Raw genomic sequence first — 111,675 nt, 5'->3', positions numbered from 1 at the left:
GCCGTGCTGATGGGCATCGGTTTCGCGTGGTGGATCACACGCTCGATCACGGGCCCCATCCGCGACGCCGTGAAAGTGGCGGAAACCGTGGCAGCGGGCGACCTGAGCAGCACCATCACGACCCAGGGCCGCGATGAAACGGCCCAGCTGATGCATGCCCTGAAAACCATGAACGACAGCCTGGTGGGCATCGTCGGCCAGGTGCGCAGCGGCACCGACACCATCGCCACGGCTTCAGCGGAAATCGCCGCCGGCAACCAGGACCTGTCGTCGCGCACGGAACAGCAAGCCAGTTCGCTGGAAGAAACGGCTTCGTCGATGGAAGAGCTGACCAGTACCGTGAAGCAGAACGCGGACAACGCGCGCCAGGCAAATAAACTGGCGGGCGACGCAGCCGGCATCGCCAGCCGCGGCGGCGCCGTGGTAGCCCAGGTGGTGGCCACCATGGGCGAGATCAATACCTCGTCGAAGAAAATTGTCGATATTATCTCTGTCATCGACGGCATCGCCTTCCAGACCAACATCCTGGCCCTGAACGCGGCCGTGGAAGCGGCACGCGCCGGCGAACAGGGACGCGGCTTTGCCGTGGTGGCCACGGAAGTGCGCAACCTGGCGCAGCGCTCGGCAGCGGCGGCCAAGGAAATCAAGGGCTTGATCGACGACTCCGTGCAAAAGGTCGACGTGGGCACGGACCTGGTCGACAAGGCCGGCAAGACGATGGAAGAAATCGTGCAAAGCATCGGCTTCGTCACCTCCATCATGAGCGAGATCAGCAACGCCAGCGAAGAACAGAGCGCCGGCATCGAGCAAGTCAACCAGGCTATTTCCGAAATGGACCAGGTGACACAGCAAAATGCAGCCCTGGTGGAAGAAGCCTCGGCCGCAGCCGAAGCAATGCAGGAACAGGCGAGCGAACTGGCGCAAGTGGTCAGCGTCTTCCGCCTGGATACCAACGCGGCGGCGACCGACCGTTTCAGCGTGAAAGCGGCCCAGCGCAGCGCCCCGGCAGCACCTGCAGCATCCGTCCGCAAGGCCTCGGCCCCTGCCCTGCGCTTGCCTGTGATGCGCAAGAGCAGCAAGGTCGCAAGCCCTGCCGAAGGCGAGTGGGAAGAGTTTTAAGTCCGCAGCAACAGCAAGAACAGCTATTGCCGGCGTATCTCGGCAATAGCAGCCTCCAGCACCTCGTCGCGCCCGGCCCGTATGCCGGCAAGCGTAGGCCTGACCTCGATATCGGGGATGATGCCCACGCGCTGCGTGGGGCGCCGATCCGGATAAAACACGCCGATGCCACTGATCAGGGTGCTCAAGCCGCCCGGCAGCGCAAACGGCGAGATATTCCCATCCGCGCCAGCCGTGGTGCTGCCGATCACCTTCGCGCGCGGCGCCACGCGCAAGGCCATGGCCGTGTATTCGGCCTGGCTCTGACTGACTTCATCGACCAGCAGCATGACCTTACCCGCATAGCGCAGCGCTTGCGGGTACAAGGCCATGGCATTGGTCCAATGGAAGGCGCCGGGGTTGCCAAGGTCGCCCTTGGTAAAGCGGGCAAACTCCGTAGGCCGGTCGACCAGGTAAGACCCCAGGGCAAAGACGACAAACTCGCGCGGGTAGTTGCGTATATCGATAATCAGGCCGCGGCTACCCGCCGCCGCTACCATATGCGCCGCCACGTCAGCCCGCTTGAGGGTCGACAGCTTGAGGTAGGCGATATCGTCGCCCAGGCGCTGGAACGTTTCCCCGTCCCTGTCATGCGTATCCTGCCCCGCTTGCCGCCCCGCTGGCACGCGCTGCGCCGTCAAATCCACGTCCCCCTGCTCGCGGCGTACCTGCAGCCGGGTTTCACCGCAAGCGCCAGTGGTCAGCTTGCCCGCCATGTCGCGCAGCCGCGCCGCTTCATTCGATGCCGCATAGTAGGGCCGCCAGGCTGCGACCAGTTGCGCCACCGGCACGCCATCGATGCTGGCGATGACATCGCCGACCTGCAATCGCGTCGCCGCTTCGGCTTCGGCCTCACGGTAGCCCACCACCACGGCGCTATTGCCGATGAAGCGGAGCTTGACTGGCAGCCGGCATTGTCCCACAGGCGGACGCACGTGCAGCGAACTCCACAGATTAGTGTGGGAATCGTTCAGGCGCGCGATCACGGCCATCATTTCCAGCTGATAGCTGGCGCGGTCCCTGGCCAGCGCGATGCGCGGCAGCGACTGGCGCAGGACCTCATCCCAGTTTTCACCTGCCGTAGCGCGGTAGGGCGACCAGTATTCGATGATATTCCAGAAGCGAAACAAGGCCAGCAACTGAAAGCCGGCATCGGGCAGCGTAATATTCTCGTAGGCGATCTCATGCTCAAAGACGGGATTGCCCACCTGCTCGTGCAAGCGCAGATAAAACTGGCTGGCCGACGCCGGCCGGCGCAGATAAATGTGCCGCAGATCGGCGCGCAGGTCGGCGCCCAGCAAGCTCGCATCGTCCAGCCATTGCAGTGCGGGACGCAGATGCAGCTCGCCCTGCGCCGGGACGGCACAAGGGTCGCAGTCGGCAAGTGTCCCAAGACCGGCGATCCATTCCCGCAGCACGGCATCGCCCGCCGCCCTGTCGGGCGCGACCAGCATGCGGGGCATGACACGCAAAAGTTCGTAGTCCCATTGCCGCCCGCCTGCAGTGATCAAGGGGTGATGGTATTTCAGGAACCCCCATACCTTGCCGAGCACGGCGAGATTGTCGACTTGCGCCGGCGTCACGGTATCGAGCGCGATACGCGAGCCGGCGTCGAATGCGTGATCGGTGTCAAACGCTGTGTGGTCGCCATCCTGCGCAAAAGCCAGGGGTGCCGTACCGACGAGCAGAATGGCAATGGCTGGCATGCACCAGCGCGCCAGTCTCAGACGGGGTATCCATTTCATCGAGCATCCTTATCGACAGCCATTCAACTCAGGCGGGCTTGCGCATCCGCGACCAAGGTTGCCAGTTCGCGTGGCACGGATTGCCCCAGAAATGCCAGCGCCAGCGCCTCCGGATCGATGGCGGCATCCGGCGGCAAGCCATGCTCGAAGCCCCCTACCATGTAGCGGCAGAAATGCGGCGATTCGGCCCGCGTTTCCACATACCAGCAGCCCGCATGGCCCTGCACGAAGTATTCGCCGATAAAATAGCCGAGCATGGTTTTCACCCATTGCCAGCTCTCGTCGCGGATGACGATGGTGCGCATGGCCGCATCGATGTACGGCAGATATTCAGCCGCGTTGGTCAATACTTCGTGCGCCGGCTGGATGCCCAGGCGCTCGACAAAGTTCACCAGCGAGGCGCCCAGCGCGTCATAGTAGGCATCGAAACCCGCCTGGCTTTGTTGCAGCAATTGCTCTTGTTCGTTCGACAGCATTCACACTCCACAGACATTCAACAATTCCCTATTTTACGCCACGCTCACATCCACTCCGGCCCGCTGCAGCAAGGCCTCATTGCGGGCGGATAACTGCGTCACCTGCAGGTGCTTGCCGGCCTTGTCGTAGCGCTCATACAGCGCCTCGATGGAGGCGATGGCCGAGTGATCGGCCATGTGCAGGTGCCGGCAATCGAGGATGACGCGGGCCGGGTCCGACGCCAACTGGAACAGTTCCTGGAAATGCGTGGCCGAGGCGAAAAACAGGGTGCCGTGCGGCAGGTACACGCGCACGCCAGGGCTGCTGTCATCGATGTCGGCGCGCATCTCGCGCGCATGTTGCCAGGCAAAATTCAAGGCGGCAATGACGATACCGCACAGCACGGCCGTCGCCAGGTCCGTGAACACCGTGATGACCGTTACGGCGACGATCACCAGCGCATCCTGCGGCGGCACCTTGCCCAGCACGCGCAAGGAACCCCAGGCAAACGTCTGCTGCGCCACCACGAACATCACGCCCACCAGGGCGGCCAGCGGGATGCGCTCGATCAGCGGCGAGAGGAACAGGATGAACAATAAAATCATCACGCCGGCCGTCACGCCCGACAGGCGCGAGCGGCCGCCCGAGCTCAGGTTGATCATGGTTTGCCCGATCATGGCGCAGCCGCCCATGCCGCCAAACAGGCCCGACACGACATTCGAGGCACCGAGGGCGATGCATTCGCGGTTGGGCTGGCCCCGCGTTTCCGTCATTTCATCGGTGAGATTGAAAGTGAGCAAGCTTTCCAGCAAGCCCACCATGGCCATCAGCGCCGCATACGGAAAAATGATGTGCAAGGTGGCCATGTCCAGCGGCACGGTGGGCCAATGCAGGGCCGGCAAGCCGCCGGCAATATGCGCGAGGTCGCCCAGGGTGCGCGTGGGCAAGTGCAGGAAATGGCTGAGCACGCCCACGCCCAGGATGGCCACCAGCGCGGGCGGTACGGCCTTTGTGATGCGCGGCAGCACGTAGACGATGGCCATGGTGAGAAACACCAGCCCACCCATCACGTACAAGGGCATGCCTTGCAGCCAGGTTTCGCCCTGCGGCGTGGCCTGGCGGAAATGCTCCAATTGCGCCATGGCGATGACGATGGCCAGACCATTCACAAAGCCCAGCATCACGGGATGGGGCACCATGCGGATCAGCTTACCCAGGCGCAAAATGCCGAACAGCGCCATGATGATGCCGCTCAACACCACGGTGGCCAGCAGATATTGCACGCCATGCTGGGCCACCAGCGCCACGATGACGACGGCCATGGAACCTGCGGCGCCAGAAATCATCCCGGGACGGCCGCCAAAGATGGCCGTGAATGCACAAATGATGAAAGCGCCATACAGGCCCATCAGGGGATTCAACTGCGCCACCAGGGCAAAGGCGATGCATTCGGGCACCAGGGCGAATGAAGTGGTCAAGCCCGCCAGGATATTTTTTTGTACGTTCGAGTACCACTCGTCCCGAAAAGTTGCGTTGATCATTGATTCAAATCCAGGGTCGGAACAGAGAAATGCGCGCCTGACACAGATTCATCGGGCACAGCCATGCCAGCGGGCGTCACAACAAAGCTGCGCTGAGGTTGAACGGAGCAGGAAAGTCGTCAGTGACTACATGGGGTTGGCGGAATGGGGGAAGTTTCATCAAGGCGCCAGGCGGCGAGGCTGAGCTTGCTGGCATTATACAAGATGCACAGCGGGCAAAAAAAATAGCCCACTCGAAAGTGGGCTATTTTTTTCATCTGGAGGCGAGGACGGGAATCGAACCCGTCTAAACGGCTTTGCAGGCCGCTGCATAACCTCTTTGCTACCTCGCCAGAGGACCTGCTTGGATGCGCCTTGCGGCCCACCTTGAAAACTGGAGCGGGAGAAGAGTCTCGAACTCTCGACCTCAACCTTGGCAAGGTTGCGCTCTACCAACTGAGCTACTCCCGCATTGGAGCTTATTTCCTGCTTATTTACCGCCTAATCACGCTTGCTAATGCAGCTGATAAAAAAAGGAAGCCAGCTTAGCTTCCCTTTAGAATTCTGGAGCGGGAGAAGAGTCTCGAACTCTCGACCTCAACCTTGGCAAGGTTGCGCTCTACCAACTGAGCTACTCCCGCATTGGAGCTTCTATTTTCTGCTACTGCCATCTTGCTGTACTGCTTCCAGCTTGCGCTGGAGCGGGAGAAGAGTCTCGAACTCTCGACCTCAACCTTGGCAAGGTTGCGCTCTACCAACTGAGCTACTCCCGCATACGATCCGCTATTTTACTGCTTTTTACTACCGTTTACCAGAGCTGCTTTACTGCTGATCCAGTTTTCACTGGAGCGGGAGAAGAGTCTCGAACTCTCGACCTCAACCTTGGCAAGGTTGCGCTCTACCAACTGAGCTACTCCCGCAGTGGACAACATTGTATCAGAAGCTCTACTACATCGCCAGTACTACTTTTTACTGCAGCTGCTGTTTTTACCTATGACACGCTCCAGAAAACTGGAGCGGGAGAAGAGTCTCGAACTCTCGACCTCAACCTTGGCAAGGTTGCGCTCTACCAACTGAGCTACTCCCGCGTCATCAACAACAGGCCAGCATTATAGAGGGATTACAGGGGCTGTCAACGGGCAATATCTGGTCTTTTGCAAAATATTTGGGGTCAGACCCGTCGGGTCTGACCCCAGCTCTTGCGTTTGGGCTAAAAGGACGCCTAAGCAGCGCTAGCAGTATCGCCCCGTCTTAATGCAAGTTGCCGGCCTTTTCCTTGATGAGAGGCCATGCCAGGCGCAGGTAATAGAACATCGACCATACCGTCAGCACGCAGGCGATCCACAGCAGCTTTTCGCCCCACACGTGGGTGTCGATCGCGCCGAAGATCACGTCGTGGTACAGCAGCAAGGGAATGGCCGTCATTTGCGCGGCCGTCTTGATCTTGCCGATCGAGCTGACGGCCACCGATTTCGATGCGCCGATCTGTGCCATCCATTCGCGCAATGCGGAAATGGTGATTTCGCGGCCGATGATGATAAAGGCCAGCACGGCATTAACACGATCCAGCTGCACCAGCACCAGCAAGGCGCCCGCCACCATCAGCTTGTCGGCGACCGGATCGAGGAAGGCGCCAAAGGCCGAGGTCTGGTTCCAGCGTCGCGCGAGAAAACCATCGAACCAGTCGGTCACGGCCGCAACAATGAAGACCAGGGTGGCAACCAGATTCTGGTCGCCATGCAGCAGCATCGACGGCGGCAAATAAAATACGCCAACGACGAGTGGAATCAGAGCCACGCGCAGCCAGGTCAAAAGGATGGGAATATTAAAAGGCATAAGGAAGCAATCGGCCGACGGGTAAATTGAACATGAAGAAAGCGTGAAGAAAGCGCCACCTAAGTAACCCCCAATAAATTATTCTGATTTCTGACTTCCATAACCGGCGCTCTGCGGCGTTGCCCGCTGCTAGCAGTGCTCGCACTGCGTCGCAGTGGGCGCCTTGCATAGCATCCGGTTCTGTTCGTCATAAATTCACAATAATTTCCTGAGGATTACTTAGTCTACATGGCCCCAGGGTATTAGCCTAGTCCGGTTGCCGCAGCAGCGGACCAGGCGATCCCTTCATTAGTGCAACTGCTTGTAAATCTCTTCCGCAAGTTGCGTCGAAATCCCCTCCACCGACATCAGGTCCTCGACGCTGGCGTCGACCACGCCGCGCAAGCCGCCAAAGCGCGACAGCAGCTTCTGCCGGCGCTTGGCGCCGATGCCTTCTATCTCTTCCAGGCGCGAGGTCTGGCGCGTCTTGGCCCGCTTGGCGCGCATGCCGGTGATGGCGAAGCGGTGCGCCTCGTCGCGGATCTGCGCGATCAGCATCAGCGCAGCCGATTCCTTGCCCAGTTCCTGCGCCGGACGGCCATCGACAAACAGCAGGGTTTCCAGGCCCACCTTGCGCCCTTCCCCCTTGGCCACGCCGACAATCAAGCTGATATCGAGTCCCAGCTCGGCGAACACCTGGCGCGCCATTTCAATCTGCCCCTTGCCGCCGTCGATCAGCACCACGTCGGGCATCACGCCATCGCCATTGGCCACCTTTTCATAGCGGCGCATCAGCACCTGGCGCATGGCCGCATAATCGTCACCGGGCGTGATGTCGTTGATGTTGTAGCGCCGGTATTCGCCGTTCTGCATGGCGTGGTGGTGGAACACCACGCACGACGCCTGCGTCGCCTCGCCCTGCGTATGGCTGATGTCGAAACACTCCACGCGCAGGCTGTCGAGGTCTTCCGTTTCCAGGCGCAAGGCCTCGGCCAGCGCGCGCGTGCGCGATTGCTGCGAACCCTGCTCCGACAACAATCGCGCCAGCGAAATCTCGGCGCCCTTCTGCGCCATTTCCAGCCATTGGCGGCGCTGCCCCTGCGGCTGGAAGATCAGGTTGATGCGGTGGCCGCACTGTTCCATCAATGCCACCATCAGGGCAGGCTGGTCGAATTCGATATTCAGGATCAGGGTGCCGGGGATGAATTTTTCCGTGTAGTGCTGCGCCAGGAAGGCGGCGAGCACTTCCACCTCGATCGCTTCTTCGGCAATCGCCGCCGCATCGCTGAGCTGGCTGGGGAAGTAGGCGCGGTCGCCCAGGTGGCGCCCGCCGCGCACCATGGCCAGGTTGACACAGGCGCGCCCGCCCTGCACCAGCACGGCGAGGATGTCGACATCGGCGTCGCCCGTCGTTTCCATGCTTTGCTGATGCAGCACGCGCGACAGCGAGGCGATCTGGTTGCGCACTACCACCGCCTGCTCGAATTTCAGCTCGGCGGCAAACGCGTGCATTTTCTTTTCCAGGTCGGCCATCACTTCGCTCTGGCGCCCGCGCAGGAAGCGTGCCGCATTTTCCACGTCGTTTTTATAGTCTTCCTTGCTGATCAGGTCCACGCACGGTGCGCTGCAGCGGCCGATCTGGTGCAGCAGGCAGGGACGCGTGCGGTTCGCATACACGCTGTCTTCGCAGGTGCGGATCAAGAACACCTTTTGCAGGATCTGCATCGATTCCTTGACGGCCCAGGAACTGGGAAACGGCCCGAAATACTGGTTTTTCTTGTCCACCGCGCCACGGTAATACACCATGCGCGGCGCGTCGCCATTGGTGATTTTCAGATACGGATACGACTTGTCATCGCGAAACAGGATGTTGTAGCGCGGTTGCAGCGCCTTGATCAAGTTGTTTTCCAGGATCAATGCTTCCGCTTCGCTGTGCGTGACGGTGGTTTCCAGGCGCGCGATGCGCTCGACCATCATGGCGATGCGGGGGCTGGCCAGGTTTTTCTGGAAGTAACTGGAGACGCGCTTTTTCAGGTCGCGCGCCTTGCCGACATACAGCACCTTGTCAGTGGCGTCGAAATAGCGGTACACGCCGGGCAAATTTGGCAGCTTGGCGACGGTGGCCAGCACCTGCGCGCGCGGGTCGGGTGGCGTTTCCGCCAAGGATGGTTCTGGGCTTGCTTCGGTCATTGCTGGCTCATTGTGCACTTATAGCGCACTTATAGTTATGCTGCTTGCTCCACGATCACGAACGCGACCGCATATTCTTCTTCATCGCTGATCGTCACTTGCGCGCTCAGGCGGTGCTTTTCCATGAACTCCGCCAGCACGCCGCTGCAAACGATCATCGGCTTGCCGCTGGGGTGGTTCAGCATCTGCGCGGCGGGCCAGGTCATGGGCATGCGCAAGCCCAGGCCGATGGCCTTGGAAAACGCCTCTTTTGCCGCAAAGCGCGTGGCCAGGAAGCGCACGCCGCGCACGGCGTTTTTCGCACTGCGGGCGCGGAATTTTTCCATCTCTTGCGGCCCCAGTATCTTTTGCGCGAAACGCTCGCCATGGCGCGCCAATGCCGCTTCGATGCGGGGTATCTTGCAAATGTCGGTGCCGATGCCGTAGATCATGGGCGTGTCCTGTTACTTATGCTTTGCGACCCAGGCGCGTGGCCACCATGATGGCCTTCATTTCGCGCACGGCGTTTTCCCAGCCGACAAACACGGCGTGCGCGACGATGGCGTGGCCGATGTTCAGTTCAGTAATATCCGGAATGGCGGCAATCGCCTGCACATTGGTGTAATGCAAACCGTGGCCCGCGTTGACCTTCAAGCCAAGGCCCACGCCGAACAGCACGCCCGCCTTGATGCGCTCCAGCTCCGCCAACTGCTCGGCGCCTGCCGTATCGGCGTAGCGGCCCGTGTGCAACTCGATCACGGGCGCACCCAGTTCGGCAGCGGCGGCGATCTGTTGCTCGTCGGCATCGATGAACAGGCTGACGCGGATGCCCTCGCCTTGCAATTGCTTCACCGCCGCCTGCACTTCCTTGAAGTAGCGCACCACGTCCAGCCCCCCTTCGGTCGTCACTTCCGTGCGTTTTTCCGGTACCAGGCACACGTCGGCAGGCTTGATGCGGCAGGCGAAATCAAGCATTTCCTGCGTCACGGCCGCTTCCAGGTTCATGCGCGTGAGCAATTGCGGCGCGATGGCGATCACGTCCGCATCCTTGATGTGACGGCGATCTTCGCGCAAATGCAGGGTGATGGCGTCGGCGCCCGCTTGTTCGGCCAGCAGGGCCGCGCGGACCGGGTCCGGATAGGCGGTGCCGCGCGCATTGCGCAAGGTCGCCACGTGGTCGATATTGACGCCCAGGTCGATGACGGGGCCGGAAGGCTGCAAAAAGCTCATAAGATGGTATCCGTAAAGTGCCGTAGCGCCGCAATGTAAAGAGCAGCACTACAGCTGCATTAAATCGATCAGTATCTGGCGCGTGTTCAAAGTGGCGCCCCCCAGTTGATGGGCCAGCAAAAAGCGCATCAGCAGCTTGCTTTGCGCCTGCGTGGCCACGTCAAGATAATCTTCGCGCTCCATGTCGAGCAGGGTCTTGCCCGTGATCTTCGGCCAGGCATCGCTGGCGCGCGCCGGGCGCGGCCCCCGTTCCGGGTCGACCACGTAGACCTGTCCCGCCTCGACCGCCTGGCGCGTGCCCGTGCAGCGCGTCAGGTCGGCCGCCACACCCGTTTCCTTGAGCAGGGCGCGCTCGAACTTGCGCAGCACGATGGGCGGCGGCTCATTGTGCGCCAGTTGATTCAAGGTGGCAACGTAGTGGTCGAACAGGACGGGATGCGGGTCGTCGCGCGCCAGCAGTTTCACCAGCAATTCGTTCAGATAAAAGCCGCACAGCAAGGCGGTCTTTTCCAGCGGCAGCATGCCCCCCACCCATTCGGCGCCCGTCAAGATACGCAGTTCGGATTTGCCCGTCCAGCCCGCTTGCAGTGGTTGAAACGTCTGCAGCACGCCGCGCAACTGGGAATGGGGCCGCTTGGCGCCCTTGGCGACGAGCGCAATGCGGCCGTATTCGCGCGTAAACACGTCGACGATGAGGCTGGTTTCTTTATGCGGGTAGCTGTGCAGCACGAAGGCTGGCTGGCCCGTGATGCGGCCGTCGCGCGCGGGCGGACGGCTGCGCCGTGGCGGCGCTGCGGAAGGTGTGGCCGGCGGCGCGATCGCCACCGGCGCGGGGACAGCAGATGAAGCTGGCGCGAGCTCAGGCTGCGCTGGCGTGGTGGTGCTCATGCGTGTGGCGTCGCCCCCGGGTTGCGGATTACTCGTAGCCGTAGGCGCGCAAGCCCGCCTCGTTGTCGGCCCAGCCCGATTTGACCTTGACCCAGATTTCCAGGTACACGGGGCCGCCGAACAGTTTTTCCATATCCAGGCGAGCCTGGGTGGAGACTTCCTTCAGGCGCGCGCCCTTGTTGCCGATGATCATGGATTTATGCGTATCGCGCTCGACCAGGATGGCGGCAAACACGCGGCGCAGATCGCCTTCCTGCTCGAATTTCTCGATCAGCACGGTGCTCGTGTACGGCAATTCGTCACCCACGAAGCGGAAGAGTTTTTCACGCACGATTTCCGAAGCGAGGAATTTTTCGCTGCGGTCCGTGATGTCGTCCGGGCCAAAGATCGGCTGGTTTTCCGGCAAGAAGCGCTTGATCTCGTTCTGCAAGCCTTCCAGCTGGAAATGCAGCTTGGCGGAGACGGGCACGATGGCGGCGAAGTCGCGCATGGCGGCGATCTTTTGTGCAAACGGCAACAATACAGCCTTGTCCTTGACGCGGTCGGATTTATTGATGACCAGGATGCATGGCACTTCCTTCGGCAGCAAATCCATCACTTGCTGGTCGGCCGGGCCGAACGTGCCCGCCTCGATCACGTACAAAATCACATCCGAGGAAATCAGCGTGTTCGTGACGGTCTTGTTCAGCGTCTTGTTCAGCGCGTTCGAATGGCGCGTCTGGAAGCCGGGCGTGTCGACGTAGATGAATTGCGCGTCCGGCACCGTCTGGATGCCGGTGATGCGGTGGCGCGTAGTTTGCGCCTTGCGCGAAGTGATGCTGACCTTCGCGCCGATCAGCACGTTCATCAGGGTCGATTTGCCCACGTTGGGGCGGCCCACGATGGCGATATAGCCACAGCGGAAGTTGTCGGGCATTTTGGTGGCTGTCATGCTAGTGTCGATTCTGTTTAGTATGAGCGGCGTTCGCAGGAACAGCCGGGGCTGCCGCGTCGTCGCTCTGGATGGTGGCAATACCGGCCAGCTTGAGCTGGGCGGCGCGCGGTTTGGGCTTGCGGCTGGCGGCTGGCGACTTCAACAGCGCCTGCTCGGCCACGTCCAACGCCAGTTTGGCGGCGGCTTGCTCACCGGCGCGGCGGCTTCCGCCACGGCCGTAGACCTGGATATTCAATTTCGGCACCAGGCATTCGATCTCGAATTCCTGGCTGTGGGCGGCCCCGTGGGTAGCCACCACGTTGTATTGTGGCAGCGAAATTTTCTTGCTTTGCAAAAACTCCTGCAGCAGGGTCTTGGCATCCTTGCCCAGGGTTTGCGGATCGACCGAGTCGAGGATGGGAATGTAGAAGGCGCGGATCACCGTGCTGGCCGCGTCAAAGCCCGTATCGAGAAAAATCGCGCCCAGCAAAGCTTCCAGGGTATCGGCGAGGATGGACGGACGGCGGAAACCGCCCGACTTCAGCTCGCCTTCTCCCAGGCGCAGGAATTGCGACAGTTCCAGCTTTTGCGCGATTTCATACAGCGACTGCTGTTTCACCAGGTTGGCCCGCAAGCGCGACAGGTCGCCCTCGTCGATGGACTTGAAGCGTTCGTACAGGATGGAGGCGACCACGCAGTTGAGAATGGAGTCGCCGAGGAATTCCAGCCGCTCATTATGCAAACTGCTGTGGCTACGATGCGTCAAGGCTTGCTGCAACAGGCCAGCATCCTGGAACGTATAGCCTAAACGGGTTTGCAATAGCTGAAGATTCATTGTTGTTTCTGTATCATCTGAGTAATTCGGCTGGCCGCCGCGCGGGGAATCGGCGCGGCAGCCATGGTCGGCCCATTACAGACCCGGCCGGCTTAGTGTATGCCGCCCACGCGTTTCGGATTGCTGAAGTTCATCCACACCAGGAAAGCCTTGCCGACGATATTCTCGTTCGGCACGAAACCCCAGTAACGGCTGTCCGCGCTATTGTCGCGGTTATCGCCCATCATGAAGTAATTGCCTTGTGGCACCACACACGTAAAACCGTCTTCGTTGTAGTTGCACGCCTCCTTGTGCGGGAAATCCTTCACTTCGCGCAAATTCAACGTAGGAGCAGGCTCGTCGTTGAGGATGCGGTGGCTCACGCCCGTCAGGTTTTCTTCCAGCTGCTTGTGGTAAACAGTGCTTTCATCATCCAGGTAGTCGTCCAGCGGCGTGTAGGCCACTTCCTTGCCATTCACCGTCAAGCGCTTGTTTTCATAGGTGATTTTATCACCGGGCACGCCGATTACGCGCTTGATATAGTCTTGCGACAGATCTTTCGGGTACTTGAATACCATCACGTCGCCGCGCTGCGGATCGTTGACTTCAATGATGCGTTTGTTGACGATCGGCAAACGAATGCCATAGGTGAACTTGTTGACCAGGATCAGATCGCCCACCAGCAAGGTTGGCACCATCGAGCTCGACGGAATCTTGAATGGCTCGTACAGGAACGAGCGCAGGCAGAACACCAGGGCGATGACGGGAAAGAAACTGCCCGAATACTCTACCCAGGTCGGCTGGCGCAACAGCGCTGCCTCAATGGTCGCGCGGCTGCCACCCGCATCGGACTTGATGCCCTCGGCGGCCAGCTTGGACTGGCGCGCATCGAACTCGGCAAGGGCGCGGTCGGCAGCCAGGCGGCGCTGCCCGGACAGATAAAACACATCCAGGCACCAGACCAGGCCCGTCAACACCATCAGCACGAACAGGATTAAAGCGAAGTTTCCTAAAATCACTTGCAGGTTCATTGATTAACCATCCACTTGTAAAATTGCCAGGAACGCCTCTTGCGGGATCTCCACGGAACCCACTTGCTTCATGCGTTTCTTACCCGCTTTTTGCTTTTCCAGCAATTTTTTCTTGCGGCTGATATCGCCGCCATAGCACTTGGCCAGCACGTTCTTACGCAAGGCTTTTACGTTCTCGCGCGAAATGATGTTGGCGCCGATGGTCGCCTGGATGGCCACGTCGAACATCTGGCGCGGGATCAGTTCGCGCATCTTGGCGGCCACCTGGCGGCCACGGTACTGGCTGTTCGAACGGTGGACGATGATGGCCAGCGCATCGACTTTTTCGCTGTTGATCAGCATGTCGACCTTGACCACGTCAGCCGCGCGGTATTCCTTGAACTCGTAATCCATCGAGGCATAGCCGCGCGACGTCGATTTCAGGCGATCGAAGAAGTCCAGCACGATCTCGGCCATCGGCATCTCGTAGACCAGCTTGACCTGGCGACCGTGGTAACTCATGTCCATCTGGATGCCGCGCTTGCCGATACACAGGGTAATCACGGAACCCACGTATTCCTGCGGCATGTACAGATTGACCGTGACGATAGGCTCGCGCACTTCCTCGATGCGCGACGGATCGGGCATCTTCGACGGATTGTCGACGTTGATCATGGTGCCGTCGCGCTGGATCACTTCATACACCACGGTTGGCGCCGTGGTGATCAGGTCCATGTCGAATTCGCGCTCGAGGCGTTCCTGCACGATTTCCATGTGCAGCAAGCCCAGGAAGCCGCAGCGGAAGCCGAAGCCCAGCGCCTGCGACACTTCCGGCTCGTACATCAGGGCCGCGTCGTTCAATTTCAGCTTTTCCAGCGAGTCGCGCAGCGCGTCGTACTGGTTCGCCTCGACGGGGAACAGGCCGGCAAACACTTGCGGCTGCACTTCCTTGAAGCCGGGCAATGGCGCAGCGGCAGGACGGCTGACCAGGGTGACGGTATCGCCCACCTTGGCTGCCTTGAGTTCCTTGATGCCGGCGATGATGAAGCCCACCTGGCCTGCCGACAATTGCGGCAAGGATTGCGAACGGGGAGAGAACACGCCGATGTCTTCCACCAACTGCACCGAATCGGTGGCCATCAGGCGGATCTTGTCTTTCGGTTTCAGGGTACCGTTGACCACGCGCACCAGCATGACCACGCCCACATAGGCGTCATACCAGGAGTCGACGATCAGCGCCTGCAGCGGCGCATCGGGGTCACCCTTCGGTGGCGGCACCTTGACGATCAGTTGCTCGAGCACATCCAGCACGCCGAAGCCCGTCTTGGCCGAGCAATGCACGGCGTCGGCCGCGTCGATGCCGATCACGTCTTCGATTTCGGCAATGGCGTTCGGTGGGTCTGCGTTCGGCAAGTCGATCTTGTTCAGGACGGGCACCACTTCCACGCCCAGGTCCAGCGCCGTGTAGCAGTTGGCAACCGTTTGCGCTTCCACGCCTTGCGACGCGTCAACCACCAGCAGCGCGCCTTCGCACGCGGACAGCGAGCGCGACACTTCATAGCTGAAGTCGACGTGGCCCGGCGTATCGATCAGGTTCAGGTTGTAGATCTGGCCATCGCGCGCCTTGTAGTGCAGGGCCGCCGTTTGCGCCTTGATGGTAATGCCGCGCTCGCGCTCCAGATCCATCGAATCGAGCACCTGCGCCTCCATCTCGCGGTCGGACAAGCCGCCGCACAATTGAATGATGCGGTCAGCCAGGGTCGATTTACCGTGGTCAATATGGGCGATGATGGAGAAGTTGCGTATGTTATTCATTAACTAATATATGTGCGAGTGACAACACTGCTTTAACAGGAATCAAGGGGATCATGTCCGGGCCAAACAGGGCCAACACGGGGCGCCCCACTCATGATGAAAAAAGCGCTCCGAGCAGGACATCTGCATGCCCAGGCGAGCGCTTTTGAAGCGACAGAAGCTGCTGCCTCGGACAGTAGCTTTTTCGACCTCCCCATTTTACCGGATTTCAGAGCGGAAAGCCCGTCTTTCAGAGGCCAGCACCGGGGCAAGGCGACATTTTCAACTGTTTCCGACACTGGAATGGTGCAATGCAGTGTCGATATTGGCATTTAAGCTACGCCAGGCAGCGCCGTACAGCGGCCTCGTCAAGAAAATAATGGCATAGCTCGGGTTGGGCCAGATCGCCAAACAACACCGGCACCAACTCATCGAAGCGCGCCAGCAGCGATGCATCGGGCGAGGCATCGATATCGATCACATCCACTGTGAACGGCTTTTCAGGCGGCTGCAGCAAGAGCAAGGCGTCGAGCATGTCCTGGCATAAATGGCAGTAACTGCGGGAATAGAGGGTGAAGTGCATGAAAAAGGAGGAAAATCGTCCCGGCCGAGGCCGGAACGCAGTGAAATCAGAAACTTACTTGGCCGAAGGACGCAGCGAAACGAATTGTGCCGTGTCGCCACGGCGCACCAGCACGGCCGACGACTTCTTCGGATCGAGCTTGGCCACCAGGGCATTGAACTGCTTGGCATCTTTCACGGCAACGTTGTTCAATTGCAAGATCACATCGCCAGGCTGCAGGCCGGCCAGGGCCGCCACGCCATTCGCATCGTCGACCAGCACGCCGGCTTCGATCTTCAATTCCTGTTTCTTCGCGACCGGCACGTCGCTGACCTTCAGGCCCAGTGCGTTGACGGCTTGCGCTTCCGGCTCCCTGCCACCCTTCTTCGCCGTTTTCTCGCCTTCCAGCTCGACGACGGTGACGGAAACATCCTGCTGCGCACCCTTGCGCCAGACAGTCACCGTGGACTTGCCGTTGACAGCGGCGCCGCCTACCAGGCGCGGCAGGTCGGACGAACGTTCGATCTGGGCGCCGTTAAATTTCAGGATAATGTCGCCCGGCTTGATGCCCGCCTTGTCGGCCGGACCACCCGGCTCCACCATCGACACTTGCGCGCCCTTGGCATTCGGCAAGCCCAGCGATTCCGCCACGTCCTTGCTCACTTCACCGATCTGCACGCCGATGCGCCCGCGCACGACCTTGCCCGTCTTTTTCAGCTGCTCGCCCACGCGCATGGCTTCATCGATGGGCACGGCAAACGAAATGCCGTTGTAGGCACCGGACAGGGTGGCGATCTGCGAATTGATGCCGATCACTTCGCCGCGCATATTGATCAGCGGACCGCCTGAGTTACCGGGATTGACAGCCACGTCGCTCTGGATCAGGGGCAGATAGTCGCCCGTATCGCGGGACTTGGCGGAGATAATGCCGGCCGTCACCGTATTTTCCAGGTTGAATGGCGAGCCGATGGCGATGACCCACTCGCCCACGCGTATCTTGTCCGAGTCGCCGATGGTCAGGCGCGGCAGATTGGCGCCCTCGATTTTCAGCAGGGCCACGTCGGTGCGCGCATCGGCACCGATCACCTTGGCCTTGAATTCGCGCTTGTCCGTCAGGGTCACGTAGACCTCGTCGGCGCCATCGACCACATGGGCATTGCTCAACACGTAGCCATCAGCCGAGATGATGAAGCCGGAACCGACGCCGCGCTGCACTTCCTGCTCCTGCGGCACGGCACGGCGGCCACCGCGCGGCGCCTGCTGGCGCGGCGTCGGCATGGCGCCGCCAAAGAAGCGGCGCAGGAATTCCTGCATTTCCTGCTCATCCTGGCCACCCGCGCCGGGCGCATTCATCTTCAGGCGCTCAGTGGTGCGGATATTCACAACGGCCGGACCAACGGCGTCGACCAGGTCCGAGAAATCAGGCAGTTTCACGGCCGGCACGGCGGCGTGCGCTTGTGGTGCCAGGCCCAGCATGCTGGGAGCAAGGAAGACGCCAGCCGTGCCGAAGAGTAAGGCGGAAAGCGTCTTCACTGAAAACGACTTGCTGGCGGCACACATGTTTTTTTTCATGGTAAGGATCTTTTCGAGTATATAAACGGATCAAACCGCGGATCAGGCGATTGCCTGCGTGCATGAATGGCCGTCATGACGGAATCCCAGGGGCACTACACCTGACAGCACGCATGGCAAACAACGCAACAATATATCGCAAAAGCAAGATACTGCCTGCACACAGTGTCAATCGTACTGAAGTCCAGTGTCAAGAGGGCAAGGCGGACGTTAAGCCTGGCATAAGACGCCGCAGCGCTAGCGCTGCGCCAGCGGCCCTGCCTCCAGCGGCTCGGCGGCGCCTGGCGGCACGATGGCAGCGGACAGTGGCAGATGGGCAATCGGTTCGCCAGGCGCCGCCTCGGCTGCCAACTGGCTGGCCAGGCGCGCGTCGAACTGGGCGCTCAGGGCATGGCCGCACTGCTCCGAGCGCAGGACGTCGCCGATCAGGCGATAGGCATCCCAGGCTTGCCGCCCCGATGGCGTGTCGAGGGCGGCAAAAGCCAGTTCGAGTTCAGCTGCCGCCAGCTCGCCATCGGCCAGGGCGGAAATCGTCTCGTGCAATCGTGTGTGCGCATCCATGATGGGTCCTGCCATTTCAAGAGAATCGGTGCGAAAACCGTCCACAGCCATGCCAACCTCATACTCCCCAGATTACCAGCGCTTGTCAATCGGCATGTCCAACAGCGGCTTCAATTTCTCCGCAATCACTTCGCGTGCGCGAAAAATGCGGCTGCGCACGGTACCGATCGGGCACACCATGATCTCCGATATCTCTTCATAGCTGAGGCCCTCGATCTCGCGCAGCACGATGGCCGTGCGCAACTCGATGGGCAGCACCTGCATGGCAGCATTGACGGTGGCCGCAATCTGCTTGCTGGCGAGCACTGATTCGGGCGTATTGTTGTCGCGTAATTTATTGCCATCCTCGAAGGACTCCGCCTGCTCGGCGTCGGCATCGCTGGACGTGGCAGCACGCCGTCCTTGCGTGACGAGATAATTCTTGGCCGAATTGATGCCGATGCGATACAACCAGGTATAAAAAGCGGCATCGCCGCGAAAATGGCGCAGTGCCCGGTATGCCTTGATAAAGGTTTCCTGCACCACATCTTCAGCCTCCGCCGGGTCATGCACAAGGCGCGACACCAGGCGCATCAAGCGGCGCTGATATTTCGATACCAGCACATCGAATGCCCGTTTGTCGCCAGCCTGCACCCGCTCGACCAGTAACTGATCATACTCGCGCTCTGTCGTCACGCCCAATGTCCCTGTAGTCATGCAGCGTGGGCGCCTGTATGGATATAGAGTTGGCCCGCTGCAAGAAGTTCAGTGTTCGCCCCACTTTTATTCTTCCCCACTGCGCGCCGCGATGGCCCGGCACGCCACGGCCAGCGGGCGGAAGGCGACGCAGCTGCTGCCACGCTGCACCAGCACCCGCGTGCGCCGCCCTGCGGCATCCACCAGGCACAGCACCAGCAGCGATGGCCATAAGGTCGAGCCCGGCAACAGACGCAACACAGTCGGCACCAAGGCCTCCGAGCCGGACGGCGCTCCGCCATGCTCCAGATATACCGCCAGCCGCAGCTGACCACCCGGCGAAATATCAAGCGCCTGCCGCGTTCTGCGCCTGCGCAGCAAAGCCAGCAACAACACGCCGCCAGCCGCACTCGGCAGCGCACCGGGCCAGCCCAGCGCATAGCCGCCCACCAGCTGGCCAAGGCCGGGGCCGGACAGGGCCGCAGCACGCCAGACGCCACTCAAGGGCCAGGCGGCCAGCAAGGCGCACAGTCCCAGCAGCGCTTGCAGCAGGCGCAAACAGACAGGCGTGCGAATGACAGCCGCTACCGCAATCGACATATTGCCAACTCAAAGGGGAAAACATCAGGCGCGCCGGCACCATGCCGGGCAAATTCAGGCACCAACGAACGTTGGCGCTGAATCAGCGCTCACTACGGTTTGACCGTAGCGAGCGCTTGAAAGTTCCTACTTATTTCGCTTTACCGAAAATCAGCGTGCCATTCGTTCCGCCGAAGCCGAACGAATTCTTCACTGCATAATCGATCTTCATATCCCGCGCCGTGTTGGCACAGAAATCGAGATCGCAAGCCGGATCCTGGTTGAAGATGTTGATGGTCGGTGGCGACACCTGATGGTGCAATGCCAGCACCGTAAACACCGCTTCCAGACCGCCCGCGCCGCCCAGCAAATGGCCCGTCATCGACTTGGTCGAGTTGACGACAAGATGCTTGGCATGCTCGCCGAAGGTGCGTTTGATGCCCATCACTTCCGCCACGTCGCCTTGCGGGGTCGACGTGCCGTGCGCGTTCAGGTACTGAATCTGATCCGGGTTCAAGCCTGCGTTGTTGAGCGCTGCGATCACCGATTTGCTGCCGCCGCTACCATCTTCCAGCGGCGAGGTCATGTGATAAGCATCTGCGCTCATCCCGAAACCATTCACTTCGGCATAGATCTTGGCACCACGGGCCACCGCGTGCTCGTACTCTTCCAGCACCATGACACCAGCGCCCTCACCCAGCACGAAGCCGTCGCGGTCGGTATCCCACGGACGCGATGCCGTTGCCGGATCGTCGTTGCGGGTCGACAAGGCACGTGCCGAAGCGAAACCGCCCAGGCCCAGCGGCGACACGGTCGATTCAGCACCGCCGGCAATCATGACGTCGGCATCGCCGTACTCGATCATGCGCGCGGCAGCGCCAATGCTGTGCAAACCGGTGGTACACGCCGTCACGATCGCCAGGTTCGGGCCCTTCAGACCATATTTGATCGAAAGGTTGCCAGAAATCATGTTAATGATCGAGGCAGGCACGAAAAATGGCGAGATACGGCGCGGACCGCGCTTTTCGTACTCGGATTTGGTTTCCTCGATCAGCGGCAAGCCACCGATACCAGAACCGATGATCACGCCGATGCGCTCGGCATTTTCCTCGGTCACTTCCAGACCGGAGTCCTGCATCGCCTGGATGCCTGCAGCCATGCCGTAATGGATAAAGGTATCCATGTGGCGGGCTTCCTTACCGGAGATGTACTCTTCGATATTGAAGCCTTTGACTTCACCGGCAAAATGCGTGGTGAAGGGCAATGCATCAAACTTGGTAATCGTGGCAATGCCGGATTTACCTTCAATGATTGCGCCCCACGCCTCGGCAATAGTATTGCCGACAGGTGAAACACAGCCCAGGCCTGTTACAACAACACGACGGTTTTTAGAACGGCTCAAGCGATTCTCCTGAAGTCGGTCAGACAGGCTTAGGCCTTGACGTGTGCAGTGGCGTAGTCGATCGCCTGTTGCACGGTGGTGATTTTTTCAGCTTGTTCGTCAGGGATTTCCATTTCGAATTCGTCTTCCAGGGCCATGACCAGTTCCACGGTGTCCAGGGAATCGGCGCCGAGATCGTCGACGAAGGAGGATTCGATTTTGATGTCTGCTTCTGCAACGCCCAGTTGCTCAGCGACGATTTTCTTAACGCGTTGTTCGATATCCGACATGTTATGGCTCCAAAGTGTGTGTTACGGAAAGTGCGCGCATTTTATCAGGTTTGCGCGTCCGAATACTAATTTCGGTGTCTGCTGCTAATTCAACCGAAGCTGCTGCTAAAAGATGCGATTATAGACAAAAACGACCGTTGAATCATGCCACAAACGCCCGCCCCGTCTACCTTTCACATCAATTCATATACATTCCGCCGTTCACGTGCAGGGTCGTGCCGGTGATATATGCCGCTTGCGGCGAGGCCAGAAAGGCCACCGCCGCTGCCACGTCTTCCGGTTTGCCCAGGCGGGACAGGGGAATTTGCGTCAACAGGGCCGCGTGCTGCTCTTCGCTCAGGGCCTTGGTCATGTCGGTATCGATGAAGCCGGGGGCGATGCAGTTCACGGTAATGTTGCGGCTGCCGATTTCGCGCGCCAGGGCGCGGCTCATGCCTTCCACGCCGGCCTTGGCCGCCGCGTAATTCATTTGCCCTGGATTGCCCGACGAGGCTACCACCGACGTGATATTGATGATACGCCCAGTTTTGGCTTTCATCATGCCGCGCAACACGGCGCGCGACAGGCGTCCGACGGCCGACAGGTTGGTGGAAATCACACTATCCCACTCTTCATCCTTCATGCGCATGGCCAGCTGGTCTTGCGTGATGCCCGCATTGTTGACCAGGATCGACAGGCTGCCGTAGGTTTTCTGCACTTCATCGACGACGGCCGCGCAGCGCGCCGCATCGGTCACGTTCAGGACCAGGCCCTTGCCCGCCACGCCTTCGGCGGCCAGGTAATCGGTGATGGCTTGCGCGCCGCTTTCCGAGGTGGCGGTGCCAACCACGGTGGCGCCCTGCTTGCCCAGTTCGGTGGCGATGGCGCGGCCGATGCCGCGCGAGGCGCCCGTGACCAGCACGACTTGATTTGCTAAATTCATGAGTATCCTTAAAAGCAAGCGCGGCAGGCAGGCTGCCGCGATCTGATGTTTACTTGAGCTGCGTCAAAATGCGTTCCAGCGATGCCTGGTCGACGATAGCGTCGCCCACCAGCACCGGATCGATGCGCTTGGCCAGGCCCATCAGGACCTTGCCCGGACCGCACTCGATCACTTGCGTTATGCCATCAAGAGCCACCTTCTGCATGGTTTCCACCCAGCGCACGGGGCTGGCTGCCTGGCGCACCAGCGCATCCTTGATGCCGGCGACATCATTGACGATGGCCACGTCGACGTTGTTGATCAGGGCGATCTGCGGCGCCGAGAAGCTCAAGCCAGCCATGTATTCGCGCAAACGGTCCGAAGCCGGTTTCAGCAAGGACGAATGGAACGGTGCCGAGACGGGCAGCTTCATGGCGCGCTTGGCGCCCTTGGCTTTGGCCAGTTCGCAGGCGCGCTCGACGGCAGCCGTATGGCCGGCGATGACCACTTGCGCTGGGGCATTGAAATTGACAGGCTCGACCACCAGGGCCGGGTTTTCCGCCGCCGCTTCCGCGCAGGCGGCGCGCACGTCGTCATCCGACAGGCCCAGCACGACAGCCATCGTGCCCTGCCCCACGGGCACGGCTTCCTGCATGGCTTGCGCGCGGAAACGCACGAGCGGCACGGCATCCTTGAACGAGATGACGCCGGCGGCGACCAGCGCCGAGTATTCACCGAGGCTATGACCGGCCACGACGTTCGGCACGGGGCCGCCCGCTGCCAGCCAGGCGCGGTAGAAAGCCACGGCCGCCGTCAGCATCACCGGTTGCGTGTTGGTGGTCAGGTCCAGTTCTTCCTTGGGACCTTCGGCGATCAGCTTGCCCAGATCGAATTGCAGGGCGTCCGACGCTTCGGCCACGGTCTGGGCCACCACGGGGTTGCCGGCAAAACCGTCGAGCATCGCAATCGCTTGCGAGCCTTGGCCTGGAAAAACAAATGCAAATTGTGTCATGGTGACTCCGTTTTTTTAATAGTATTGCGGGATTACATGCGCGCCAGCACGGCGCCCCAGGTAAAGCCGCCGCCCACGCCTTCCATCATGACGTTGTCGCCCTTCTTGACGCGGCCGTCGCGCACGGCGATGTCCAGCGCCAGCGGGATCGAGGCCGCCGAGGTGTTGCCATGCTGGTCGACGGTGACGACCATCTTTTCCAGTGGCAAGCCGAGTTTCTTGGCCGTGCTGTTCATGATGCGGATGTTCGCCTGGTGCGGGATCAGCCAGTCGATCTGGTCCGCCGTCATGTTGGCGTGGGTCAAAGCTTCGTGCGCGACTTTTTCCAGTACGGACACGGCCAGCTTGAACACGGCCGGGCCGTCCATGTAGAGGAAGGCGCTACCTGCCAGCGCGCCGCCTGCCACGCTGCCCGGCACGCTGAGGATATTCGAGTGGCGGCCGTCCGCGTGCAGCTTGGTGGCCAGAATGCCTGGCTCGGTGGAGGCTGTCATGACGATGGCGCCGGCGCCGTCACCGAACAGCACGCAGGTGCCGCGGTCATCGAAATTGAGGATGCGCGAAAACACTTCGGCGCCGATCACCAGCACATTCTTGTGCATGCCAGATTGAATAAAACTATCGGCCGTGGCGACTGCATACACGAAGCCGCTGCAGACGGCTTGCACGTCGACGGCGGCGCAGTTATTCGTGATGCCCAGCTTGCTCTGCACGATGCAGGCGGTGCTGGGGAAGCTGCCGAAGAAATCGGGGGTCGAGCTGGCGACGATGATCAGGTCCAGATCGTTGCCATTCAGGCCCGCCATCTCCAGGGCTTTTTTGGCCGCTTCCACGCCCAGGTCCGAGGAGTTTTGCATTGGTGCCGCGTAATGGCGCGCCGAAATGCCGCTGCGCGAGACGATCCATTCATCCGACGTCTCGATGCCCTTGGCGGCGAGCTGTTCGGTCAAGTCCTGGTTGGTGACGCGCCTCTCCGGCAAGTAACTGCCAGTGCCGATAATTTTGCTGTAAGTTTTGCTAAAAACAGTCATGCAAGTACCCGTCCACTAAATGGTAGAGCTTGTTGATGTAGGTTCGTCCGGTACTGGCGTGCGCGGCATCAGCTCGGCGATCAGGCTGGCCAAGTGCGCTTGCACGTCATTTTTTGCCGCATCAAAAGCGCGGCGCAAGGCCCATTCAAACGAATAGGCATCTGCGCTGCCATGGCTCTTGAAGACGAGGCCACGCAAGCCCAGCAGGCTGGCGCCGTTGTAACGCGAAGGATTCAGGCGGTTGCCGATGGCTTTCAAGGCCCCGCGGGCGATCAGCGCGCCCAGCATGGTGATCGGGTTGCGCTTGAATTCGGAAGTGAGCACGTCCTTCATGAGGCGCGCCAGGCCTTCGATGGCTTTCAGGGTGACATTGCCGACAAAGCCGTCGCAGACGACGATATCGGTCGTGCCCTTGAAGATATCGTTGCCTTCCACGTTGCCGTAGAAGTTCAGCGCGCCACGCTCGTGGTCGGCCTGTAGCAGCTTCGAGGTGAGTTTCACCACTTCATTGCCCTTGATATCTTCCGTGCCCACGTTCAGCAAGCCGATCGTCGGGCGTTCGATGCCTTCCATGGCGGAAACGAGCACGGAGCCCATGATGGCGAACTGGTGCAAGTGATGCGGTTCGCAATCGACGTTGGCACCCAGGTCCAGCATGTAGGTGGGGCCGTTCTTTTGATTCGGCAAGATGCTGCAAATGGCCGGGCGGTCGACGCCGGACATGGTTTTCAATACGTAGCGCGACACGGCCATCAGGGCTGCCGTATTACCGGCGGAAACGGAGGCTTGCGCCGCGCCGCTCTTGACCTGTTCGATGGCCACGCGCATGGAGGAATCCTTCTTGCGGCGCAGGGCCACTTCCAGGGGATCGTCCATGGTAACTTGTTCGGAGGCATGCAATACCGACAGGCGCGGGTGCGTGTCGGCTTTATGTTTCTTCAGTTCGGCACGGATCACGTCTTCCAATCCAACAAGGATCAGTTCGGCTTCAGGCTCATGTTTTACGAAGGAAATTGCTGCGGGGATAGTGACTGAGGGACCATGATCTCCGCCCATGCAGTCGATAGAAATTTTGATTGTCATTTGTGTTGATTCAATACCGCTGCGGGCGTGCGGCAAGATGTGAATCGGACTGGAGCATATGCAGGGCGCAGCATGTCATGCACAGACCTGGACAGCGTGATTCAAAATGACGGGTATGCAAGATGAATTGCAGCCGATAAAAAAGAAGAAGCGGCGCCACGCCGAATAACCACGCAACACCGCTTTCATCTTACCCAACAAAAACGTCGATTACTCGTCGTTTTTGGTCTTCAACACTTTGCGGCCACGATAGAAGCCGTTAGGGCTGATATGGTGACGCAGGTGCGTTTCGCCGGTAACTGGCTCGACGCTCAATTGCGGCGCGACCAGGAAGTCGTGCGAACGGTGCATGCCGCGCTTGGAAGGGGTTTTCTTGTTCTGTTGAACTGCCATGATGACTCCTAATACATAAGTTCTAAAATTTTAGCACAATCGATTGGCAAATACCTGCGAATCGAGTATCCCAGCGGCAAAGACTACCCGAAAATAGCCCGGACCGACATCGTTTATTACAATTACATTTCACTACACTTGCCATACTCGATTACTACACGCGTTTGACACGTTCTTTGATTGGGGAGACCCCTTTACTACTTATTCTGGCTTCAAGTCCTTCAGTGCCGCAAACGGCGACTTCTTTTCAGTCTTGAGAGCATCGAGCTGCGCCGTATCGGGGCAGACGTCGTGTTTGGGTACCTGCGGCAGGGCCAGCAAGGCTTCATCTTCGATCAGGGCCGCGGCATCCATGCTGCGGCTGCCGACGATCACGTCGATCGTTTCATCGTTGATGATTTCTTCGATCTCGTCCGCGTGCTCGTCATCCTTGCCCAGCATCAGAGTAGTCGTCGAATCAATTGCGTAAGCATACGGGGTCAGGCAGCGCTGGCAAACCAGCTGAACGGTGCCGTTGACCGACAAGGTCAGTTGTGGGTAGCCCAGCTTGCTGGTGCCGCCGACGATCTTCCAGGCGATCTCGCCGGAAGCATCTGCACAATCCTTGGTCAACCGGGTCATTTCAGCGACAGGAGTTACACCCTCGCGGCTCCCGCTGATACGACAAAAATCAAAGGCGTCGATCACAAAAGCATTCATTGGTAGAAAATTTCCCCGGAAAACCTGCGATAATAACAGGGTTTTCAGCACCGAGTCAAAGCCTTAGCATCTTTTTGACGACTTGATTGCCGTATTCGTGACAAACTCAGTTATAAACACTCATCAACACCGTCATGCCGCATGGGGCCTCAGTTATGGGCTCTGCGCCTTGGAATTTGCGTGAAATTCCCCTGACATCGACCAGCGCGGCCATGTCGGCCGCCATCCACTACCGAATGATACCAACTTCCGCCCCATTGCGCTTGATTCTTGCATCGAGTTCGACCTACCGCAAAGAACTGCTGGAACGACTGCGCCTGCCTTTCGAGGTGGCCGTGCCCGATCTCGACGAAAGCCCCCTGCCCGCTGAAAGCCCCAGCGCCACAGCCCTGCGCCTGGCCCAGGCCAAGGCGCAGGCCGTGCTCGACCACTACCCTGGCAGCCTCGTCATCGGCTCCGACCAGGTCGCCACCCTGGATGGCGCGCAGATCGGCAAACCGGGCAACCATGCCAACGCCCTGCTGCAACTGCAAACCATGCGCGGGCGCCAGACCGTGTTCCATACGGCCCTGTGCCTGCTCGACGGGCGCCACTCGCCCGCCGTGGCGCAAGTGGAAGATATCCAGACCGTCGTCACCGTGCGCGACTTGCCCGATGCCGAACTGGACGCCTACCTGCGCATCGAACAACCGTACGATTGCGCCGGCAGTGCCAAGAACGAAGGCCTGGGCATCGCCCTGCTCGAACGCATCGACAGCGTTGACCCCACCGCCCTCACCGGCTTGCCGCTGATCGCCCTGACGGGCATGCTGCGCAAGGCAGGCGTGGCCTTTTTCACCATTTAATTTACCCATAAGTAGAATATGACCGGCACCCTGTACCTGATCCCCAACCACCTTGGCCTGTCCGAAGGCGCAATCGATCCGCTGTCCCACATTATTCCCGAGCAGGTGCGGCAAATCACCTCGCAGCTCGATTATTTCGTCGCGGAAAACGCCAAGACGGCGCGCGCCTTCCTGAAATTGATCGGCAACCAGCATCCGCTGGCCAAGCCGCTGCAGGAAATCACCATTTCCGAACTGAACGTGAACACCCCGGCGCAAGCGCTGGCCGGCTTGCTGGCGCCCTTGCTGGCGGGACGCGATGCGGGCCTCGTCTCGGAGGCGGGCGTGCCCGCCGTGGCCGACCCCGGCGCCGACCTGGTGCGCCTGGCGCATCAGCATGGCATCAAAGTACGCCCGCTGGTGGGCCCGTCGTCGATCCTGCTGGCCGTGATGGCCAGCGGCCTGAACGGCCAGAGCTTCGCCTTCAACGGCTATCTGCCCACCGATGCAGCCCTGCGCGCCAAGCGCATCAAGGAACTGGAAGTGCGTTCGCGCACGGAAAAGCAAACCCAGCTGTTCATCGAAACGCCATACCGCAACGCCGCCATGCTCGAAGCGCTGGTGGCGCAATGCGCACCGTCGACGCTGATCTGCGTCGCCACCGACCTGAGCCTGGATACGGAAAACGTGCAGACGTGGAACGGCGGGCAGTGGAAGAAACAATTGGCGGCAGGCAAGGCGCCCGATTTCCACAAGAAGCCGACAGTGTTCTTGTTGCTGGGACAGTAATTAATCGGCTAATGGGCCGCGGGCGCGATACTCTGCACGTAACCGTTGACCCACTCGTAGGCGGCAAGCTGGATGGTGTTGAGGTCGCTTTCGGATAACCGCAATTGCTCCAGCATGGCCAGGGTGGCAGGACTGCCATCGGCTTGCTCCATCAGCTCCACCAGCGCCAGCATATTGCCCAACTCGCCATGGCGGAACAACAGCGCGTCGCTGACCTTGTTATTCACGCGCACGCTGCTGACGACTTCGCTCATCTGTATGGAAAACAGGGCGTCCATCAGGGACATGATGCCTACCGTAAAGCCGATATCCGCATATTGATGCTGGCCCGGGCACAATTTTTCCGTCATCAGCTCCAGCAACTTGCCCCGCGTGGTGGCCAATTGCAGCAGCGGCGAAGTAAATTGCGCAGGAACACCCGGCTTCACGTACAGCAAGATCTGCAGCCAGCGCCGCAGCTGACGCCGCCCCAGCACCAGCAAGGCCTGACTCAGGGTTTCGACGCGCGCACCCGCACCCACGGCGGGCGTATTGACCAGGCGCAGCAAATTCAAACTGATGGTCGCATTGTGCTTGATGCAGCGTTCGATTTCGCGGTTATCCACGTCGGTCTGTATCAATTCGAGCAAATGCAGGATGGCCAGCTCGGATGCCGACATTTTCTTGCCGCTGAGAATGACAGGACGGGCAAAGTAATAGCCCTGGAAAAAATCGAAGCCCAGGTCCAGGCATTGCTCGAACTGGGCCAGCGTTTCCACCTTTTCCGCCAGCAGTTTCTTGCGCGACAGGGCCAGCACCTGCGCTAGCCTGGCCAGGTCTTGCGGCGTCAGCTCGGCAATATCGACTTTGATGACATCGATCAGCGGCAGCAACTGCTGCACGTCAGCCGACTCGAACACCACATCGTCGAGGGCAAAGCGGAAACCCTCCTGGCGCAGCTTGCTGATGCGGGCCAGCAAGGCCGGCGTGGCGCGCACCGTTTCCAATATTTCCAGCACCACGCGGTGATGGGGCAGGAAGCGAATGAAGTCGCTCATCAGCGCCACTTCGTCGACATTGATGAAAGCCAGTTGCAAGCCCACCACCTGCTCCATGCCCAGGTCGGCAGCATGGGCTATCACGGTGGCCGTGGCCGCCACGGCTGCGCCTTCGATCACGGCCTGGTTCTGCCGAGTATTGCGAAATAGCAACTCATAGGCAACCAGACGCTGATCGCGGTTCAAAATAGGCTGGCGCGCAAGAAAAAAATCGTGCAACGGCGATGCGGGCGATGACAGGGTAGTATCCATACTAAGTGGCCCGAGAGCAATGCAGGGCCGCGCTCAGGCCGCGGCTTGGCCGGAGGCCGGATAGTCCGGCGCCTGCAACCAGTATAGACCCTTCCCCGCCGTGCTCTGTTGCGCGCGTGCCAAACACGCCGTGATGCACTCAGGCCAGTTATGGTGCGGTCATTCCAAATGCATGGAGGCTGAACATGGCGCGACCACGACAATTCGAGCAGGAACAGGTGCTGGACGCCGTCACGGACACCTTTTGGCGAAGCGGCTATGAAGCCACCTCGGCGCAAGACCTGGCCAAGGCGACGGGACGGGGACGGGGTAGCCTGTGCAACGCTTTCTCCAGCAAGCAAGCGCCATATGAGCAGACGCTGCGGCACTACCAGCAGCGCAGCCGTCACAACGTGGAACAATTGCAACAAGCTGGCCCCGTCAGGGAGCGGCTACGCACATTGCTGCTGAGCGTGCTTGACGCCGACCTGGGCGCCGCACAGCAGCGTGGCTGCCTGGCCACCAACGCGGCCGTTGACCAGGCGGGACACAATCCCGAGGTCAAGGCCCTGGTGCGGGAGAACTTCGGCATCCTGGAAAAAGGCTTGCGGCAAGCCATCTTCCGCGGCCAGCAAACGGGAGAGCTGCGCCCAGGCGCCGATGCGGACGCCCTGGCGTGGGGTGTGGCGAAGGATTAAACCCGGCGCGTGCCCGTGTTTTTCTGTCCGCCCTTGCCCGTTTCCAGCACAAACTTGGCGCCATCGTCGCGGCCCAGCACCTTGACCAGGTAAGGCATGACTTCGCGCAACATCGGCTCCAGCGTGTACGGCGGGTTCAAAATGAACATGCCGCTGCTGTGCAAGCCGAAACCGTCCGGCGACGGCGTGTTGACCGTCAGCGTCACGTGCAGCCAGTCCGAGCTGGGCAATTGCTTGAGCTTGTCGGCGAACTGGCGCGATTCCATGCGCTGCAGCACCGGATACCAGACGGCGTAGATGCCCGACGGGAAGCGCACGAGGGCGTCGGCCAGGGTGTCCTTGACCTTGCGGTAATCCATCTTGTCTTCATACGGCGGGTCGATCAGCACCAGCGCGCGGCGCGATGGCGGCGGCAGCAGGGCTTTCAGGCTCTGGAAACCGTCAGCCTTGGTGATGAGCACGCGCTTGCCGCGCACGGTCGGACGCTCGCCCTGGGCCAGCGCATGCGCCTCGACCTTGCGGAAGTTGTCAGCCAGAATCTTGGCATCGGCCGGATGCAACTCGAACAGGCGCAGACGGTCTTGCTCGCGGCTGACCTTGTCGGCGCAGTACGGCGAACCCGGGTAGTAGCGCATCTTGCCGCTCGGATTCATTTCCTTGATCAGCTTCATGTACTCGGCCAGCGAGGCTGGCAAGTCCGTGCGGTCCCACAGGGGCGCGATGCCCGTTTCGTACTCGGCATTTTTCGAAGCATAACCACCGTCGAGCGCATACACGCCCGCGCCGGAGTGGGTATCGATATAACTATAGGCGGTATCTTTTTGATTCAGATATTGCAACAACTGAATCTGCACATAATGTTTCAACACATCGGCGTGATTACCCGCGTGAAAGGCGTGGCGGTAACTCAACATAAGCTGGCTAATTCCATAATAAAAATAAACAAAGGCGGGAGCGCTGACACCGGGCAGGGCATGAAAACAGACTGGAGGGGTCAGGCTGCGGGGCCAGGAAACAGCATGGACCAGCGTAATCAGCGCGCAATAAGCAGCATTATCCACCAGAAAGGGCGATTACATCAAAAAACACCGCTAAACAAGCTCATGCATTCTCAGGACTGAGGGGGCCGGGCGCGGTAGAATACGCGCATCGGGCGCCGGCGCCCATCCGCCTACTAATTAGATACGACCATGCACAGCCTGACCCTCACGACCGATAACCGCGCCGATGTTGCGGCAGCACTGGCCGGCCCACGCTGGACGGTGGCCTGCCTGTGCGCGCTGTGGTGCGGCACCTGCGGCACTTACCGCGCCACGTTCGAGGAACTGGCCGCGCGCCATCCGGATACCATCTTCGTCTGGATCGACATCGAAGACCAGGCCGACGTGGTGGGCGACCTCGACATCGACAACTTCCCCACCCTGCTGATCCAGCGCGAGGACAACGTGGCCTTCTTCGGCACGGTGCTGCCCGACGGCGGCCTGGCGCACCGCATGGTGCAGGCGCAGCAGGCGCTCAGCGCCGAGGAACTGGCGGCGCTGGCCAGCAGCACGCAGGAGCGGCGCGACTGGCAGCGCGACTGCAATCTGCGCAACATGCTGGCCGCCACCCTGGCATAGCAAACATCAGGCCAGGCGCAGCGGCAGGCTGCGCAGCCGTTTCCCCGTCAGGATGAATACGGCGTTGGCCACGGCCGGCGCGATGGGCGGCGTACCGGGCTCGCCCACGCCTTCGGGATGCTCGGCACTGGCGATGATGATGGTTTCCACCTCGGGCGTCTGGCCCATGCGCAGCACGGGATAGTCGTGGAAATTGCTTTGCTCGACTTTGCCATCCTTGAAGGTAATCTCGCCGCCCAGCGCCGCCGACAGGCCAAACAGCACGGCCGACTCCATCTGCTGGGCGATGATGTTCGGATTGACGGCGATGCCGCAATCGATGGCACACACCACGCGCTGCACGCGGATCTCGCCATTTTCCACGGACACTTGCGCCACTTGCGCGACGATGCTGCCAAACGACTGGTGCAAGGCCACGCCATGCGCATGGCCGGGCGGCGCACTGCCCGCCCTGGCCACCGCCGCGTCGAGCACGGCCAGGTGACGCGGATGCCTGAACAACATGGCGCGGCGGAAGGCGATGCTGTCCTGCCCCGCCGCGTGCGCCAGTTCATCGATAAAACTTTCCTTGAAGAATGCGTTGTGCGAATGCCCCACGGAGCGCCAGTAGCCGATCGGCACGGGGCTGTCCGCGATCACGTGGGCGATGCGCTGGTTGGCGATTTCATACGGCATGTCGAATTCGCCTTCGGCCGTGGTCTTGTCCGGTCCCGCGCCGGGCAAACCGAAGTTACGTTGCAGAAACTGGTGCGTAATGGAACCGCTGACGGATTTATTGTCCCAGGAAGCGATGCGGCCGTGCTCATCGAGGCGTGCCGAAAAACGCGCCAGCGCGGCGGGACGGTACATATCGTGCTGTGTATCCTGTTCGCGCGTCCACACCAGCTGCACGGGTGCACCGCCGCACTGCAGCGCGATGGCCACGGCTTGCGCCACCATGTCCACTTCCAGGCGGCGGCCGAAACCACCGCCGAGCAGCAGCACCTCGATCGCCACATCCTTCGCATCGACGCCGGCCACCTTTGCCGCCACGTCGACGGCGATGCCAGGCGCCTGCGTCGAGACCCACAGCATCACCTTGCCGTCTTTGACTTGCGCGGTACAGTTGACGGGCTCCATGGCGGCGTGCGCGAGGAACGGCGCGCGGTACTCGGCGGTAATCTGCCGCAAACCCTGCGCGGCCTTGCCCTCCACCTCACCGCTGGCGTGGTAGGCATGGCCCGCTTCGGTGTCCAACAGGCGGGCAAACTGCGCATACACGCCAGCGCTCGACAGGTTCGCCTGCGCACCGGCCTTCCACTGCGTCGGCAGGGCGGCGGCGGCCTGTTTGGCGCGCCACCAGGTGTCGGCCACCACGGCGGCGCAAGAGGCACTGCGCTGCGCCAGGTGCGGCGTCAAGTCCAGCACCTTTGTCACGCCGGGCATGGCCAGGATGGGTGCCGCATCGAAGGAGGTCAGGATATCGCCCAGGCGCGGCGGCAAATGCAGGGCCGCGTACAGCATGCCGGGCGGGCGCGCATCGATGCCGAACCTCGCGCTGCCATTCACTTTGGACGGCGTGTCGCGGCGCGGCGCCGGCTGGCCGATCAGCTTGAAATCCTTGGGCAGTTTCAGCACGGGCGTGCCCGGGGCCATGCTGGCGGCGCGCTGCGCCAGGCTGGCGTAGCTGGCGCGCCGGCCGTCCGGGTGGATCACGGCGCCATCGTGCGTGCGGCATTGCGCGGCCGGCACCTGCCACTGCGCAGCGGCGGCTTTCAGCAGCATCGCGCGCGCCGACGCCCCCGCCTCGCGCATGGGACCCCAGCCATCCTTCACGCTGGACGAACCGCCGGTGACGATCACGCCCAGCTCACGCGCAGCCTTGGCCACCGTCCATTGCGCCAGCGCCTTCAGGCGGCCCTGGTCGTCAGGGTGGAACGGCAGGCTATCCTTGAGCATGGCCACATTGCCGAAGATCTTGTCCATGGGCGCCTGGATCAGCTTGACGCTGTTCAATGGCACGTCGAGCTCCTCGGCCACCAGCATGGGCAAGGCCGTATGCACGCCCTGCCCCATCTCGCTGCGCGGCATGGCCAGCGTCACCATGCCGTCCGTGCCGATGGCCAGCCACCCGTTCAAGGCCACGGCGCCATCCTGGAGCGGCAACGGCGCGCTGCCCTGCAGGCGCTGGCGCGGCGGCAGCACGCCCCAGCCCAGCACCAGGGCACCCACGCCGGCCACGCCGAGGCCCAGGCCTCCCAGCAGGAAACGACGACGCGACGGGGAAGATTGTGCGGCCATGGGCTGTCCTTTATAGTGGTGAGTGATCGATCCAGCGCTCCAGCATATCCTGTGCCAGCACCGGACGGCTATAAAAATAACCTTGCGCCAGCTTGCAGCCATGGCGCAGCAGGAAGGCGGCCTGCTCTTCCGTCTCCACACCTTCGGCGATCACCGACAAATGCATGCTCTTGCCCAGCTGGATGATGGCAATCGCAATCGCTTCGTCGTTCACATCCGTCGAGATATCCTTGATGAACGAGCGGTCGATCTTCAGGGTCTGCACGGGCAGTTGTTTCAGGTACGCGAGCGAGGAGTAACCGGTGCCGAAGTCGTCGATGGCCAGTCCCACGCCGATGGCGTGCAAATCGTTGATGAAACCAAGCGCGTCGCCCGTGTTCATGATCACCGATTCCGTCACTTCCAGCTGCAGCCGCTGGGGCTCCAGGCCCGTTTCCTTCAAGATGTCGGCCACCATGCCGGCGATGCTGCCCCGCTCGAATTGCTTCACCGACAGGTTGACGGCCATCTTCGGTACGCGCAAGCCCTGCGCCTGCCAGCGCATCATCTGGCGACACGCTTCGTCGAGCACCCATTTGCCCAGCTGGTTGATGAAACCGCAGTCCTCGGCCAGCGGGATGAAGCGCACCGGCGGCACCAGGCCCAGTTCCGGGTGGTTCCAGCGCACCAGCGCCTCGACGCCGACCAGGCGGCCCGTGTCGATTTCCACCTGCGGCTGGTAATTGAGGAACATCTCGTTCTTTTCCAGCGAGCGGCGCAAAAAGGTTTCCAGGCGCAGCCGCTCGACGCCTTCGCCCGTCATCGACGGCGCATAGAAGCGGTAGCCGTTGCGCCCGCGCGCCTTGGCCTGGTACATGGCCACGTCGGCATTGCGGATCAACATATTCAAGTCCAGCGCATCGTCCGGATACAGGCTGATGCCCACGCTGCAGGTGACGAACAGTTCGTGGCCGGCCACCGTAAACGGCTGGTCGAACATGGTCATCAGCTTTTCCGCCACCTGCGTGGCGCCGTATTCGCCGTCGATGCATTCGAGCAGCACGATGAATTCATCGCCCCCCAGGCGCGCCAGGGTATCGCCCTCGCGCAGGCGGGCGGCCAGCTGGCCGGCTACCTTTTGCAGCAATTCGTCGCCCACATGGTGGCCCAGGGTATCGTTGACGTTCTTGAACCGGTCCAGGTCGATGAACAGCACGGCCAGTTGCTCCTGCTCGCGCGCGGCGCGCAGCAGCGCGTGCTGCAGGCGGTCGTGGAACAGCAGCCGGTTTGGCAGCGCCGTCAACGGGTCGTGGTGGGCCATGTGGTCGAGCTTTTCCTGCGATTCCTTGACCAGCGTGATATCGCTGAACACGCCTACGTAATGCGTCGTGCCGGCGCGCGTGTCGCGCACGGCGCTGATGGTCAGCCACTCCAGATACAGCTCGCCGTTCTTGCGCTGGTGCCAGATTTCGCCGCGCCAGAAACCGCTGGCCGTCAACTCGCTCCACATGGCCTCGCAGAACGCCGCGTCGTGACGCGCCGAGCGTGTCAGTGACGAATGCTGTCCCACCGCCTCGGCCTCGGTATAGCCGGTGATCTGCGTGAAGGCGGGATTGACGGTGACGATGATGCCGCTGGCATCGACCACCATCACGCCGTCGGCGATGTGTTCGAGCACGGTGGCCGACAGGCGCAATTTTTCCTCGGCTTCCTTGCGCGCCGTGATATCGGCATACACCCAGATGCTGCCTTCGTTGGGGCGCAGGGGATCGAGTGCGCAGCCGCTCACCAGCGCCCAGAACAGGCTGCCGTCGCGGCGCTTGTACTGGCGCTCCTCGCTGAAATCGCCGCCCGTCGCCAGCACCGGATACTGGCGCTCGCCCGCCTCCTCGAAGTCATACGACGTCATGAATACGATGGAGGTTGAACTGCCCGTCATTTCGGCGTGACCGTAGCCGAACAGCTCCTCGCAGCGGCGGTTGACGGAAATGATGCGGCGGTGGCGCACGAACATCACGCCGAACATCACGTTGTCGAGGATGGCGCTTTGCTCCGTCAGCAGCGCCTCGATGCGCATCTCGTGGTGCTTGCGCTGGCTGATATCGGCAATGATGCCGTCGACCCAGATGACGCCCTGCTCCCCCGCCTGCGGCTGGCCATTCTCGGCCACCCAGCGCTCGATGCCGGAGGCGTCGATGATGCGGTATTCCAGCGCGTACGGCCGCACCTCAAGCACCGCCTTGCCCACGGCGCGCCGGTGCTCACGGCGGTCTTCCGGGCAGATCAGGTCGGCCCAGGCGTGCGTGCTGCCGCGCATGAACTGGCGCGCCGAATAGCCGGCGATGTCTTCGATGGCATCGCTGACGAAATCGATGGGGCCGTCGGGCCGGTAGCGGAAGACGGCGCCCGGCACCTGCGTGACAATGGTGCGGAAACGCTCTTCGCGCTGGCCCACATCCTCGAACAACTGGCGGATGGCGGCGCGCATTTGCTCGAGCTGGGACGTCAGGCGCCCCAGTTCGTCGCTGCTGTGCGAGGCCAGCGGCGTATCAAAATCGCCGTGCGACAGGCGGTCGGAAAAGCGCGTCAGGCGGCGCAGGGGTTTCAACAGGCGGCGGTTCAGGAACAGCACGATCAGCGCCATCGACACGGCCAGTTGTGCGCCCAGCACGAAAATATAGGACATCTGCTTTTCGCGCAGCTCCTGCTGGCTGCGCGCATCGTCCATCTCGACGACGACGTGCCCGATGCGTTCGCCGCGCACGAGGATGTCGCGCTCGGCGCGGTACAGATTGCCCACGGGCCGCTGCGGCGCCTGCAAGCTGATGAATTGCGTGTCGCCCTGTCCCAGCACTTTCACCAGCAGCACAGAGCGGTCGCGCATCACCGACTCGACCAGCGAATGGGCCGATTCCGCATTCATGTTCCACAGCGACTCCTGCATACCCAGCGCCAGGATGTCGGCATTGCGCTGCAAGGCTTCGTTCAGACTGGTGCGCGCCGACTGGCGTTCATGCACACCGACCAGCAGATAGCTGCCGAAGATGGCCGGCACGACCAGACCGCCAAACACCACCAGCAGCAAGGCGCCATAGATAGACGAGCCGTACAGCACACGCAGGCTGGCGCGCAAGCGCTGATAGGGCGAATTAAACATGCGGCAACAGGGCGACAGGGATCAGGCAGGTGATCATGGAACTTTACAGGGGAATCCGGGTGATAAGGCGGGAAGAAACTTTTTAAGCAGCAATTATGCATGGAAAAAGCGGGGGAAGTCACCAATAAACACGCGCCGACGGCGACGTCATGCCATATACACAGGGTTGAAAAACCACACGCGGACTGGCGCACCCGGCGAGCGCCAGCAGAAAACCGCGCAGCTTGCTATCATCGCGCCACTTTACCTAGAGGAACCACCATGACCTTCTCCATCTACTCCGCTTCCATCCCCGTCTTCAAACAGATCCTGGGCAGCCTGGCCGCCATCCTGGACAAGGCGGAAACACACGCGCAAGACAAGAAAATCGATCCGAACGCTCTGCTGCAATTCCGTTTGTTCCCGGACATGCTGCCGTTCGTGCGCCAGATCCAGATCGCCACCGACTTCGCCAAGGGCTGCGGCGCGCGCCTGGCCGGCGTGGCCGTGCCACCGTATGAAGATAGCGAACAGAGCTTTGCAGAGCTGAAAGCGCGCATCGTGAAAACCATCGCCTTCCTGGACAGCCTGCCGCAAGCGGACATCGACGGCAGCGAAACGCGCGCCATCACCACCGGCAGCGGCGAAAAGACCAAACACTTCACGGGCCAGACGTATCTGTTCCACTACGCGCTGCCGCACTTCTTCTTCCACGCGACGACGGCGTACGACATCCTGCGCCACAACGGTATCGAAGTCGGCAAGAAAGACTTTATCGGCAGTTTCTGATCGTTGACGCTGACAGATCTGGGGTCAGTTCCTTCGGAATCGGAATGCTTCCCATTGGGAAGCATTCCCCCGTCGGGTCTGACCCCAGCAGTTGCTGCTGGCTTAGCTAAGTATTCCGGCGCGGATAACCTTGAGAAAGAATCCGCACCCATACCACTTCCTTCTCTTCATCCGTCATCGACACCCAGTGGGCCACTTCCACCACGCTGCGACCGCAGCCGCGGCAGATTTCATCGAACGTCGTCGAGCAGACGGCCACGCAGGGGGTGTCCGGACGCGGCGGCAATTCCTTGTCACCCATCAGGACACCTTCGGCAAGCCGAGCTTTTCCCAGCCGTCCACACCCAGCGCTTCCAGGGTGGCGATATTCTTGTCAAAGATGTCCGACGCTTCCGGGAATGCCTCGACGGCGCGCTCTATGCTGTCTTCGCGCAGCAGGTGCAGGGTCGGGTATGGCGAGCGATTGGTGTAATTGCTGATGTCATCCTCGAACGTCTCAGCAAACTGGTAATTCGGGTGGAAACTGGCCACTTGCAGTTCGCCGGCCAGGTGCATGTCTTCCACGGCCGCGTCGGCCACATCGAGAAACTCGTTGTAGTCGAGGAAATCGTTCAGGGTGTACGGATGAATCAGCAAAGTCGTGTCGATCTGCTCGGGGGCCGTGTCGGCCAGCGTTTGCAGCTCGTCCATCAGCATCGCCAGCAAATCTTCCGGATTGCTCGATTCGCACACCACATAGCGGATCTGCTTCTTGACGTGCACGGCCTTGGCGAACGGGCACAGGTTCAGGCCGATCACGGCCTTTTCCAGCCAGGCAACGGTATTGGCGATGATGACGGCGTTGTCGTCGTCGTGGCGCGGCGGGGTGTTCATATGCATGACTCTCTATCAATATGGCGGCAGGCAGCCGAATGGCCGGCCAAAGCCAAATTGTACGCACTCTTTGCGCAGTCTCATACTGAACGGCTGCCAAGCTTGCGCCGCCCTCCCCGCCAAGTATGCTATAACTGCGGCCGAATCACGCATTGAGCAAATTAAATTTGCAATAATGACAGCATTTGCGAATGGAAACCCAGTCGTTTTCCACTTATTGCCGCGTATTTCCTGTCATCATGCTGACATAATTCTTGACTCCGGCATGTGGATATACGTACACTCGCAGCTTAATCATGGGTCTGTCCGATGTTTCTCCGACGACAACAATGGAACACTATGCACGAAAACTCCTTTAAATCTACCGTCCTGGCGGCGCTGGCCCTGGCGCTTGCGCCCGCCCTCAGCCAGGCGTACGAAGCCGGTGTTGAGAGCGATAACGCGCCAGTCGCCGCCACCACCGCACCTGCCCTGATCCCGATGACCGCCCAGGTCACGGCGAAACTCCCCACCCTCGACAACCGCCTGCAAAAGACCGATCGTCTGCTGAAAAACCTCAGCGACAATTCCGATCCGCTGCGCGAAGCCGACGTCTGGGGCCGCATCCGCAGCGGCTATGCGATTCCCGACATCAACAACCAGCTGGTGGCCAACCACGTCAACTGGTATGCCACCCGCCCCGACTACATCGCCCGCACGACGGCGCGCGCCTCGCGCTATATCTTCCACGTGGTGCAGGAACTGGAAAAACGCGGCATGCCGACGGAACTGGCCTTGCTGCCGTTCATCGAGTCCGCCTTCAACCCGCAAGCGTTCTCCAGCGCCAATGCAGCCGGCATGTGGCAATTCGTGCCTGCCACGGGGCGTGATTTCAACCTCAAGCAAAATATGTTCAAGGACGAGCGCCGCGGCGTGCTGGCCTCGACCGATGCGGCCCTGACGTATCTGCAGCGCCTGTATGACATGTTTGGCGACTGGCAACTGGCGCTGGCCGCCTACAACTGGGGCGAAGGCTCGGTGCAGCGCGCCATCAAGAAAAACCAGGCGCTGGGCAAGCCGACCGATTTCGAAAGCCTGGCCGACCTGATGCCGGCCGAAACGCGCAATTACGTGCCCAAGCTGCAAGCGGTGAAAAACATCATCGCCAATCCGGCCCAGTTCGGCCTGACCCTGCCAGTGGTCGACAACCAGCCCTACTTCACGGCCATCGACAAGACCAGCGACATCGACATCACCGTCGCGGCCCAGCTGGCCGAACTGTCGATGGATGAATTCAAGGCCTTGAATCCGCAATTTAACCGCCCCGTCATCATCGGCGGCGAAAAGACCAAGATTCTCCTGCCGCAGGAAAACGCCGCCAAGTTCACCACCAACCTGGCGCAATGGGGCCATGCCTTGTCGAGCTGGACCACGCACAAGATCACCAATGCGCGCGAACGCATCGAAACCCTGGCGTCGAAATTCGGCACCACGGCCGACGTGCTGCGCCAGGCCAACAACATTCCCCAGCGCACCAGCCTGCGCGCCGGCTCCACCATCCTCGTGCCGAAGACTTCGGCCACGATGAACAAGGACATCACCCAGGAAATCGCCGACAGCGCCACCATGCTGCTGGAAGCGGACCGTCCGGAACGGGCCGCCAAAGCACTGCGCCGCGCCTCCAAAGGCGGCAAGGCACAAACGGCGCCGATCTCGCTGGTGAAACCACGCATCCAGCGCGGCGTCGGCAATAGCCGGGCAAAAGCGCGCCACTGATCGCCTGGTCCTTGTTGAGACACGCCACCGGCCGCCACAGCCTTGCTGTCGCGGCCGGTTGTACATCCGCCCACCGCGTCCACCACCCCAGACAGGAGTCGTCATGGCTTTCTTGCAAGGCAAAAAAATTCTCATCACGGGCCTGCTGTCCAACCGCTCCATCGCCTACGGCATCGCCAAGGCTTGCCACCGCGAAGGCGCCACCCTCGCCTTCACCTATGTGGGTGAGCGCTTCAAGGAACGCATCACGGAGTTTGCAGCCGAATTCGGCAGCAAACTGGTGTTTGACTGCGACGTTTCCAGCGATGAACAGATCAGCGCCGTCTTCAGCGACCTGGCCCTGCACTGGGAACAGTTGGACGGCCTTGTGCACGCCATCGGTTTCGCCCCGCGCGAGGCGATCGCCGGCGACTTCCTCGACGGCCTGTCGCGCGACAGCTTCCGCATCGCGCACGATATTTCCGCCTACAGCTTCCCCGCCATGGCCAAGGCCGCCCTGCCCCTGCTGCATCCGGGTGCCTCGGTCCTGACCCTGACCTACCTGGGCGCCGTACGCGCCGTGCCCTACTACAACACCATGGGCCTGGCCAAGGCCTCGCTGGAAGCGTCCGTGCGCTATCTGGCCGAATCGCTGGGCCCGCGCGGCATCCGCGCCAACGGCATCTCGGCCGGCCCCATCAAGACTTTGGCCGCCACCGGCATCAAGGATTTCAGTAAACTCCTGGGCTTTGTGGCCGAGCACGCCCCGCTGCGCCGCAACGTCACCATCGAGGAAGTGGGCAACACGGCCGCCTTTCTGCTGTCCGACCTTGCCTCGGGCATCACCGGCGAGATTACCTACGTCGATGGCGGCTTTTCGCAAGTGATGGCAGTCAATCCCGAAGTAGAGTGATACGGCAATGGCCAACAGGCGGCACTGCGCCACGCGGAAGGCCCGGGCTGGCGCGGGGGAAGGCAGCGCCGCCATGCTTGCCTGACTGGCGGAAAACTACGTATTCTTACTGATTTCGCATAGGAAACATATTCAAAACGTGGTAGGACTGTCGTTTCTTCCCATTTAGGCCGTGCAAAACGGCGGCAAATACGGTATAGTGTCGTTGTGCGCTGCAATATGTTCGCTTGAAGCGATGGCAACACGGCAGTAACCGCACTACAAACTTAGCAGCTTCGCAAGCCTTAGCGCATCCACAGGATGCCGCTTATAAAGCCCTCCCGCCTTGTGTGTCGCACCTGACACCGTCCCGGCGCAAAGCTTTTGTGCCGAAATTTCTTTCTAGTTGAGTCATTTCGTTTTGGTTGGCGTTGCTATTTTGCGTTCTGCTTTTTGCAAGAACGCTGATTTTTACGAAAGAAAAGAATGACATTTGAATCCTTAGGCCTGCATCCGTCCATCATCGCCGCTCTGACCGAATCAGGCTACACCGCGCCAACCGCGGTACAGTCGCAAGCGATTCCAGCCGCGATCGAAGGCCGTGACCTGCTGGTCTCGTCGCAGACCGGTTCGGGCAAGACCGCAGCTTTCATGCTGCCGTCGCTGCACAAACTGGCCAGCGCCGAACAAAGCGCCGCCGGCAAGACGCCTAACCAGGAGATGCAAGCATCGCGCGCCCGCGGCGAGCGTCCGCGCTTCAAGGCTGCCCAGCCAAAAATGCTGGTGCTGACGCCAACGCGCGAACTGGCACTGCAAGTGACCACCAACACCGACAAGTACAGCACCGGCATCCGCCGCATCAAGGCTGTGTCGATTCTGGGTGGCATGCCTTACCCTAAACAGATGCAATTGCTGGCCAAGAATCCTGAAATCCTGGTCGCCACCCCTGGCCGCCTGATTGACCACATGGATTCGGGCAAGATCGACTTCTCGCAACTGGAAATCCTGGTGCTGGACGAAGCCGACCGCATGCTGGACATGGGTTTCATCGACGACATCGAAAAAATCGTGGAAGCGACGCCAGAAGGCCGTCAAACCATGCTGTTCTCGGCAACGCTGGACGGCGTGGTCGGCAACATGGCCCGCCGCATCACGAAAAACCCGCTGGTCATCCAAGTGGCAAGCTCGAGCAACAAGCATGAAAACATCACCCAGCGCGTCCACTTCGTCGACGATCTGTCGCACAAGAATCGCCTGCTGGACCACCTGCTGCGCGACGAAACCCTGGACCAGGCTGTTGTGTTTACCGCCACCAAGCGTGACGCCGATACCATCGCCGACCGCCTGAACATCGCCGGCTTCTCGGCTGCCGCCTTGCACGGCGACATGCATCAGGGCGCGCGTAACCGCACCCTGGACGGCATGCGCCGCGGCCAGGTCAAAGTGCTGGTCGCCACCGACGTTGCCGCCCGCGGTATCGACGTGCCGACGATCACCCACGTGTTCAACTACGATCTGCCGAAGTTCCCGGAAGACTACGTCCACCGTATCGGCCGTACCGGCCGCGCTGGCCGCAATGGCCTTGCCATCTCGCTGGTGAACCACGCTGAAGGCATGAACGTCAAGCGCATCGAACGCTTCACCAAGCAATTGATCCCGGTCAATGTCATCGAAGGTTTCGAGCCTAAGAAAACGGCGTCGGCACCACGTTCGAGCGCCCGTCCAGGCGGCTGGAAACCAGGCGACAACCGTGGCGGCGCGAAGCCAGCGCAACGCACGTTCAGCAAGCCGGGCGCACCACGCAAAGATGGCGCACCTAGCACGGGCGGCGGCTACAAGGGTTCGAACCCGCGCAGCACCGACGGCGCACGCCGCAGCTAGGGCGACCGTTAATCACGGCGCCATGCCGCCAGCGGGCGGCATGCAATAAAAAAAACGGCCACCAGATCACTCTGGTGGCCGTTTTTTCATGCCCGGCGTGTTTACTTCTTCGACACCTTCTGGCGCGACAGCTTGCGCAGCTTGGCTTGCTCGAAGCGCGCATGCTGTTCCGGCGTCTCCAGCACCAGCGGCGGCACGGCTACCGGCTTGCGGTTGGCATCCACCGCCACCATCGTGAAATAGCAGCTGTTGGCGTGGCGCACCAGGCGTTGCTGAATGTTTTCCGTCACCACGCGGATGCCCACTTCCATCGAGGTCGTGCCCGTGTAATTGATCGAGGCGAGGAACGTCACCAGCTCACCCACGTGAATCGGCTGCAAGAACATCACCTGGTCCACGGACAGGGTCACCACATAGCTGCCTGAATAGCGGCTGGCGCAGGCGTAGGCGACGCTGTCGAGGTATTTCAGGATGGTGCCGCCGTGCACGTTGCCTGAAAAGTTGGCCATATCGGGCGTCATCAGGACCGTCATCGTCAGTTCGTGGGCCGACCAGTTCATCGCGCTGTCCAAAGTGTTCTCCAAGGGGAAATAAAAGTGAGGGGGATGTAAAAACCGGCCCCAGGGGCCGGCTGCAGACCTTACAGGCCCAGGGTGTCGATGTCGGCCAGCGAGTCGCGGCCCTTGTCGGAAATATCGTGTCCCTCGCCATCGGCGCGCGCCACGATGTGGGCTTTCTTGCCCAGGAAATAGGCCACCTCCGTGTCCAGCTTGGTCAGCGGATCGGCGGCGACGGCGCGCAAACCCATGATGCAGCGGCGCAGGAACAGCAGTTGTTGTGCCTTCTCGGTGATGGACAGACGGCCATCGCGGGCATAGCTGAGCAGCTTCAAGCCGGACAGGCGCTTGGCATTGCGGGCAACGCAAGCACTGGGGCGCTCGGTCTTGATACCGCGCGCAACTTGCTCCAGCGCGTCATATTCATCGGTTGTTAATTTCTCGTTCTTCATTACTTTTCCATAAAAGGCCATGTGTTCGGCCCCCATGGTACGCGCCCCGCTGCGCATCGGCAACAGGCAACGTGATTCAGTCGCCGCCCGCCCCACGGACGGCGCGCTGAAAATGCGCGTGGATCGCGCTTATTTGTAGGTGCGCAGCAGCAGCCACGCCAGGCCGCAACCGGCCACGGCACCCGCCAGGGCCAGTGCTGCGAGGTTTTTACTGGTGATCACAGGGCGCCGGCCCAGGTAAATTTTGTTATGCAAGGAATTGCCCATGATGGTCTCCTGTACAAGAATTTTTATGATGACTCATTATAAGAACAGAATCGTGACGGCCGCATGACACACAGCAGTTAGTGCTTGATTTGTATCCACTCGGCAACGTTTATTGGCATTTTTGTTGTTTAAATGGCGTGACGATCGCGCCGCCCGCGCAATCCATTTCCGACTAGAAATAAATAGCGCGCGGCAGCGCATGGCAACTCAGGTGCGCGACGACGTGCTCTCAGCCCATCTTGACGGGCGGCGCCGGTGGCGTCGGTTCCTCGACGGGCACGGGCTGCGTGTACGGCGGCTTTTCCGGCGGTGGCGTCAGCGGATCTCCTTCGGGCGGCGGCGGGATATCCGGTTCAGGCGTGCTGTGTGCACGCAGCGGGGCAGGACGGGATCGTGTTTGCATGGTGAACTCCTTTGCCCACACTGTAGCCGATGACGGCAAGCACTGGCGCCCGCGAGCCGCGCCATGGACCGGTGAAACGTCGATTTTTTTTACACAAGTAAGAAAAACGGCAGACCTGTTTTTATAAGCTGTTGAATTTAAATAAAAATATTATATGGTACGAATTCTGCTTCAAGGGCGTATGAGGTTATCTGAGGCAGCTGCCACAGTGACCTGGTCCGATCAACCCTCACGCTGAAGGAAATGCCATGAAACCGCTGTCCTCATTCCTGCGTTTCGCTCTCTCCGCGGCTGCCATCGGCGCCGCGCTCATCAGTGCTCCCGCACTCGCTGGTCCTTTGTTTACCGTCAATGAAGGCTCCGTCCCCGGTAGCGCAGCCAATCAGGTTGTGGCGGACCGCATCAGCTTTGAATATCACGCGCGCGTCGAACAAACCATCGTTGGCGGTTTGGGTGGTGGCAACGATCCCTTCACTCAAACAGGCTTTCTGACCAAGGCTGCTTTCGGCAGCCCCACTGGCGGCAGCGTGCCATCGCAACTGAACGCCCTCAATGGCTATGGCATATATGGCCTGTTTACCATCACCGGTCAGTCGGATGCTCTGGCTGGCGGGATCCACGCCAACTTTCAAACCCTGACCATGACCTTGTACATCGACCCCAACCAGGACACGTCACTGTCGGTCAGTAACGTAGCGGGCTCGCCGGTGAATGTGGGTGGTGTCTCCGGGGATGACTATGCGATCGTGACCTACACGCTCGATCTGGGTGAAGCCCACATTTTCGCCGGCCTGGCCCAAGGCGACTTCAAGGCCTTGCTAAACGCCACGCTGACGCCGCAAGGACAGTTATTCTTTGTCAATCCCGACCCATTTTTCCCGTTGGAGTCCCTCAGCGGGAATACGAACAGCTTCATCGGTGGCAGCTTGACCAACAGTTTCATCGCGATGGCCGACGGCGGCGGCCTGGAATTATTTCAAGCAGCAGTACCTGAACCAGGCACCATCGCCCTGCTCGGTATCGGCCTGTTTGGCCTGGGCATGACTGCGCGCCGCCAGCAAGACAAGCAGCGCCAGGCTTGACTTGCGATCATCCAGTTTAAAAGCCGCTGATGTCCTCAGCGGCTTTTTTCGCTGCGGCAGCCAGCAAGCGCCTGCCGCTCACGCATGCGTCCTCGCGTCGACCGGCGCCACCAGCAAGTCTTGCAGCGGCCGGCGCAAGGAGCGCGCCTGGGCCGCCGGGCCGGCGCCGATGCGGCCAAGGAACACGGCCCGATCAAACGCCACCGCACCCAGCACGGCCTGGCATTGCAGGGCCAGTTCCTGCGCCAACTCCAGCATGGCGTCGGTTCGCGAAAAGGCCCGCCGTTCGCGCACATAACGGGCGAAGATCAGCGGCGTCAGTTCCGGCTGCAATTGCAGGCCCAGCTGCGTGGCTGTCAACCAGAAGCGCTGCATGGCGCGGCCCGCCGCCACGTAATCGTCGACATGGCGCGGCGGCGCCTCGGCCAGCAGCATGAAATGCGCAGCACAATACAGGCCGGGCAACAAGTCCATCTGCAGCCGGGGCGCGACGGTGCCCGCCAGCCAGGTATTGAAAAAATCCACGCGGCGCCAGCTGTGCATGACCCAGCGCATCAGCCGCGCCGTCATCGGGTCGACGCCAAGCGCCTGCTCCGGGATGCGGTCGCTGCTGAAGCGCGCACCCCATTCGATCACGTCGAGGTGTACCTTGTGCGCTTCGGGCATGGTCAGGCGCAGCTTCGCATTGTCGAACATCAGGCGCGCACAGGCCAGGCGCGCGCGCCAGCCTTCGAACCACTGCACACTGTAGCCAGGCGGCAGGCTGGCCGCCAGCGCGGCCTCTTCGCTGGCGCGCAGGTGGCGCGTGCTCAGCCGTCGCCGCTGCACGCTGCGCTGCGGCAGGAAGGCCGCCAGCGGGTCGGGCAGCATGCCGGGACTAGCAACAAAGTGCACATCAAACGTGGGCAAGGTATCGGGCAAGCCGCCGTGCCGGCGCGCTTCCATGCGCAAGCCATGACTGCTGGCCGCCAGTGCCATGCTTTCGAGCAAGGCGCCCAGCGATAGCTGGCTGGGATGGCCATCGAGGTCGTACACGCAATGGCTGCGCGTGTCGAAGCCATGCACGACGACATGGCGCTGCTCCACGACTTCAAAGCGCCACGGCTGCGTATTGTCGCCGCTGGGCGCCCAGCGCGCCTGGTCGAGGATGTTTTCCAGCACGGGATCGATCAGCAGTGCTTGCGCCATTTATGCCCCCTGCGCGGCGCGGCGCCGCTTGATGATGGCCATCGTCAGCCGTTGCAGCGGATGACGGTTGCCGCCGGGACGCCAGGTATGCACGAGCTTGTTGCGGTAGGCGTCGAAATGCATGCCGTGCGGTGCCGCCATCACCTTGCCGCGCTTCACGAGTATTTTCAGCGCCTCGGTGGCAGCCGCGCCCGCGCACAACTGGCAACCCATGATGGTCGACGGTCCGCGCCGCTGCTTGAGGTTGATGGCCGACGGGTCGACCAGGTAGGGGCCGTGCAAACCGGCAGGCGCCAGCCCGACGAGAAAACGCAGGGCCTTTTCTTCCTCGGGCAAGTCGCCCCAGCCAAAATACTCTTCAAACGTCATGCCACCCGGCAGGAAGCTGAGCACGGCCGTACCCATGCCCAGCGGCGCGGCCGTGATGGCGGGGATGCCCAGTCGCGCACAGCTGGCGAAGGTGGCCTGGCGCGCGGGAAAGGCAAAAAAATCCAGACCGTCCACATACAGGTCGACACCAGCAAAAAACGCCGCCAGATTGCTGTCGTGTATGCCGTCAGGAAATTGTTTAATCTCCAGTTCTGGATTGATGTCCGTCGCCATCTGCGCCAGTACGGCCACCTTGGGCTGGCCCAGGGTGGACATCATGGCGCCGGCCTGGCGATTGAAGTTGGCGATATCGAAGGTGTCGAAATCGGCGATGTGAAACGCGCCTATGCCCAGCCGCGCCAAGGTCAGCAAGTGCACGCCGCCCACGCCGCCCATGCCGGCAATGGCCACGCGCTTGCCGCGCAAGCTGTCCTGCTCCGCCTGCGTGACCCAGCCTATGTTGCGGGCAAATGCCGCCTGATAGGAAAAACCGTCTGTCATGCTTACCTCTTCTGTGCGTCAGCTAAGGACCAAGAATGGTTTGACAGACGGTCAGGTGATAAGTTCCCGCTATGACGGTTTAGCGCGCCAGACGGCGCTGCACTGCCGGTGCAGCTGCTGCGCGCGAGGGCGCCGCCGCGTGCCGCGCCACTGCACCGACCTTGAACACGCTGACGACCTGCGCCAGCCCGGCCGCCTGCTCGTTCATGGCCTGCGCCGCCGCCGAAGCCTGCTCGACCAGGGCCGAGTTTTGCTGCGTCATATTATCCATCTCGACGATGGCCTGATTGATCTGCTCGATGCCGGCGCTCTGCTCCGCGCTGGCCGAGGAAATCTCGGCCACGATATCGGTCACATGCTGCACGCTGGAAACGACTTTTTCCATCGTCTCGCCCGCCAGCGTTACAAGTTTTTCACCGGCTCCGACTTGCTCGGCGGAACTGTCGATCAATTGCTTGATTTCCTTGGCGGCAGCAGCCGAGCGCTGCGCCAGATTGCGCACCTCGGTAGCGACGACGGCAAAGCCACGGCCCTGCTCGCCCGCGCGCGCCGCTTCCACGGCCGCATTCAAGGCCAGGATATTCGTCTGGAAGGCGATGCCGTCGATGACGGCGATGATGTCACCGATCTTTTTCGACGAGGCATTGATGGCGCCCATGGTCTCGACCACCTGGCTCACCACACCGCCCGCCTGGGTCGCCACTTGCGAGGCGGAAATGGCCAGCTGGTTGGCCTGGCGCGCATTGTCTGCATTCTGGCGCACGGTCGAGGTCATCTCTTCCATGGTCGAGGCCGTTTCTTCCAGCGATCCCGCCTGCTGTTCCGTGCGCGCCGACAGGTCGTGGTTGCCAGAGGCGATCTCGCCCGACGCCGTGGAAATGGCATCGGCATCGTTGCGCACCTGGCTCACCAGATGCGCCAGGTTGTCGCGCATGGCCTTGATCGCCATCAACAAACTCGACGTGTCGCCGGGGCGCGTGTCGATCTGCGTGGTCAGGTCGCCCTGGGCGATTTGCGCCACGATGGCGGCTGCATAGTCGGGTTCGCCACCCAGCTGGGCCAGGATACGGCGCAGCATCAGCGCAGCCAGGCCGCCCACCACCAGCATCAGCGCGCCGCCGATGGCCAGTAGCACGCCGGCCTGGTCCCAGAACTTGGCGTTGATATCATCGATATAGGTACCGGTGCCGATCAGCCAGTCCCACGGTGCAAATTTCACCACCGCGTACAGCTTCGCCACGGGCTCCTTCACGCCGGGACGCGTGCCATCGGCCTGTACCAGGCCGAAGCGGCTGTTGGCCAGCAATGCCCGGTAGCGGTCACCGGCCTGCTTCATATTCTTTTGCGGCTTGCCGATGCGCGCGGGATTCGGATGCACATACATCGCATCAGTACTGAAATCGCGCACAAAATAATACATTTCATCCTTGACGAAACTGCCTAGGGCCAGCTTGGCCTGCTGCTGGGCCTGCTCACGCGTGAGCTTGCCCGACTGTTCCAGCGCATACGCTTTTTCCACCGACGCGTTAGCCAATTCGACCAGCACCGTCAGTTGCTCGGCCCTTTCGTCCATCATGGTCTGGCGCAGGGAATACAGAGAAAACGAGGCGATGAGAACGATGCCCAGCAAGGTGCTGAAACACAATAAAAGAATGCGTGAACGGAGAGTCATAGTGAACCGTGTAAAAAATACAACATGAAATTATAAAGAATTCCCGTATGGAAACCTTTTCAAAAATGCAAAGCGGGCGGCGCTACCAGGCTGATGCCCGGCAGGCACCGCCCGCTTTGATACTACTCGCCTGTCAATACAGGATCACGCCAGCGCTTCCTTGGCCGCCTCTTCCGGCGTCAAGCCGTCGTAGAACTGATCGGTAAACCACTCGACCTGCTCTTCGATATGGTCTTGCGCCTGCGCCACGGTGGCGCCGCCAGCCACGAGGAAGCCTTCGACCTCGATACACCAGTTGATCAACTCCAGGGTTTCCGGATCGAGCTCTTCTTTCTTAGCCATCGTATTTCCTTGCTTGTTAAATTGCGATATCAGATCAATAAGCCGTAGTTTAACAGCTTCGGCGCCCTGCGAGCCCTGCAATTGAACAATAAAAATTACTTGACAGCAACTTCTTTGCGTTCCGGGTAAAGCACCACCTGCACATAATTGTGCATGTCCAGGTAGCGCTGCGCCGCCTGTTTGACGGCTTGCGGCGTGATGGCCCGCACGCGCTGCTCGTAGCGCAGGATCTGCGCGGGATCGCGGCCCTGCGTCACTGAACCCATCAGTTGATTCATCCAGTAGTTATTTTCCCGCATAAATTTCTGCTGGCGCGTGATCCAGTTCAGCTTGACCTTTTCCAGGTCCGCCACGGAAGGCCCCTCTGCCTTCATCTTGTTGATTTCGGCAAAGGCGGCGGCGATCACCTTGTCCACGTTTTCCGGCCCCGTCGGCAAGTTCAGCGCCACCGAATAATGACCATACGGATGCTGGCCCATGAAAGTTTCGAAGCCACCGCCATAGATCATGCTCATCTTTTCGCGCAGCACTTCGATGACTTTCAGGTTCAGCACCTCGCCCAGCGCCTGCAGGGTCAGCTTTTGCTCGTCCGAATACGCCGCGTCGCCATTGAAGGTGATGGAAATCGTGCTTTTGGGCTCACTGCCCATGTAGATATCCTTCTTGACGATCCCTGCCACCGGGCGCATGCCCACATCGCGGTAGGCGTGCGGCACCTCCGCCACGGGCAAGGTGCCCAGATAGCTGGCGATCAGTGGCTTGATCTTGTCGACCTCGAAGCTGCCCGTGAAGATGAAGGTCATGTCGCGCGCGCTGGAAAAGCGCTGGCGGAAGATCTCCAGCGAGCGGTCCAGGCCCACCTTGTCGAAGTCGGCCGCGCGCGGCACCCCATCGACGCGCGGGTTATCGCCAAACATGGCGTGCTGGATGGCATCGTAAAACACGGCTTCCGGCTGCGCCATGCTGTTTTTCGCCAGGTCCTGCTGCTTGCCGATGAAGGACTGGTACAGGCCCGTATCCTTGCGTACGTCATGGAAATACAAATACACCAGTTGCAGCATGGCTTCCACGTCAGCGCTGCTGGCCGAACCGCCAAAGCCTTCGCTCAATTCGCCCAGCGAAGCGCCCACATTGACCGTCTTGCCGGCCAACACTTTTTGCAAGTCCAGCGGCGCCAGGTCTTTCAAGCCCATGCTGCCGACCACGGCGCTGGCATAGCGGGCGTTGTAGATATCGGCGTCGCCAAACAGGGACTGGCCGCCGAAACGGGTCGAGCCCATCAGCACCTGGTCATTCTTGAAGTCCGTGGGTTTGAGCAGCACGCGCACGCCATTGCCCAGGGTCAGCTCCGTCACGCCGATGGCGCTATTCAACTTTTCACCGACGATGCTGCCGCCGGCCGGCGGGCCATCCATCAGCTTGCTGGCCAGGACTTTTTCCGTGCGCGGCTCGACCTTTTGCCGCTCGGCTTGCGCCACCGCGTCGAGCAATTGCTGCTGCGTCGGCACAGCCGAGGCCGTATCGCCCGCTTTCGGCTCGGCGCCCATGAAGACCACCAGTTTCTTTTGCTGGTCGGGGATGACCCTGGCGACCGTCTCATTGATTTCCTGCAAGGTCACCTGCGGCAAGAGTTCCTGCGCATACAGCAGCTCGTTGGCGATGCCGGGAATGGCTTCCTGCTCCAGGAAGTTGCGCGAATACTCGGCCACGAAGCCGGACGAATCGGACTTGTCGCGTTCGCTGTATGCGCGCTCGTAATTGCGCAGCATATTCTTGCGCGCGCGGTCCAGCTCATCCTGGCTGAAACCGAAGCGGCGCGCCCGCTCATCTTCCTGCACCAGCGCGTCGACGGCCGGCTGCACGCCGCCCTTGCCCAGCAAGGCATACGCGCTGAACGATTCGTAGCCACGCACCAGCTTGCCCATGCTGCTGCCGCCCTGGATGAAGGGCGGGTTCGCCTGCTGCGTCAATTCCTGCATGCGCGCGCTGAGCATCTGGCCATACAGGTTTTCAATCATCTGGCGGCGGTAATCGGCAATGGTGACGGTCTCCTGCGCGGCGCGGATCGGGTAGCGGATAAAGACCGTGTCGTCCGGCGCTTCCTTGTCCGTGATCACCAGCGCTTCCGTCTGCGAGCGCTGCGGCACTTCCGCATACAGGCGCGGCCGCGGTTTCGCGGGGTTTTTCAGCTTGCCGAAATGCTGCTGGATCAGCTTTTCAGCCTGTTTCGGCTCCACATCACCGACCACCATCACGGCCATCAGGTCGGGCCGGTACCAATCCTTGTAGAAACGCTTGATGGCTTCCGGCTTGAAGGTTTTCAAGACAGATTCCTTGCCGATCGGCATGCGCTGCGCATAGCGCGAACCGTTCAGCAGCTTTGGATACAGCACCTTGTTCATGCGGTCGCTGGCGCCCTTGCCCAGGCGCGCCTCTTCCAGCACGATGCCGCGCTCGCTGTTGATGTCGGCCGGATTGAACTTCAAACCATGCGCCCAGTCTTCCAGCACGAGAAAACCCTTTTCCAGGTTGTCCTTTTTGGTCGTCGGGATCGGCAAGACATACACGGTTTCATCAAAGCTCGTGTAAGCGTTCAAGTCGGCGCCGAACTTCACGCCGATCGATTGTAAATAGGAAATTAATTGATTGCGCTTGAAATGCGTGGAGCCATTGAAGGCCATGTGTTCCGTGAAATGCGCCAGGCCCTGCTGGTCGTCATCTTCGAGGATGGAGCCGGCTTTCACCACCAGGCGCAACTCCACTTTCTGGGCGGGACGGGCATTTTTCTTGATGTAATAGGTCAAGCCGTTTGGCAATTTTCCTACTGTCACTTCCGGTGCCAGCGGCAGGGGATCGGTCAAACGGATTTCCGCCTGGGCCATGCAGGCGCACGCCAGCAAGACGGCGCCCGAGATCAGGCGTAATTTACTCAGCTTCATGTATTCTCAAGGGTAATATTGGGTGATCATACCTTACACTGAAATCGTCTTTCCGCCCTTAAAAACAGCTTAGAAATACTGTTTTTTTCCGGCGACTTTGCCGAATGACTAACTCAACAGTGCACTGTCACATCGTTTCAATTGTGCTAAAGTATTGCCGCCGGTCATGTGGACCGGCACAACAATACGTCTTCGGGGCGGGGTGCGATTCCCCACCGGCGGTAAGACCGGCAACGGTCAAGCCCGCGAGCGCTTTCCAGGCACCGCCTGGTGAGGTCAGCAGATCCGGTGTGATTCCGGGGCCGACGGTATAGTCCGGATGAAAGAAGATGTGCAGTAGTGTGATGTCCCATCGCCACGGCGATGCGGCCAGTTGCGTCTATTCGCTTGCCCTGCAGCGTTTTTCGCCTATGCGAGGAGCGTTTCACCATGTTAGTCAACAGCTATACCCTGCTTTCCAACGACCTGGAAGGTCGCATTCAATCCGCGCTGGCCGCCATGCGCGCCGGCATTCCCGTCATCCTGCTCGACGATTTCGACCGCGAAAACGAAGCCGACCTGATCCTGTCGGCGGAGAAAATCACGCACGAAACCATGGCCCTGCTGATCCGCGAATGCAGCGGCATCGTCTGCCTTTGCCTGCCCACGGACATCGTCAGCGCGCTGGAATTGCCGCCCATGTCGTCCGACAACGGCAGCCGCTACGGCACGCCATTCACGGTCTCCATCGAGGCGCGCGACGGTGTCACGACGGGCGTGTCGGCCGCCGACCGCGTGACCACTATCCGCGCCGCCATCGCCCCGAACGCCAAGCCTGCCGACCTGGTGCGCCCCGGCCACGTCTTCCCTCTGCGCGCCGCGCCCGGTGGCGTGCTCGAGCGCCGTGGCCATACAGAAGGCTCCGTCGACCTGTCGCGCATGGCGGGCCTGAACCCGGCCGCCGTGCTGTGCGAGCTGATGAATCCGGACGGCACCATGATGCGCGGCGACGATATCGAACGCTTTGCCGAACTGCATGGCATGCCCATTCTTACCATCGAAGAACTGGTGGAATGGCGCAGCACGCGCGGACAGTAAGCTTGCTTCAGGCGGCTGCCCCCTTCGGCAAATCTGGGCGATGAAGGTTTTCCACTGGGCTGGCTGCATGGAAGACTCCCGTTTGTCTGCTATGTACAGTCAGACAGCAGGGCCCCAGGAAAATTCTCGCAATTCCCCTACTTATCGGGGACAGAGCCAATGCATATGCGGTACACGAGGCCCGCAGCCAGGCCATACGCGGCGGCAATCGTCGCGTATGGCCAGCGGCAAGCGTAGCGACCAGTCGGGCAGCATGTGCAGGATGCTGCCGATCAGGGCCACGCCCACCAGCGCGCCAATTTGCCGGTTCGCATTCAGGGCCGCCGCCGCGCTGTTCGCATGCTGCTTGCCGGCCACCCGCATCACGCTGGCAGTCTCATGGCGGAGAATGGCGATACCGACGGCCACGTTCATGACGGCCGTGCCCGGCGCCAGCAAAGCGCACGCCGTGCCCGGGCGACATCGACCCACAGCTGGTACGCATCTGGCCCGAGCGGGCAGCGGCCGATGCGATTATCGCCAGTGTGGGCAGCCCGGCAACCTAGCCGCACATAATCATTCTCAAAAGAAACTTTATTTCTTATGCGTCTGATAAAATTCGCAACCCCGTCGCGCCCAGCCGCCGCCACGCCGCCGCGGGATCCCTCAATCCTCTTGGAGATTTTTTTATGCTTATCTGGCAAGGCTTCGGCATACTCGGCCCCCTTATCTGTTTTATCGTCGTACTGGCCGCGCAAGCGCTGTTTGGCGCCACCCTGGGCGAGGCCTACACGAAGAGCCACGCATGGACCCTGGCCCTGGCCTTCCTGCTGGCAGCGGCCGCCAGCTGGTATGCAGGCGTGCGCCTGAACAGCGCGCCCGGACGCGAATTGATCGACCCGGCCACGCAGGAACGCGTGATCCTGCGCCAGCGCCACACCCTGTTCTGGATCCCGATGCAATACATCGCCGTGCTGATGGTCGTGATGGCCGGCTTCGCCCTGTTCGAATAGGCGCGCACGCCAGACGTGCCCGGCGGGCAGACGGATGTTAAGATGCCATGATGACCCTATCCGTCTCCCTCATCATCAGCCTGCGCCGCCTGCACCGGGCCACCATGGCCTGGCTGGTCAGCTGGTGGCGCATGCTGCATTTCGCCACCCTCGTGTTTTCGCTGGCGCTGTCGCCATCGAGCTATAACCGCGACAACCGCCCCATCCTCGCGCACCGCCTGGTGACGAATACGGCGCCCAACCTCGTGTGGTTCAGCGTCGCCTGCGCGCTGGTCAGCCTGGTGCTGATCCGCATCGTCGTCGTCAGCGCGCAAAGCTACGGCCTGTCGCGCTATGCGCTGGAAATGGTGGTACGCGTGCTGGTGCTGGAACTGATCCCGCTGACGGCCGCCCTGTTCGTGGCCCTGCGCCTGACCCTGCCCGACGGCATTGCGTTCGCGCAAATGCGCTCAAGTGGCGTGCTCGACACCATGCAACGCCAGGGCGTCGACCTGCTGCGCCGCGAATACTTTCCGCGCGTCATGTCCGGCATCTTCGCCGTGTGGATGCTGGCCATCGTCAGCTGCGTTACCTCGCTGATCCTCGCCTACATCACCATTTACGGTTTTACCCCTTGGGCGCTGCAAGGCTATACGCGCGTGGTGGGGCAAATCTTCAATCCGGCCGTGGCCCTGATCCTGATGCTCAAAGTCATCTTCTTCAGCTTTGCCGTGGCCCTGATCCCGCTGGCTTCCTCGTATTATCCGGAAGAGCCGCACGGCCGGCGCAACCGTCTGTGGGCCGCGCACGGCCTGTCCGAGATGCTGCGCCTGTTTTCCGTCATCCTGCTGATCGAAGTGGCTTCGCTGATGGGCAATTACTACTGATGCCCCGCCCGCCACCGCCAGCGATCCCGAACCACCCATACGAGAGCCAGAATCCATGAGCCAGAGCCAGCCCCCCAATCCCGACCAGGTCGACGTCACGGCGCCCGCCGGTCTCACGCAAGATGCCGTCCTGCCCGCGCCGCCGCCCGTGCGCCACGCCGAACTGAAGGCGGCCATCCTGCTCGTCTTCATGTTCGTGCTGGTGGTCGGCTCCGTCGTCTACCTGATGTACGCGCGTGGCGCCTTCGAAGCCACGCAAACGCTGGTGCTGACCACCGACGATTCGGACGGCGTGGGCGTGGGCGCCGACCTGACCTTTTCCGGCTTTCCCATCGGCCGCGTGCAGCGCATCGAGCTGGCGCCGGACGGCAAGGCGCGCGTCATCGTCGACGTGCCGAGAAAAGACGCGCACTGGCTGCGCAGCAGCTCCATCTTCACGCTGGAACGGGGCATCGTGGGCGGCGCCAAGCTGCGCGCCTACAGCGGCATCCTGACGGACCCGCCGCTGCCCGACGATGCCACGCGCGACCTGCTGGTGGGCGACATGGCGGCGGAAATCCCACGCCTGCTGGCCGCCGCCAAGGATTTGCTGAACAACGTGGCCAGCCTGACGGGCACCGATTCCGCCCTCGACGGCACCTTGCGCAATGTGCAGGCCGTCACGGGCAAGTTGAGCGGCCCGGGCGGCGCCATGGGCTTGCTGACGGGCGACGACAAGCAGTCGCGCCTGCTGGTCGAACGGGCCAACGCCCTATTGCTCACGGCGGACCAGCTGGCGCGCCGCACGGATGGCCTGGTGGCGAATGCCGATACGCGCGTCTTTGGCGAAAAAGGCGTCATGACGGATGCGCAGGCGACCATCGTGCAGCTGAACGCCCTCTTGGCCGACACGCGCGCCAGCCTGAAAAAGGTCGACGCCGTGCTGGTCGAGGCGCAAGCCGTGGGCGCCAACGCCAGGGCGGCGACAGCCGACCTGGGCCCGCTGCGCGCGGACGTGGAAAGCAATCTGCGCAAGGTTGAGCAGCTGGTCAATGAAATCAACCGCAAATGGCCATTCAAGCGCAATCCGGAGATCAAACTGCCATGAGAAATATCCATACCCTCCTGTCTGCCCTGGCCATGACAGCGCTGGCGGCCTGCTCCAGCGGCCCGCCCGTGCCGGACTGGAAGATGAATGCGCAAAGTTCCGTCGAACGGTTTCAAGCAGCTTATTTGAGCGGCAACGCACTGGTCGAACAGACGGAATTCCGGCGCGCCCGCAGCCAGGTGGCCGGCACGGGCAAGCTCGATCTCGTGGCGCGCATCGAATTGCTGCGTTGCGCCACGCGCGTGGCCAGCCTGGCCTTCGAGGACTGTGCCGGCTTTGACGCCCTGAGCGCCGACGCCAGTGCCGCCGACCGCGCGTATGCGGCCTGGCTGGCAGGCAAGGCGCAGGGGGCCGACATCGCCCTGCTGCCGGAAACGCAGCGGGCGGCAGCCAGCGCCAGCTCGGACACGGCCGCCGCCAGCGCCGTGGCGGCCATCAAGGACCCGCTGTCGCAGCTGGTGGCGGCCGGCGTGCTGCTACGCGCCAGCCGCGCCACGCCGGAGCTGCTCGATACAGCTGTGGCCACTGCCTCGGACCAGGGCTGGCGCCGCCCGCTGCTGGCATGGCTGGGCGTGCAGCGCCTGCGCGCCGAACAGGCGGGCGACACGCAAGCGGCGCAGCGCATCGCGCGGCGCATGACGATCGTGGAGCAGCCGCTGGCGCCTTGAGCGTGCCGATGGCGAGCCTGGGGCAGGCAGAATCAGGCATAATCGATCCAGGATGGCAGCGATGCCGTGCAGCAGCGAGGTGTGACGATGCAGTTCGAGGATTTCGACCTTTCCACTCCCGATGCCGGCCGACAAGCCGGGGCGACGCCTGCCGATGAAGATTCGGCGGCCACGGCCGTGCGCCTGCAATACCTGCTCGACAATACGCCCTCCATCATCTATTGCACCGTCCCCAGCGGCGACTTCAAGATGACTTTTGTCAGCAACAATGTCTTGAATGTGTTGGGCTACCGGCCCGCCGATATGGTGGCCGACCCCAATTTCTGGTTCGACCACATCCATCCCGACGATGCGCCCGGCATTTTTTCCAGCCTGGCGCAGATCTTCGTCGAAGGCGCGCGCGCCTATGAATACCGCTTCCGCGTGCGCGACGGCAGTTACCTGTGGATGCACGACAGCCTGCGCCTGGTGCGCGACGAGCACGGCGTGCCGTTCGAGATCATCGGCTCGCTGACGGATATTACCGAACGCAAGCACATGGAAGCGATGCTGCAGGCGCGCGGCGAAGAGCAGCAACTACTGATCAGCAAGTTGCAGGAAGCGCACGACCAGTTGCTGCAATCGGAAAAGATGGCCTCCATCGGCCAGCTGGCGGCCGGCATCGCGCATGAAATCAATAACCCGATCGGCTTCGTCAACTCCAACATGCGTTCGCTGCAAGGCTATGTCGACACCCTGTTCGGCGTGATCGCCCAGTATGAAGCGGCGATGCGCGAGACGCTCGACGGCCCTGCCCTGGCCGCGCGCGTGGCCCAGGTGCGCGGCCAGGCCGACCTGACCTTCCTGCAGGACGACATGGTCGATCTGGTGCGCGAATCGATGGATGGATTGAAGCGCGTGCGCGACATCGTGCAGGCGCTGAAGGATTTTTCCCACGTGGGCGAGACGGACTGGCAGGTCGCCAGCCTGCATGCAGGCCTGGACAGCACCCTGAACATCGTCGCCAACGAATTGAAATACAAGGCGCGCATCGAAAAACAGTATGGCGAACTGCCGCCGATACTGTGCCTCGCCTCGCAGCTGAATCAGGTGTTCATGAACCTGCTGGTCAACGCGGGCCAGGCCATCAGCGGCGACGGCGTGATCAGTATCCGCACCGGTCATGCGGACGACTGGGTGTGGGTGGAGATCGGCGACACGGGTGCCGGCATCGCACCCGAGCACCTGAATCGCATCTTTGAACCGTTCTTCACCACCAAGGCTGTCGGCAGCGGCACGGGCCTGGGCCTGTCGCTGTCGTACGGCATCGTCAACAAGCACGGCGGGCGCATCGAGGTGGCATCTGACGTGGGCCAGGGCACGCGCTTTACCGTGCACCTGCCGGTATCGCCGCCGACGGCCCAGGCCGCGCCCTAGCCTTCCTTGACAGGCGCGTACACGCGAATGCTGAGCCGGCCGCCATTCTTGGCTTCGAAATCGAACAGCTGGGCAATCACGCGGGCCGTCAGCACGTGTTCGGCAGCCAGCAGCATCAGGCCATCGCGGCTGATCAGGTCGCGCGACAGCACCATGCCCGGTTCCAGCTGGCCCGACAGCACGGTCAGGTCGCGCGCCGGCGGCTCCGTCTCGTCCATGATGGCGCGGAATGCGGCCACCACGGCGGGGTCGTAGCGCTTGCCGACGCTGTCGTAGATCAGGGTGCGGGCCTCTTCGGCGCGCAGACTGCGCTGCACCATGGCGCCGATCTGCAAGCCGTCATAGTCCGACGCCAGCGCCAGGATGCGCGCGCCCAGCGGAATGGCCAGGCCCACCATGCCGTCGGGAAAGCCGCCACCGTCGAAGCGCTCCAGTTGCGAGCGCAGGATCACGGAGACGGCACGCAATTCATCGAGCGCCATCAGCAATTGTTCGGCCCGCAGCGGATGCTTGCGAAAGGCGGCCAGCTGCTCGCCCGTCCAGGCGCTGGCTGGCAGTTCCAGCACATCGTCGCTCAAGCTGAGTTTGCCGATATCCTTGAGCAGGGCCGCGATGAACACGTCGCGCGCTTCCTGCCCTTCCAGGCCCAGCGCCTGCGCCAGCTTGCGCGACAATTCCGCCACCCGCCGCGCATGGCCGACCAGCTTGCCGCCACGCATCTCGATCAGATTGGAAAACACCTTGATGGTCGTCACGAACGTGGCTTTCAGGCGTTCGTTGGCCGCCTGCACTTCGTCGTGCGAGTGTTTCAGCTGCTGCGTGCGCGTGGCCACCTTCGCTTCCAGGCTGGCGTTAAGCGCCTGCAGCTGCACGTTCTGGCTGGCCGTCAGCGCTTCCAGACGCAGTTTTTCCTGTTCCAGCGCGCGCCGTTCCAGCGCGTGGCGCACCACCAGCACGATATCGTTCTCGTCCCAGGGCTTGGTCACGTAGCGGTAGATTTCGCCCTGATTGATGGCGTCGAGGATGGACTGGATGTCCGCGTAGCCCGTCAGCAGCAAACGCATGGTGCCGGGCCAGCGCTGGCGCACCTGGGCCAGGAATTGCGCGCCATCCATGTGCGGCATGCGCATGTCGGAGATGACCAGGTCCACCGTCTCGCTCTCGAGCAGGGCCAGGCCTGCCGCGCCGCCGTCGGCCGTCAGCACGCGGTAACCGTGCGGGCGGAACAGACGCCGCAGCGACGACAGGATATTCGGTTCGTCGTCGACGCACAGGATGGTCGGCGGCGCGGCCGCCGTACTGGTGCTCATGCTGTCCTGTTCATTGGTGGTCATGGTATGGCGGCCTGTGCCTGGCGCACGGGCAAGGTGATGCGGAAGGTGGTGCCGCAGCCGATGATGCTGCGAACGTCGATGCGGCCATGGTGTTTTTGCACCGTGCTGTAGGCCAGCGACAGGCCCAGCCCCGTGCCCTTGCCGACGGCCTTGGTGGTGAAGAAGGGGTCGAAAATGCGCGACAGGTGTTCGGGCGCGATGCCGCCGCCCGTGTCCTCGACCTCGATCCACACTTCCGTCGCGTTGTCGCTGCCCGTGCGCAGGGTGATGCGACCGCGCGCCTCGTCCATGGCGTGGGCCGCATTGACGACCAGGTTCATGATCACCTGGTTCAACTCTGAGGGCTGGCATTCGATGTCGGGAATGTCGCCATACTCGCGCACCACCTCGGCCTTGTACTTGATCTCGTTATTCACGATATTGAGCGTGGTATCGATACCCTGGCGCAGGTCGGCCCAGACCCATTCCTGGTGCGCATCCGTGCGCGAAAAATCCTTCAGGTCCTGCACGATGCGGCGCACGCGTGAAATGCCTTCCTTCGACTCGCCCATCAGCAGCGGAATGTCGGTGCGCAGGAAGTCCAGGTCGATCTGTTCGCGCAGCGCGCACAGCCGCGCCGCCACCACCGCGTCGGCGATGGCCGGCTCGGCTTCCTCATAGGCGTCGAGCATGCTGAACAGATCATCCAGATACCCCTCCAGCGTGCCGACATTGGAAAACACATAGCCGATGGGATTGTTGATCTCGTGCGCCACGCCGGCGGCCAGCTGGCCGATCGAAGCCAGCTTTTCCGACTGCAGCAGCTTTTGCTGGGCCAGCGACAGCTTGCTGTTCAATTCCGTCAGGGCCAGGTTACGCTCGCGCAATGCCATATCGGCGATCTGGCGCTGGCGGATATCGTCGGCCAGGCGCTCGTTCATGTCGGCCAGCTGGGCCGTGCGCTTGGCCACCAGGTGTTCCAGGGTGTCGTGCGCCTTGCGCAGCGCCAGTTCCGCAATGCGCCGCTCGCTCACGTCGCGCAGGGTTTCGATGGCGCCTACCAGGCGCCCTTGACGGTCGCGCAGGGGCGCCGCCGTAAAGTGCAGCCAGTGGCCGTCGGGGCCGATATCGGCAAAGAAATCCTCGGCCTCGAACGCGCCGGGGATCACGGGAGAGCGCTTCAGCTTGCCAAGGTAGAGGTCATTTTCGCCGAGCGCGATATCGTCGGCCACCAGCAAATCGGCCAGGCAGGCGCGCGGCTGCGGATAAAACGCCTTCCAGTGGTCGCGCGTGCCGACCATTTCGGCGGCCGTAAAGCCCAGCAGCTGTTCGCAGGCGCTGTTCCAGTGCGTCACCACGTGGTCCGTGTTGATGGCGAAGGTGGCCACGGGATGACCATCGAAGAATGCCGATAGCGCGATGGAATCGGAGTGGCGGCGTTCCGGCGTGGCGGGCAGCGCCTGCCCTGCGTCTGTTTCCATGGCCTCTTTCTTGTTCATGCCAGCATGATCCGCGACATTTCATCAAAGGTATGTTCCGTTTGCCGCAGCAGCGCAAACCAGGTTTGCTCGTCCAGGGCCAGGCTGCGCCAGACTGCGGGCGACAGGGGCGGCACCAGTGCATCGTCGATACCGGCCAGATCGAGCGCAAGGGCGATGGCATTGGCCATATGCACGGCCAGCGGCAAGCTGCCCGCCTCCAGCCGGTCGATGGCGTGGTGGTCGGCCACCGCCTGCTGTATCGCCTCGGGGAACTTCCAGTAAGCGGCCAGGGCGCTGCCCACCTGCGCGTGATCGATGCCGATGACGGCCAGTTCCGCCTCGGCCATCTGGCAGTCATGTACCTGGCGGTAGCTGCGCACGAGCGCGTGCTCGGCCGGGAAACGCGTCACCAGCACCAGCGTGCCCAGATCATGCAGCAGGCCGGCCGTGAACGCCGTTTCGGGATTGATGTGCAAATGCGGCGCCAGCAGGCGCGTGGCGATAGCCGTGGCCAGCGAATGGCGCCAGAATGCCTGGAAGTCGAAACCGCCGGCCACCGGCGCGAAGCTGCTCGTCAGGGCACAGGCCGTGACGACGGTGCGGATGCTGTGAAAGCCCAGCACGGATACGGCTTGCGGAATGCTGGTGACCTTCGATTGCATGCCATAGAACGAGGAATTGGCGATGCGCAAGGTCTTCGCCGCCAAGGCCTGGTCCAGCTCGATCTTTTGTGCCAGCACATGCACGTCCGTGTCGTCCTGGTCCATGCTCGACAGCAGTTCCAGCACCACCACCGGCAGCGACGGCAGTTCCTGTATCTGGCGGATGATATGTTCAAAACTGAGCCGTGTCATGCCCCGCTCCCCTGCCGGTAGCGCTGCAGCAGCGCCAGCAGTTCCGCCCCCGCGGAGTCGGGCGGCGTGGCGCGGAACAGCACGGTCAGCCGTTCCAGGCGGCGCAAGCGTTCCTGCTCGGCATGCGCCTGCGCGGCCGGGTCAGGCGCCGCTTCCATGACGACGTGGCAGCGCTCCACATTGCGCCGGCGCAAGGCCGTCAGGCTGGCCGCCGTCAGGGTGGCGCCCTGGGCCAGCAGCACGGCGCCGCTGGCGTCGCTCAGCGCCTGCGCCAGCACCATGCCCTCCTGCGCCTGCTCCATGGAAATCTCGCACCCGCTGTCGCTCATGTACCCACTCCATGACGGCTCAGTGTGACCAGACTGCCGCGCGAGCGCGAATGCAAGCCCATCGGATGGACCGCCACGACATACGGCTGGCCATCGATGGCGGCCAGGCGGGGCGTGTCCTGCCCGTCGAACAGCTGCGGCAAGACTAGCGCCGCCTCGTTGCCCAGCAGGGCCGCGCCCCGTTCGAACAGGTTGGCCGCCGCCGCGTTGATGAAGGCGATCATGCCGTCTTCATCGAGTCCGATCACGGGCAGCGGCAAAAATTGCAGCAGTTCGCGCGCGATGCCCAGGCTGACCTCATCGCGGCTGATCTGGTGCTGCTGCTGGCGCACCAGCGCCTGCATGGCAGCATTGGCCGCCGCCAGCGCCTGGTTGGCGTCGCGCAACTGCGCATTCAGGCGCACATTGTCATCATTGATGCCCTTCAGGCGGAAGGCTTCGGCGATATGCTCGCGCAGCTGGTGGTCTTCCCAGGGCTTGGTGAGGAACTTGAAGATGGCGCCTTCGTTGACGGCATCCGTGACGGCCTGCAACTCGGTATAGCCCGACAGCATGATGCGGATGGTTTGCGGACACAGCAGCTTGGCCTTGCGCAGGAAGTCGGCGCCCAGCATGCCTGGCATGCGCTGGTCCGACACGATCACATCGACCGCATGGCTGGCCAGCACATCCAGCCCTTCCTGGCCGCTGCCGGCCGTGAGGATATGGTAGGCATCGCGCCGCAGCAGACGCTTGAGGGAAGCGAGGATATTCGGCTCGTCATCGACCAGCAGCAAGGTGCGCGGCTGCGCGGCAAGCTGCTGCACGGCATCCACCGTCGGCACCGCAGTGCCCGGCATACCATGCTCGTCGTGCACATCCATCGGACCATCCTCTCATCGCCACAGCGATATGGGAGCTTGCCTGGAGCGGGAATCTGCCGCGCGAGACAGTCTTGTGAGTCTTGCGCGGCAGCCAGCTTGCACTGAAATTATACGACTAAATATTCCTGTATGACACTTATCCGCCACTTACCCGCGCCGTGCCGGGCAAGGTGTGTCGCGGTAAAACACAAAGCCACCCAGGCCGATGGCTTGCGTATCGGCCTTCACGGCGTACACCAGCGTGTTCCTGGCCGCCTCGACCCTCAGCAGATTCTTGTGCAACACCGTTTGCGCATGCGCCAGCTCCAACGAAGGCGTCGGTGCCAGTTGCAAACGCAGTTCGGACGTGGCCGCATCATACGCCCAGCGGCCCGGGTTGAAGAAGGCGAAACCGCCGTCGAAACGCAGGCTGCCATCCTTGAACTGGGTCAGGCAAATACCGGGAAATTCACTGGGCGGGTTATACCAGGTAGCGGCCACGGCCGCATCGGCTGGCGCTTTGCCCGGCATCTGCATGCCGTTCGTGCCATTCTTCCCGCCCATGCCGGCGCAACCGGCCAGCGCCGCGAAGCAGGCGGCAGCGGCCAGCCGTTTGATCGTGATACTGTGCATTCCCGTCCCCTTGCTTTATAGAAACACAATCTTAGTCCGGGATGGCTGGCGATTCAAGCGGCTAGCGCACATAAGGCGGATTTAATTGCCTTCGGCCGCCCTGGCAGCCAGGGCGGCGGCTTCGCGCAATTTGTCTTTCTTGCTTTTACGCGCGCCCTTCACGCCGCCATTCAGCGTATCGGTAACGGGATTCACGGGCGCGGGCAATTCCGTCGGCTCGAAACCGGCCACCACTTCGCGCACGATGCGCAAGTCATTGCGGTTTTCAATCAGGCGAAAATGCGCTTCCATATCGGCCGTTACAAAACTGATGGCCGTGCCGCTTTCGCCGGCGCGGCCCGTGCGGCCGATGCGGTGCGTGTAGTCGACGGCCGAACGGGGCAAATCGTAATTAACGACGGCCGGCAAGCCGGCGATGTCGATGCCGCGCGCAGCCACGTCGGTGGCCACCAGTACCTGCAAACGCCCGGCCTTGAAGTCGGCCAGCAACTGGCTGCGCGTGCCCTGGCTGAATTCGCCATGGAAGGCGCCCACGTGCAGGCCCGCCCGCTGCAGCTTGTCGGCCACGTGTTCGGCCGCGTACTTGGTAGCGACAAACACCAGCACCCGATCCCACTGCTGCTGCAGAATCAGGTAGCGCAGCAGTTGCGTGCGGCGCGGCACGTCGACCGTGATGGCCCGCTGCACGATATCGGGCTTGTCCTGCGGTTCGGACGCCACCTCGATGCGCACGGGGTCCGTCAGCAGGCTGTCGGCCAGCGCCTGCACGCTGTCGGGGAAAGTGGCGGAGAAGAACAGGTTTTGCCGCTGCTTGGGCAGCAGCGCCAGAATCGCGTTGATTTCCTCGCTAAAACCCATGTCGAGCAGGCGGTCGGCCTCGTCGAGCACACACAGCGACACGCCGCCCAGTTTCACGGCGTTCTGACGCACCAGGTCCAGCAGGCGGCCCGGCGTGGCGACGACGATATCGGCGCCGCCACGCAAGTCCATCATCTGCGGATTGATCGACACGCCGCCGAATAGCACGGAAATCTTCAATTTGACGGGCAGCGGCTTGGCCAGCGCGTGTACCGTCTGCCCCACCTGTGCCGCCAGCTCGCGCGTGGGCACGAGGATCAGCGCGCGCACCTGGCGCGGGCCGGAAGCGGGCGCCATCAGCGCCTGCAGCAGCGGCAGCGCGTAGGCGGCCGTCTTGCCGGAACCCGTCTGGGCCGCGCCCAGCACATCGCTGCCGCGCAGGATGGCGGGAATGGCGGCCGCCTGGATGGCCGTCGGCGCGGCATAGCCGGCCTTGTCAACGGCGCGGACCAGGGCGGGAATCAGACCCAGTGAGGAAAATGGCATAGCGGGCCTTCTTTATTCGTCAAGTGAGACCGGCCGCGAATGGCGGCCGGTCGGAATTGCGACAGTATAAGGCAGACCGCTACTGACGTGGCATTTGCAGCTTCGGAAAGCCGGCTTCGTCGTAGCCCGGCATGGCGCGGCGGATCGCGTGCGAAAAATCCGCATCGTCATTCGCGGCCCGCGCGCGCGCCGTGATGTGGCCGCCGTCCCGCAGCTGCTGGAAGCTCAAGCCGGGCACCAGGCCCTTGACGTCGAACAGATAGCGGTCCAGGTAACCCGAGGCCAGCAGGCGGTAGTCGAACGGCAGGCCCGGCACGATGCGGCGCACCATCTCGAAGACGATGGAGGTGCAGTTCGCCGTCAGTGTATTGTAAAACTGCGGCTTGGTCTTCAGCGCCTGCGCTTCGTCCAGGTAGGCCAGGAACAGCGAGCGCATGGCCGCTTTCGGCATCATCACACGGTACAGATGCATGTCCTCGCCCCGCGCATTCGTGCGTACGCGCAGGATGTCGCGCTCGTCGGCAGCGATCAGGCTCATCTCGAAATGCTTGAAAAAGCCGCCGATGGCGGAAAAGCTCTCGCCCTTTTCCTTGCGGATCTCGATGGAAAACGTCAGGAAGCGCCCGTCGGCAAAGCCGAACGAGATCAGGGTATGCGCAATGTAGGGCCCGGTCCAGTATGAGAGTGCCGCATCCACCGTGCGCAGCTCGTCGAGGTCGTAGCTGCGCTGCTCCCACCGGACCGTGTAATCGTCATCGCTGCGCCAGTCGAAATTGCGCACATTGTCCAGCGTGACCAGATTGCCCGTCACCTTGCCCGTGACATTGCGCGCCACGTCGTCGGCCCACACGCGCTGCTGCTTCGGCGTGATCAGGCTCCACCACAGGAGCAGCAGCAGGAAACCGGCCGCATACGGCAGCAGCACGCGCACATCGCCGCGCGTCCACCACAGCACTACGCTGGCCACACCCAGCGCGCCCCACAGCAGGGCGCCGATGGCTTGCGCCGCCGTGCCACCAGAGAGCTGGTACCACAGCGCCAGCGCGCCCCACAGGGCAGTCAACAGGAGAATCAGGGAAACGGCCATTTTGCCGAGAGTGGCCAGCACGGAGCGGGCACGCAATGATAAGAAAGTCATGCCCTGATTATAAGGGCAAGCGAAGGAAGAGGTGCGTCCGGGCAAGTACTACTGCAACAGGCCGTGGCAGAAAAAGCATTGCTTGCCTGTCAATTTATTTCATGAGAGCATGTTGTTCAGATAAATTGGATGGGCAAGATGCCCTGTTACCACAGTGATGCCTTGCCATCCCAGGAGATACCTTTTGCAAGCCCCTTCCCTCTACGCCCTCGCCGGCAGTCTCAATTCCCTCTTCATCGTCGTCAGCCTGCTTGGTCTGGGGTCGCAGCTGCAAAAGATCTGGCGGCGCAAGCACGATGCCGGCATCGGCGCGGGCAAGACGACGGACATCCTGTCCATCAACCAGTTCACGGTCAGCTTCCTCGCGTATTGCGCGTTCTTTGTGTACGGCTATTCGATCACGCCGTTCAACCACTACATCGTCTGGCCCCGTTTGATCGCCTCCCTGATCGCGCTGGCCATCCTGTATGAAATCGCCCGCGACCGCCGCAGCCAGACATCGCGCAATGCGCTGCTGGCCTGCGCGCTGCTGCTGTGCGGGGGCGTGGCGGGGCTGGCCTTCGGCCCCACCTTCAGCGATGAAAAGCGCGTGATCTCGCAAAGCCTGATCGTCGCCGTCACCGTGCTGCTGGCGCAGGGCTATGCGCACCAGATCCGCCTGATCTGGCGCTCGGGCAAGACGGGCGCCGTGTCCCTTAAAATGAGCCAGTTCATCCTGGCGATGGACATCAGCACCATCTTCTTTGCCTGCGTCATGGGACTCGCCACGGGCTGGCCCCTGCTGCTGCTCGCCTGCGTCAGCGCCACGACCAAACTGATCATCATGTGGCTGTTCCGCTGGGAAGAGATCAGCCACGCCGCACGCCTGAAGCGGCAGGCGACGGCCTGAGGCTAGAATGATGGCCTTGCCACCTTTATTGAAAGGGCCGCCATGCAGCTATCCCCTGCCATCCCCATCCTGCGCAGCTTTTCCGAAGCCAAGGCGCGCGAGTTTTACCTCGATTTTCTCGGTTTTACCCTGGACTGGGAGCATCGCTTCGAGCCCACGGCGCCGCTGTACCTGCAGGTGACGCGGGGCGAACTAGTGCTGCACCTGAGTGAGCACTACGGCGACGCCACGCCCGGTGCGGCGCTGCTGATCCCCGTCGATGACATCGCCGCCCTGCATGCGGAGCTGCAGGCAAACGATTACCCGTATGCGCGGCCCGGCATCCGCGACGAGGATTGGGGCCGCATCCTGGAAGTGGCGGACCCGTTCGGCAACAAGCTGCGCTTCTGGCAAACAACGCAATAACGCTCACTCCCCGTTCAGCGCGCGCATTTCCGCGCACAGGTTCGCCAGCCCACCTGCAGGCGCACGGCACGCCCGACGAGCTGGCACCAGTTGCCCGCCAACGTGCACGCTTTAATCAATTTTCTCGACCAGCAGTCGCAGCCGGAAGCGGCCACGGCAACCGAATCAGGTTAAACTATAATATTGCGATACGGCAATATTATGAAGGAGTAAGTTTTGCTAGTCATACTCGGATTTCTCGTCGTGCTGTTTTCCGTCTTCGGCGGCTTCGCCATGCAGGGCGGCCACCTGGCGGCCCTGTTCCAGCCGCTGGAATTGCTGATGATCGGCGGCGCCGCGCTGGGCACCTTCTTTGTCGGCAACGACGCCAAGGCCATCCGCGCCACGTTCGCCGCCCTGCCCACCCTGTTCCACGGTTCGCAATACACCAAGGCGCGCTATATGGAACTGATGGGGCTGATGTATGAAATCCTCAGCAAGATCCGCAAGGAAGGCTTGATGTCGGTCGAGGACGATATCGACGACCCGTACCGCAGCCCCATCTTCGTGAAATACCCGTACACGCTCGGTGACGAGCACATCCTGGAATTCATCACCGATTACCTGCGCCTGATGGTGTCGGGCAATATGGACGCCTACCAGATCGAAAACCTCATGGATAACGAGATCGAGACGCACCATGAAGATGCGGAAATGCCGATCCAGACGATTTCGCAGCTGGCCGACGCCATGCCCGCCTTCGGCATCGTGGCCGCCGTGATGGGCGTGGTGCATACCATGGCGTCCGTGGGTCTGCCGCCGGCCGAGCTGGGCGTGCTGATCGCGCAGGCGCTGGTGGGCACCTTCATCGGCATCCTGCTGGCCTACGGCTTCATCGCGCCGCTGGCCAGCTTGCTGCGCCGCAAGCACCATGAAACGGCGAAGATGTACCAGTGCGTGAAAGTGACCTTATTGGCCAGCCTGAACGGCTATGCGCCGGCGCTGGCCGTGGAATTCGGCCGCAAGGTCATTTCCGCCACGGAACGCCCATCGTTCAGCGAACTGGAAAACCACGTACGCCAGGTGCGCACAAAGAACTGATACGGCCTGTTTCACTTGCTCGACGCATCAGGTTTCCGGCGCCGTCAAGACCCGGTTCCACAGGTGGCCGCCGGCAGCGCGTCCTGCAGCCAGGTAGGCGGCAAGGGCCGCGTACAAGCACATGCTGTATCAGTCGAACGATTGCTACAGCGGCGATACTGGCCACCCCGCCAGGACAAACTTCAGAAACTTGGCGTGATGCCGCCAGGGGCGAATGATATAGTGGCGGGAATGTATACACTGAAAGAAACTGCCATGAAAAACGACACAACCGCGCGCCCGCAAGCAAGCCAGGCACCTGCCAGGCTCAGCAAAGGGGACTTCGTCACCGCACTGCGCAAGCTGCTGCAAGAAGAAGGAAAGGCCGGCAAGTCCAGCGTGGACGTACGCGCTGCGACCCTGCACACCGATGTTGGCGTTTATCCGGCGCGCGGCCACTCTATGCCGACCTGTTGCACGGTGATGTATGAAGAGATGAAGCCGGGTGACGAGATACTGCTGACGCCACCCGGCGGCAAGGGACCTACGCTGTTGGTACGCTATAAATTCCCACGCTGAAAATCGTGGTCTGGGAGACAGTTTATAACTTAGTGCAAATGTAGACGATGCAGTAGCAGCGAACCCATTGCCAAGTAAATCATGTTCTCTGATACGTCAACGCGCTGCTCGTCATCACGCACCAATCGTCAGTAACTTACAGCGCGCAAAAGCAGGCGCTCTGCTGAGGCCACCTGGGCCAGATAGGTCATCCTTCACCGTCCGTCATGGAGAAGGAAGGCCGCGTTTGCTTGAGCTAGGCAGGCGTCTCTGCAGGACAGGGGATATAGACAGGTCAGACCCGATCTCGTCGCTGGATCAGGCAGTCACGGGATCGCACACCAAGAGTCTGGCCCCCACGTTCCATCGGATTCTCATTTGCCAAGAACGATGGATCAGGAGTGGCTTAGCTACCACCAGCGATGCAAACCACCAACCGGCACCGTCTGCTTTCGCCCCGAAACGGACACCTGAACGCAGGCTTGGTGATATTGAATTCTACCCAAGGTCGAGATCTTCGTTCGCCACATCAAATGCAAGAAGCATCTCCACGCCCTCCTGATCGTCGCAGTCAATCAATAGCTCGCCGGAATCGAGTATGCCAGTGATTGGAACCGTCATGCCAAATGTGCCGCTCAATCCAATCTGAAGTGACATCCCTGGGGACACAGCTCCCGACGATAATGAACCACGAACAATTGCTAATCGGCCGTTGCCATAATCTTCGATCGAGGTGCAATGAAAATTTGTTCTCACGAGTAGCCCAAGGTAAATGATCAGCTGCGCAGCTAAGCTCGGCCAAAGGAAGAGTTAAAAACGCGACCGTCCGCTTCTGGCCGGTTGCCGCCGTTCATGTGAGACAGCTTCCGCCCCAAAGCGGAAGTACAAGTGAGCCTAAAGCTCAGTGTCTGGCGTTAAAGTCCCAAAGCTACTGCCCAGTCTTTTTCGTTCGGTATGCAATGGCAGCATACAAAAAAGCGACTCCGGCCACTCCGGCTGCAACGCCATATTGGTGGTCCAGGCAGAGGCTAGCGCTACTCAAGCCAAAAATACCTGCGACGATTGCAAAGCCTTTTGATTTCTTCATTTATTTAAATTTTTAGGAATAGAAATGACGGGTGCTCGTGGTTACGAACAGCAATAGAGAGTAAGAAATTGCCAAGAGGAAAAACTCACACATTGTCACATTGGTGCGAATGGCGGCTTCTGGCCGGGTGCAGGCACTAGAAGCTAATTAGCGCGGCTCTGCATCTCGAACTACTGCCCGGATGCACTGGAACAGTGCGCTACTTTTATCTGAACCATGAATGTGTTGGCACTCCTCGACCTTCGGAAGCATACTGATAAGACGCGGCATTCTCACCGCACCCAAAGTCTCCCGAAGGCAAATCTCCGAACGGAAAGAATAGTGTGTGTAGGAGGAGAGTTTTGGATAATCGAACGTGTCCTCGACACTCTCACGCATTGCGCTTACGACGCGAAGCGTGAGGCTTCTTGGGGCCTCAGGTATCAACGAAAGCACCTCGTCTCTACCATGTCCATTTGCACGAAGCGAGCCAGCAACTAGGGCCGACTTTGCTTGGTCAACACACAGAACATTCGACGCCTTTATCATCTCATCGGGGTCTGGGAGCGCCCAACGTTCAACTGCTTGTGCTGGCACAGCGATGGCAGCGAAAACGTAAATCAATGTTTTAATATGTCTCATAACTTGTAAGTTTCGATTTTATTATTTCACTGGCTGCGTCTGCTTTTGGCCGGTTGCCATCGTTGGCAGGTACCGCCCCGAAGCGGACATTTACGCACCAGCTAACAGATCGTATTGCGGCAGTGACTATAGCTCCGACCGCGTCTCATTCTTCACTATAACGATCGGCCACATGCAAAGAGTGGAATGAGACGAGGTCGCCGCATCTAGCCGCTTCATGATACGGGGCGTTGTCGATCCTGCCGATATAACCCCCGTTTTGCTCATCGACCGCGGTAATTTCTACCCACAATCTTTCACACTGGCCATCATCTCGATCAGAGTCTTCATGGGCGAATCGAAAAACGATTTTCACGTGTGATGCAATGTCAAGATTTTCCCGTATTTCGGCAGGTGGCGGCTTTATGTCCGTCAAATACTCAGAAAGCCAAACGGCATCTTCCAAGTAATAGCCATTCTCTGCAAATGAGGGAAACGGATTGTCCTTAAATCGATCCCAATTTCGCGCGCGTTCGTTCCACTCCGCTCGCCATCCGTATGGCAAGTCATGCAGGACTGTAAGCAAGTCGTTATATTTGATCATCTCTGCTAGACAGGCTATTTGGAATGAACTCACCGTTGTTACATCGGATACTCCATGAAATTGCCAGTCCCCATCGTAATCATGGTACACATGCTTGACCGGCGAACCATTTAATACATCCGTAGTCGTGTAGCATGCAGTATTGGGAGCGTCACGAAATTTCCAGGCAGTTGTCATCTTATCTTCAGATTAAGTCGATTTGGTAATTTTTTGGGAAATGCAAAACTTACGGCGGCTTCTGGCCGGTTGCCGTCGTTATCAGGTTCCGCCCCAAAGCGGACATTGATCGCGACGCAGTCGCGTTGCCGGCATTAACTTAAAAGTTCGTTGTAGCGGTCTTGAGCAGATTCACGGAATTAGGTATTGGAATAATAAATGAACAAGCCAGCCACAACCACAATCCAGAAAACGATACCGGATAAAGCGCCTAGCTCCGCATTCATGACAAACTTCCCGTCGGGCCGACGCATAAGGCGATTGCCTTTACAACACATGCCTTTCCTGTCTGGTTCGACAAAAACGCGGCCAAGGGTGAGGAGTGGCACAACAATGTAACTAGTTAGGTAACCGGCTACATGCAAAGCAAATTCAAGTATAGGTCGCAGTATAAATTCCGCCAGTGCTTCTAGTGCCATATGCCTCCCTTGTTTATGTCTGCTGCTGGCCGAACCCGGCCGTTCGGGCCAGCATAGCAGGTTGCCAGGTTGAAAATCTATGGGGGACCATGACAGGCCGGAACCGACCCAAAGCGGCCGCTTACAGATGTTGGTCCCGCTCTATTCGCCAAATCTCATGACCAATGTCGCGAGCTACCGACATCTCAAGGTCGAAAGCACCCATTATCAAAAGGAGACATTCGTGTCGTTTGAATCCATCCTCGCGGGCCTTTCGATATACCTCCTCGGCAGAAGCGCCGCGCTGCTTCATCGCTAGGTAGGGGGTTGGATCTTGGTTCATGTTACGAGTTCAATCTGAGGGAAAGTTAGGTGGTATGTCTGCTTATGGCCGGTTGCCGTCGTTGTCCGATGCCGCCTCAATGGCGACATTGGCCATGGGAGTCAGGTGGTCTGGCGCATGCCACCAGGACTAGGTGCCGTGGACTCGAAGAGAGAAATAGTCCAAGTGATGTCGGGATACACGGACGTGGCTTCTACGCCCAGGTCTATTTCACTAAAACCAAAAGATCTCAGAATAGAGCCGACAACGTCAGAGTGGTGGTTTTCAAAAAAGCGGTCATCTCGATCACGACGATCTCGAAGCAAACCAGGGTGCATCGAAGGTAATGAGAATAGTACCTTCGCGGTCGGCTTGAGCACCTGCAGAATGGATTTCCACGACTCTACAAAACAGTCCTCGTGAATATGCATCAACACTGCACTACACAGCACGCCATCGAAACGTCCGCCGAATGGCACGCGAGTGATAGGTAGCAGACCAGGCTTCACGCGCCCCGCCAGCTCGGGATGTTTAGTCAGAGAGTATGTTCGCATCGATTCATTGGGTTCGATGCCATAGGCGTCAACGCCATTTTTTATTAAAACCGCCAAGTCTCGGCCGGAACCCGATCCGACATCCAGTACCTTGTCGCCCTCTTTAAAAGCAGCTTGAAAATATTTAGACATGGCGCTGTACGACGCTTCTGAATCGACCGTGCCATGTTGCACGTAGCTTTCATAAAACTTGGCCGTCATGTGATCCATGCTGAGGCTCTCCATTGCGTCTGCTGCATCGTTTTGCTCCATACCGCTTTCGTCTGCTTCTAGCCGTTCGCGGACGGTCAGAATGACTCAGCGCACGAAATCACTGCCTTCATGACAAAAAACAGGTTTTGTCTAGCGCACCAGGTCCTTTCACTGCCATTTAGGGGCTCGGTGCCGTTTCATCCGGGCAGCTTACCTCGTCCTCTGGCGTATATAAAGTCATCGGCACGCGCTGGCCGTCGACTTCCAGCTCGCGCACTTTCGGTGGCACCAGCTGGAATTGGCCGGCCTGCAGTTTCTCGCGCAGGGGCTTGCAGCGCAGGGCGTCCACGGGGATTTGCCCGCGCGCAGTCCAGCTGCCATCTTCCTTCTCCGCCAGCAAGACCGACGAGGCGCGTGGATCATTGCTGATCAGCAGCACGTCCTGCTTGCCATCGCCATCGAAATCAAGCAGATAGGCATCGCACTGCGGCCCTGCCCGCTTCAGACAGGCGGGCAGACGCCAGGCCGGGCTCACTTGCGTCCAATCCTGGCGCAGGAAGCTGTCCGGCAACTTCGCCGTGGCCGGGCGCAGGGTCAGGTTGATCGACACGTCGCTCAACGCGCCCGTCTCGTCGAGGCGGTTCTGGCGCTTGAGCATGGCCTCGGCACGGGCCCGCACGATAGCCGCATCGGAGCCCGTCGTGCGTTTGCTCAATTCCTGCAAGGCCGCCTGGCCATAGCGGGCGCCCTGGAAGCGCAGGTATTCGAAATCGAACTTATCCACGCCAACCTTGCCGCTGTCCAGGCGCGCCATCTGGCTGGCCACGGAAATGCGCGCCGGGTCCGCCAGCGGCGAGAACAGGGCAAACAGCACCAGCACGGTGACAAAGGCGGTGGCCACGTTGACGTTGGCGATCAGGTGCAGCCAGTCGCCATACTTGCTGGCCGCCCAGGCATAGCCGGCGGCGTAGCAGGTGGCGACCAGCAGGCAGGCGCAAGCGATCAGGCGGTCGGCCGTCCAGCCATGCGACATCACGCGCAAGGTCAGCGCATAGATGGCGATGCCCACCACCCATGGCAGCAGCAGACAGGCCAGGCGCGTGCCCAGGCGGATGCCGCGCGCCACGCCATGGCCCACTTCGCCATTCTGGAAGGCGGCATTGATCAGCACCACCAGCACGCCGGCCATGCCCAGCAGCACGGACGCCGCATGGCGCGTGGCCCACAGGCGCTCGAAGCCGATGAAGGGCAAAGTCAGCAGGAAACCGGAGACCAGCACGGCAGCGATCGGCATCAGCCACGACAGCAGCACCAGCAGCAGGGTGCGGATGCCGCGCACGATGGACGGGCGCACGTCCGTGATGTGGATGGCAAACGAAAACGCGAAGCAGATGACGGGAATCACGAACCAGGCCTGGCCCAGCAGTTTTTTCAGGAAACTCAGCTTGATCAGCAGGAACAGTTGCCCACCCAGCCACAGCACCAGCCACAGGCCCAGCACGAACAACAGGGAAAACAGCAACTGGATGCCCAGCTTCCAGGCGATTTCAAAATAGGTCGGATAGCGGGCGATGCGCTGGCCATCCTGGGCGCTGGCCAGCACCAGCGCGTGGGCGATATACAAGCCCACCACGCAAAAACCGAACAGCTGGGCGGAAATCACGCGCAGCGGTGCACCGGGCTTGTAGTTGCCCCAGATGACGTGTTCGGCGCCGCGCGCCACGTCATGCCAGGCCAGCACGGCCAGCACGACGGCAGCACCCGCCATCCACAGGGCGATGCGCTTGGCCGGCATGTGGCCCAGGCTGGAGACCAGCAAAATGGGCAGCAGCAAGCTGGTCAGCATCAATGGCCCCAGCAGATAGGCTTCCGTGGCGGGCCACACCTTGTCTTGCGCCGTGCTGTACAGCCAGTACAGCAGCAAGCCTTGCAGCAGGCCCGTCACCAGGCGCGTCACCGCGATGCGCGGCGCTACCACCGGATCGAGCAACGCCATGTTTTTTCCTGCGGCATTCTGCTGCATAGTCATTCCCTTAGAGTCGTTTATTGCTGTAAAGCACGACCATTATTGCATTTCGTTATCGTCATCTCAACAGCGATTCGCGCGGCTCCCTCCCCGCGCGCCTTCGCGGGGGCGCAGCGACAGGCTTTGCGCCAGGCCCCAGGCCAGTTCCGGCACGAGGAACAGCCACAGCAGGGGCTGGCCCGTTACCAGCAGCGCCCACGCCATCCAGGTGGCAAACAGATGGCGCGCCGTCGCATCGAAACGGCCGAAACGGCCGAAACGCGGCTGCGGGTCCAGCATGCGCAGCACGGACCAGACCATCATCACGCTGCCCAGCAAGCTGCGAATGAGCAGATGAAACAGTCCGAATTATGAGAGAAACCACCATGCAGATCGACGAGATGGCGCAGGCGACGGGCTTGAGCCGCGATACCCTGCGCTTCTATGAAAAACGGGGCTTGCTGCGCGCGCGGCACGCAAGCCCCCTGAAAAACAAAAAACCGCCTGTGCAACGCAGCAGGCGGTTTTGATATGGAACAGCGCCGGACTTACTTGGCGGCCTTGCGGCGGCGCAGGAAACCCATCAGGCCCAGGCCAGCCAGCAGCATGGCGTAGGTTTCCGGTTCCGGCACGGCGGCCATCACGGACACGTTGTCGATCACGGCGCCCGAGAAATTGTCGAACGGCGTGCCGGCCTTGGCAGCGCTGGCAAACGACAGGGTCGCCATGCCCGTGCTGGCAGCGGTGAAACTCAGGGTATTGCTGTACAAGGTGTTCGAAGCGTCGGCCGTCGAGTAGAAATCGCCTGCCACGCCGCCGAAATTGACGCTCACGCCCTGGCCTGCAGGGCCGCCGGAATTGCGCGCCATGTCAAAGCTCAGGTTATACGTCTGGCCGGCAACGACACTGAAATTTTGCGACAGGTAACCCGGACCTGGCGTGCCCAGCAAATCGATGCTGTAGCCATTGATGGCATTGTAGGCATTGCGGATCAGGTCGACGGAACTGGCACCCACGCTCCAGCCCGTGATGGCCGACGAACCGCTGTTGACGACTTTAAAACCGCTGTCGAAGGTGTAGCCGGAATCGACCGTTTCAAAATTGCCATTCGTAATCAGGTTGACGGGGCTGGCGCTGGCGGTGCCTGCAGCAAACAAAGCGACAACTGCTGCGATGGTGGCGATTTTCATGAGCTGATTCCCTTGCTTTGTTGATATTAAAGTTACCTTAAGTGAAATCATATCTCAGCCACGATGAAAATCAAAGAACTTTGCAAAAATATATTTAATGTGAACAATTTGCAACGTCTTCAAACGCACTCCCCCTCCCGGAAGGCGATAGCTCAATCAAGTTCCTGGCGCGCCACCAGGATGCCGTCCGCATCGGCGTAGATCCAGTCGCCCGGATGCACGGCCACGCCGCTGAGCTGCACGCGCACGTCGCGCTGGCCGGCGCCCGTCTTGTTGCTCTTGCGCGGATGCGTGGCCAGCGCGCGCACGCCGATCTGACAGACGTTGATTTCCTCGCTGTCACGGATGCAGCCATCGACGACGATGCCGGCCCAGCCGTTGCTTTCAGCCAGCACGCCCAGCTGGCCACCCACCAGCGCGCGGCGCAGGCTGCCGCCGCCATCGATCACCAGTACATGGCCCTGGCCCGGCGTTTCCAGGGTGCTACGCACGAGGGCATTGTCCTCGAACACTTGCAAGGTGGTGGCGGGCCCGCTGAAGCGCACGTGCTGGCCAAAGGCGCGGTACACGGGCGGCAGCACGGCCAGGGTGCCATCGTCGAGCATGGCTGCATAGTCGTCGCACAGGTCGGTGGTGGCAAAGGTCATGGAAACTCCTTTCGTGACAGATGGCAACGATTCTATGCCTTTTGCAGCGCCGCGGCACGTGTTTTACCGCCCACGCCCACGGCCGTGGCAATGGCCAGCGCCTGGAACACGCCAATGAAGACAAACAGCAGGGCCGGATGGTCGCCATCCATCAGCGCGCCAAAGAACAGGGGCCCCACGGCCAGGCCGCTGTCGAGGCCCGAATACACGACGCCATACACGCGCCCCGTGGCATTCTTGGGTGCAGCCGCGCGTATCATCAGGTCGCGCGACGGCCCCGCCACGCCGGACGTCAGGCCGATGGCGCCCATCAGCACCACTGCACCCCAGGCCGGCACGACGGCCATGGCCAGCAGCACGGCCAACAGGGCGGCGGCGGAAAAGGCGATCGCCACGTTGCGGTCCGGCTGCTTGCTGCGCGCGCCCACCACGCCGCCTGCCAGCATGCCCACGGCCGAAGCCAGCATATAAGCCGTGTAGGCGCTGGTGGCCAGCGCCAGGCTCATGCCATACAGCTTGACCAGGGCCACGCTGGCAAAGCTCTGGATGCCGCCCAGCGCGATGGCGGTAATGAAGAAGAAGGCAAAGCACATCCACACGGCCGGCAGGCGCAGGAAATCCAGCGTGCCTTCGCCACTGGCGGCCAGCCCCGGCGTGGCCTTCCTGACAGGCTCGGGGCGGATGGCGTGGCGGTTCAAAAACAGGATCAGCAGCACGCCAAACGGCAGCACGGCCGCGCATTGCAGCGCCACCCGCCAGTCATACTGAGTGGCAACATACGTCATGAACAGGGGCGCCAGGGCCCAGCCGATATTGCCGCTGATGCCATGCACGGAAAAGCCGTAAGCCACGCGGGCCGCCGAGACGCGCTGGTTGAGTATGGTGTAGTCGGCCGGATGGAACACGCTGTTGCCCATGCCGGCCAGCATGGCGCCCAGCATCAGCGCTGCATAGCTGTGCGCGGTGGACAGGGCCAGCGCCGACACGCCCAGCAGGAATATGCCGGAGAACAGCACGGCGCGGGCGCCGAAGCGGTCGACGACAAAGCCGGCCAGCGCCTGCCCCACGCCCGAAATGATGAAAAACACCGTCATCAGCAGGCCCAGTTCCGCATACGACAGGCCGAAGGCAGGTTTCAGCCAGACGAACAGGGCCGCGAGGATCAGATGGTAGAAGTGCGACACGCCATGCGCCAGTCCCACCAGGGCGATGACGCGCGCATCGCTGCGCAAGGTTGGCGGTGACTGCGGTGGCAAGTGGCTTGCCGAGTTAGTTGTTATCATGTCATACCCTGTCTTATACTGATGAAGCTCAAGTGTATGCAAAATACCATCGTCTGTTTTCCGACAGAACGACATAATTTATCGAATTAAGGCCAAGCTGATGGGTGTCCCTATCCTCCACCATACCCGCATGTGTCCGCCGCGGGAAGCGCCCAGCGCGACGATTCCCGTGACGATGATCGCGCGCGACCTGCAGCCCGATGAATTTTTATTACCGCACAGCCATCCCTGGGGCCAGGTCACGATGGCGCTCGAAGGCGTGCTGCGCATCACCGCCAACAACAGCAGCTGGGTGCTGCCACCCATGCGCGCCATCTGGATCGCGCCCAACGTCGAGCATGCCGTCACGATACTGGAAAAAACCCGCTTGCGCCCCCTGTGCATCCATGCCGCGCGCGCGCCGTTTGCGGGACATGACTGCAAGGTACTGGAAGTGTCGAGCCTGCTGCGCCAGCTGATCCTGGCGCTGGAACAACTGGACCCGGGCCAGGAACCGGCGCGCGAGGCATTGCTGGCCGAACTGATACTCGATGAATTGAAACGCTCGGCCACGCGCCCCATCCGCGTTCCCTTGCCTGGCGACAAGCGCCTGAAAACCCTGTGCGACAGCCTGATCGAGAAACCGGGCGGTAACCAGACCCTGGAACACTGGGCGCAGCAGGTCGGCGCCTCGGAGCGTACCCTGGCGCGGCTGTTCGAACGGGAGTTGGGCATGAGTTTTGGCCAGTGGCGCCAGCAGGTGCGCCTGGCGCACGCGGCGCCAATGATCGCGCGCGGCGTGCCGCTGTCGCAGGTAGCCGAAGAACTGGGCTACGCCAGCCAGTCGGCTTTTTCCGCCATGTTCAAGAAGACTTTCGGCAGTTCGCCATCGGCCTTCTTTGCGCAGGGCGAACGCTCTTAAGCCATGAAGTCGAAGAGCGAATTTTTACCGGTATAGCCCGGCAAAGCCGAGTTCGTACCCATCTGCTCCTGGGCAGAATACGCTTTCACCAGCGCCTGCGCCTGGGCCGTCAGTGCCTTGGCCAGCACGGCTTTCTTGTTGGTCAGCGTAGTGATGTCCTTGCCCACCGATTGCACTTCCTTGCGGATGATGCTCGTTTCGCCCGTCAGTTCACCGATCTTGCTGGAGAACTGGTCCGCCACGCCCTTGCCGTTATTCGTAAACAACTTGCTGACGGCATCCGGATCGGCTGCGATGGCGGCCTTGAGCTTTTTATCGTCGAGCACCAGCTCGCCACTCTTGCCCAGGGTCACGCCAGCGCTGCCCAGTATGGAAGCGGGCACGCCCGTGCTGGCGGTGCGCAGCACTTGCTCCATCTGCGAACGCACCTGGCCCAAAGCTGTATCGGACTTCAAATCGCCCTGCTGCAGGCTTTGCAGCTTGGTGTTGAGTTCATTGTAGGCCGTGACGAAGCTGGCCACGTTGCTGGCGATCTGGCTGCTGTCCTTGGCGATGACGAGGTCGGTCGTGCCTTTTTTCTTCAATTCGATGGTGGTGCCCTCGACAGCCGTCGTCAAGGTATTCGTGGCGCTCTTGATGTCCTTCCCGTCGACGGTGAGCAGCGCATCCTGTGCGGCGGCCGTTTGCTGCAGGCCCTTGCTGGAACCGGGCGCATAGCTGAGCAGGTTGCTGACGGCCGCGTCGCCGGACACGCTGATGCGCATACTGCTGTCGGCGCCGCTCTTGCCATGCAGGGCCAGCGAATAGCCATCGGGGCCCTTGACCACGCTGGCGTCGATGCCTTGCTGCTTGAGCGCGGCGGCGATGCCGTCGAGGCTATTGTTGCTGCTGTCGATGGTCAGCGAAATGATCTTGCCGCTGCCGGGGGTAAATTGCTTGCCGTCGGTCGTGCCCACTTCGATCTTCACCAGTGCCGGCGCACCCGTGCCGATCGCCGCGCTCGAGGATTTCTGCGCTCCGCTGAGCAAGGTCTGCCCCTGCGCAAGCTGCTTGACGTTCAGCTCATGGCTGCCGCTGACAGCCTTATCGGTGGTGGTGGCGCTCAGGACATCCTTGGCGCTGGACGTGGCCGCTGTGGCCAGGCCGCTGCCGGCCATGTTCTTGGCCACGGCCTGGAATTTCGCCAGCGCCGATTGCAACTGGCCCAGGCCCGAGAATTTGGCCTGGTCGCGCGCCAGGTTGGCATTGAGCTTGACGACGCCTGTGTTCTGCGACTGCATCTGGCGTTCCACCTTGGCATACACATCGGCCGAGATATTGCCCTGCGTCGTTTGCTGCGTGTTGTTGGTGTAAGCCCTGCTATTGATGGTCGAATTAAACATGGTAGGCATTCCCGTCGGGTGTAAGGTCATGGCACACGGTTCAGGTCATGACCGCGCTGCGCTGGAAACGGACATCAATCGCGCGTGGCGCGGCAAGGTCCCTCTTCTGGTTGATAATTATGCAGTATTACCGAAATATCAAAACAGCGAACAGAACAAGTTTTTCCTGACTGCAAAACCATATGCACCATTTTAGCGCATTTCACTTGCCGCTTATCTTCGGGCTTGCCTCAGCGCATGAATTTCGAGATGGCGCTGCTGACAGCCATGTCCAGCTGCAGAAAATTGAGTCCTACCTTGAAACCTGCACTGCTGAAAATGCAGTGCGAGACGGACACGCGCGCCTCCATGATGTGCGCCGAGCCATCGTAAAACAACTCGAACAGCACCTTGCCCTGCTTGCCTGTCGGCACCGGCTCAGCGATGACGGCCGCCATGCCGCCCGGCCCCACATCGAGGGTGCGCGCCGCCACAGGGCCCGCGCCATCGATTACCAGCATTGCCTTGGCACGCAATATCTTGCGTGCGCCCTGCCTTTGCTCAACTGACACTATATTCCGCTTCTCTGGCTATGCATTGTCGATGCGGATGCATGAGACGCATCCGTCGGACAAATATTATAGTTCTAAACGGAAATTCTGTTTGACTTGTCTCAAACTTGGCATTTATACCATGCCAACTTTTACTCCAGGTCGCGCAGTTTATTGAATGCCTCGTCGATACGCTCGACGCCGATGACCTTGAGGCCCTCGATCGCTTGCTTGGGCAGGTTGGACTTGGGCACCACGGCCAGGGTAAAGCCCAGTTTGGCCGCTTCGCGCAAGCGCTCCTGGCCCCGTGGCGCGGGACGGATTTCGCCGGCCAGGCCCACTTCGCCAAACACCACGAGTCCCCGCGGCAAGGGCTTGTTGCGCATCGACGAGTTAATCGCCAGCAACACGGCCAGGTCGGCCGCCGGCTCCGTAATCTTCACGCCGCCCACCGCGTTGATAAAGACATCCTGGTCGAACGCGGCGATGCCCGCGTGGCGGTGCGCCACGGCCAGCAGCATGGCCAGGCGGTTTTGCTCCAGGCCGACGGACAGGCGGCGCGCATTCGGCAAGTGGCTGGTATCGACCAGGGCCTGGATTTCCACCAGCAGCGGACGCGTGCCTTCCTGCGTCACCATCACGCAGGAGCCGGGCACCTGGTTGTCGTGCTGCGACAGGAACAGGGCGGACGGGTTGGACACGCCTTTTAATCCCTTTTCCGTCATGGCAAACACGCCCAGCTCATTGACGGCGCCGAAACGGTTCTTGATGGCGCGCACCAGGCGGAAGCTGGAATGGGCGTCGCCCTCGAAATACAGCACCGTGTCGACGATGTGTTCGAGCACGCGGGGGCCGGCCAGCGCGCCCTCTTTCGTCACGTGGCCCACGAGGATAATGGTCACGCCCGTCTGCTTGGCCGCGCGCGTCAGTTGCGCCGCGCATTCGCGCACTTGCGCCACGGAACCAGGCGCCGAGCTGAGCGCGTCCGAATACACGGTCTGGATCGAGTCGATGACCACCACTTCCGGCTTCAGGTCGTTCAAGGTCGACAGGATCTTTTCCAGCTGGATCTCCGCCTGCAATTTGAGTTCCTTGGCATCGATCACCAGGCGCTTGGCACGCAGGGCGATCTGCGCTCCCGATTCCTCGCCACTCACATACAGCACGCGCTTGTGGTGCGACATGTTGGCCAACGCCTGCAGCAGCAGGGTCGACTTGCCGATGCCGGGATCGCCGCCGATCAGCACCACGCCGCCGGCCACCATGCCGCCGCCCAGCACGCGGTCGAATTCCTCGATACCCGTGCCGAAGCGGGGCACGTCGATGGCGTCGATATCGTCGAGCGACAGCACGGGCGCCGTCTGCGCCAGCGACATGTGCTGCGGGTTCGAATAGCGGTTGTTGCCGCCCGTCTCGGGCAGGGTTTCCACCATGGTATTCCACTGGTTGCACGAGGTACATTGCCCCATCCATTTATTACTGATGGCGCCGCAATCGCTGCAGGTGTAGATGGTCTTGACTTTTGCCATGGTGTACTTTGCCCGGGTAAGGTGATACTGCTGTTTATATATACAGTGAATTCACAGTATATACAAACGGCGGGGCGGCGTCACTGTGTGGCTTCGACCACGGGCACGCGGGGCGCCAGTGCGCACATCAGCTCGTAGCCGATGGTGCCGGCGGCCAGGGCCACGTCGTCGATCGGCATGCCCTGGCCCCACAAGGTCACGCTGCTGCCAACTTTTGCGCCCGGCACGTGGGTCAGGTCCACCATCAGCATGTCCATCGATACCCGGCCGATGAGCCCCGTGCGCACGCCGTCGACCAGCACGGGCGTGCCTTCGGGCGCATGGCGCGGGTAGCCATCCGCGTAGCCGCAGGCCACCACGCCCACCTTGATATTGCCGGCCGCTTCGTAGCGGCTGCCATAGCCCACCACTTCGCCTGCGGCGATATCCTGGATGCCGATGATGCTGCTGCGCAAGGTCATGCTGGGCAGCAAGCCGAACGCCTGCGCCGACGTGCCGCCGGGAGCGCCGCTGGGCGTGCCGCCATACAGCATGATGCCGGGGCGCACCCAGTCGCTGTCCAGATGGTGCAGCAGCAAGCCGGCCGAATTGCACAGGCTGCGCGGCAAGGCCGTACCGATGCTGGCCACCCCGACCTCGAAGCGCAGCATCTGCTGGGCCAGCGGCAAGCGCGTGGGCGCCGCCTCGTCCGCATTGGCGAAATGTGTCATCACGGTGATCGTGCCGATGTGCGGCATGGCACGCAGGCGCGCATACGCGGCGGCGATGGCTTGCGGCGTAAAGCCCAGGCGGTTCATGCCCGTATTCATCTTCAGGTGCACATCGATGGCGTGTGGCAGGCGCGCCGCTGCCAGCATGGCGATCTGTTCTTCGCAATGCACGCTGCCATTCAAGCCGTATTGCGCCATGACAAGTAAATCACTGGGGTCGAAAAAGCCTTCCAGCAGCAAGATGGACTTGGTCCAACCCAGTTCGCGCAAGCGCACGGCGTAGTCGACCTCGACCAGCGCCAGGCCATCGGCGCCGGCAAAGCCCCGCATGGCCCGTTCCAGGCCGTGGCCATACGCATTCGCCTTGACGACGGCCCATACCTTGGCGCCGCGGGCGCAAGCACGCGCGCGCGCCAGATTCTGTTGCATGGCATCCAGATGGATGGTGGCGATGAGGGGCCTGGGCATATGCGTCGTTCACGGCGGGTGGGAAAGCCGTATTTTAACGGATGCACAGTAAGCGGACACTGCAGACGCCCACGATCGTGTGCAGAGGACATTATTTACAAAATATTCACATGTGATGTATTTTCTACGGCAGAAAAATTAAACTTCGCTTAGGCAAGACGATGCGAAGCAGCCCCTTGCAAACTTGGGGTTTGCCGTTTTTTCGTGGTATAAAGCAAGCCAGATATGATTTCAGGCAATCCAGAATGAATCGTGGTTTTTATACCATCATGGCGGCGCAGTTCTTTTCCTCGCTGGCAGATAACGCCCTCTTTTTTGTCGCCGTCGATTTATTGGTGTCCATGAAATCCCCGGCGTGGATCACGCCACTGCTTAAATTGTCGTTCGTGCTGTTTTACGTGCTGTTAGCCGCTTTTGTCGGCGCCTTCGCGGATGCATTGCCGAAAGGCAAGGTCATGTTCATCGCCAACATGGTCAAGATCTTCGGCTGCGCCCTCGTCTTCTTCCATGTCCACCCCTTGCTGGCCTACGCCGTCGTGGGTTTTGGCGCGGCCGTGTATTCGCCCGCCAAGTACGGCATCCTGACGGAACTGCTGCCGCCAGAAAAACTCGTGGCGGCGAATGGCTGGATCGAAGGCTTGACCGTCACCTCCATCATCCTGGGCACCGTCATGGGCGGCGCACTCGTCAGCGGCCACGTGTCCGACATGCTGCTGTCCATCGACATCCCCCTGATCGACACGGGCATCGCCAACAAGACGGAAGCGGCACTGTGCGTGGTGGTGGGCATTTATGTGCTGGCAACCCTGGCCAACCTGAAGATTCCCGACACGGGCTGCGTGTATCCGCACCAGGAACGCAATCCTATCAAACTGATCACCGATTTTGCCAATTGCTATTCCATCCTGTGGAAAGACAAGCTGGGCCAGATCACCCTGGCCGTGACCACCCTGTTCTGGGGCGCTGGCGCCACCTTGCAACTGATCGTGCTGGAATGGGCCAAGCAGTCGTTGAACATGCCGTTCGACAAGGCGACCAGCCTGGTGGGCGTGGTTGCCATCGGCGTGGCCGCCGGCGCCGTGCTGTCGGCGCGCTTCATTCCGCTGCGCAAGTCGCTGACCGTCATTCCGTTGGGCATCGCCATGGGCGTGATCGTCATGATGATGACGCAAGTACACTCCGTGTGGATCGCCTACCCGCTGCTGATACTGATCGGCGCCCTGTCCGGCTTTTTCGTCGTGCCCATGAATGCCCTGCTGCAACATCGCGGCCACGTCCTGATGAGCGCGGGCCACTCCATCGCCGTGCAGAACTTCAATGAAAACCTGTCGATCCTCACCATGCTGGCCGTGTATTCGATCATGATCCGCCTGCACCTGCCGCTCAATATCATCATCACCCTGTTCGGCCTGTTCGTCGCCGGCACCATGTACATGATCATGCGCAGGCACAAGCTGAACCAGCTGGAACACGACAATCTGTCGCTGATTGGCGAGCAAAAACATTAAGGGTGGTACAGGATTATGCAGGTAGCGTGCCAGCCAGCCGCCGCGCGCCAGCCTGCTCCGTCCAGTCATGCGGCACGATAAAACCGCGCGTGCGCTCCACTTCCCAGCCGTCGACATTGTCCACCGTGGCCACCATCACCGCTTGTGCCAGATCAAACAACTGCGAGCGCAAGGCCTCGACGTCCAGCACTTCCACGCCTTGCCCCTTGAACGGCGCCAGCCATTGCAAGCGCGGCAGCACGACATAGCGCTGCTCGGGCAGTTGCGCCGGCGTGCACCAGAAGCCATATCCGTGTTCCGGGGAAATGCCGTCCATGGCAGGCGTGGCGCCCGCCGCATAAAACAGCCAGCCCTTGACCAGCGCCTGCGCCGCGCGCACGGGGTGCGCCAGCAGGCATTGCGCGGCCGGATGGCGAGACAAGACAAGTTGCTTGTCGAGAATCTTGCGCATCTTCAATCCCAAGGTGTCGGCCAGATTGGGGCCGATCAAGTGGTTGAAGACGCCGGGATCGGGAACGCCTTCGAGCAGGTAAAACTTGGTGGCAAATTCCCAGTGCAGCAAGCCATCTCCGTCACGCAGCAAAAAATCGAACTCGCCCACCGTGTCGTTGCGGTTCACCTGCACTTGCAAGCCATGCGCTTGCAATACCCCCTGCTGCTCAAAATAAAAGGCCAGCAGCTTTTCAGCATACAGGCCCAGGCGGGAATAAAACCGGCTACCCAGCGCCGCATCGAGCGGCGACGGGTCATCCTGCAGCGCCCCCAGCCAGGCCGCCACGGCAGGCGTGACCGGGTCCAGGCTGGCGATGCGCCCGCCCCAGTGGGCGCTGGCCGGGTCGAGCAAATCGGGCGAATCGAGCAGCCAGGCCAGCGCCCGCACGCGGGGATGCGTCAGATGGCCCCAGCGGCGTTCGAAGCGGGCCTGGAAAGTGCCGCTGGCCGGGTCAGCCGCCGGCATGCGTGCTTTTCGCCAGGCACAGGTCGGCCCAGGCACGCGCCTTGGCCTTGCCCGTCTCGTCCTGCAGCAGCATTTCCGGGTGGAAGGTGGCCACCACCGAGGCATTGCCTAGCTGGCGCACCTTGCCACGCACGGGTTTTTCACCGGGATTGATGCCGGCTGCGGCCATCGACCCCAGGGTGACGATGGTGCGCGGCTGCAGCAGGGCCAGTTCGCGCTCGAAGTACGGACGGCAGGCCGCAGACTCTAATTCGGTGGGCAAGCGCTCCTGGCCAGCCTCGTCGAGCGGACGGCATTTCAGCAAGTGGGTGATGTACACATCGCTGCCCGCATCGACGTCGATGGCTTTCAGCATATTGTCGAGCAATTTGCCCTGTTCAGCAGGCAAGGCGCGCCCTTCGCGTTCTTCCAGGCGCGACGGGCTGCTGGCCAGCATCAGCCAGGCACCCTGGCGGTCGCCACGGCCCATGACGACGCCCTTGCGCGTCTTGCACAAGTCGCAGCGCGCGCACTTGGCGACGGCAGCCGTCAAGCCATCCCAGTCGAGGGCGGCGATATCGGCATCGCCGAGCTGTTTTGCCGGTGGCGGTGGCGGCGCGTCGTCGAACCAGGCCGTGTCGTCAGGCGTAGCGGCAGGCGTAGCGGCAGGCGTAGCGGCAACGGCGACGGGCGCCTCGGCCCTCACCTCGACGGCTACCTCGGCAACGACCTCAACCACTGATTCAGCGACTGCGGCCACGGGCGCCGCCACGGTGGCTTCCATCTCCACAGGGGCCTCGGCAACGGCGTCGACAGCCTCGGGCGCAGCCACATGGCGCAAACGCCACAGCGGACCAACGCCCATTTCATCGAGGAAAACAGCGCTGCGGCTCATAAGGTATAACGCATCACGATGGCGTCCTCACGTTGCGAGTTGCTGGCCGGATAGTATCCCTTGCGCCGGCCGATCTGTTCAAATCCATAGCGCTGATAAATATCGAGCGCGCGCACATTCGACGGGCGCACTTCCAGCAGCATCGATTCCATGCCCAATTGGCGCGCGCAGGCGCAGGACTGGTTCAGCAGGAAACGGCCCAGGCCCTGCCCCTGGATAGCGCCCTCGACGGCCACGTTGAGCAAGTGCGCCTCGTCGACGACCAACATCAGCAGAAAATAGCCAAGCAGGGTGCCGTCCACGTCGCGCAGCACCCAGGCCGGGTAGCCGCTCTTGAGCGAATCGACAAAGTTGCCGTGCGTCCAGGGATGCGGATACACACGCTGCTCCAGCGCCAGCACTTCGACCAGGTCCCCTTCGACCATCGGTTGATAGTCGAGGCGCAGCAAGTCCCAGCCTCCCGCGCTGTCGTCCTGCGTCACAGCGTCCTTGCCCTCCTCCATCATTGTGCCGACTCCGCAGCGGCCTTGGCCTGTTGCATCTCGTGCCGTTCCGCGCTCGTGTAGGCGATCTTGTTGCGCAAATACAAAGGCTGCGCCTCGGCCGCCGTTACAAACTGGCCAGCGGCAAAGGCGATGCGCGCCAGCTGCGCCACCTGCACGGCGTGCGGCATGATGGCGGCGTCCGCTCCCGCAGCACATGGCAGCGCGGCCAGGGCATCGGCATAGGCGCCAAAACCGTTGCCACAGCCAACCACATCGCCTTGCGGCGCCACGCCGGCCGGCGCGCTCAGGGCCGGCGGCGCGATGACCTGCAAGCCATCCTGGTACTCATATTGCGCCCAGTACACTTCACCCATACGGGCGTCGAGTACGGTCACGATACGCTGCGCGCCATGCTGCTGGTGGCACGCCAGCGCCATGGCGTCGAGGGTGACGACGGGCACGACGGGCAGACTGGCGCCGTAGGCCAGGCCTTGCGCGATGCCGCAAGCGGTGCGCACGCCCGTAAACGAGCCGGGGCCGGAGCCGTAGGCGATGGCATCCACGTCGGCCAGGGTCACGCCCGCTTCGGCCAGCAATTCCTGCACCATCGGCAAGATCGACTGGGAATGCGTACGCACGCCAGACGAGGCGCGGGACAGGACGACATCGCCGCGCAACAAGGCGCAGGAGGCGAGTTCGGACGAAGTTTCAATAGCAAGCAGGGTGGGAAGTAAGGTAGACATAGCGTATTTTACCTTGCCGCGCCATGGCGCGGCACTCCCCGCTGCGGCATGCCGTGGCAAGCCGGGCAGCTCTCAGGCCGATGCGGCTTGCACAGCGGGCCCGCGAGGACGGCTATAATGAAAGACGCAGCCGAATATTTGACCGGCATCAAGTCTGCCGCGCCAAGCAATCGTTCAGTAATCGCTCAGCAATCACTTAGCCACATCGTCTTTCCACTCTTGCCCTGGTCCGTTCCGTGAATCCACTTCTTGCTAAACTGCAACCATATCCATTCGAAAAGCTGCGCCAGCTGTTTGCCGGCGTGACGGTCAACCCCGACTATGCGCCCATCAGCCTGGGCATGGGCGAACCCAAGCACCCGACGCCGGCCTTCATCGAGCGGGCATTGGTCGACAATATCCACGGCCTGGCCAGCTATCCGACCACCATCGGCTCGGAAGCCTTGCGCAGCGCCATCGCCGCCTGGCTGGAACGCCGCTACGGCATCCCCAAGCTCAATCCTGCCACGCAAATCCTGCCCGTGAACGGTTCGCGCGAAGCGCTGTTTGCGCTGGCGCAAACGGTGATCGATCCGTCGGCCGGTTCACTGGTGATCAGCCCGAATCCGTTTTACCAGATCTATGAAGGCGCGGCTTACCTGGCCGGCGCCGAACCGTATTTTGTCAATTCCGACCCCACGCGCAATTTCGGCTGCGACTACGACGCGGTGCCCGCATCCGTGTGGGAAAAGGTCAAGCTGCTGTTCCTGTGTTCGCCGGGCAACCCGACGGGCGCCGTGCTCACCCTGACGGACTGGGAACACCTGTTCGCCCTGTCCGAGCGCTACGATTTCGTCATCGCCGCCGACGAGTGCTATTCCGAGATTTACCACGGCGACACGCCCCCGCTGGGCGCGCTGCAAGCGGCGCACATGCTGGGCCTGTCCACCATCGAGCGTCCGTATGCGCGCCTGGTGGTGTTTTCCAGCCTGTCGAAGCGCTCGAACGTGCCGGGCATGCGCTCGGGCTTTGTCGCCGGCGACGCGGAAGTGCTGAAAAAATTCCTGCTCTACCGAACCTACCACGGCGGCGCCATGAGCCCTGCCGTGCAGGCGGCCTCCGTCGCGGCCTGGAACGACGAAACCCATGTCGAGGAAAATCGCGCCAAGTACCGCGCCAAGTTCGATGCCATCACACCGCTGCTGCAAGCGGTGATGGACGTGCAATTGCCGGACGCCGGCTTCTACCTGTGGGCCGACGTCAGCCGCACGGGACTGTCCGACACGCAATTCGCGCAACGCCTGTACGCCGAATATAATGTGACGGTATTGCCTGGCAGCTACCTGGCGCGCGACGCGCACGGCATCAATCCGGGCCGCAACCGCATCCGCATGGCCCTGGTGGCCGAAACGGCCGAAGGGCTGGAAGCGGCACTGCGCATAGTAAAATTCTGCCAGCAGCTTTCCGCATCCGCATCAACCACGCATTAACCCTACATAAACAAGACATCATCATGAGCCAACAACTGCAAACCATCATCGACCAGGCCTGGGAAAACCGCGCCGAGATCAATCCGCGCAACGGCACGGCCGAACTGCGCGACGCCGTCTCCCACGTCATCAATGGCCTGGACAACGGCAGCATCCGCGTGGCGGAAAAAACCTCGGGCGACTGGGTCGTCAACCAGTGGGTCAAGAAAGCCGTGCTGCTGTCGTTCCGCCTGGAAGACAACGTCGTCCTGCCATCGGATGGCACGATGCAGTTCTACGACAAGGTGCCGACCAAGTTCGCCAACTACACGGCCGAAGACTTCGCCAAGGGCGGTTTCCGCGTGGTGCCGCCAGCCGTCGCCCGCCGCGGCAGCTTCATCGCCAAGAACGTCGTGCTGATGCCGTCCTACGTCAACATCGGCGCCTACGTCGATGAAGGCGCCATGGTCGACACCTGGGCCACCGTCGGCTCCTGCGCCCAGATCGGCAAGAATGTCCACCTGTCCGGCGGCGTCGGCATCGGCGGCGTGCTGGAACCGATGCAAGCTAACCCGACCATCATCGAAGACAACTGCTTCATCGGCGCCCGTTCGGAAATCGTCGAAGGCGTGATCGTCGAAGAAAACTCGGTCATCTCGATGGGCGTGTACATCGGCCAGTCGACCAAGATCTACGACCGCGCCACGGGCGAAGTGACGTATGGCCGCGTGCCAGCCGGTTCCGTCGTGGTCTCGGGCAACCTGCCTTCGGAAGACGGCAAGTACTCGCTGTACTGCGCCGTCATCGTCAAGCGTGTGGATGCAAAAACCCGCGCAAAAACGGGCATCAACGAGTTGCTGCGCGGCATTTAATCACTGCGTTGTGCAGTATCAGTAAGGCCTGAATGTCCCGCTTCGGCGGGACATTTTCTTTTCTGACGAGCAACTTCAATCATCGCGCCCCCGCTTCTCATCCTGTCCTATACTGGATGGCATGAATACCCCTCCCGTATTGATCGTCGGCGCCGGACCTACCGGCCTCATGCTGGCATTGCGCCTGGCGCGCCATGGCGTCGATTGCCGCATCATCGACAGCAATAGCGGTCCGGGCCAGGCGTCGCGGGCCATGGCCGTGCATGCGCGCACGCTGGAGTTTTACCGGCAGCTGGGTTTTGCCGACGAGCTGGTCAGCCTGGGCATCAAGATCAATGCCATACACATCCACGAAGGCGGCGAAGAGCTGGTGAAACTGGCGCTGGGCGAGATCGGCGAAGGCTTGAGCCCTTACCCTTTCGTGCTGAGCCTGCCACAGGACGAGCATGAACGCTTTCTCATCAGCAAGCTGGCGGCGGCCGGCGTGCACGTGGAATGGAATGTCGCGCTGGACCTGTGGACGCAGGACGATAGCGAAGTGCAAGCCATCCTGCTGAAAGATGGCGAACGCCAATATTGCACGTTTGACTACATCTGCGGCTGCGACGGCGCCCGCAGCAAGGTGCGCGAAATCGCCGGCTTTGCGTTCTCTGGCGGCACCTACGACCACCTGTACTACGTGGCCGATGCGCAAGTGGCCGGCAAGAATACGGATTTGCACGCCCACCTGGGCGCGAACTCGTTTGCATTGATGCTGCCCGTGCGCACCAGCGGCATGCAGCGCCTGATCGGCATCCTGCCCGACCGCCCCGACGGCGCGCCGGCGCCCGTGTTTGACGACGTGCGCGAACAGGTGCAAGCCTTGCTGGGCATCCAGGTTGAACACGTGAACTGGTTTTCCACGTACAAGGTGCATCACCGGGTGGCGGGCCAGTTTCGCAAACGGCGCTGCTTCATTCTCGGCGACGCGGCCCATTTGCACAGCCCCGTGGGCGGCCAGGGCATGAACACGGGCCTGGGCGACGCCGTCAACCTGGCCTGGAAACTGGCGCAAAAGCTGCGTGACCAAAGCAACGACGCCTTGCTCGATACCTATGAAAGCGAGCGCATCGTGTTTGCCCGCAAGCTCGTCGCCACCACCGACCGCGCCTTCCAGGCCATCGTCGCGCAGGGTATCGCCGGGCAATTCCTGCGCCGCTGGCTGGTACCGCACGCGCTGCCCTTCCTGTCCGGCTTCGGGCGGGCGCGCCGTTTGCTGTTCCAGACCGTGTCGCAAATCCGGATCAGCTATGAAGACAGCGCCCTTTCCGCAGGCCATGCGCAATACCTGCGCGGCGGCGACCGCCTGCCGTGGTTCTCGGACGGCACGCAAGATAATTTCACGGCCCTGCGCAGCATGGATTGGCAATTGCACATCTATGGCGAAGCGGCGCCCGAATTGCTGGCCGAGGCGCGCGTGCTGAAGCTGCCGGTGCATTGCTACACCTTCAATGTCGCCGCCAAACTGGCCGGCCTGGGCCGCGACGCGGCTTACCTCGTGCGCCCCGACGGCCATATCGCTCTGGCCCTGCACCAGCAGGAAAGCGGCGCCCTGCGCGCCCTGGCCTTGCGCCTGGGCCTGCATTTCGGCCCGGCAGAGATAAGCAAGGCGGCGCCACGGCCCATATAGGGCAATCGCGGGGCCGTGTTGCAGCGCCGCATCGACTGCCGCATCGACTGTATAATGGCGTCTACCATCGCATTTTTCCCAGGCGCAAGCGCCGCGATCAAGCGAACCGCATTCATTCCCCCTTAGCCCTACCCATGACGACCATTACACTCTACGGTATCCCCAATTGCGATACCGTCAAAAAAGCCCGCACCTGGCTGGCCGCGCAGCAACGCGATTTCACTTTCCACGACTTCAAGAAGCAGGGCCTGGAACGCACTACTGTCGAAGCGTGGCTGCAGCAATTGCCGTGGGATGTGCTGGTCAACAAGAAAGGCACGACCTGGCGCGCCCTGTCCGACGAGCGCAAGGCCGCCACCGTCGACGCGGCCAGCGCGTTGACCCTGATGCTGGAAAACCCGTCCATCATCAAGCGCCCCGTGCTGGACAAGGATGGCCAGTTCAGCGTGGCGTTTTCGGATGCGCAGTACCAGACCATTTTCTCGCTGTAACCCTTTAGTTGACCACCGGAACGATGTTGCCGGCACGACCTTACTCATGACCACCTCCAAAACCCTCGCCCTGACCGAAAAACTGATCGCCCTGTCTTCGGTCACGCCCGATGACAAGGGCTGCCAGCAGCACCTGATCGACCTGCTCACGCCGCTGGGCTTTGTCTGCGAAACGATACAGTCGAACGACGTCACCAATCTGTGGGCACGCCGCGGCACCACCTCGCCCGTGTTCGTCTTTGCCGGCCATACGGACGTGGTGCCCACGGGCCCCGTCGAGCAATGGCGCTCGCAGCCGTTCATCCCCACGCAGCGCGACGGCAAGCTGTACGGCCGTGGCGCGGCCGACATGAAAACCTCGATCGCCGCCATGGTGGTGGCTTGCGAGGAATTCATCGCCGCCACGCCCGAGCATACGGGTTCCATCGCTTTCCTGATTACCAGCGACGAGGAAGGCCCGGCCACGGACGGCACCGTCATCGTCTGCGAGCAACTGAAGGCGCGGGGCGAGCAGATCGATTATTGCCTGGTGGGCGAGCCGACGTCGAGCGCGCAGCTGGGCGACATGATCAAGAACGGCCGTCGCGGTTCCCTGTCGGGCCATTTGACGATCAAGGGCGTGCAAGGCCATATCGCCTACCCGCACCTGGCGAAAAACCCGATCCACGAAGCGGCGCAGGCGCTGGCCGACCTGGTCGAAGAGAAATGGGACGCGGGCAACGAATATTACCTGCCAACGTCGTGGCAAATGTCCAACATCAACGCGGGCACGGGCGCCAATAACGTGATTCCGGGCGACATGGTGATCGATTTCAATTTCCGCTTTTCCACGGCCAGCACGGCGGAAAACCTGCAGGAACGGGTGCACGCCATCCTCGACCAGCATGACTTGCAATACGATTTGCAGTGGACCCTGAGCGGCCTGCCCTTCCTCACGCCGCGCGGCACCTTGAGCGATGCGCTGTCCGCCGCCATCCTGGAAGAAACGGGCATCACGACGCAGTTATCGACCACGGGTGGCACCTCGGATGGCCGGTTTATCGCGCAAATCTGCCCCCAAGTGATAGAATTCGGGCCGCCCAATGCCAGTATTCACAAGATCGACGAGCACATCGAACTGCGCCACATCGATCCCCTGAAGAATATTTACCGGCGCACGCTGGAGCATTTGCTGCCCGTCTGAACCAGAATACCGAGGCCCGTCACGGCGGGCCAGAACACCGTCTTTTCGAGAATGCCATGAACCCGAACCCGTTTTCCACGCCACGCGACCTGCTGCGCTACGCCGTTACCCGTTTTAATACCGCCAAGCTGTTTTTCGGCCACGGCAGCGCCGAAGCGTTCGACGAAGCCGCCTATTTGATCCTGCACACCTTGAAGTTGCCGCTCGACAAGCTCGAACCGTTTCTCGACGCCAAGCTGCTGCCATCGGAAATCGCCAGCGTGATGACGGTCATCGACCGCCGCAGCATCGACCGCGTGCCAGCCGCCTACATCACCAAGGAAGGCTGGCTGGGCACGTATAACTTCTATGTGGACGAGCGCGTGATCGTGCCCCGCTCCTTCATCGCCGAGCTGATCCCTGAATACTTTTCGCCGTGGGTGGCGGAACCGGAAGCGGTGGCAAACATCCTGGAACTGTGTACCGGTTCGGGCTGCCTGTCCATCATGATGGCCGACGCCTTCCCGAACGCCGCAGTGGACGCGGTGGACATTTCCGCCGACGCGCTGGCCGTGGCCAAGCGCAACGTCGACACGTATAAATTGCAAGACCGCGTCACGCTGATCGAATCGGACCTGTACACCAACGTGCCGGCCAAGAAATACGACTTGATCATCAGCAACCCGCCGTACGTGAATTCCGCGTCGATGGGTGCCCTGCCCCAGGAATACCTGGCCGAACCGCAAATCGCCCTCGACGGCGGCAGCGACGGCATGGACCTGGTGCGCAAGATCATCGCCGGCGCGGCCGAACGCCTGACGGACGATGGCATCCTGATGATAGAAATCGGCAACGAGCGCGCATACGCAGAAGCGGCCTTCGGCGAGCTGGGCCTGACCTGGCTGACGACAAGCGCCGGCGACGACATGGTATTCCTGCTGACGGCCGAGCAGCTGAAGCTGGCATAAGCGCTGGCGTCAGCGGCACAGCGCCTTAATTTACAACACAAAGAAAAAAATGATACGTTTCCTACAAGTAAGCCTGATGCGCGGCATCAAACCGTTGCTCGAACAAGTCGATGTCACGCTCAACCCGGGCGACAAGATCGGCCTGATCGGCGCCAATGGCGCGGGCAAATCGAGCCTGTTCGCCATGATGCGCGGCGAATTGCACCCTGACCAGGGCGAGATCGATTTCCCGGCCAAGTGGCGCGTGGCTTACGTGGCGCAGGAAACGCCGCCGCTGGACCGTGCCGCGCTCGACTACGCCATCGACGGCGACGCCACCTTGCGCAAACTGGAAGCTGAACTGGCGCATCTCGAGTCGCAACCGGAAAGCACGGAAAACGGCATCGCCATCGGCAACATGTACAGCGCGCTGGCCGACGCCGACGCCTACACGGTGCAGTCGCGCGGCGAGCAATTGCTACTGGGCCTGGGCTTTACGCTGGACCAGATGCAGCAACCGGTGGCCAGCTTCTCCGGCGGCTGGCGCATGCGTTTGAACCTGGCGCAGGCGCTGATGTGCCCGTCCGACCTGCTGCTGCTCGATGAACCGACCAATCACCTGGATCTGGACGCCATCATCTGGCTGGAAGACTGGCTGAAGCGCTATGCCGGCACCTTGCTGATCATTTCCCATGACCGCGACTTCCTCGATGAAGTGGTCAACGTCGTCGTGCATATCGACGAGCGCAAGCTGAAGCGCTACTCGGGCAACTATTCGAGCTTCGAGCGCCAACGCGCGGCGCAGATGATCCTGGCCGCCGGCGCGCTGGAAAAGCAGCAGCGCAAGCGTGCCCATCTGGAATCGTTCGTGAACCGCTTCAAGGCGCAAGCATCGAAGGCCCGTCAGGCGCAAAGCCGCATGAAGGCGCTGGCGAAGATGGAAGAACTGGCGCCATTGCGCGCCGCCGCCGAATTCTCGTTCGAGTTCCGCGAGCCGCTGTCGGCGCCGAATCCATTGATGGTGATGGAAGACGTCGATGCGGGCTACAAGATCGAAAACGAAGCGACGGGCGAAATCACGCACAAGACCATCGTCAACGGCATCAAGTTTTCGCTGCAGATCGGCCAGCGCATTGGCCTCCTGGGCCAGAACGGCGCCGGCAAGTCGACCCTGATCAAGACCATCGCCGGCGAACTGATGCCTTTGAGCGGCGATGCCACCATGGGCAAGGGCTTGAACATCGGCTACTTCGCCCAGCACCAGGTGGAAATGCTGCGCCACGACGAATCTCCGCTGTGGCATCTGGCCAAGATCGCCCCGACCGTGCGCGAACAGGAACTGCGCAACTTCCTGGGCGGTTTCAACTTCCCCGGCAACATGGTCACCGCCTCGATCGCACCATTCTCGGGCGGCGAAAAAGCCCGCCTGGCGCTAGCCCTGATCGTCTGGCAGCGTCCGAACCTGCTGCTGCTCGATGAACCGACCAACCACTTGGATCTGGAAACGCGCGAAGCGCTGACGGAAGCGCTGGCCCAGTTCGAAGGCACGCTGGTCGTCGTGTCCCATGATCGCCATTTGCTGCGCGCCACCACCGACGAATTCATCATCGTAGCCGACGGCAAGCTGCAACCGTTCGACGGCGACCTGGACGACTACAAGGATTGGCTGTTCAAGACCAAGCTGGGCAAGGGTACGGACGTGCTGCCCGCGGCCGGCAAGGCCAACAAGACGGACTTCCCCGTGACTTCTTCCATACCTTCGCCGGTAGCGGCCGCTCCTGCCGCACCCGTGCGCGACAAGCGCCAGGAAGCGGAAGACCGCCAGAAGGCCGCCGCCCTGCGCAAGCCGATCGAAAACAAGATCAAGCGCCAGGAAGAGCAGATCGCCAAGCGCAACGCGCAAAAGGCGGAAACGGAAGCCAAGCTGGGCGAACCGACCATCTACGACGCAGCCAACAAGGCCAAGCTGAAGCAATTGCTGGCTGACCAGACCTTCTTCACCAAGGACCTGGCGCAACTGGAAGCGGAATGGCTCGATTTGCAGGATCAGTTAGAGAAAATCGGCTAACGCACAACACAAAGACGACTTCCGGGTCGTCTTTTTTTTCAGGCCGCCTGCATGGGGCTGGGGCTGCGGATGGCCATCAGGCGGTCGATATCGACGAGGATCAGCCGGCGCCCGGCAACCGTGCCCAGACCCAGCAGATAATCGGCTTCCGCCTCGCCCAGGCCGGGCACAGCGGCGATGTCGGCGGGGGCCAGGCTGACGATATCGGTGACGCCATCGACCACCATGCCCATCACGCCATTGCTCAGTTGCAGGATGATCACGTCGGTGGACGGGTCGGGTGCGCCCCGGGCGCTGCCGAACGCGGCGCGCATGTCGACGATGGGGATGATCACGCCGCGCGAGACGGCCACGCTGTGCAGTACTTCCCCTTCCGAGGAAAAGCGCTCGAGTTCCTTCAGCGGGCGCAATTCCCGCACGCAGCGGTAATCGAGGCCGTATTCCAGGCCGCCCAACCGGAAGCTCAAGTACTGCGTCAGGTATTGCGCGGTGCTGCGTTCCGCCGTTGCTGCGGCGCCAGGCGTCGTCGTGGGCTGCATGATGATCCTTTCATCCGGTAAGCGCTGCCAGGATGCGCAGTGGCGCAAGGTTGGCCCCATGCTAACCAGCATCGCCGCAGGCGGCGTTGAGAAACATCAACTTTCCAGGAAGACATCATCGACCGAACGGCCCGGCCTTGCGCCGGCGCAGCCATCTTCCCTTACAATACCCCCATCGTTTCCCCACAGGCAGGCCATGCAACACCTCGTCAATCCCGCTGAAGTTGAATTTTCCGCCATCCGCGCCCAGGGCCCGGGCGGGCAGAACGTCAACAAGGTATCCAGCGCCATCCATTTGCGCTTTCCCATCGCCGCCTCGTCGCTGCCGGAAGCGTACAAGGAACGGCTGCTGGCCTTGCGCGACAGCCGCATCAGCAAGGATGGCGTGCTGGTGCTCAAGGCGCAGCAATCGCGCAGCCAGGAACAGAACAAGGAAGAAGCCTTGCGACGCTTGCAGGAAATCATCGACAGCGTGACCTTCCTGCCCGCCGTGCGCCGCGCCACCAAGCCCACGCGCAGCTCGCAGCGGCGCCGCCTCGATAGCAAGAGCACTCACAGCGTGCTCAAGCAGTCTCGCGGCAAGGTCACCGACTAAATGCCTGACCAAACCTGCTGCGCGTCGCGATTTGCGGCCTGCGATGCTCACTGTGCATTCGCACAGCTGCGCTTCTCTGCCACAACTCGTTGCCGCTCGCGACGGTTTTGTCTGGCATTTTACGGTGGCGGCTGGTAGACCCAGTCCAGGCTGCCGCTGCTGTCCGCAAACACGGGTTGTGTAGCCGGCGTGGCGCTGCGCAACAGCGCCTTGATCTCTTTCGGCGGCCGGTCGTAGACCTTGGCCGGCCCGGGCGGCACGACCATGGCGCGCACGGCCGTTTCACCGTCCACCAGTCCCAGGGTGCAGCGCGACTGGCCCGCCGTCGCTTGTCGCTGCTGGCGCAGCTGCTCCACCAGCGCCAGCATTTGCGCGTGCAGGATTTCCGACTGTTTTACTTCCACGCGCAGGCGCGCCACTTCTTTCAAGACGGGGGCGATGCGCGCCGCCAGCTTGTCGTACTGCGTTTGCTGCGCCGGCTGCAGCTGCAGCTCGCCGCGCCGCAGCTGGCCCGCCAGGGTCAGGTAGTTGCGCACCTCGGGCAATTGCGCAATCGCATCGATTTCCTGCTGGCGCTTATGCTGCATCTGCTGGTACTGCGCGGCCTTGGCCAGGCTTTCCGCAATTCTCTGCTCCAGCGCGCTCAAATCGGGCACCAGCGGGAACAGCAGCATCTCCACCTGCCTGCGCGGGCCGGCGCTGCCGATGCGGATGATGCGTGCCGCCACGGCGCAGCCTTCGGCCAGCTCGATGACGGCCTCGTCGGCGATGATCTCGCAATTGCTGGCATGGTCGATCACCACGCGCGTACCGGCGATGACGCAGCTTTCAGCGCGCTTCACGTGCACTTCGCCACTCAGCGCCTGCAGCACGGAACCGGAAGCCACACCCTCGACGCGCACGTCGCCATGCTCGTTGAAGGCCGTGCCGCCCACCAGGTTACGCTGCAACCATATTAATCCGCCATGCGAGTGCAGATGACCATACACGTCACCATGGATGGTGATGTCGCTGCCGTCGAGCTGGCGCTGCTCCTGCACTTCGCCATATTCTTCATACGCGGCGCGCAACTTCAAATTGCCCGTGGTGCGGCTGCTGACGCCTTCGCGGCTGACGATCTTGTTTTCGATGGACAACTTGCCGTGTTCATCGATATTCACATAGCCATCCTGAGTCGCCACGACGTAATCGCCATCGCTGAAGCGCTCGACCGCCGTGCCCACACCTGCCATCGCCGTCGGGTCCAGCTCCAGCGGCGCGGGCGGCGGCAGCAGCGTGCCAGCCAGGTCGTAGCCGGGCAAGCCGGGCGCACCGGGCAGCAGCCGCAGCAGGCGCGCGTGTTTTTTCACTTGCGGAAAACGGTTCTTGAAACTGAGCAAATCCAGGCGGCCATCGGAGCGTTCGCGCGGCGCGTCGTCGCGGTGGATGCCTTGCGACACTTCAACCAGCTGGGCGTCGCGCCCTGGCTGCGGCGGCAGCGCGCGCGCCACCGTAATGCGCTCAGCTTTGCCGCTGCCGAGAATGGCGCGAACGGCCGCGCCATCGATGCCATAGTGCACGCCCTTGCACCACAGGTCGGCTACCAGCTCGTCAAACTCGCGGCGGGCCGGCACCTGGCCATCCGCGTCAGGCGACAAGGCTTCAAAGTAAAACTCGGCGCTGTCGCCACGGATCTTGACTTGCTTGTACAGCGCGCGGCGCTGGGGCGGGAATGGCGCCACGCGGGCGGCGATGCGCAGCAAGGCGTCTCCCTTGGGCGCGGCGCGGGGCGCGGGGGCATGGAATAGGGTCAGCAGGAACAATGCGTAGTCGAGACCCGCCAGCAGCTGCCCCGACTGGAACAGCTGGTCGACGGCGGCGCGCAACTGCGCGGGCGACAAGGACAGATCCAGGCACACGCCCTCGTCGCGCCGGACCAGGCCATGCGGCAAACCGCCCGCTTGGGCAGCATCAGGAACGGGTGTGTCATCGTCGCTCACCACTTGCCTCCCCCAGCAACACATTCAGAGATTTGCCTCAATGCACTACAACAATATCACGGGGCGTGGCAGTGTGCCTGACTCGGCAAAAATGTGCTTGCCAGATGCAGACAGGGCCATGTCTTGCGAGATGGCCCTGTCTGGTAGCGTGTGCGCGATGCCTAGCGGCGCGGCGGGTTGGAATAAATATCCTGGCCCACTTCGTTGATCTGGCGGCGCAGGTCGCGGCGCTCGTCGGGCGTCATGCGGCCCGTGCGGCGCGAGGCGTCGGCGCCCTCGTTGGCGCGGCGCTGCTCTTCGGCGCGCGTGTCGAAACTGCGTGCGTCACGCTGTTCGCGCAGTCGCGTATCATTGCTATTGCTGCGCTGTCCCTGTTCATAGCGCTGGGCCTGCACTTGCTGCTGGTCATCACGGCGAGGCGGCGGCTGGTTTTGTGCCAGCACCAGGCTGGCGGCAAACACGGAGCAAACGGCAAATGCGGACAGCACAGTCGTACGTGCGGCAATAGCTGCGCTGGGAGCGGCGTGAATTTTTTTAGTAAAGATATTCATTGAGTTCCTCTTCCGCGATGCCGTATAAACTTAAAGCTGATTTCCACTGTGGCCCCAGTGTATGATGCTTTACACGGTGCAGTAAGAGTAATTGGGTAAAGTTTGTAACACTTTGTAATGGGTCGCCACAGCCCCTTGCCGACACCGCGCGAGGCGTTACTATAGCAACTAATATAAGATAACACGACACCTTAAATGACCACAACCTCCACTTCCGGCAGCAATACGACTACGCAATCGATCCACGGCCACCAGGCAAAAATCATGGTAGTCGATGACGATGTGCGCCTGCGCGACCTGCTGCGCCGCTACCTGACTGAACAGGGTTTCAATGTCTTCACGGCAGAGAGCGCGACGGCCATGAACAAGCTGTGGCTGCGCGAACGCTACGACTTGCTGGTGCTCGATTTGATGCTGCCCGGCGAAGACGGCCTGTCGATCTGCCGCCGCCTGCGCGGCGCGGGCGATCAGACACCGATCATCATGCTGACGGCCAAGGGCGAAGACGTGGACCGCATCGTGGGCCTGGAAATGGGCGCCGACGATTACCTGCCGAAACCGTTCAATCCGCGCGAACTGGTGGCCCGCATCGGCGCCGTGCTGCGCCGCAAGGGTCCCGATGAAATCCCGGGCGCGCCGTCGGAAACGCCGCAAACCTTCGAATTCGGCGACTTCGTGCTGGACCTGGGCACGCGCACGCTGAAAAAGAATGGCGAAACGGTGCCCCTGACAACAGGTGAGTTTTCTGTGCTGAAAGTGTTTGCCCGCCATGCGCGCCAGCCGCTGTCGCGCGAGAAACTGATGGAGCTGGCGCGCGGCCGCGAATACGAAGTGTTCGACCGCAGCCTGGATGTGCAAATCTCGCGCCTGCGCAAACTGATCGAACCCGATCCGTCGAGCCCGCTGTTCATCCAGACCGTGTGGGGCCTGGGCTACGTTTTCATCCCGGACGGACAGCCGCGCTGATCGCAGGCAAGGCATGATGAAGCTTGTTCCCGATATCAGCCTGGCGCGGCTGAAAAGCGGCCTGTTCTGGCGCACCTTTTTGCTGCTCGGCACCTTGACCACGGTCAGCATGATCACCTGGATCGGCATGATTTCCGTCATCCAGCGCGAGCCGCAGGCGCAGCAGATTTCCGCCCAGATCATTTCCGTCGTCACCATCACGCATGCGGCACTGACGCACTCGGCGCCCGAGCTGCGTCGCGAGCTGCTGTTCGACCTTGTCAGCAACGAAGGCATCCGCATCTTCTCGCTGGAGGAGGACGACCGCATCGAGCCGCCGCCCGACAATTACCTGATGCCCGAGATCGAGGCGCAGGTGAAAGCCAAGCTGGGCAAGGACACGCGCTTTTCCGCGCGCGTCAACGGCGTGGCCGGCTTCTGGGTCAGCTTCAAGATCGACGACGATGAATACTGGCTGATGCTGGACCGCGAGCGCCTGCGCGGCTTGACGGGCTTCCAGTGGCTGGGCTGGGCCAGCCTGGTGTCCCTGCTGTCCCTGCTGGGCGCAGCCATCATTTCCAGCCTGATCAATTTACCGCTGTCGCGTTTGACGGCGGCCGCGCGCGACATCGCCAAGGGCAAGCAGCCGGTACCGCTGCCGGAAAAAGGCCCGATCGAAATCATCGAAGCAAACCGCAGCTTCAACCAGATGGTCGATGATTTGAAGCAGGTGGAATCGGACCGCGCCGTGATTTTGGCCGGCATTTCGCACGATTTGCGCACGCCGCTGGCACGCATGCAGCTGGAAGTGGAAATGGCGAACCTGTCGGACGAGGCGCGCGAAGGCATCCAGTCCGATATCGGGCAAATGGACGCCATCATCGGCCAGTTCCTCGACTACGCCAAGCCGACGGAAACGTCGAGCTTTACCGATGTCGACCTGAGCGGCTTGCTCAGCGACATGGCGCGCGAAGCCATGCGCCTGCCGGACCTGAAGATCAATGCCGCCATCGCTGAAGGCGCGCATGCGATGGGCAATCCCACCGACTTGCGCCGGGTGCTGAACAACCTGATCGAGAATGCGCGCCGCTATGGCAAGACGCCGGGCAGCGACGTGACGGAAATCGATATCGCCTGCCAGGTGCGCACCAGCCACGGCGTGAAAAAGGTGATTATCGAGGTGCAGGACCACGGCACGGGCGTACCGGCGGAAAAGATCGAGCAACTGATGAAACCGTTCACCCGCCTCGACACGGCGCGCGGGCAAGCCAACGGTGCCGGCCTGGGCCTGGCCATCGTCGACCGCGTGCTGCTGCGCCATGGCACCGACTTACAAGTGCGCAACCGCGAAGGCGGCGGCCTGGCGTTTCAGATCAGCTTGCCAGCGGTATAAGCAAAGGGGAACGGCACGACTGTGCCGTTCCCTGCTTTCAGGCCGACGCCGGTTCCGGCGCCAGCAATTTATTCATCAACAATTCCGTCGCCCCGTAGCCGTACAGCGAATCGCTTTCCATGCCTGGCGTATCGAAGGGTATCGATTCCTCACGGTTCAGCTTGGCTGGGTCGGCGTCCGCATAGCTGGCGCGCCAGGCGCGCTGCAAGGATTCATTGCGGCGGATAAAGGCCGGCATGGGCCAGGCATCGCGTTCCCAGTGGCCGCTGTCGCCCAGCAGGGGCCAGCGCTCGTTGAGCAGGGCCATGTCGCCCGTGCGCAGGCGGCGCACGGCCTGTTCCGGCCGCAAGCCTTCCAGCTCTTCCAGCGCAGGCAGGCTGTCGCGCTTCGGCCCGAACATATATGCCAGCATGATGCGCCCGGCTGGCGCCCGGCGCGCCACCACGCCGACGGCATAGCCGCCGCCCGGCAGGGGCACGGCAAACCAGCTGCCTTCTCGGTATGGTAATGATCTCATCGTTGCAAACTCTCCCAAAATCGTGTTCGGGGCACAGTCTACGCGAAGCAAGGCGAAAGTGGCGCATGGTACGCCACAACAACAAACCAATAGTTACAATATTTTCTCGTCATAATGATATTGGGCAACAATCGGCCCCGCCTTGAACAGCGCTTCTTTCATGGCAGTGTCCAGGCGCGCGTCGCGGCGGCGCATCCATTCGAGCAGCATGGCCGCTTCCTTGCGGCTGGTATCTCCCGCATGCGCGAGCACGCGGCGCAGTTCCGGGTCCGTGCATGCCTCGAAACGCTGGCTATTCAAGTCCAGCGCCTGCAGCGCGGCGATGGTAGCGCCGATGGCGCGGTGCATGTCGAGCGCGGTGGCCGGCAAGCCGGATTCTTCCAGTGGGACGGTGGTCATGCGCATTCCTTTTCGCGTGGTGGTGACATCGGCTGCATTCTCCACCGCGCGGGCGAAAAGCTCAAGCGTCCACGACACGTTTCCACCCATTCGGCCATAATCATGACTCAGCAACAGCCTAAACCTCAGCGGCAGGAGCCCCATGTTCAATTTCGACTTTTACAATCCAACGCAAATCCTCTTTGGCCAGGGCCAGATCGCCGCCATCGCCAGCCTGATCCCGCCACAGGCACGGGTCCTGATGACCTACGGCGGCGGCAGCATCAAGCGGAACGGCGTCTACGATGAAGTCAGGGCGGCGCTGGCCGGCCACACAGTGCTCGAATTTGCCGGCATCGAACCCAATCCCAGCTATGAAACCCTGATGCAGGCCGTGGCCATGGTGAAAAGCGAGCGCATCGATTTCCTGCTGGCTGTCGGCGGCGGCTCTGTAGTCGATGGCACGAAGTTCATCGCCGCCGCCGCCTTGCACGAGGGCGAGGCCTGGGATATCCTGGCGAAAGGCGGCAAGATCGTCGAAGCCGCCCTGCCCTTCGGCACAGTGCTCACTTTGCCGGCCACGGGTTCCGAAATGAATGGCTCGGCCGTGATCACGCGCAAGGCCACGCAGGAAAAGCGCTCGTTCATGAGCCGCAAGGTGTATCCGAAGTTCTCCGTGCTGGACCCCTCGAAGACGTTTACCTTGCCGCTGCGCCAGGTGGGCAATGGCGTCGTCGATGCGTTTGCGCATGTCATGGAACAGTACCTGACCACCCCCGTGAACGCGTCCGTGCAGGACCGCTTTGCCGAAGGCATTTTGCTGACCCTGATCGAGGAAGGCCCGAAAGCCCTGTCGCACCCGGACGACTACGATGTGCGCGCCAACGTGATGTGGAGCGCCACCCTGGCCTTGAACGGCCTGATCGGCGTAGGCGTGCCGCAGGACTGGTCCACGCACGCCATCGGCCACGAATTGACGGCCCTGTATGAACTTGATCACGCGCAAACCCTGGCCATCATCCTGCCCAGCATGCTGCGCGTGCGCAAGCAGGCCAAGCGCGCCAAGCTGCTGCAATATGCGGCCCGCGTCTGGGGTCTCGATGGCGGCGACGAGGATGGCCGCATCGAGGCAGCCATCGCGCGCACGGAATTTTTCTTCCGCCACATGGGTGTCAAGACGCGCCTGGCCGACTACGGCCTGAACCACGCCAGCGTCGACGCCGTCGTGGCCGCCCTGGAAGCGCACGGCATGACGGCGCTAGGCGAACAGCGCGACATCACGCCCGCCGTCAGCCGCAAGGTGCTGGAATTGAGCCTGTAGCTCAGTTTGCACATTCAAGCCACACTGTTGTAAAACGGTCAGCCAGGTGGGACAGCTGGCCGTGCTTCATGCTAAGCTGTCATTTCGCTAGGGGTCCTGGAGCAGTCATCCGGGTGAGAGATACCCTTCGTACCTGATCTGGATAATGCCAGCGAAGGAAAGCGCAAAGTACCTCCCTCCTTTGATAGCTCCTGCGTTGGCGCCAGCCGAACAAGCAGCCTGCCGTGCTCTTTCTCAAGAGACGGCTTGAACCACGAGCAATCTATGTCCACACCGAATTTATCCGTTTCTGTTCTGACCCTGGCGATCCTGCACGCGTTTGCCGCACCAGCCCTGGCCGCAAATGACACCGCCGAAGTGCCGGCCGATACGCAAAGTATGACCGAAGTCGTCGTCACGGCCAGCAAGGCGCCGGCCGCCAAGCGCGCCTCCGTGGGCGGTTTTTCCGACGCGCCCCTGCTGCAAACACCCGCGTCCGTCACCGTCATTGCACAAAAAGACATGCAGGACTTGCAAATCCGTAATCTCAGCGATGCCGTCAAGCTCGATACCAGCATCAACGACGCCTACAACGCCGTCGGCTATGCGGAACAATTTTCCATCCGCGGCTTCAAGCTCGACAACAATTCCAGCTACCGCAAGGATGGCGTGGCGATTCCTGGCGACACGCAAATTCCACTGGAAAACAAGGAACGCATCGAAGTGCTGAAGGGCCTGGCCGGCTTGCAGGCAGGCGTGGCCGCGCCGGGCGGCGTGATCGACTTCATCGTCAAGCGCCCCACTAGCGCGCCATTGCGCACGGTCACCGTGGAAACGCGCGAACGGGGCACCCTGTACGGTGCCGTCGACCTGGGCGGCCGCCTGGAAGACACGCGCTTCGGCTACCGCGTCAACGTGGCAGCCGAGCGCCTGCGCTCCTACATCAAGGGCGCCGACGGCAACCGCAAGTTCATTTCCGGCGCCTTCGACTGGCAAATCTCGCCGCAAGCGCTGCTGCAAATCGATGCCGACTACCAGGACAAGGCGCAGGCGACGGCGCCCGGCTTCCAGCTGCTGAACAATAAAACCTTGCCAACCGGCATCAGCGCCGATGCCATGCTCAACCTGCAGCCATGGACGCGCCCCGTGGAAACCGTCACCAGCAATATCGGCTTGCGCTTCCAGTACGCATTCAGCGACGACTGGCACGCCACCTTGTCGGCCAACCAGCACTCGTTCAAGCGCGACGACTACACTGCCTTTCCGTATGGCTGCAGCGGGCAAGACCTGTACCCTGGCTTCTGCGGCAATGGCGACTTCGATGTGTATGACTACCGCAGCCTGGGTGAGACGAAAAAACCGCTGAGCGCGCAAGCCATGATCCAGGGCAAGTTCGCCACCGGCGCCCTGCGCCATGACTTCACGGCCGGCGTCTCGACCTTCCGCCGCAAGGACCGCGCCGGCCTGTACGTGTACGACTGGGTGGGCGTGAGCAACATCTATCAGCCGCAGATCGTCGGCACGTCGCCCGGCGTCACGGGCCCCGTGCGCCTGGTGCGCAAGGATACGGAAAACTCCGTCTTCGTGCAGGACATCGTCAGCCTGGCTCAAAACTGGAAGTTGCACGGTGGCTTGCGCCATATCGATGTCGACGGCTACCAGTATGTCTTGAAGGCCGACACGGAAATCCGCGCCAGGCATGACTTCCTGCTGCCCAACGTCTCGCTCGTCTACACCCCGCTCGACAATGTCTCCATGTATGCGGCCTATTCGCAGGGCATGGAACATGGCGGCACGGCCGACCGCAAGGCGATGAATGCCAACGAAGAACTGACGCCGAGCCGCTCGAAGCAGATCGAATTGGGCGTGAAGATGGATGTGACGCCGGACTTCATGGTAGCGGCCAGCCTGTTCCAGATCCGCAAGGGCCTGGAATTCCAGAACGCCGCCGGCTACTTCGTGCGTGAAGGCCAGGCGCAGCACCGTGGCCTGGAATTATCCGCCCAAGGCAAGGCGACCCGCGACCTGAACCTGGGCGTCTCGCTGACGGCCCTGAACAGCCAGCAATCGAACACGGGCGAAGCGTCGCTCGACGGCAAGCGCGTGCCCAACGTGCCCGCCTTCAAGGCGGCCGTGCATGCAGATTACGCAGTGCAACAGGTGGCGGGCTTGAGCGTCAATGGCAGCTGGGAATATGCGGGCAAGAAAGCGTTTGAGTACAACAACACCACTTTCGTGCCGTCGTACCACGTCTTCAACCTGGGCGCCGCCTACACCACGCGCATCGCCGGCAAGACAGCCGTACTGCGCGCCGCCGTCAACAACGTGGCTGACAAGTTCTACTGGCGCGACGTGACGCCGGAATCGGATGGTTATCTGTATCCGGGCGCCAGCCGCACGTTCAAGCTCTCGGCGCAGTTCGACTTTTAGTTGAGGGAAATGGCAGGCGCTGCAGCGAGCGCCTGTTGCAACAGGGGCGCCGCCTGTTCCAGGCGCGCCTCCAGGCTGTCGTGCAATACGTGATAGACGATGCCACGCGCGTCGAGTGCGTCGAGCAGGTAGCGGTAGATCAGCTGGCGCACGGCTTCCGACTCGCGCTGCAAGCCGTCGGCCACCCAAGGGCTGTCGGGCGCCGTCACCAAGGTCACATCGTACTGCGTGGCATCGGCCAGCGCCGCCAGGGGCGCGTCCGCGCCATCAAAATAATGGCGGCTGTAGACCACCGTCATCAAGGGCGTCGTGTCGCAAAACAGGAAGCCACGCGCCTGCGGGGCGGCTGCCGCTTCGCGTTCGACTTGTGTCAACGCAATGCCATACTGGTCGGCCGCGACGGGCACCCTGCCCTGGGTTGTGACGAACTCGCGCAAGTATTCCGGTACCCAGACGGTGTCGTAGCGCTCGGCCAGGGCGGCCGCCAGGGTCGACTTGCCCGACGATTCCGCGCCCAGGATCGCCACGCGCACGCAAGGCTCCATCACTTGAGAACCATGGCGTCGGGCGCGGCCGGGGCCGACTTTCTCCACGCCAGCAAGCCGATGATGGCCATCACCACGAAGAAGCCATACAGCACGGCCGTCAGGGTCAGGCCCTTGTGCAGATACAGCCACACATACAGCACGTCGACGACGATCCAGGCGATCCAGTTTTCCAGCTTCTTGCGCGACAGCAGGAATTGCCCCACCAGGCTGCCTGCGGTGAGGAAACCGTCCGCATGGGGCACGTCCGTGTCCGTCGTCGTCAGCAGCCAGGCAATGAGCAGGAAGCCGACCAGCCAGCCCGCGGCGCAGGCCAGCCAGCCGCGTCCATTCAGACGCGTGACGGGCAGCGTCTTGCCGCCGCTGGCCGGATGCAGCCACTGGTACCAGCCCCAGAACGAGACGCTGATGAACAGCAATTGCAAGGCCATGTCGCCATACAGGCGCGACTCGAAAAACACGACACCGTAGGCGGCCGAGGAAATGATGGCGAACAGCCACGCCCAGTGATTCTGGCGGATATTGAGCGCAACGGTTGTCAGTGCCAGGACAAAGGAAATCAGTTCAAGCGGCGTGGTGGCAAAACCCAGCAGGAGAAGCGTATCGTTCATGGGAATCGTGATGAGGCTGGTGGTGCAGTATGCAATAGCGGCCATGAATAAGCAAGATTGCCCGCGCCGTCACGCCCCTTTCCCGCTCAGGCAAAGCCACCCTTGACGGCGCGCGCCAGCGAACGCTGCACGATCAGCTTATGGAAAGGCCGGATCAGCAGGATATAGGCGCGTCCCACCCAATTGTGGCAATGCACGACGCTGGCCACGGTCACGCTGCCGAACTGTTCCTGCCCCGCGTCGCGCTGGCGCAGCACCGAGATGCGGAAATCGAGGTGGCTGTCGTCCTCGCCCACGATGATTTCGTCGTCGCTGACGGCAAAGATGCGAAAGATGCCGATGCGCTTGCCTGGCCTGGCTTCCATCTGCTTTGCCGTCCGGATGCCGAAGCGCGCCACGATGGCGTCGCGCACAACCATCAGCTTGCGCGCCCAGCCCGGCTGGCTGCCCAGCAACTGGCGCGCCAGGCTTTCCATGTCCAGCTCGCGCGCACCTGCATTCGGCAGGTCGACGGCATACGCATCGGCCAGGTTACTGCCCGGATACAAGGGGGCGATGCTGGCGCCAGGCGGCAAGTCCACGGCGCGGACGGCGATGTGCATCTCTTGCATGTGCTCTCCATGTTTTCAGTGATAACATGGCCATCATACATGACAATGTGAACAGCGATAACATAGAATGACGACAACGAGCACCTATCATCATGGCAACTTGCGCGACACCCTGGTCGCCACCGCCATCGCGCAACTGGCGCAACAGCACGACGCGGCCCTGTCGCTGCGCGAACTGGCGCGCATGGTGGGCGTATCGATCGCCGCCGTCTACCGCCACTTCCCCAGCAAGGAAGCCTTGCTGGCCGACGTGGCGGCGGCCGGCTTCGCCAGTCTGATCGCCAAATGGGAGTCTGAACTGCCGCCGCCGGGCAGCCTGTCCGCGGAACAGCGTTTTCAGCTGCTGGGCCAGCAATACATCGAATTCGCCCTGGCCGCGCCCGCCCACTACCGGCTGATGTTCGAACACCAGGACGTGCGCCAGTTCCCCGCCCTGCAGGAAGCGGCGCAAGCGTGCTTCCAGTATGTGCTGCAGACGGCCGGCGCAGCCGTGCGCGAAGCGGGCCTGGACCCGCGCTGGGACAAGGCCGCCGCCAGCGCCGGCTGGTCGCTGGGGCACGGCTACGTGATGCTGCTGCTGAGCGGTCGCCTGGCCATGGCGGACAGCGGCGACGAGCTGTCGCCAGCGATGGTGCCGCGCTTTTTTCAGTTGCCGGTGGAGGCGCTGATGCCAGCACCGCTATCTTGAATCCTATCCATATTCGTTATGAGAAATATCGTGAACGTTAAGCGTTATCCAAGATCAGGAATGGACGCATCCATTAAATGCCACGTCACCTCTTCGTCAGGCAAATCGAGCAGCCAGTCGCGGCGCGGTTGCGGGAACGGCGCGCCCTGGGTCAGCCAGGCCTGGCGCCAGTACTGGTTGACGATGGCCTGCAGCGGATGGTCGGCTGCTACCCACGGTTGCCAGACGCCGCTGACCGGACAGGCTTGCCCGCAAGCGCAGCTCAACAATGGCTCGGGCCGCGCCACCTCGCGCAGCAAGCCGTGCGCCGCGCGCGGCTCCACTGCCCCATGGTTATGCCGTATCGTCAGGCACTGTTCCCACGTCACCGGGCCGTAACGGCTCTTGCCATCGGCATCGAGCACGCTGAAATGGCGGAACTCTTCGCCTTTGCGAAATAGCCGGGCCGGCTCCGTCAAGCCCTGCCCACCAGGGGGTTGCCAGTATGCGGAAAATGGCGCGGCCGGCGCGTCGCTGTGCAAGCCGGTGGGACGCAGCGCATAGTCGGCGGCCAGGAAATATGGTTCTTGTAACAGTGAGGCGGCGCTTGGCTGCGGGGTGGCTGGCGGCGGGCGCACACCCATGGCGGCGTCAAGCAAGCTTTTCCGTTGACCATCCCACGGCGGCAGATCGGCCGGTGGCAATGGCAGGATTTTATCGAGGTTGGGAAAGCGGCGATTGGGGTTGAAACCGAGGGCACGACTAAGCACGCCGTAACGTTCCGCTCGCGCCTTATCAATATACGGAACCAGCATATTTGCAAGATCAAACGGATCGCCGAATTCAATCGTGAGTTTGTTTGCGCATTTCTCGCAGCCCAGCCTTACTCCGGTATGTAATACTTGCAAAGCACGTTCTTTGGTTTCAGTTGTTCTTTCCCCATCAGACGTGCCGTCAGGCGTTCTTAATACAACATATAAATAAGATAAATCATATGCGGACGGGCCATATCCCTGCCCCAGCGCGCATTCCATC

General features: G+C 61.5%; 111 protein-coding genes, 6 tRNA genes and 2 riboswitches (2 of these 119 only partly in view). Of the genes, 38 read left to right on the top strand and 79 right to left on the bottom strand.

What is annotated here, in order from left to right:
• Positions 1-1,119, top strand: partial view of a methyl-accepting chemotaxis protein gene (locus tag ACQ4WN_RS03985; RefSeq protein WP_436550351.1) — the 3' portion only. 588 nt of this gene lie to the left of the window's left edge; only the last 1,119 of its 1,707 coding nucleotides appear in the window; the start codon falls outside the window, past its left edge; its stop codon occupies positions 1,117-1,119.
• Between the two features lie 23 nt (positions 1,120-1,142).
• Here ACQ4WN_RS03985 and ACQ4WN_RS03980 read toward each other — a convergent pair whose 3' ends face one another.
• The 18 genes from ACQ4WN_RS03980 to lepA form a co-directional block, all read right to left on the bottom strand.
• Positions 1,143-2,903 (bottom strand): S41 family peptidase, encoded by a 1,761-nt coding sequence (locus tag ACQ4WN_RS03980; protein ID WP_436550350.1) that lies wholly within the window; start codon positions 2,901-2,903, stop codon positions 1,143-1,145.
• A gap of 23 nt (positions 2,904-2,926) precedes the next feature.
• Complete coding sequence (locus ACQ4WN_RS03975) at positions 2,927-3,379, bottom strand: hypothetical protein (protein ID WP_436550349.1); 453 nt, start codon at positions 3,377-3,379, stop codon at positions 2,927-2,929.
• A gap of 33 nt (positions 3,380-3,412) precedes the next feature.
• Positions 3,413-4,900 carry a SulP family inorganic anion transporter gene (locus tag ACQ4WN_RS03970; protein WP_436550348.1) on the bottom strand — a complete coding sequence of 496 codons (1,488 nt, stop codon included), beginning with the start codon at positions 4,898-4,900 and terminating at the stop codon, positions 3,413-3,415.
• 258 nt (positions 4,901-5,158) lie between these two features.
• Positions 5,159-5,232: transfer RNA gene (locus tag ACQ4WN_RS03965), tRNA-Cys, on the bottom strand.
• A 42-nt stretch (positions 5,233-5,274) separates the two neighbouring features.
• A tRNA-Gly gene (locus tag ACQ4WN_RS03960) sits at positions 5,275-5,350 on the bottom strand.
• Positions 5,351-5,444: 94 nt separating this feature from the next.
• Positions 5,445-5,520, bottom strand: a tRNA-Gly gene (locus ACQ4WN_RS03955).
• Between the two features lie 56 nt (positions 5,521-5,576).
• A tRNA-Gly gene (locus tag ACQ4WN_RS03950) sits at positions 5,577-5,652 on the bottom strand.
• Positions 5,653-5,723: 71 nt separating this feature from the next.
• Positions 5,724-5,799, bottom strand: a tRNA-Gly gene (locus ACQ4WN_RS03945).
• Positions 5,800-5,891: 92 nt separating this feature from the next.
• Positions 5,892-5,967 (bottom strand) — tRNA-Gly (locus ACQ4WN_RS03940).
• A 163-nt stretch (positions 5,968-6,130) separates the two neighbouring features.
• Complete coding sequence (gene pgsA / locus ACQ4WN_RS03935; protein WP_101481959.1) at positions 6,131-6,715, bottom strand: CDP-diacylglycerol--glycerol-3-phosphate 3-phosphatidyltransferase; 585 nt, start codon at positions 6,713-6,715, stop codon at positions 6,131-6,133.
• A gap of 288 nt (positions 6,716-7,003) precedes the next feature.
• Entirely contained in the window at positions 7,004-8,884 is a 1,881-nt protein-coding gene (gene uvrC / locus ACQ4WN_RS03930) for an excinuclease ABC subunit UvrC (RefSeq protein ID WP_436550347.1), read from the bottom strand.
• 35 nt (positions 8,885-8,919) lie between these two features.
• Positions 8,920-9,315: a holo-ACP synthase gene (gene acpS, locus ACQ4WN_RS03925; RefSeq protein WP_436530022.1), complete on the bottom strand. Its 396-nt coding sequence runs from the start codon at positions 9,313-9,315 to the stop codon at positions 8,920-8,922.
• Between the two features lie 16 nt (positions 9,316-9,331).
• Positions 9,332-10,093, bottom strand: coding sequence for a pyridoxine 5'-phosphate synthase (pdxJ, locus tag ACQ4WN_RS03920; RefSeq protein WP_436550346.1), 762 nt, complete (start codon positions 10,091-10,093; stop codon positions 9,332-9,334).
• Positions 10,094-10,141: 48 nt separating this feature from the next.
• Positions 10,142-10,981 carry a DNA repair protein RecO gene (recO, locus tag ACQ4WN_RS03915; protein ID WP_436550345.1) on the bottom strand — a complete coding sequence of 280 codons (840 nt, stop codon included), beginning with the start codon at positions 10,979-10,981 and terminating at the stop codon, positions 10,142-10,144.
• A gap of 28 nt (positions 10,982-11,009) precedes the next feature.
• The gene (era, locus tag ACQ4WN_RS03910) at positions 11,010-11,912 is read right to left on the bottom strand and encodes a GTPase Era (protein WP_034749612.1); all 903 of its coding nucleotides are present in this window, start codon (positions 11,910-11,912) and stop codon (positions 11,010-11,012) included.
• A 1-nt stretch (position 11,913) separates the two neighbouring features.
• Positions 11,914-12,729, bottom strand: coding sequence for a ribonuclease III (gene rnc / locus ACQ4WN_RS03905; protein ID WP_436550344.1), 816 nt, complete (start codon positions 12,727-12,729; stop codon positions 11,914-11,916).
• Between the two features lie 92 nt (positions 12,730-12,821).
• On the bottom strand, positions 12,822-13,739 hold the full coding sequence (gene lepB / locus ACQ4WN_RS03900; RefSeq protein ID WP_436550343.1) for a signal peptidase I: 918 nt from the start codon (positions 13,737-13,739) through the stop codon (positions 12,822-12,824).
• Between the two features lie 3 nt (positions 13,740-13,742).
• Entirely contained in the window at positions 13,743-15,533 is a 1,791-nt protein-coding gene (gene lepA, locus ACQ4WN_RS03895; RefSeq protein WP_101481965.1) for a translation elongation factor 4, read from the bottom strand.
• A gap of 93 nt (positions 15,534-15,626) precedes the next feature.
• Here lepA and ACQ4WN_RS03890 point away from each other — a divergent pair, with 93 nt between their 5' ends.
• On the top strand, positions 15,627-15,848 hold the full coding sequence (locus ACQ4WN_RS03890) for a hypothetical protein (protein ID WP_436550342.1): 222 nt from the start codon (positions 15,627-15,629) through the stop codon (positions 15,846-15,848).
• A 1-nt stretch (position 15,849) separates the two neighbouring features.
• Here the strand turns inward: ACQ4WN_RS03890 and ACQ4WN_RS03885 are convergent, their stop codons facing one another.
• The 13 genes from ACQ4WN_RS03885 to ACQ4WN_RS03825 form a co-directional block, all read right to left on the bottom strand.
• Positions 15,850-16,095, bottom strand: a complete 246-nt coding sequence (locus ACQ4WN_RS03885; RefSeq protein WP_436550341.1) for a glutaredoxin family protein — start codon at positions 16,093-16,095, stop codon at positions 15,850-15,852.
• A gap of 54 nt (positions 16,096-16,149) precedes the next feature.
• Positions 16,150-17,646, bottom strand: a complete 1,497-nt coding sequence (locus ACQ4WN_RS03880; RefSeq protein ID WP_436550340.1) for a DegQ family serine endoprotease — start codon at positions 17,644-17,646, stop codon at positions 16,150-16,152.
• Between the two features lie 237 nt (positions 17,647-17,883).
• Entirely contained in the window at positions 17,884-18,207 is a 324-nt protein-coding gene (locus ACQ4WN_RS03875) for an RseA family anti-sigma factor (protein ID WP_436550339.1), read from the bottom strand.
• A gap of 72 nt (positions 18,208-18,279) precedes the next feature.
• Positions 18,280-18,903 (bottom strand): RNA polymerase sigma factor RpoE, encoded by a 624-nt coding sequence (gene rpoE / locus ACQ4WN_RS03870; protein WP_436550338.1) that lies wholly within the window; start codon positions 18,901-18,903, stop codon positions 18,280-18,282.
• Positions 18,904-18,969: 66 nt separating this feature from the next.
• Entirely contained in the window at positions 18,970-19,482 is a 513-nt protein-coding gene (locus ACQ4WN_RS03865; protein WP_436550337.1) for a hypothetical protein, read from the bottom strand.
• Between the two features lie 130 nt (positions 19,483-19,612).
• A complete protein-coding gene (fabF, locus tag ACQ4WN_RS03860) occupies positions 19,613-20,863 on the bottom strand; it encodes a beta-ketoacyl-ACP synthase II (protein ID WP_436550336.1) in 1,251 nt (416 codons plus the stop codon).
• A 29-nt stretch (positions 20,864-20,892) separates the two neighbouring features.
• Positions 20,893-21,132 carry an acyl carrier protein gene (acpP, locus tag ACQ4WN_RS03855; RefSeq protein ID WP_008449912.1) on the bottom strand — a complete coding sequence of 80 codons (240 nt, stop codon included), beginning with the start codon at positions 21,130-21,132 and terminating at the stop codon, positions 20,893-20,895.
• Positions 21,133-21,310: 178 nt separating this feature from the next.
• A complete protein-coding gene (fabG, locus tag ACQ4WN_RS03850) occupies positions 21,311-22,054 on the bottom strand; it encodes a 3-oxoacyl-ACP reductase FabG (RefSeq protein ID WP_035820245.1) in 744 nt (247 codons plus the stop codon).
• A 49-nt stretch (positions 22,055-22,103) separates the two neighbouring features.
• On the bottom strand, positions 22,104-23,045 hold the full coding sequence (gene fabD / locus ACQ4WN_RS03845; RefSeq protein ID WP_436550335.1) for an ACP S-malonyltransferase: 942 nt from the start codon (positions 23,043-23,045) through the stop codon (positions 22,104-22,106).
• A gap of 32 nt (positions 23,046-23,077) precedes the next feature.
• Positions 23,078-24,076, bottom strand: a complete 999-nt coding sequence (locus ACQ4WN_RS03840; protein WP_436550334.1) for a beta-ketoacyl-ACP synthase III — start codon at positions 24,074-24,076, stop codon at positions 23,078-23,080.
• A gap of 15 nt (positions 24,077-24,091) precedes the next feature.
• On the bottom strand, positions 24,092-25,159 hold the full coding sequence (gene plsX / locus ACQ4WN_RS03835) for a phosphate acyltransferase PlsX (protein ID WP_436530034.1): 1,068 nt from the start codon (positions 25,157-25,159) through the stop codon (positions 24,092-24,094).
• A 210-nt stretch (positions 25,160-25,369) separates the two neighbouring features.
• Positions 25,370-25,552 carry a 50S ribosomal protein L32 gene (gene rpmF, locus ACQ4WN_RS03830; RefSeq protein ID WP_010399517.1) on the bottom strand — a complete coding sequence of 61 codons (183 nt, stop codon included), beginning with the start codon at positions 25,550-25,552 and terminating at the stop codon, positions 25,370-25,372.
• A 201-nt stretch (positions 25,553-25,753) separates the two neighbouring features.
• Positions 25,754-26,251, bottom strand: coding sequence for a YceD family protein (locus ACQ4WN_RS03825; protein WP_101481975.1), 498 nt, complete (start codon positions 26,249-26,251; stop codon positions 25,754-25,756).
• A 236-nt stretch (positions 26,252-26,487) separates the two neighbouring features.
• Here ACQ4WN_RS03825 and ACQ4WN_RS03820 point away from each other — a divergent pair, with 236 nt between their 5' ends.
• Together ACQ4WN_RS03820 and ACQ4WN_RS03815 are read left to right on the top strand one after the other, a co-directional pair.
• Positions 26,488-27,096, top strand: coding sequence for a Maf-like protein (locus ACQ4WN_RS03820; RefSeq protein ID WP_436550401.1), 609 nt, complete (start codon positions 26,488-26,490; stop codon positions 27,094-27,096).
• Between the two features lie 18 nt (positions 27,097-27,114).
• Complete coding sequence (locus tag ACQ4WN_RS03815; RefSeq protein ID WP_436550333.1) at positions 27,115-27,864, top strand: SAM-dependent methyltransferase; 750 nt, start codon at positions 27,115-27,117, stop codon at positions 27,862-27,864.
• Between the two features lie 8 nt (positions 27,865-27,872).
• On the opposite strand, the gene ACQ4WN_RS03810 is transcribed toward ACQ4WN_RS03815, so the two are convergent.
• The gene (locus tag ACQ4WN_RS03810) at positions 27,873-29,153 is read right to left on the bottom strand and encodes an EAL and HDOD domain-containing protein (RefSeq protein WP_436550332.1); all 1,281 of its coding nucleotides are present in this window, start codon (positions 29,151-29,153) and stop codon (positions 27,873-27,875) included.
• Positions 29,154-29,338: 185 nt separating this feature from the next.
• Here ACQ4WN_RS03810 and ACQ4WN_RS03805 point away from each other — a divergent pair, with 185 nt between their 5' ends.
• A complete protein-coding gene (locus ACQ4WN_RS03805; protein WP_436550331.1) occupies positions 29,339-29,830 on the top strand; it encodes a TetR/AcrR family transcriptional regulator in 492 nt (163 codons plus the stop codon).
• On the opposite strand, the gene ACQ4WN_RS03800 is transcribed toward ACQ4WN_RS03805, so the two are convergent.
• Positions 29,827-30,744, bottom strand: a complete 918-nt coding sequence (locus ACQ4WN_RS03800; RefSeq protein ID WP_101481977.1) for a 23S rRNA (adenine(2030)-N(6))-methyltransferase RlmJ — start codon at positions 30,742-30,744, stop codon at positions 29,827-29,829. The genes ACQ4WN_RS03805 and ACQ4WN_RS03800 overlap by 4 nt on opposite strands.
• A gap of 276 nt (positions 30,745-31,020) precedes the next feature.
• On the opposite strand from ACQ4WN_RS03800, the gene ACQ4WN_RS03795 reads away from it, so the two are divergent.
• Positions 31,021-31,449 carry a thioredoxin family protein gene (locus ACQ4WN_RS03795; RefSeq protein ID WP_436550330.1) on the top strand — a complete coding sequence of 143 codons (429 nt, stop codon included), beginning with the start codon at positions 31,021-31,023 and terminating at the stop codon, positions 31,447-31,449.
• Positions 31,450-31,455: 6 nt separating this feature from the next.
• Here the strand turns inward: ACQ4WN_RS03795 and ACQ4WN_RS03790 are convergent, their stop codons facing one another.
• Both ACQ4WN_RS03790 and ACQ4WN_RS03785 read right to left on the bottom strand, forming a co-directional pair.
• Positions 31,456-33,729, bottom strand: coding sequence for a xanthine dehydrogenase family protein molybdopterin-binding subunit (locus ACQ4WN_RS03790; RefSeq protein WP_436550329.1), 2,274 nt, complete (start codon positions 33,727-33,729; stop codon positions 31,456-31,458).
• Positions 33,730-33,739: 10 nt separating this feature from the next.
• A complete protein-coding gene (locus ACQ4WN_RS03785) occupies positions 33,740-36,865 on the bottom strand; it encodes an EAL domain-containing protein (RefSeq protein WP_436550328.1) in 3,126 nt (1,041 codons plus the stop codon).
• A 261-nt stretch (positions 36,866-37,126) separates the two neighbouring features.
• Here ACQ4WN_RS03785 and ACQ4WN_RS03780 point away from each other — a divergent pair, with 261 nt between their 5' ends.
• Positions 37,127-37,633: a DUF1993 domain-containing protein gene (locus ACQ4WN_RS03780; protein ID WP_166448058.1), complete on the top strand. Its 507-nt coding sequence runs from the start codon at positions 37,127-37,129 to the stop codon at positions 37,631-37,633.
• 106 nt (positions 37,634-37,739) lie between these two features.
• On the opposite strand, the gene ACQ4WN_RS03775 is transcribed toward ACQ4WN_RS03780, so the two are convergent.
• Together ACQ4WN_RS03775 and ACQ4WN_RS03770 are read right to left on the bottom strand one after the other, a co-directional pair.
• On the bottom strand, positions 37,740-37,934 hold the full coding sequence (locus tag ACQ4WN_RS03775; protein ID WP_133990271.1) for a DUF1289 domain-containing protein: 195 nt from the start codon (positions 37,932-37,934) through the stop codon (positions 37,740-37,742).
• Complete coding sequence (locus ACQ4WN_RS03770) at positions 37,934-38,512, bottom strand: DUF1415 domain-containing protein (protein ID WP_436550327.1); 579 nt, start codon at positions 38,510-38,512, stop codon at positions 37,934-37,936. The genes ACQ4WN_RS03775 and ACQ4WN_RS03770 overlap by 1 nt, the downstream gene beginning before the upstream one ends.
• A gap of 333 nt (positions 38,513-38,845) precedes the next feature.
• On the opposite strand from ACQ4WN_RS03770, the gene ACQ4WN_RS03765 reads away from it, so the two are divergent.
• The 3 genes from ACQ4WN_RS03765 (at position 38,846) to ACQ4WN_RS03755 (ending at position 43,013) form a co-directional block, all read left to right on the top strand.
• Positions 38,846-40,261, top strand: a complete 1,416-nt coding sequence (locus tag ACQ4WN_RS03765; RefSeq protein WP_436550326.1) for a transglycosylase SLT domain-containing protein — start codon at positions 38,846-38,848, stop codon at positions 40,259-40,261.
• Between the two features lie 103 nt (positions 40,262-40,364).
• Positions 40,365-41,153 carry an enoyl-ACP reductase FabI gene (gene fabI / locus ACQ4WN_RS03760; RefSeq protein ID WP_436550325.1) on the top strand — a complete coding sequence of 263 codons (789 nt, stop codon included), beginning with the start codon at positions 40,365-40,367 and terminating at the stop codon, positions 41,151-41,153.
• A 465-nt stretch (positions 41,154-41,618) separates the two neighbouring features.
• Positions 41,619-43,013, top strand: coding sequence for a DEAD/DEAH box helicase (locus tag ACQ4WN_RS03755; protein WP_436550324.1), 1,395 nt, complete (start codon positions 41,619-41,621; stop codon positions 43,011-43,013).
• 101 nt (positions 43,014-43,114) lie between these two features.
• Here the strand turns inward: ACQ4WN_RS03755 and ACQ4WN_RS03750 are convergent, their stop codons facing one another.
• From ACQ4WN_RS03750 to ACQ4WN_RS03735, 4 genes are all read right to left on the bottom strand, one after another.
• A complete protein-coding gene (locus ACQ4WN_RS03750) occupies positions 43,115-43,573 on the bottom strand; it encodes an acyl-CoA thioesterase (RefSeq protein WP_034750191.1) in 459 nt (152 codons plus the stop codon).
• An 80-nt stretch (positions 43,574-43,653) separates the two neighbouring features.
• Positions 43,654-44,022, bottom strand: a complete 369-nt coding sequence (locus ACQ4WN_RS03745) for a hypothetical protein (protein ID WP_436550323.1) — start codon at positions 44,020-44,022, stop codon at positions 43,654-43,656.
• 129 nt (positions 44,023-44,151) lie between these two features.
• Positions 44,152-44,289 carry a hypothetical protein gene (locus ACQ4WN_RS03740; RefSeq protein ID WP_166674638.1) on the bottom strand — a complete coding sequence of 46 codons (138 nt, stop codon included), beginning with the start codon at positions 44,287-44,289 and terminating at the stop codon, positions 44,152-44,154.
• 229 nt (positions 44,290-44,518) lie between these two features.
• Positions 44,519-44,692, bottom strand: a complete 174-nt coding sequence (locus ACQ4WN_RS03735) for a hypothetical protein (protein ID WP_436550322.1) — start codon at positions 44,690-44,692, stop codon at positions 44,519-44,521.
• Positions 44,693-44,940: 248 nt separating this feature from the next.
• Here ACQ4WN_RS03735 and pepA point away from each other — a divergent pair, with 248 nt between their 5' ends.
• Complete coding sequence (gene pepA / locus ACQ4WN_RS03730; protein ID WP_436550321.1) at positions 44,941-45,774, top strand: flocculation-associated PEP-CTERM protein PepA; 834 nt, start codon at positions 44,941-44,943, stop codon at positions 45,772-45,774.
• Between the two features lie 78 nt (positions 45,775-45,852).
• Here the strand turns inward: pepA and ACQ4WN_RS03725 are convergent, their stop codons facing one another.
• From ACQ4WN_RS03725 to ACQ4WN_RS03705, 5 genes are all read right to left on the bottom strand, one after another.
• On the bottom strand, positions 45,853-46,962 hold the full coding sequence (locus ACQ4WN_RS03725; RefSeq protein ID WP_436550320.1) for a nitroreductase family protein: 1,110 nt from the start codon (positions 46,960-46,962) through the stop codon (positions 45,853-45,855).
• Positions 46,963-47,832, bottom strand: coding sequence for a ThiF family adenylyltransferase (locus tag ACQ4WN_RS03720; protein ID WP_436550319.1), 870 nt, complete (start codon positions 47,830-47,832; stop codon positions 46,963-46,965).
• Positions 47,833-47,911: 79 nt separating this feature from the next.
• Entirely contained in the window at positions 47,912-49,504 is a 1,593-nt protein-coding gene (locus ACQ4WN_RS03715; RefSeq protein ID WP_436550318.1) for a methyl-accepting chemotaxis protein, read from the bottom strand.
• 144 nt (positions 49,505-49,648) lie between these two features.
• Positions 49,649-49,846 (bottom strand): hypothetical protein, encoded by a 198-nt coding sequence (locus ACQ4WN_RS03710; RefSeq protein WP_010399555.1) that lies wholly within the window; start codon positions 49,844-49,846, stop codon positions 49,649-49,651.
• A gap of 95 nt (positions 49,847-49,941) precedes the next feature.
• Positions 49,942-52,785, bottom strand: a complete 2,844-nt coding sequence (locus ACQ4WN_RS03705; RefSeq protein WP_436550317.1) for a M16 family metallopeptidase — start codon at positions 52,783-52,785, stop codon at positions 49,942-49,944.
• A gap of 184 nt (positions 52,786-52,969) precedes the next feature.
• A riboswitch (FMN riboswitch) is annotated at positions 52,970-53,120 on the top strand.
• A 94-nt stretch (positions 53,121-53,214) separates the two neighbouring features.
• Between ACQ4WN_RS03705 and ribB the strand changes: the two genes are divergently transcribed.
• The gene (gene ribB, locus ACQ4WN_RS03700; protein WP_436550316.1) at positions 53,215-53,862 is read left to right on the top strand and encodes a 3,4-dihydroxy-2-butanone-4-phosphate synthase; all 648 of its coding nucleotides are present in this window, start codon (positions 53,215-53,217) and stop codon (positions 53,860-53,862) included.
• A 141-nt stretch (positions 53,863-54,003) separates the two neighbouring features.
• On the opposite strand, the gene ACQ4WN_RS03695 is transcribed toward ribB, so the two are convergent.
• On the bottom strand, positions 54,004-54,333 hold the full coding sequence (locus ACQ4WN_RS03695) for a hypothetical protein (protein ID WP_436550315.1): 330 nt from the start codon (positions 54,331-54,333) through the stop codon (positions 54,004-54,006).
• Between the two features lie 197 nt (positions 54,334-54,530).
• Between ACQ4WN_RS03695 and ACQ4WN_RS03690 the strand changes: the two genes are divergently transcribed.
• The 5 genes from ACQ4WN_RS03690 (at position 54,531) to ACQ4WN_RS03670 (ending at position 58,891) form a co-directional block, all read left to right on the top strand.
• Positions 54,531-54,854 carry a hypothetical protein gene (locus ACQ4WN_RS03690; protein WP_436550314.1) on the top strand — a complete coding sequence of 108 codons (324 nt, stop codon included), beginning with the start codon at positions 54,531-54,533 and terminating at the stop codon, positions 54,852-54,854.
• Between the two features lie 47 nt (positions 54,855-54,901).
• Positions 54,902-55,720, top strand: a complete 819-nt coding sequence (locus tag ACQ4WN_RS03685) for an MlaE family ABC transporter permease (RefSeq protein ID WP_436550313.1) — start codon at positions 54,902-54,904, stop codon at positions 55,718-55,720.
• Positions 55,721-55,775: 55 nt separating this feature from the next.
• On the top strand, positions 55,776-56,807 hold the full coding sequence (locus ACQ4WN_RS03680; RefSeq protein WP_436550312.1) for an MlaD family protein: 1,032 nt from the start codon (positions 55,776-55,778) through the stop codon (positions 56,805-56,807).
• On the top strand, positions 56,804-57,475 hold the full coding sequence (locus ACQ4WN_RS03675) for a hypothetical protein (protein ID WP_436550311.1): 672 nt from the start codon (positions 56,804-56,806) through the stop codon (positions 57,473-57,475). Before ACQ4WN_RS03680 ends, ACQ4WN_RS03675 begins: the two co-directional genes overlap by 4 nt.
• Before the next feature lie 87 nt (positions 57,476-57,562).
• A complete protein-coding gene (locus tag ACQ4WN_RS03670; protein WP_436550400.1) occupies positions 57,563-58,891 on the top strand; it encodes an ATP-binding protein in 1,329 nt (442 codons plus the stop codon).
• On the opposite strand, the gene nosR is transcribed toward ACQ4WN_RS03670, so the two are convergent.
• From nosR to ACQ4WN_RS03630, 8 genes are all read right to left on the bottom strand, one after another.
• The gene (nosR, locus tag ACQ4WN_RS03665) at positions 58,888-60,225 is read right to left on the bottom strand and encodes a response regulator c-di-GMP phosphodiesterase, NosR family (RefSeq protein ID WP_436550310.1); all 1,338 of its coding nucleotides are present in this window, start codon (positions 60,223-60,225) and stop codon (positions 58,888-58,890) included. The genes ACQ4WN_RS03670 and nosR overlap by 4 nt on opposite strands.
• Positions 60,222-61,685, bottom strand: coding sequence for an ATP-binding protein (locus tag ACQ4WN_RS03660; protein WP_436550309.1), 1,464 nt, complete (start codon positions 61,683-61,685; stop codon positions 60,222-60,224). Before ACQ4WN_RS03660 ends, nosR begins: the two co-directional genes overlap by 4 nt.
• A gap of 14 nt (positions 61,686-61,699) precedes the next feature.
• Positions 61,700-62,539: an HDOD domain-containing protein gene (locus ACQ4WN_RS03655; protein WP_436550308.1), complete on the bottom strand. Its 840-nt coding sequence runs from the start codon at positions 62,537-62,539 to the stop codon at positions 61,700-61,702.
• Complete coding sequence (locus tag ACQ4WN_RS03650) at positions 62,536-62,868, bottom strand: hypothetical protein (RefSeq protein WP_436550307.1); 333 nt, start codon at positions 62,866-62,868, stop codon at positions 62,536-62,538. The genes ACQ4WN_RS03655 and ACQ4WN_RS03650 overlap by 4 nt, the downstream gene beginning before the upstream one ends.
• Positions 62,865-63,731 carry a response regulator gene (locus ACQ4WN_RS03645; RefSeq protein ID WP_436550306.1) on the bottom strand — a complete coding sequence of 289 codons (867 nt, stop codon included), beginning with the start codon at positions 63,729-63,731 and terminating at the stop codon, positions 62,865-62,867. Before ACQ4WN_RS03645 ends, ACQ4WN_RS03650 begins: the two co-directional genes overlap by 4 nt.
• Before the next feature lie 147 nt (positions 63,732-63,878).
• Positions 63,879-64,343: a hypothetical protein gene (locus tag ACQ4WN_RS03640; protein ID WP_436550305.1), complete on the bottom strand. Its 465-nt coding sequence runs from the start codon at positions 64,341-64,343 to the stop codon at positions 63,879-63,881.
• A gap of 81 nt (positions 64,344-64,424) precedes the next feature.
• A complete protein-coding gene (locus tag ACQ4WN_RS03635) occupies positions 64,425-65,687 on the bottom strand; it encodes a DEAD/DEAH box helicase (protein WP_436550304.1) in 1,263 nt (420 codons plus the stop codon).
• A gap of 79 nt (positions 65,688-65,766) precedes the next feature.
• Entirely contained in the window at positions 65,767-66,825 is a 1,059-nt protein-coding gene (locus ACQ4WN_RS03630; RefSeq protein ID WP_436550303.1) for an Lnb N-terminal periplasmic domain-containing protein, read from the bottom strand.
• Positions 66,826-67,009: 184 nt separating this feature from the next.
• Between ACQ4WN_RS03630 and ACQ4WN_RS03625 the strand changes: the two genes are divergently transcribed.
• From ACQ4WN_RS03625 to ACQ4WN_RS03610, 4 genes are all read left to right on the top strand, one after another.
• The gene (locus ACQ4WN_RS03625; RefSeq protein WP_436550302.1) at positions 67,010-67,714 is read left to right on the top strand and encodes a hypothetical protein; all 705 of its coding nucleotides are present in this window, start codon (positions 67,010-67,012) and stop codon (positions 67,712-67,714) included.
• 42 nt (positions 67,715-67,756) lie between these two features.
• On the top strand, positions 67,757-68,119 hold the full coding sequence (locus ACQ4WN_RS03620) for a glyoxalase superfamily protein (RefSeq protein ID WP_436550301.1): 363 nt from the start codon (positions 67,757-67,759) through the stop codon (positions 68,117-68,119).
• Positions 68,120-68,335: 216 nt separating this feature from the next.
• Complete coding sequence (motA, locus tag ACQ4WN_RS03615) at positions 68,336-69,199, top strand: flagellar motor stator protein MotA (RefSeq protein ID WP_070255446.1); 864 nt, start codon at positions 68,336-68,338, stop codon at positions 69,197-69,199.
• Positions 69,200-69,454: 255 nt separating this feature from the next.
• Positions 69,455-69,757, top strand: coding sequence for an HNH endonuclease (locus tag ACQ4WN_RS03610; RefSeq protein WP_436550300.1), 303 nt, complete (start codon positions 69,455-69,457; stop codon positions 69,755-69,757).
• A gap of 1,832 nt (positions 69,758-71,589) precedes the next feature.
• Here the strand turns inward: ACQ4WN_RS03610 and ACQ4WN_RS03605 are convergent.
• The 4 genes from ACQ4WN_RS03605 to ACQ4WN_RS03590 all read right to left on the bottom strand — a co-directional run bounded on the left by ACQ4WN_RS03605 (position 71,590) and on the right by ACQ4WN_RS03590 (position 76,038).
• Positions 71,590-72,204: a hypothetical protein gene (locus tag ACQ4WN_RS03605; RefSeq protein WP_436550299.1), complete on the bottom strand. Its 615-nt coding sequence runs from the start codon at positions 72,202-72,204 to the stop codon at positions 71,590-71,592.
• Between the two features lie 881 nt (positions 72,205-73,085).
• Positions 73,086-73,769, bottom strand: a complete 684-nt coding sequence (locus tag ACQ4WN_RS03600; protein ID WP_436550298.1) for a class I SAM-dependent methyltransferase — start codon at positions 73,767-73,769, stop codon at positions 73,086-73,088.
• A gap of 118 nt (positions 73,770-73,887) precedes the next feature.
• Entirely contained in the window at positions 73,888-75,705 is a 1,818-nt protein-coding gene (locus ACQ4WN_RS03595; RefSeq protein WP_436550297.1) for a DUF4153 domain-containing protein, read from the bottom strand.
• A gap of 93 nt (positions 75,706-75,798) precedes the next feature.
• Complete coding sequence (locus tag ACQ4WN_RS03590; RefSeq protein WP_436550296.1) at positions 75,799-76,038, bottom strand: hypothetical protein; 240 nt, start codon at positions 76,036-76,038, stop codon at positions 75,799-75,801.
• A gap of 47 nt (positions 76,039-76,085) precedes the next feature.
• Between ACQ4WN_RS03590 and ACQ4WN_RS03585 the strand changes: the two genes are divergently transcribed.
• On the top strand, positions 76,086-76,244 hold the full coding sequence (locus ACQ4WN_RS03585; RefSeq protein WP_436550295.1) for a MerR family DNA-binding transcriptional regulator: 159 nt from the start codon (positions 76,086-76,088) through the stop codon (positions 76,242-76,244).
• 18 nt (positions 76,245-76,262) lie between these two features.
• Here ACQ4WN_RS03585 and ACQ4WN_RS03580 read toward each other — a convergent pair whose 3' ends face one another.
• The 3 genes from ACQ4WN_RS03580 to ACQ4WN_RS03570 all read right to left on the bottom strand — a co-directional run bounded on the left by ACQ4WN_RS03580 (position 76,263) and on the right by ACQ4WN_RS03570 (position 78,834).
• Positions 76,263-76,904 carry a choice-of-anchor C family protein gene (locus ACQ4WN_RS03580; RefSeq protein WP_436550294.1) on the bottom strand — a complete coding sequence of 214 codons (642 nt, stop codon included), beginning with the start codon at positions 76,902-76,904 and terminating at the stop codon, positions 76,263-76,265.
• Between the two features lie 152 nt (positions 76,905-77,056).
• Positions 77,057-77,551, bottom strand: a complete 495-nt coding sequence (gene rraA / locus ACQ4WN_RS03575; RefSeq protein WP_436550293.1) for a ribonuclease E activity regulator RraA — start codon at positions 77,549-77,551, stop codon at positions 77,057-77,059.
• 32 nt (positions 77,552-77,583) lie between these two features.
• Entirely contained in the window at positions 77,584-78,834 is a 1,251-nt protein-coding gene (locus tag ACQ4WN_RS03570; protein ID WP_436550292.1) for an MFS transporter, read from the bottom strand.
• A gap of 100 nt (positions 78,835-78,934) precedes the next feature.
• Here ACQ4WN_RS03570 and ACQ4WN_RS03565 point away from each other — a divergent pair, with 100 nt between their 5' ends.
• Positions 78,935-79,735, top strand: a complete 801-nt coding sequence (locus tag ACQ4WN_RS03565; protein ID WP_436550291.1) for an AraC family transcriptional regulator — start codon at positions 78,935-78,937, stop codon at positions 79,733-79,735.
• Here the strand turns inward: ACQ4WN_RS03565 and fliD are convergent.
• A complete protein-coding gene (gene fliD, locus ACQ4WN_RS03560; RefSeq protein ID WP_436550290.1) occupies positions 79,732-81,117 on the bottom strand; it encodes a flagellar filament capping protein FliD in 1,386 nt (461 codons plus the stop codon). The two genes, ACQ4WN_RS03565 and fliD, sit on opposite strands and share 4 nt — an antisense overlap.
• On the opposite strand from fliD, the gene ACQ4WN_RS03555 reads away from it, so the two are divergent.
• Entirely contained in the window at positions 81,116-81,313 is a 198-nt protein-coding gene (locus ACQ4WN_RS03555) for a hypothetical protein (RefSeq protein WP_436550289.1), read from the top strand. The genes fliD and ACQ4WN_RS03555 overlap by 2 nt on opposite strands.
• Before the next feature lie 34 nt (positions 81,314-81,347).
• Here the strand turns inward: ACQ4WN_RS03555 and ACQ4WN_RS03550 are convergent, their stop codons facing one another.
• From ACQ4WN_RS03550 to alr, 3 genes are all read right to left on the bottom strand, one after another.
• Complete coding sequence (locus ACQ4WN_RS03550; protein ID WP_436550288.1) at positions 81,348-81,668, bottom strand: PilZ domain-containing protein; 321 nt, start codon at positions 81,666-81,668, stop codon at positions 81,348-81,350.
• Between the two features lie 131 nt (positions 81,669-81,799).
• Entirely contained in the window at positions 81,800-83,176 is a 1,377-nt protein-coding gene (gene radA / locus ACQ4WN_RS03545; RefSeq protein ID WP_101482026.1) for a DNA repair protein RadA, read from the bottom strand.
• Positions 83,177-83,256: 80 nt separating this feature from the next.
• Complete coding sequence (alr, locus tag ACQ4WN_RS03540; protein ID WP_436550287.1) at positions 83,257-84,354, bottom strand: alanine racemase; 1,098 nt, start codon at positions 84,352-84,354, stop codon at positions 83,257-83,259.
• Between the two features lie 245 nt (positions 84,355-84,599).
• Here alr and lplT point away from each other — a divergent pair, with 245 nt between their 5' ends.
• Entirely contained in the window at positions 84,600-85,862 is a 1,263-nt protein-coding gene (gene lplT, locus ACQ4WN_RS03535; protein ID WP_436550286.1) for a lysophospholipid transporter LplT, read from the top strand.
• 13 nt (positions 85,863-85,875) lie between these two features.
• Here lplT and ACQ4WN_RS03530 read toward each other — a convergent pair whose 3' ends face one another.
• The 4 genes from ACQ4WN_RS03530 to tsaB are packed head-to-tail and all read right to left on the bottom strand — an operon-like array spanning position 85,876 to position 88,922.
• Positions 85,876-86,820 carry a DUF1853 family protein gene (locus ACQ4WN_RS03530; protein WP_436550285.1) on the bottom strand — a complete coding sequence of 315 codons (945 nt, stop codon included), beginning with the start codon at positions 86,818-86,820 and terminating at the stop codon, positions 85,876-85,878.
• A complete protein-coding gene (locus ACQ4WN_RS03525) occupies positions 86,807-87,694 on the bottom strand; it encodes a uracil-DNA glycosylase (RefSeq protein ID WP_436550284.1) in 888 nt (295 codons plus the stop codon). The genes ACQ4WN_RS03530 and ACQ4WN_RS03525 overlap by 14 nt, the downstream gene beginning before the upstream one ends.
• A complete protein-coding gene (gene rimI / locus ACQ4WN_RS03520; RefSeq protein ID WP_436550283.1) occupies positions 87,691-88,200 on the bottom strand; it encodes a ribosomal protein S18-alanine N-acetyltransferase in 510 nt (169 codons plus the stop codon). Before rimI ends, ACQ4WN_RS03525 begins: the two co-directional genes overlap by 4 nt.
• Positions 88,197-88,922, bottom strand: a complete 726-nt coding sequence (tsaB, locus tag ACQ4WN_RS03515; RefSeq protein WP_436550282.1) for a tRNA (adenosine(37)-N6)-threonylcarbamoyltransferase complex dimerization subunit type 1 TsaB — start codon at positions 88,920-88,922, stop codon at positions 88,197-88,199. Before tsaB ends, rimI begins: the two co-directional genes overlap by 4 nt.
• Positions 88,923-89,158: 236 nt before the next feature.
• On the opposite strand from tsaB, the gene dapC reads away from it, so the two are divergent.
• From dapC to ACQ4WN_RS03480, 7 genes are all read left to right on the top strand, one after another.
• Positions 89,159-90,391: a succinyldiaminopimelate transaminase gene (gene dapC, locus ACQ4WN_RS03510; protein WP_436550281.1), complete on the top strand. Its 1,233-nt coding sequence runs from the start codon at positions 89,159-89,161 to the stop codon at positions 90,389-90,391.
• A 23-nt stretch (positions 90,392-90,414) separates the two neighbouring features.
• Entirely contained in the window at positions 90,415-91,242 is an 828-nt protein-coding gene (gene dapD / locus ACQ4WN_RS03505) for a 2,3,4,5-tetrahydropyridine-2,6-dicarboxylate N-succinyltransferase (protein ID WP_070223998.1), read from the top strand.
• A 121-nt stretch (positions 91,243-91,363) separates the two neighbouring features.
• A complete protein-coding gene (locus ACQ4WN_RS03500; RefSeq protein WP_436550280.1) occupies positions 91,364-92,911 on the top strand; it encodes an FAD-dependent monooxygenase in 1,548 nt (515 codons plus the stop codon).
• Between the two features lie 134 nt (positions 92,912-93,045).
• On the top strand, positions 93,046-93,402 hold the full coding sequence (locus ACQ4WN_RS03495; protein WP_436550279.1) for an ArsC family reductase: 357 nt from the start codon (positions 93,046-93,048) through the stop codon (positions 93,400-93,402).
• A 46-nt stretch (positions 93,403-93,448) separates the two neighbouring features.
• Positions 93,449-94,585, top strand: a complete 1,137-nt coding sequence (gene dapE / locus ACQ4WN_RS03490; protein WP_436550278.1) for a succinyl-diaminopimelate desuccinylase — start codon at positions 93,449-93,451, stop codon at positions 94,583-94,585.
• A 56-nt stretch (positions 94,586-94,641) separates the two neighbouring features.
• Entirely contained in the window at positions 94,642-95,532 is an 891-nt protein-coding gene (gene prmB / locus ACQ4WN_RS03485; protein ID WP_436550277.1) for a 50S ribosomal protein L3 N(5)-glutamine methyltransferase, read from the top strand.
• 49 nt (positions 95,533-95,581) lie between these two features.
• Positions 95,582-97,579, top strand: a complete 1,998-nt coding sequence (locus ACQ4WN_RS03480; protein WP_436550276.1) for an ATP-binding cassette domain-containing protein — start codon at positions 95,582-95,584, stop codon at positions 97,577-97,579.
• Positions 97,580-97,617: 38 nt separating this feature from the next.
• Here the strand turns inward: ACQ4WN_RS03480 and ACQ4WN_RS03475 are convergent, their stop codons facing one another.
• The gene (locus ACQ4WN_RS03475) at positions 97,618-98,118 is read right to left on the bottom strand and encodes a chemotaxis protein CheW (protein WP_436550275.1); all 501 of its coding nucleotides are present in this window, start codon (positions 98,116-98,118) and stop codon (positions 97,618-97,620) included.
• A 196-nt stretch (positions 98,119-98,314) separates the two neighbouring features.
• Between ACQ4WN_RS03475 and arfB the strand changes: the two genes are divergently transcribed.
• Positions 98,315-98,713, top strand: coding sequence for an alternative ribosome rescue aminoacyl-tRNA hydrolase ArfB (arfB, locus tag ACQ4WN_RS03470; protein ID WP_034749850.1), 399 nt, complete (start codon positions 98,315-98,317; stop codon positions 98,711-98,713).
• A 119-nt stretch (positions 98,714-98,832) separates the two neighbouring features.
• Here the strand turns inward: arfB and ACQ4WN_RS03465 are convergent, their stop codons facing one another.
• Together ACQ4WN_RS03465 and ACQ4WN_RS03460 are read right to left on the bottom strand one after the other, a co-directional pair.
• Entirely contained in the window at positions 98,833-100,692 is a 1,860-nt protein-coding gene (locus ACQ4WN_RS03465; RefSeq protein WP_436550274.1) for a flagellar assembly protein A, read from the bottom strand.
• 161 nt (positions 100,693-100,853) lie between these two features.
• Positions 100,854-101,243: a hypothetical protein gene (locus tag ACQ4WN_RS03460; protein ID WP_436550273.1), complete on the bottom strand. Its 390-nt coding sequence runs from the start codon at positions 101,241-101,243 to the stop codon at positions 100,854-100,856.
• 264 nt (positions 101,244-101,507) lie between these two features.
• Here ACQ4WN_RS03460 and ompR point away from each other — a divergent pair, with 264 nt between their 5' ends.
• Together ompR and ACQ4WN_RS03450 are read left to right on the top strand one after the other, a co-directional pair.
• Entirely contained in the window at positions 101,508-102,209 is a 702-nt protein-coding gene (gene ompR, locus ACQ4WN_RS03455) for an osmolarity response regulator transcription factor OmpR (protein ID WP_223278807.1), read from the top strand.
• Between the two features lie 13 nt (positions 102,210-102,222).
• Entirely contained in the window at positions 102,223-103,581 is a 1,359-nt protein-coding gene (locus ACQ4WN_RS03450) for a sensor histidine kinase family protein (RefSeq protein ID WP_436550272.1), read from the top strand.
• Between the two features lie 37 nt (positions 103,582-103,618).
• Here ACQ4WN_RS03450 and ACQ4WN_RS03445 read toward each other — a convergent pair whose 3' ends face one another.
• A complete protein-coding gene (locus ACQ4WN_RS03445; RefSeq protein ID WP_436550271.1) occupies positions 103,619-104,098 on the bottom strand; it encodes an Imm26 family immunity protein in 480 nt (159 codons plus the stop codon).
• 93 nt (positions 104,099-104,191) lie between these two features.
• On the bottom strand, positions 104,192-104,497 hold the full coding sequence (locus ACQ4WN_RS03440; RefSeq protein ID WP_034750230.1) for a ferritin family protein: 306 nt from the start codon (positions 104,495-104,497) through the stop codon (positions 104,192-104,194).
• A 142-nt stretch (positions 104,498-104,639) separates the two neighbouring features.
• Here ACQ4WN_RS03440 and ACQ4WN_RS03435 point away from each other — a divergent pair, with 142 nt between their 5' ends.
• The gene (locus tag ACQ4WN_RS03435; RefSeq protein WP_436550270.1) at positions 104,640-105,797 is read left to right on the top strand and encodes an iron-containing alcohol dehydrogenase; all 1,158 of its coding nucleotides are present in this window, start codon (positions 104,640-104,642) and stop codon (positions 105,795-105,797) included.
• Between the two features lie 79 nt (positions 105,798-105,876).
• Positions 105,877-105,974, top strand: a riboswitch (TPP riboswitch).
• An 87-nt stretch (positions 105,975-106,061) separates the two neighbouring features.
• Positions 106,062-108,206, top strand: coding sequence for a TonB-dependent siderophore receptor (locus ACQ4WN_RS03430; RefSeq protein WP_436550269.1), 2,145 nt, complete (start codon positions 106,062-106,064; stop codon positions 108,204-108,206).
• Here the strand turns inward: ACQ4WN_RS03430 and ACQ4WN_RS03425 are convergent.
• The 3 genes from ACQ4WN_RS03425 to ACQ4WN_RS03415 form a co-directional block, all read right to left on the bottom strand.
• Entirely contained in the window at positions 108,203-108,751 is a 549-nt protein-coding gene (locus ACQ4WN_RS03425; RefSeq protein WP_436550399.1) for an AAA family ATPase, read from the bottom strand. The genes ACQ4WN_RS03430 and ACQ4WN_RS03425 overlap by 4 nt on opposite strands.
• On the bottom strand, positions 108,751-109,362 hold the full coding sequence (gene pnuC / locus ACQ4WN_RS03420; RefSeq protein ID WP_436550268.1) for a nicotinamide riboside transporter PnuC: 612 nt from the start codon (positions 109,360-109,362) through the stop codon (positions 108,751-108,753). Before pnuC ends, ACQ4WN_RS03425 begins: the two co-directional genes overlap by 1 nt.
• An 86-nt stretch (positions 109,363-109,448) precedes the next feature.
• Positions 109,449-109,973 carry a DUF2867 domain-containing protein gene (locus ACQ4WN_RS03415; RefSeq protein WP_436550267.1) on the bottom strand — a complete coding sequence of 175 codons (525 nt, stop codon included), beginning with the start codon at positions 109,971-109,973 and terminating at the stop codon, positions 109,449-109,451.
• Between the two features lie 67 nt (positions 109,974-110,040).
• Between ACQ4WN_RS03415 and ACQ4WN_RS03410 the strand changes: the two genes are divergently transcribed.
• Positions 110,041-110,661: a TetR/AcrR family transcriptional regulator gene (locus ACQ4WN_RS03410; protein WP_436550266.1), complete on the top strand. Its 621-nt coding sequence runs from the start codon at positions 110,041-110,043 to the stop codon at positions 110,659-110,661.
• A gap of 44 nt (positions 110,662-110,705) precedes the next feature.
• Here the strand turns inward: ACQ4WN_RS03410 and ACQ4WN_RS03405 are convergent, their stop codons facing one another.
• Positions 110,706-111,675, bottom strand: the 3' portion of a protein-coding gene (locus tag ACQ4WN_RS03405; RefSeq protein WP_436550265.1) for a tetratricopeptide repeat protein. Its footprint extends 623 nt past the window's final position; the window shows 970 of its 1,593 coding nt (coding positions 624-1,593); the start codon falls outside the window, past its right edge; the stop codon is at positions 110,706-110,708.

It is taken from the genome of Janthinobacterium pasteuri (genome assembly GCF_051380775.1).
In the GTDB taxonomy this organism is placed as follows: Bacteria; Pseudomonadota; Gammaproteobacteria; order Burkholderiales; family Burkholderiaceae_D; genus Janthinobacterium.
This window is presented reverse-complemented; position numbering and strand designations above follow the sequence as displayed.

Coding starts and splice junctions, on each gene's coding strand:
- fliD (WP_436550290.1), bottom strand. CDS start 81,117: ATGTTTAATTCGACCATCAATAGCAGGGCTTACACCAACAACACGCAG.
- ACQ4WN_RS03795 (WP_436550330.1), top strand. CDS start 31,021: ATGCACAGCCTGACCCTCACGACCGATAACCGCGCCGATGTTGCGGCA.
- dapD (WP_070223998.1), top strand. CDS start 90,415: ATGAGCCAACAACTGCAAACCATCATCGACCAGGCCTGGGAAAACCGC.
- ACQ4WN_RS03450 (WP_436550272.1), top strand. CDS start 102,223: ATGATGAAGCTTGTTCCCGATATCAGCCTGGCGCGGCTGAAAAGCGGC.
- ribB (WP_436550316.1), top strand. CDS start 53,215: ATGTTAGTCAACAGCTATACCCTGCTTTCCAACGACCTGGAAGGTCGC.
- ACQ4WN_RS03975 (WP_436550349.1), bottom strand. CDS start 3,379: ATGCTGTCGAACGAACAAGAGCAATTGCTGCAACAAAGCCAGGCGGGT.
- ACQ4WN_RS03820 (WP_436550401.1), top strand. CDS start 26,488: ATGATACCAACTTCCGCCCCATTGCGCTTGATTCTTGCATCGAGTTCG.
- ACQ4WN_RS03435 (WP_436550270.1), top strand. CDS start 104,640: ATGTTCAATTTCGACTTTTACAATCCAACGCAAATCCTCTTTGGCCAG.
- ACQ4WN_RS03425 (WP_436550399.1), bottom strand. CDS start 108,751: ATGGAGCCTTGCGTGCGCGTGGCGATCCTGGGCGCGGAATCGTCGGGC.
- ACQ4WN_RS03875 (WP_436550339.1), bottom strand. CDS start 18,207: ATGGATGCGCACACACGATTGCACGAGACGATTTCCGCCCTGGCCGAT.
- ACQ4WN_RS03840 (WP_436550334.1), bottom strand. CDS start 24,076: ATGACTGTTTTTAGCAAAACTTACAGCAAAATTATCGGCACTGGCAGT.
- ACQ4WN_RS03590 (WP_436550296.1), bottom strand. CDS start 76,038: ATGATGGTCTGGTCCGTGCTGCGCATGCTGGACCCGCAGCCGCGTTTC.
- uvrC (WP_436550347.1), bottom strand. CDS start 8,884: ATGACCGAAGCAAGCCCAGAACCATCCTTGGCGGAAACGCCACCCGAC.
- ACQ4WN_RS03805 (WP_436550331.1), top strand. CDS start 29,339: ATGGCGCGACCACGACAATTCGAGCAGGAACAGGTGCTGGACGCCGTC.
- ACQ4WN_RS03720 (WP_436550319.1), bottom strand. CDS start 47,832: ATGACAGACGGTTTTTCCTATCAGGCGGCATTTGCCCGCAACATAGGC.
- ACQ4WN_RS03810 (WP_436550332.1), bottom strand. CDS start 29,153: ATGGATACTACCCTGTCATCGCCCGCATCGCCGTTGCACGATTTTTTT.
- lepA (WP_101481965.1), bottom strand. CDS start 15,533: ATGAATAACATACGCAACTTCTCCATCATCGCCCATATTGACCACGGT.
- pgsA (WP_101481959.1), bottom strand. CDS start 6,715: ATGCCTTTTAATATTCCCATCCTTTTGACCTGGCTGCGCGTGGCTCTG.
- ACQ4WN_RS03645 (WP_436550306.1), bottom strand. CDS start 63,731: ATGGATGTGCACGACGAGCATGGTATGCCGGGCACTGCGGTGCCGACG.
- rpoE (WP_436550338.1), bottom strand. CDS start 18,903: ATGACTACAGGGACATTGGGCGTGACGACAGAGCGCGAGTATGATCAG.
- ACQ4WN_RS03755 (WP_436550324.1), top strand. CDS start 41,619: ATGACATTTGAATCCTTAGGCCTGCATCCGTCCATCATCGCCGCTCTG.
- ACQ4WN_RS03660 (WP_436550309.1), bottom strand. CDS start 61,685: ATGGAAACAGACGCAGGGCAGGCGCTGCCCGCCACGCCGGAACGCCGC.
- ACQ4WN_RS03445 (WP_436550271.1), bottom strand. CDS start 104,098: ATGAGATCATTACCATACCGAGAAGGCAGCTGGTTTGCCGTGCCCCTG.
- ACQ4WN_RS03770 (WP_436550327.1), bottom strand. CDS start 38,512: ATGCATATGAACACCCCGCCGCGCCACGACGACGACAACGCCGTCATC.
- acpS (WP_436530022.1), bottom strand. CDS start 9,315: ATGATCTACGGCATCGGCACCGACATTTGCAAGATACCCCGCATCGAA.
- ACQ4WN_RS03570 (WP_436550292.1), bottom strand. CDS start 78,834: ATGATAACAACTAACTCGGCAAGCCACTTGCCACCGCAGTCACCGCCA.
- ACQ4WN_RS03800 (WP_101481977.1), bottom strand. CDS start 30,744: ATGTTGAGTTACCGCCACGCCTTTCACGCGGGTAATCACGCCGATGTG.
- fabG (WP_035820245.1), bottom strand. CDS start 22,054: ATGAATTTAGCAAATCAAGTCGTGCTGGTCACGGGCGCCTCGCGCGGC.
- ACQ4WN_RS03580 (WP_436550294.1), bottom strand. CDS start 76,904: ATGAAAATCGCCACCATCGCAGCAGTTGTCGCTTTGTTTGCTGCAGGC.
- ACQ4WN_RS03680 (WP_436550312.1), top strand. CDS start 55,776: ATGAGCCAGAGCCAGCCCCCCAATCCCGACCAGGTCGACGTCACGGCG.
- ACQ4WN_RS03650 (WP_436550307.1), bottom strand. CDS start 62,868: ATGAGCGACAGCGGGTGCGAGATTTCCATGGAGCAGGCGCAGGAGGGC.
- ACQ4WN_RS03565 (WP_436550291.1), top strand. CDS start 78,935: ATGGGTGTCCCTATCCTCCACCATACCCGCATGTGTCCGCCGCGGGAA.
- ACQ4WN_RS03630 (WP_436550303.1), bottom strand. CDS start 66,825: ATGACTTTCTTATCATTGCGTGCCCGCTCCGTGCTGGCCACTCTCGGC.
- ACQ4WN_RS03525 (WP_436550284.1), bottom strand. CDS start 87,694: ATGAGCCGCAGCGCTGTTTTCCTCGATGAAATGGGCGTTGGTCCGCTG.
- ACQ4WN_RS03610 (WP_436550300.1), top strand. CDS start 69,455: ATGAAAAACGACACAACCGCGCGCCCGCAAGCAAGCCAGGCACCTGCC.
- fabD (WP_436550335.1), bottom strand. CDS start 23,045: ATGACACAATTTGCATTTGTTTTTCCAGGCCAAGGCTCGCAAGCGATT.
- ACQ4WN_RS03675 (WP_436550311.1), top strand. CDS start 56,804: ATGAGAAATATCCATACCCTCCTGTCTGCCCTGGCCATGACAGCGCTG.
- ACQ4WN_RS03715 (WP_436550318.1), bottom strand. CDS start 49,504: ATGACTCTCCGTTCACGCATTCTTTTATTGTGTTTCAGCACCTTGCTG.
- tsaB (WP_436550282.1), bottom strand. CDS start 88,922: ATGTCTACCTTACTTCCCACCCTGCTTGCTATTGAAACTTCGTCCGAA.
- ACQ4WN_RS03790 (WP_436550329.1), bottom strand. CDS start 33,729: ATGGCCGCACAATCTTCCCCGTCGCGTCGTCGTTTCCTGCTGGGAGGC.
- ACQ4WN_RS03710 (WP_010399555.1), bottom strand. CDS start 49,846: ATGGCTAAGAAAGAAGAGCTCGATCCGGAAACCCTGGAGTTGATCAAC.
- ACQ4WN_RS03410 (WP_436550266.1), top strand. CDS start 110,041: ATGACGACAACGAGCACCTATCATCATGGCAACTTGCGCGACACCCTG.
- ACQ4WN_RS03865 (WP_436550337.1), bottom strand. CDS start 19,482: ATGTCGATTGCGGTAGCGGCTGTCATTCGCACGCCTGTCTGTTTGCGC.
- ACQ4WN_RS03825 (WP_101481975.1), bottom strand. CDS start 26,251: ATGAATGCTTTTGTGATCGACGCCTTTGATTTTTGTCGTATCAGCGGG.
- ACQ4WN_RS03495 (WP_436550279.1), top strand. CDS start 93,046: ATGACGACCATTACACTCTACGGTATCCCCAATTGCGATACCGTCAAA.
- pnuC (WP_436550268.1), bottom strand. CDS start 109,362: ATGAACGATACGCTTCTCCTGCTGGGTTTTGCCACCACGCCGCTTGAA.
- rimI (WP_436550283.1), bottom strand. CDS start 88,200: ATGATGGAGGAGGGCAAGGACGCTGTGACGCAGGACGACAGCGCGGGA.
- ACQ4WN_RS03600 (WP_436550298.1), bottom strand. CDS start 73,769: ATGGAGCAAAACGATGCAGCAGACGCAATGGAGAGCCTCAGCATGGAT.
- ACQ4WN_RS03815 (WP_436550333.1), top strand. CDS start 27,115: ATGACCGGCACCCTGTACCTGATCCCCAACCACCTTGGCCTGTCCGAA.
- ACQ4WN_RS03475 (WP_436550275.1), bottom strand. CDS start 98,118: ATGCAGCCCACGACGACGCCTGGCGCCGCAGCAACGGCGGAACGCAGC.
- pepA (WP_436550321.1), top strand. CDS start 44,941: ATGAAACCGCTGTCCTCATTCCTGCGTTTCGCTCTCTCCGCGGCTGCC.
- ACQ4WN_RS03780 (WP_166448058.1), top strand. CDS start 37,127: ATGACCTTCTCCATCTACTCCGCTTCCATCCCCGTCTTCAAACAGATC.
- ACQ4WN_RS03725 (WP_436550320.1), bottom strand. CDS start 46,962: ATGGCGCAAGCACTGCTGATCGATCCCGTGCTGGAAAACATCCTCGAC.
- arfB (WP_034749850.1), top strand. CDS start 98,315: ATGCAACACCTCGTCAATCCCGCTGAAGTTGAATTTTCCGCCATCCGC.
- ACQ4WN_RS03775 (WP_133990271.1), bottom strand. CDS start 37,934: ATGGGTGACAAGGAATTGCCGCCGCGTCCGGACACCCCCTGCGTGGCC.
- ACQ4WN_RS03640 (WP_436550305.1), bottom strand. CDS start 64,343: ATGCACAGTATCACGATCAAACGGCTGGCCGCTGCCGCCTGCTTCGCG.
- ACQ4WN_RS03480 (WP_436550276.1), top strand. CDS start 95,582: ATGATACGTTTCCTACAAGTAAGCCTGATGCGCGGCATCAAACCGTTG.
- recO (WP_436550345.1), bottom strand. CDS start 10,981: ATGAGCACCACCACGCCAGCGCAGCCTGAGCTCGCGCCAGCTTCATCT.
- ACQ4WN_RS03460 (WP_436550273.1), bottom strand. CDS start 101,243: ATGAATATCTTTACTAAAAAAATTCACGCCGCTCCCAGCGCAGCTATT.
- ACQ4WN_RS03705 (WP_436550317.1), bottom strand. CDS start 52,785: ATGAAGCTGAGTAAATTACGCCTGATCTCGGGCGCCGTCTTGCTGGCG.
- ACQ4WN_RS03605 (WP_436550299.1), bottom strand. CDS start 72,204: ATGACAACTGCCTGGAAATTTCGTGACGCTCCCAATACTGCATGCTAC.
- ACQ4WN_RS03585 (WP_436550295.1), top strand. CDS start 76,086: ATGAGAGAAACCACCATGCAGATCGACGAGATGGCGCAGGCGACGGGC.
- ACQ4WN_RS03430 (WP_436550269.1), top strand. CDS start 106,062: ATGTCCACACCGAATTTATCCGTTTCTGTTCTGACCCTGGCGATCCTG.
- lplT (WP_436550286.1), top strand. CDS start 84,600: ATGAATCGTGGTTTTTATACCATCATGGCGGCGCAGTTCTTTTCCTCG.
- ACQ4WN_RS03970 (WP_436550348.1), bottom strand. CDS start 4,900: ATGATCAACGCAACTTTTCGGGACGAGTGGTACTCGAACGTACAAAAA.
- ACQ4WN_RS03740 (WP_166674638.1), bottom strand. CDS start 44,289: ATGGGCAATTCCTTGCATAACAAAATTTACCTGGGCCGGCGCCCTGTG.
- lepB (WP_436550343.1), bottom strand. CDS start 13,739: ATGAACCTGCAAGTGATTTTAGGAAACTTCGCTTTAATCCTGTTCGTG.
- rnc (WP_436550344.1), bottom strand. CDS start 12,729: ATGAATCTTCAGCTATTGCAAACCCGTTTAGGCTATACGTTCCAGGAT.
- acpP (WP_008449912.1), bottom strand. CDS start 21,132: ATGTCGGATATCGAACAACGCGTTAAGAAAATCGTCGCTGAGCAACTG.
- ACQ4WN_RS03690 (WP_436550314.1), top strand. CDS start 54,531: ATGCTTATCTGGCAAGGCTTCGGCATACTCGGCCCCCTTATCTGTTTT.
- dapE (WP_436550278.1), top strand. CDS start 93,449: ATGACCACCTCCAAAACCCTCGCCCTGACCGAAAAACTGATCGCCCTG.
- ACQ4WN_RS03500 (WP_436550280.1), top strand. CDS start 91,364: ATGAATACCCCTCCCGTATTGATCGTCGGCGCCGGACCTACCGGCCTC.
- fabI (WP_436550325.1), top strand. CDS start 40,365: ATGGCTTTCTTGCAAGGCAAAAAAATTCTCATCACGGGCCTGCTGTCC.
- ACQ4WN_RS03885 (WP_436550341.1), bottom strand. CDS start 16,095: ATGCACTTCACCCTCTATTCCCGCAGTTACTGCCATTTATGCCAGGAC.
- ACQ4WN_RS03785 (WP_436550328.1), bottom strand. CDS start 36,865: ATGTTTAATTCGCCCTATCAGCGCTTGCGCGCCAGCCTGCGTGTGCTG.
- ACQ4WN_RS03735 (WP_436550322.1), bottom strand. CDS start 44,692: ATGCAAACACGATCCCGTCCTGCCCCGCTGCGTGCACACAGCACGCCT.
- ACQ4WN_RS03880 (WP_436550340.1), bottom strand. CDS start 17,646: ATGAAAAAAAACATGTGTGCCGCCAGCAAGTCGTTTTCAGTGAAGACG.
- plsX (WP_436530034.1), bottom strand. CDS start 25,159: ATGACAATCAAAATTTCTATCGACTGCATGGGCGGAGATCATGGTCCC.
- era (WP_034749612.1), bottom strand. CDS start 11,912: ATGACAGCCACCAAAATGCCCGACAACTTCCGCTGTGGCTATATCGCC.
- prmB (WP_436550277.1), top strand. CDS start 94,642: ATGAACCCGAACCCGTTTTCCACGCCACGCGACCTGCTGCGCTACGCC.
- ACQ4WN_RS03980 (WP_436550350.1), bottom strand. CDS start 2,903: ATGAAATGGATACCCCGTCTGAGACTGGCGCGCTGGTGCATGCCAGCC.
- ACQ4WN_RS03595 (WP_436550297.1), bottom strand. CDS start 75,705: ATGGCGTTGCTCGATCCGGTGGTAGCGCCGCGCATCGCGGTGACGCGC.
- rraA (WP_436550293.1), bottom strand. CDS start 77,551: ATGACCTTTGCCACCACCGACCTGTGCGACGACTATGCAGCCATGCTC.
- ACQ4WN_RS03670 (WP_436550400.1), top strand. CDS start 57,563: ATGCAGTTCGAGGATTTCGACCTTTCCACTCCCGATGCCGGCCGACAA.
- ACQ4WN_RS03685 (WP_436550313.1), top strand. CDS start 54,902: ATGATGACCCTATCCGTCTCCCTCATCATCAGCCTGCGCCGCCTGCAC.
- ACQ4WN_RS03745 (WP_436550323.1), bottom strand. CDS start 44,022: ATGAAGAACGAGAAATTAACAACCGATGAATATGACGCGCTGGAGCAA.
- ACQ4WN_RS03555 (WP_436550289.1), top strand. CDS start 81,116: ATGGTAGGCATTCCCGTCGGGTGTAAGGTCATGGCACACGGTTCAGGT.
- nosR (WP_436550310.1), bottom strand. CDS start 60,225: ATGACCACCAATGAACAGGACAGCATGAGCACCAGTACGGCGGCCGCG.
- radA (WP_101482026.1), bottom strand. CDS start 83,176: ATGGCAAAAGTCAAGACCATCTACACCTGCAGCGATTGCGGCGCCATC.
- ACQ4WN_RS03635 (WP_436550304.1), bottom strand. CDS start 65,687: ATGCCATTTTCCTCACTGGGTCTGATTCCCGCCCTGGTCCGCGCCGTT.
- ACQ4WN_RS03890 (WP_436550342.1), top strand. CDS start 15,627: ATGATGAAAAAAGCGCTCCGAGCAGGACATCTGCATGCCCAGGCGAGC.
- ACQ4WN_RS03440 (WP_034750230.1), bottom strand. CDS start 104,497: ATGACCACCGTCCCACTGGAAGAATCCGGCTTGCCGGCCACCGCGCTC.
- alr (WP_436550287.1), bottom strand. CDS start 84,354: ATGCCCAGGCCCCTCATCGCCACCATCCATCTGGATGCCATGCAACAG.
- ACQ4WN_RS03655 (WP_436550308.1), bottom strand. CDS start 62,539: ATGACACGGCTCAGTTTTGAACATATCATCCGCCAGATACAGGAACTG.
- ACQ4WN_RS03765 (WP_436550326.1), top strand. CDS start 38,846: ATGCACGAAAACTCCTTTAAATCTACCGTCCTGGCGGCGCTGGCCCTG.
- pdxJ (WP_436550346.1), bottom strand. CDS start 10,093: ATGAGCTTTTTGCAGCCTTCCGGCCCCGTCATCGACCTGGGCGTCAAT.
- rpmF (WP_010399517.1), bottom strand. CDS start 25,552: ATGGCAGTTCAACAGAACAAGAAAACCCCTTCCAAGCGCGGCATGCAC.
- ompR (WP_223278807.1), top strand. CDS start 101,508: ATGGTAGTCGATGACGATGTGCGCCTGCGCGACCTGCTGCGCCGCTAC.
- ACQ4WN_RS03530 (WP_436550285.1), bottom strand. CDS start 86,820: ATGCCGGCGGCTGACCCGGCCAGCGGCACTTTCCAGGCCCGCTTCGAA.
- ACQ4WN_RS03620 (WP_436550301.1), top strand. CDS start 67,757: ATGCAGCTATCCCCTGCCATCCCCATCCTGCGCAGCTTTTCCGAAGCC.
- ACQ4WN_RS03415 (WP_436550267.1), bottom strand. CDS start 109,973: ATGCAAGAGATGCACATCGCCGTCCGCGCCGTGGACTTGCCGCCTGGC.
- ACQ4WN_RS03750 (WP_034750191.1), bottom strand. CDS start 43,573: ATGAACTGGTCGGCCCACGAACTGACGATGACGGTCCTGATGACGCCC.